This window comes from Thermodesulfobacterium geofontis OPF15 (assembly GCF_000215975.1).
In the GTDB taxonomy this organism is placed as follows: domain Bacteria; phylum Desulfobacterota; class Thermodesulfobacteria; order Thermodesulfobacteriales; family Thermodesulfobacteriaceae; genus Thermodesulfobacterium; species Thermodesulfobacterium geofontis.
Genome location: NC_015682.1, coordinates 799,391 through 914,733 on the forward strand (window position 1 = coordinate 799,391; position 115,343 = coordinate 914,733).

Genomic DNA, 115,343 nt, shown 5'->3' on the forward strand with positions numbered 1-115,343 from the left:
GGATGATGAACTATTAGCAAAACTCAAATTACAAGATACAACTATCACGAAAAAAGAAGTTAAACTAACTAATAATAGCTTTTTCATGACTCAACTTCTTTTAGTTATGTTTTTGATCTGAAGTGCTCAAATTAATTGTCCCTCGTTCCACTTCAATTGGAGGTCCATTTTGTATACGGAAAAAAATACGAACACCTACTCCAGGTAAGTGTTTCTCAACTTCAATAACAGAGGTCTCTTCCTTCAAATCTTGAATTTTATCTTCAACATAAAATTTTTCTGAAAGAACGGTAGCCGAAGCTTTGCCTTTAAGTAAATTAATAACAAATTCTTTATTCTTAGGTTCAAACATCGTATCCTTTTCAACCATAAAACAAGAACCAGGTTCTAAAAGCATTGAAACACGACCATCAACAAGAAGGCTCGTCAGTGGTTCAGTTTTAGCACAATAAACCTTTTGAGAAGTTAATAAACGTGAATAAATATTCGATGGATCTATTTTTAGTTCAATAAATGGCTTAATATCTGAATTATTCCCTTCATTTATTAATATGCCTCCCCACTCAACCACGGTAAATCCTTTTCTTCTGGGAGTTTTAATGATAGGCTCTGTTATTTTTTCTTCTTGTTTAATACCCTCAAAAGCTAAAACAACTCTAATCATTTTATTTGGATTTGGCTTAATCCGAATAGCTAAGTTATCATTCAAAAATTTTTGGCTTAATACTTTTATCTTAAAATATGGATAACCTTTTAATTCTTTTAACCAATAATCTTTAAAATCTTTAATTTCCTTTTCTTTTAAACCTAATTTAGATAATGTTTTATCAAACCATTGGTTTAGTTCTTCTGTTTTAACTACCCATCCTTCTTTTGGTAAATCTAAAGGACTATTTAAAGCTACCTCATAAAATAAATACTCATACTTATTATCTATAATTCCTTTCGGATTGGCTCTAACCAACCAAATACCATTATAAGAAGGAATTGTTTTTGTGAGCCACCCTTTAGGCTTTAGATAAATTTCAATTTGTCTAGTCTTTGTAGGATAAAGATAAAGAGCTGGCTTTTTTACAACTGGTAAAGGATGTTTTTCTTCAGCTTCTTCGCAGGTTAATAATTTTATTTCTTTATTTTTGTCTCTTACTAAAGTAAAGCAAAGTATTTCTTGTTTGGTTGGGCAACAAGAGGGGTCATTTTCTTTGTGGGTAAGAAGTGTTAAATATATAGAGTCTCTCTCCCTATCTCGAAAAGTAACAAATCCTGGCTGAAATTTTAAATCATTTATTATAACTCTATCTCCAAGTTCAATTGAATTAGTTTGTATGATTTTGCCATTTTCATTCACAAGAGCTGTTATTTCAAAGAATATGCCACTTCCACCAAAATTTTCGGAAAGTATAACTATAGCACAAGAGATTTTTCTATTTAATTCATTCAATGTAAAAATATTATATTTTTCTATTTTTACCTTAAGATAGTTTTTAATATCCTTCTCATTACCAGGTATTAATGAAGATTCATATTTACCATCTTTTAATGTGACTGCTTTTTCGGAATATTTTAAACGGTAAGAAAAATTCATTATAGTTTTTTCATTTAAAAAATCGAATTTTTCTGAATTTTCTGAAGCTATAGCTAATGATACTATAAACGAAAAAATAAAAGGAATTAATAAATTAGCTAATTTTTTCATAATTGAATCTTCATATTTCGTTTTATTTTTAGTAAATTTAATTTTTCACGTTATTTTGATAGATTTTTATCAATTTTAGGTTGAGGAGTAGGTATATATTGTTCGCCTCCTCCTCTCAAATTTCCTGACCGGCCTGTATCAAACCCTTGGCCTGTTTCTTTTCTTGCTCTTTCCCAAGAGCTATCCAAATCTTTATAGTTCCCAGGTGATGTAGAATCTTGTTTTGCTCTCCAACTATCTCCAGAAGTTCCAGTAGCTTGATCGTAGGCAGAATCTACACTATAAGCTATCCCTGAAACACTCAGCAAAAACATCATACTAACCACATAGTTTTTTAATAATTTTTTCATAGCAGACCTCCTTGTGATTTTTGGTTAAGTTTTTGTAACTCCTCTTCTATCTCTTTTATACGCTTCATCGTCTTTTCTATGTATTCTTTTTGGGCTGACACCGCCTTATAGTAAAGATCTAAATTCTTCTCAAACTCCTTCATCTTCCTCCAGTGAATAAACACAACTGTTACGTCATAGCCAGTGTTAATTAAATGAGAAGTAACTTTCACCAAGTCTTGGGCCGTATCACTAATACCTGGCATAGCGTTTATCGCCTTAACCACACCTTCGGCTATATCTTCCCAAGTATGTTGTTCCACAGAAGCCCAGTCAGTATAATCCTTGGTGTTTAAAAGCTGTTTAAACCGCTCAAGTTCTTTTACCCTATCTGAAGATTTTGAAAAGTATTTCTTTAACTGCTTAAACAAACTATCCTGGAATATGTCTAACATTATCTCTTTAAACCGTTCCTCACTTCTCGAAATAGCTTTTTCGGTCTCCTCCCTCCAGCTTTCAAACTCTTTTGTATTTTCTAACATCCCTTTAGTTAGTTTATCTAAGTTGGTTTTTGCCAAGTAAAGTTTATGTCTAAGGTCAGACAATTCCTCTCTAAGCTTTTTTTCGTCAGGCAAAAGACTTTCTTTTTCGCTTCTTCCTCGGCTTTCAGCCCTCTCATCTAACGTCGCAGGTTTCGGTTTTTGTTTTAAAACCGTTGGGTCTATCCCTAAGGTTTGATTAGGTGTTAACTCGGCTATTTTTTGTCCTAATGTTAGATAGTCTAAAGGATTCTGTCGGTAATAGCTTAAAAGTTCGTTAAGCTTCTGGAGAGAAGCTTTGACCTTAGCCTCTTCTTCCTTTGCTTTAGTTAAGATTAGTTCATACTTTTCTGGCTCAGTATTTTTAATACTTTCTGCTGAATAAACTTCTCTTTTTAAACGGGTGTAGGCATCTAAATTAGCTGAAACTACCTCCAAAACCTTTTTATTTAAAACCCCTTGGGAACCTATAGGGAGATTACTTAATTTTGGATGAACATAAGGACCTATCTTTGCTCCCAGGGCTGAAAGGTCAATCTGTCCTACCATGGCTTGGGCGCTTTTTTCAGCAAAGTCTCTGGCAGATTCTAGGTCACCTGCAAGGGCTGAATTTAGGGCCTTTTCTGCTAAGGCTGAGCTCGCTGCCAATTGATGAAGGGCATCCTTGGTTTCTATATAATTTCCCTGTATCCACGCATTACTTTTTTCTCTATAATCAACCCCTCCTCCGTGGTTCTCGACAAAAAAGGAAAAACTATCCCGTATTTTTGAATAACTAAAAGTGGCAACAGTAGCACCTGAAACTCCAGAAAGCCCCTCTAAATCTACTTTTTGGTAAGCAGGAAGGACTACCTTAAGGTTATTAGCTTTTATCCATCTGGCTAAGGCTAATACCTTTTGGATTTCTCTCATCGTATGTAATGAGGGAAAAATTTGGGCAAACTCTTCATATCTACCGGTTAAAATCTCTACGTATTCCCTTAAAATATCGTTATACCAAGAAGGCATACCTGAAGTTAAAGGTTCACTGCCGATTTTAACCTCTGACTTAATAAAATAAAAAGCTGAGTTATCAGGACTCACTTTTAATTCTACTTTTCCTGGGAAAAGCCAATAACGGTCAAAACCGCTTTTCATCCCTTGGAACTCTCCACCCTTCCCTTTTTCATCAACCCTTTTATTAAGGTAAGCAATGAAGGGATAGAAATCTTTAAGATTTGCTGTTTCAAGATTTAGAGTAGTTAGATACTTCAGCGTATAGTCTGCATAAAAAAAAGTTTTAGCTATATAAGTCTCTGAAGATAGATTAACATATGTTGGTTTAGTTTCGATAAGAGGAAGCTTAAAACGTTTTTTGAGAAAGGAATCGCTTAAAACAAGATTATTTAGGATAATATTAAGTATCACTTCTGTTTGAATTTCTTCTAATTTTCGGTTGGTAAATTCGCTTAACTCTTGGTCAAAAACTTTTTCTGCAGGAGCCCTTTTTATCAACTCATCTATGGTGCTTTCTTTTACCCCAATACCTTTAAGAAAGTTTTTGTAAAAAAGAAACAAAAGTTGACGAATAGCTTCCCTATCGTTTAACTTACCAGAATTATAATCACTTCTTATCTTTTCAAACTCATCGATAACTCCTAGCGTCTCGTAAATTTCTCTAAACCAATGTCCTGCATGATCTGTACCATAAACCTCAGCAAACCTGCGAAAACCCCACATCTGCACCACAGCTGCCCCATACTTTCCTTCAAAGCCAGCGGCTACGAAAAGCTTATAAAAAAAGTTTTGCAGGGCTACATACTGCTCAATTTGGGCTCTATTATCAAACCTCCAATTTTTAGACTTAGGATCCCAATCCAGATAAGCCTTAAATTCCTCTGGAGTTATAGAGTAAGCTTTAAGTCTGGCTAAAAGAATTTGTTTTTCTGGTAAGGGAAAAGAGGCATACAAAACTTCCTTTAGTATACTTGATACCCAATTAGCTCCGTAAGCATGATCTCTAGCTATCCTTTCCATCTCTCGGTCAAAAATAGACTTTATCTCGTTCAATGCCTTGTATGTGTTTTCCGTAGGGTCTAAAGAAAAATAAGGGTATGGATAAGTAAGGGCCTCATCCAATATTTGTATATAAGGGAGAGGACCGGTTTTATACCTATCGTCATAATGTCCTACGAAGGTAATTTCTCCTGTATTTTTATCTATGAAAACCCCATCTAAAACGTTAAATGAAGAAACTTTAGCCAAAAGGCTTGTTTTATCAGGAATGTCTACCTTCCTATTTGCTTTGTCTATCAACCTTTCTCCTGAAAAACCTCCAGAGGCTACAGATAACATTTCTTGAGGCGGTTTAATCGTAACCCCTAAGGTAGGATTTTCTTTAGGTATATTAGCCGAAAGAGATAAAGTTTTACCCTGCCTTAAAATCACCAAAACTACAGGGTTCTTCCCTGTGTTAACTGCATCTAACAAAAGACTTTCTATATTTTCAGATGACACGGGAAGACCGTTAATCAACAGAATGATGTCTCCAGGAAAGACTCCTGCCTTAGCCGCAGGAGAACTTTCTATTACGTTAACTACATACACTCCTTTGTTGTTTAACCCTTCAGACCTAGGGTTGCGAGAGCCTGTTGAGTAAGAATAGAAGATACAAACCATAAAAAAAGTTAAAAATAAAATTAAATTAAACCTTTTTAACATGGGTTATCTCCTTTTTCAAATTAAAAGTAAATATATTCAGAGTGATTAAAAGTTTTTAAAATAAAAATTGTCAGAAAGATGGAAGACTTATAATGAATGAGCAGGAGGTTGAAAAATATAAATGCGCTTCCGTAGAGCGGGTAAACTTAAACATTCAAAAATTTTTAGCACACAAATAAAATTTTTCAAGGTGTAAAAAATTAAAGATGAGAAAATATACTCTTAAACTGGGTGTGTGTCCCATTAATTGTGTAAAGACTTAAAAAATAAAATGAGTATGATAGCTTTCCCAATGCTTGATAACTTTAAACTACCATGTCCTTTCTAAAGTAATTTTTTATAAATTAAAAAACCTACTTTTCTATTTCCTAATTGGGAAATTTTTCCTCAAATGGAGAAGCCTTTTTAAAGGAATTTATGCATAATAAAAGTCACTATGAACTTTAAACTTATAGTTTCATATAATTGTGCAAAAAATGCAATTTTTTTGTAAAATTTTCTTTTTTATTCTTAAAAATTTATTGAAAAATTAAGCTTTTCGATGAGATTAATACTTCAAAAATTGGGCATATTTTTTGAAAAAAAATTAATAAATAAAAAACCAAACAGGGGGGGTGTAGATATGAAAAGATTGGTAGCTCTTTTAGCAGGTATTTCTTTATTAGGATTTTCTGCAGTTTATGCAAAGGGTCCTCAAGGAGGGCCTGCTGGTCCTAAACCTTATCAAGGTGCTGGGATAGGTAAAGAAGTTAGCGAAGAAGCAAAAAGTGAAGCTAAAAATGAAAAACAGAAATTTGGACAGGTTGTTAAAGAAGAAGCTCAAAATAAGACGAGAATTATAAAACATAAAGAACTAAAACAACAGCAAAAAGAACAAAAAAAGGAGCAAAAACAAATTCGTAAAAAGGCTGGATCAGAAAACGCAACCTCTCAGTAAGTCTGTTAAATTGTTTTAGCAAAAGTGGGGACAGAGGGAAAGGCACTTTCTTTCCTTCTGTCCCTTTTTGTTTTTTAGTATTTGTCACCGTTTTTATATATTTTTTCTCACCTAACTTTGATATGCTCAAAGCATATAATCTCAAAATTAAGTTGTAAGAGTATAAAGATTTTTAACAGTTTTTTGATTAAGCTGAAGGCTTGTTATTGTTTTTATGTCATCAGGCTAATGTAAAAGCAGAAAGAGAAGGAAGATTAAGGCAAAAAATTAAAAAGAAATCAAAACCGTTATCGCTCAAATTAATGTCCAGTAAAATCATTCTCAAATTTACTCCAACTGCAAAACCTTCTGTAACATTTTTTTCTTAAGATAGGGTAGGTTTCAACGAAAAACCACTATTTCTTTTCAATTTTTAACAAACCTTGCCCTTCCCTACTTCAGGTCTTTAAGACATTTAGTATCGATACTACTAGATGTAGCTTTGAAACCTTACCTGAGAAAACTAAAAAAGCTTGTTTGTTAAGTAAAGCTTTACTAAAAATTTTAACAGGTTATAACAAATCAAACCTAATCAAACCTAATCAAACTTAATCAAACTTATCAAACGGCATTTTCGGTAGAGTCTCATTAATTGTGTAAAAATACAATTCAGTTTTTAAAAGGTTATTCTTAACGTAGCACCAGTTTCAGTTGAATGGTTTTTAGGTTCAATCCATCCATTTCCCAAACTATCATAAGAAATATCAGATTCTTTTATATTCCAATACTTAACATAAGGTCCACCTGATAGCTCAAAAGACTTAAAGTTTCTTACAATACTTACACCAGCTCTTATTCCATAACCATCATCTTGAGTGTTTTTTATATCTTCATAAGACGCTGGATCAACATCACTTAAATATGATTTTACTTTTCCACGAATAAAGTAATCATACTCGGCATAGCCTTTAATTTTCCAGTTGGGATTAATGTAATATACTCCAGAAATTCCTATAGGTACATAAAAATATCTAATGGTTCTTTTATATCCTGAAGCACCTAAGTTTGTTTCTTTTCCAGATGAATCATCAGTAAGTTTGCGGTATCCAAAACCTACATAAGGCATGAAAGAAATGTTTTTGTAAGGAAACCATTCAGCACCTAAGAGTAATCTTACCTCAAAAAGTCTATCTTTTATTCCATCCATATCACCTGATTCATCTGAAGAATAATCAACTCTTGACCAAGCATATTTAGCTTCAAGCCCTGAAACAAGGTTCCAACACTTGTTTAAAGGATATTTTAGATATCCCTCTCCAGCAATTCCATAAAACCATCCTCTTTCTTTCATTACACCTGGTTCTTTGTAAGTGATATAACTCACATCAGGACCGAGGTTAACTTCATACTCAAAAGCATAAGAAATACTAAAAGATAGAAAAATCCAAAGTACTACTAAAAAAGATAACACATTCTATTCCCCTCTTGAAGTTATCTAATTTTGAAATCTACTATAATTTTTAAATTTTATCAAATGATAATAGGTTTGCCAAAAATTTTAGTGTGGCTATTTCAAAAAACATTTACTTTTGGTTTTCCTACAAATGATCTTTAGATAAATATTTTCACTACCTAAAGGCTCACCCGACCTTTAATTTTATTGAGCCAAATAAACCCTCTATTCTAAATCTATTCCCTCCCTACCTCTCCCCGGTTCTCCTTTGCTACCTTCCTTAAAGAATGCTTTATTTTCATTCTAAATGTCTCTTTAACTCTTATAACAGCTCACATCCAAGCTCTAAAACCCTCTGAATTATGTCTATCGCATCCATGAGAACTTTTAAAAGCTTCTCATCCAAATTTTTAACTCTGAAGTCGCTAATCCTGTAGAGAAGGGGTAGGAAGGTTTTGTTGAGAAGCCAAAGCAAGCGTTTCTCTGTGAGGGGCGTCCCATTAAAGTTTGATACAACCATAAAGCTATGATAAGACTCTTTGCATATTTTTAAAGTCTTCCACACTTTTTGTTTTAGGTGTTTCTCCTCAAACCTCCCATCTAAAATTAGTATCATTACAAAAATATCATATAAACTAAAATTTTGAAACAGCCTCCAATTGTACTTGACAAAAATGAATGTGATGTTTTAATTGAACTTGTTAGAAAAGTTAGTGAAAATGCAAACTTGTGGCTGTGTTTACAAAAACTTTACCTCAACAGATACGGCTTTGTTTAATCTGTATCTGTCGTCACTGTTGTCAGTCTCTTTTTTTTCGTTTTTGTTGTTTTTTCTTGTTTTCCTTTTGTTCATTTCCACCTGTCACGCAGGAGGTCGCGGGTTCAAGTCCCGTCAGCCCCGCTTTTTATTTTTTCTATATGGCAAATTTTACTTTTTCCCTTAAAAAATTTTTTCTTTTTCTCTTTTATCCCTCAAGTTTAATCCTCATCTTTTTTCTTCTAATTTCTATCTATGTAATTCTTGATAAAAGAAAGGGTAGGAGAAGATTTTTACTCTTTTTAGCTATTTTCCTTTATTATTTTTCTTCTACTCCCTTTTTGCCTTATTTTCTTTTAAAACAATTGGAAAAGAATTATTCTATTCCTCCAAAAGAAGAAATAGCAAAGGTTAAAAATGTAGTAGTTCTTACTGGAAGAATATACGGAGAAGAAACTCTTAGTCCTGAGGAAAGGTTTTCTAGAGAAACCTTAGTAAGATTTCTGAAGGCTTTAGAATTAAAAAAACAATATCCTGACAAAAAAATCATACTTTTAGGTGGCTCCTATGAGGATAAAAATAATAAAGGGGCATCCTATTTAAAAATGTTAGCTGAAAATTTTGGTTTTGAAGTTGAAGCCCTTGATGTACCACTTGATACTATTACCAGCGCAAAAATTTTAAAAGAATATTTATTAAAAAATGAAAAAAATGTGAATTCACCCTTTTTACTTTTAACTTCTGCTTATCATCTTCCAAGAGCTTACTATCTTTTTAAAAAAGAAGGTTTAAATCCTATTCCTTATCCCACTAATTATAGTTATAAACTTTGTAAGCCCTCTTTTAGTATTTGGAAATTTTTACCTAATGATTTATATATTGATTTAACTAACAGAGCAACTCATGAATACTTAGCTTTAGGTTTTTACAAAATGAAATATTTTATTTTGGAGAAATTCAAATGAAAAAGATAGATTTAAAAAAGAAAATTTTTAATATTTTAGAAACTTCAAGAGAAGTTCAAAAGAAATTTATAGAGCTTGAAACAGAAAAGATTATAGAAGTGGTTCTTCTTGCTAAAAAAGTTATTTCAAGAAATGGAAAAATTCTTATTTTTGGGAATGGAGGAAGTGCAGCGGATGCTCAGCATTTAGCTGCTGAGCTTGTTAATCGTTTTAAAAAAGAAAGAGCCCCTTTACCAGCAATTGCTTTAACTACAGATACTTCAATTTTAACTGCTATAGCAAATGATTATGATTTTTCTCAAATTTTTTCTAAACAAATTTTAGCCTTAGGTAAAAAAGGAGATATGGCTCTTGGAATTAGTACCAGTGGAAAATCTTCTAATGTAATATCTGCTTTAAAGGTGGCTAAGGAAATAGGTTTATATACAGTGGGCTTAAGTGGAGGAGATGGAGGATTAATGAAAGATGTATGTGATTATCTTATTTTAGTCCCAAGTTTTGAAACACCTCGTATTCAAGAGGGACATCTTTTATTTTTACATATCTTTTCTGAACTTTTAGAAGAAATTATTTTTTCTCAATAAAGATGCTTCTTGCTATAGAAACTTCTTGTGATGAAACAGGAGTTGCCCTTTTTTCTGAAAAGGGGAATTTAATAAAACATCTTCTTTATTCCCAAGTAGCTCTTCATTCTCCTTTTGGAGGTATAGTTCCTGAAATTGCTTCACGTAAACAATTAGAGGTTCTTTCTCCTCTTATAAAAAAATTAGTAGAAGAAACAAAAATTTCTATTCAAGAAATTAAGGGAGTATGTGTAACTTTTGGTCCTGGGCTTATAGGTTCAATTTTAGTAGGTGTTTCGTTAGCAAAGGCATTGTGTTTTGCTCTTAAAATTCCTCTCTTCGCAGTTGATCATTTACAAGCTCATCTCTTTTCTATATTTTTAGAAAGGGAAGTAAAATTTCCCTACATAGGACTTCTTGTTTCTGGTGGGCATACAGCTCTTTTTTTAGTAAATTCTTGGGAGGATTATAAACTTTTAGGACATACAAGAGATGATGCAGCTGGAGAAGCCTTTGATAAAGTAGCTAAACTCCTTAATCTTTCTTATCCAGGAGGTCCTATTATAAGTAAACTTGCAGAAAAAGGGAATAGAAATGCTATTTCCTTCCCTAGACCGCTTTTAGAAGAAGATACTTTTGATTTTAGTTTTTCAGGGCTTAAAACAGCTGTCTTAAATTATTTAAAAACAAATCCCCAGTATAAAATTGAGGATGTATGTGCAAGTTTTGAAGAGGCAGTTTGTGAAGTTCTAATAGAAAAAACCCTAAGGGCAGGTGAAAAACTAAATATTTCAAGAATTGTAGTTGTAGGAGGAGTAGCTTCCAATCAAAGATTAAGAAAATCTTTTGCTGAAAAGGCTCAACAAAAAGGGGTTGAGGTTTATTTTCCTTCTCCAGAATTTTGTACTGATAATGCTGCTATGGTGGGAATAGTGGGATATTACAAATGGAAAAATGGGCTTTATGATACTTTAGAAAAGGAACCCTATGCAAGGTCAATCTTTAAGAAATTTAATTTTCAAATTCAGCCTTGAGATTAAATTCCTTTATTTTTTTCTGTAAATAAGCTCTTTCCAAACCTATTTCTCTTGCTGTTTTAGAAATATTTCCTCCGTATTCAAGAAGCTTTCTTTTTAAAAATTCCTTTTCAAAAAGGAGTTTAGCTAATCTGTAATTTTTTTCTTTAAACCATGGCTCTGTATTTTCTTGCAAGCTTTCTTTCTTTTTTATTAAATTTTTAAAATCAGAAGGTAAATCTTTATAACTAATTTCAGAAGAAGAAGATATTATTACTAATCTTTCTATAAAATTTTTAAGCTCCCTTACATTTCCTGGCCAATCATATTCCATTAAAGCTTCTAAGGCATCACTTTTAATAATTTTCTTCTCACAACCTATCTTATAGCTAAATTCTTCTAAAAATTCTTCTACTAATATAGGAATATCTTCTTTTCTTTCTCTTAAAGGAGGAATAAAGATGGGGAAGACGTTTATTCTAAAAAAGAGATCCTCTCTAAATTTTCCTTTTTGGATTTCTTTTAATAAATCCTTATTAGTGGCTGAAATTATTCTTACATCAATTTCTATAGATTTATTACTTCCTAAACGTTCAAATCTTTTTTCTTGTAAAACTCTTAATAATTTTGCTTGGGCATCAAGGCTTAAATCTCCTATTTCATCCAAAAAAAGGGTTCCTTTATGTGCTAATTCAAGCTTTCCTTTTTTAAAACTTTGAGCTCCTGTGAAAGCTCCTTTTTCATATCCAAAAAGTTCAGATTCTATAAGGGTTTCAGGAATAGCTGCACAATTTATTTCTACAAAAGCTTCTTTTGCTCTTTTTGAATATAAATGAATTAATTTTGCCACTATCTCTTTACCAACCCCAGATTCTCCCTGAATTAAAACAGTGGTATCTGTAGGAGCTGCTTTTAAAATAAGTTCTCTTATTTTTTGGATAGCAGGAGATACTCCAGAAAGTTTTACTTCTCCAAAAATGTTTTCTCTTAATCTTTTGTTTTCTTCTTCTAAGAGAGCTAACTTTAAAGCATTTTCTACAGTTACAATAACTCTTTCATAAGAAAGGGGTTTTTCAATAAAATCAAAAGCCCCCATTTTGATTGCTTTTACTGCTGTCTCAATATTTCCATGCCCTGAAATTACTATAATTTGAACCTCTGGATAGGTTTTTTTGATTTTTTCTAAAACCTCAAATCCATCTATATCTTTTAACCACAGATCAAGAAGAATGACCTTTGGTTGTTTAAAATTTATCTCTTTTAAAAGTTCCTTACCCCAAAGAAAACTTCTTACTTGAAAATTTTCATCTTTGAGAATATCTTCAAGGGTTTCAAGAATACCTTTTTCATCATCTAAAATCCAAATTTCACCCTTCATTATAATTTAAAATGATATTATTTTATGAATACTTGTCAACCTTATACTTCCATAGAGCTTTGTTAAAAAGGGTTGACAAAAAAAATTAACATGTTAACGTTAACCTTTAAAATTAAAATTGGTTAACAAAATTTGTGGAGGGTTTAGTTATAGAAGCAAAAATTAAAAGAATAGCAATAGTAGATGTTATTTTGCCAAAAATTGAAAATAAAACTTTTGTTTTATTAAGAAACATTTTCTTAGTTTTAAGTTTTACTTTATTAACCGCAATTTCTGCTCAGTTAAAAATTGAGATTGGTCCGGTTCCAATTACAGGTCAAACTTTTGCAGTGTTACTTTGTGGAGCTTTGCTTGGAGCAAAAAGAGGTTTTTTATCTCAATTTTTTTATTTATTAGAAGGGTTAGCTGGAATTCCTTGGTTTGCTGGTGGAGGAGGAATTTCTTTTTTGGTTAGTCCATCTTTTGGCTACATTATTGGTTTTGTTTTAGCTGCTTTTGTAGTTGGGTTTTTGTGCGAAAGAGGTTTTGATAGAAGAATTACAACTGCAATTTTAGCAATGCTTGTTGGGAACATCTTAATCTATGCACCAGGGCTTTTATGGTTGGCAAGATTTGTTGGTTGGGAAAAAGTATTAGCTTTTGGTCTTTATCCTTTCATAATTGGTGACATTCTTAAATTGCTTTTGGCAGCTTCAATCTTACCGTTAGGGTGGAGATTGCTTAAAAGAAAATATAGTGTTCTTTTTCTAATTTTGTTTTTAATTTGTACTCATCAAAGTGCTTTTTCTTCTGAAAAACCTCTTTATACTTTGGAAAATGAAGAATCTGTCTATACTTTGGAAGAAGTAAAGGTTGTTTCTCCAGCAAAAGGTGCTGATCTTGAAAAAATAAGTCAAGAAGTAAAAGTGGTTAAAAAAGAAGAACTTTCAGAATTTGGTTTAAAGAAGGTTTTTTCAGCGCTTGAACTTAAAGAAAGAGGTACCTTTGGGGTTCAAGCTGACCTTTCTATTAGGGGAACAAGTTTTGAACAAAATTTGGTTGTTCTTGAAGGTATAAGAATTTCTGATCCTCAAACAGGGCATCATTTAATGAAATTACCTTTAGAAGAAGACATTTTAGAAAGTTTAGAAATTCTTTCTGGAGGGGCAAGTGCTATTTATGGACCTGGAGGTTTTGGAGGTGCTATAAATTTCAATTTAGAACCATCCACTAAAGGATATAAAATTTTAGCTGAATACGGAAGTTATGATTACCAACATATATTTGGAAATTTTGGTTTTTCTACTTCTGAAATTCCATTTAACTTAGTTTTTTCTCAAAAAAAATCAAATGGATTTATATGGAATAGAGATTTTGATATTAGAACTTTTAATCTATATAGCAAAGATGATAAAAAAACTCTTTTTTACGGATTTCAAGAAAAAGATTTTGGAGCAAGAAATTTTTATATTACAAAATATGATACAGAATGGGAAAGTACAAAAACTCACTTATTTTTAGTTAAGAAAAATATATACAAAAATAACTGGTTTTTAGAGCCCACTTTACTTTATAGAATTAACTACGATTTATATCTTTTAGATAGAAAAAATCCAGATTTTTATAAAAATACTCATAAATCTCAGGTTTTTCGCCTTAATTTTCCTTTAAGATATGAAAGAACTTATATGGATTATCTTTTGGGGGTAGAAGTTTCTTATGAGACACTTGAGAGTTCAAGACTCGGTGATCATTTAAGGCAATCTACAGGATTTTATTTTTGGTTATATCCTAAAATAAGTTTACGATTTTTTCCGAGCTTTGGGATTCGTTATGATGTTATAACCCAAAATAAAGATATTTTTACTTATAATTTGGGATTTGCCTATCTTTTAAAGGAAGACCTAAAATTAAGAAGTTCTTTCAGTTTTTCCTATAGAATACCAAGTTTTACAGAATTTTATTATGATTCTCCTACTATTAAAGGAAATCCCTCCTTATCACCTGAAAAAGCTTATAATATTTCTGTTGGATTTGACTATTACAAAAATAAAATCAATTTTTCTGGAACAGGTTTTTATAGGTACGGAAAGGATATTATAGACTGGATTAAAAAAGAAAACATAATTCAGGCTCAAAATATAGAAATTTTAAAAACCGTTGGATTTACCTTAGACAGTAACATAATTTTTAAAAATTTTAAACCCTTTATAAGTTATACCTATTTAAATCAAATAGCTGAAAAATTACCAAGTGCCCGTTATTCTGGAAGTTATTTAAGACACAATTTTATTTTAGGAATAATATATAACCTTCCTTGGCATTGGGAATTTTTTGGAAGTTTAAATTATAGAGAATATTACAAAAGAGATAAAATATTTTTGGTAGATTTAAAAATAAAGAAAAAATTTGGCAAAAATCTAACTTATTCTTTTTGGATAAAAAATCTTTTGGATGAGGATTATAAAGAGATAGGAGAGGTCAAGGCACCTCCTCAATGGATAGGTATTAATTTAGAAATAAGATTTTAAAGTTATGTTCCTATAAATAAAAAAGAAAAATCTCAAAAAATGATGTATTCAAGAAATATTTTAGTTTAATTCAGGATACTTATAAATTATAAAAAATTTTTCAGAAATTTTTTTTAAAAAACTTGACAAATATTTTTTATGATATATTTTAAGAGCGGTCTTACATTAGTAATTTTAAAGGGGGGATAAAAATGAAAAGCACAAAAAACATAGAAAAATTTGAATATGGTTTTGGTCAGCATCTCATTATTGATGGATATGGAGCTAATCGTGAAAAACTTATGGATCTCGATTTTATATATAATTTTTTAAGTAAATATCCAGAAGAAATTCAAATGACCAAAATAATGCCTCCTTATGTTTTTAAATATTACGCTCCTGTTCCTGAAGATTGGGGAATTTCTGGATTTGTAATTATTGCTGAAAGTCATATAAGTATTCATACCTTTCCAGAAAAATTATATTTAAGTGTAGATGTATTTTCTTGTAAGCCCTTTGATGTAGATAAAGCTATAAAAGACATTATAGAAATTTTTGAAATTAAAAAAAGTGAAATAAAGTTTTTTGATAGAGGCTTAGAATTTCCTCGTTCTATCAGAGCAGTTGAAAACTTTATTCGTATGGAAAGGAAGGATTTAATAATATAAAAAATGAAACTTACTTTTTTGGGGCTACCTGACCATCCCCAAGCAAGGGTAGCCCTAATTCCTGCTCCTTTAGAAATTACTACATCTTGGCAAAAAGGCACAAAAGAAGCACCTACAGAGATTCTCAAAGTTAGTCCCAATTTAGAATTCTTTGATGAAGAAACAGAAATTGAACCCCAAGAAGTACTCGGTTTTTTTACTTATCCAGTACCTGAGCTACCTTTTGATATAAATACAGCTCTTGAAGAAATTTCAAAAAAAGTGAGAGAAACTTTAATAAAAAAGAGATTTCCTATAGTAATAGGAGGAGAACATACAGTTACCTTAGGAAGTATAAAAGCTTTAAAAGGATTTTATGAAAATTTAAAGATCCTTCATCTTGATGCGCATTTAGATTTAAGGGATGAATATTTAGGATGTAAAATTTCTCATGCAACTGTAATAAGAAGAATATATGAAATGGGGATTCCTATTTTAAGTGTAGGGGTAAGAACACTTTGTAAAGAAGAATATGAATTTATAAAGGAAGTTAATTTTCCTCTTTTGTGGATGAAAGATCTTAGAGAAAATTGGGAGAAAAGTTTAAGAATTATAGAAGAGTTTATTAAAGAGGGTGATATTTATCTTTCTTTAGATATGGATGTTTTTGATCCCTCTTTTGCTCCTGGAGTAGGAACTCCTGAACCTGGGGGAATAAACTGGTATGAATTTTTGCAAATTCTTAAATTAGTGGTTAGATATAATTTAGTTGGAATGGATATAGTTGAAGTAAAGCCTAACTTAGGAAATGCTATTACAGAATATTTAGCAGCAAAAATAATTTTTAAAATTTCCTCTTATTTAGCAAAAAAATATGAAACTCTTTGAAAAATACGCTAAACTTCTTTTTGAATCAGCTTTGTTAAAAAGAATACAAAGAACTGGATTTACTTATCTTGGAACTGGAGGAGAAAATGTAGCTTCTCACTCCTTTGGAGTAATTTTTTGTGCTTGGATACTTTCAGAAATTTGTGAAAAAGAACTTAATAAAGAAAAACTTTTTAAAATGGCATTAATTCATGATTTAGCAGAAACAAGAATAGGAGATTTCAATGCAGTTAATAAAATATATAATAAAGCTGATGAAAAAAGGGCTTTAGAGGATGCCTTCTCTAATACTCCAATGAAGGAAGAAATTCTATCTCTTTGGGAAGAATATAGAGGCTTAAAAAGTTTAGAAGCCAAATTGGTTCATGATGCAGATGTGGTTGATTTAATAATACAACTCAAAGAACAAAAAGACTTAAATAATCCCTATGCAGACAAATGGATCGAATATGCTAAAAGAAAACTTATTACAGAGGAAGCTAAAAAATTAGTTAAAGCCATTTTAAAAGTAGAATGGTGTTCTTGGTGGTTAGAATATTTTGTTAAAAATAATGAAAGAAGAAATCAAAGAAAAGATTCTTAATTTATGCAATCTTTGTGGTAAATGTGTCCCTGTATGCCCGTCTTATAAGGTTTATAAAAAGGAATCCTTTTCTCCCAGAGGAAGATTATTTTTACTTTCCCACGAAATAGAACATAAAAGTTTTGAGTTTTGTCTTTTTTGTGAAAGATGTGAAAGGATTTGTCCTCACCATATAGGTTTCCCTACCTTTTATCTTGAAAAGTTAAAAGAAAAAGAAAATCCCTTATTAACTTTTTTAAATCTTAACAATTTTATTAATTTAATAAATTTAAAAAAAGAATTGCCTACTAAAATTATGAAGGAAGAAGGAGATATTACAATATATTACTCCTGTGGTTTAAAGTATCTTTATCCTTCAGCTTTAGAAAGATTTGAAGAGATTCTTAAAAAGAGAGGGATATCTATAGGGGTGCCCAAAGGATTAGTTTGTTGTGGAGCAATATTTTTAAATCTTGGGCTTATTTCAAATTTAAAAGAAAATGCGCTTAAAAATTTAGAAATATTAGAAAAAACAAAGGGCTACCTTATAATATTTTGTGCTACCTGTTTGTGGATGTTTAAAAAAATTTATCCTCAAGTTTTTAAAGATACTAAATATGAAAAAGGCTTTATAGAACTTTCTAAAAGAGCTATTTCAGCTTATAACTATCTTTCTTTAAAAGCAGAAGACGAGCTTAAAATTTTGGAGGAGAAAAAATTAAGAGAAAATATTCTTTTTCACCTCCCTTGCCACTTGACAGAAGATTTTAATTTGGTAAAAAATAAGATAGAAACAAGAGATTTTTGTTGTGGCTCAGCAAAATTTTTTCTCTGGCTTAAAGGTTTTCAAAAGGAAAACAAAGGGTTGTGGGTTAAGAATTTAGAAAATATAGAGATTTTAGCTACTTTTTGTACAGGATGTTATCTAAATTTTAATGCGCTTTTAAAAAAGCCACCACTTATTCTTCACTGGTTAGAACTTTTATGAATAAGTATCCCTCCTATTTAAATTTGCTTGATTCAGGGGAACTTGATAAAAGAATAGAAGTACTTTACGAAAAGTTATCTTCTTGCACCCTTTGTCCAAATGAATGTAAAGTGAATCGTTTGGAAGGGGAAAAAGGTATTTGTAAAGTTACTAATAAACCTATGGTTTCAAGTTATGGCCCTCATTTTGGTGAAGAAAGACCCCTTGTTGGAAAAAATGGTTCCGGAGCTATATTTTTTACTTATTGTAATTTATCTTGCGTTTATTGTCAAAATTGGGAAATAAGCCATTTAGGAGAAGGAGATATAATTGATGAAGAAGATCTTGCAAAAATTATGTTAATTTTACAGGTATGGGGATGTCATAATATAAACCTTGTTACCCCAACTCATCAAGTTCCTTTTATTGTAAAGGCAATAAAAATAGCTGCTGAAAAGGGACTAATTTTACCTATTGTATATAATTGTGGAGGGTATGAATCTATAGAAACTTTAAAGCTTCTTGATGGAATAATAGATATTTACATGCCAGATATTAAATATATGGATGATAGTGTAGCTTTAAAACTTTCAAAAGTAAAGAATTATTCAAAGGTTGTTAAGGCTGCGGTTAAAGAAATGCATAGACAAGTAGGTGATTTAATTATAGAAAATGGAATTGCTAAAAGAGGATTAATTATAAGACATTTAGTTTTACCAGGAGACCTTTCTCAAACAGAAGAAGTGATTAAATTTATAAAAGAAGAAATTTCTCCACATACCTATTTTAATCTTATGGATCAGTATAGACCCTGTGGAGATGCATGGAAATATCCACCTCTTGATAGAAAAATCACTAAAGAAGAGTGGGAAAGGGCATTAAAATTAGCTTATAAATATGGTCTTACAAGACTTGATGACAGAAGAGCACGTTTTTGGAACTAATAAAGATTATAAAATTTTTGCTATTGGAGATATTCACGGTTGTTTGTGGAGTTTAGAAAAATTGCTCAATATTCTTCCTGTAAATTGGGGTAAGGATTTGGTTATATTCTTAGGAGACTACATTGATAGAGGCCCTGATCCTAAGGGAGTAATTGAAAAAATGTTAGAACTTAAAGAACTTTACGGAGATAAAATTATTCCTCTTAAAGGAAATCACGAGTGGATGTTTGAAAGATTTTTAAAAGGAATAGATGTAGACATATTTTTATATAATGGTGGAGGAGCAACCTTAAAAAGCTATTATAAAGATGGAGAGCTTAAAATTCCAGAAGAGCATTTAAATTTTCTTAAGGAACTTAAGCTTTATTATGAAACAGAGGATTATATATTTGTTCATGCAGGATTAAGACCAGGGAAAAAATTAGAGGAGCAAAATGAAGAAGATCTCCTCTGGATAAGAGAAAGTTTTTATTTTTCCGAATATAAATTTCCTAAAACTATAGTTTTTGGGCATACTCCATTTCCTATTCCTTTAATTTTAGATGATAGAATTGGAATTGATACAGGATGTGTATATGGTGGTAAACTTACTGCTATTGAACTTCCATCAAAAAAAATATATCAAATTGATTGTGGAGGTGAGATAATATGAGTAAAGACGATGAGAGAAAAAGACTTTCCTGGAGAGAGATTGATAAACTAAGGGATAAGAGTGGATTTAGTAAAATAAGAAAAAAACTTGAAAGAGCTGAAAGAGACTTGCCTAAAAATGATTATAAATCCAAAGAAAAATATTTGAAAGAACTCGAAAAACTTTTTGTAGATAAAGAGACACTTGAAAAGCAAAATTTTATTGAAAATCTTCATAAAAATTATGGAACCAAAAATTTTAAAAAACTTGCTAAGGAGTTTATAGAAAAATATGGTATTCCTGATGACTGGAGAACCCTTCTTCTTTTTCTTGATCTCGATGACAGAACACTTGTGCTTTCGGCTTTAGAAAAGCTTAAAGAAGATTTTCCTAATAGAAATATTTCTGAAAAGCAAGGTATACTTTCTAAACTAAAAACCCTTGCTTTAACTTCTAAAGATGAGATTATAGGATTTGAAGTTGAAAAAGTCTTAAAAGAACTAACTCTTTAATGAAAGAACTTATAGAAGAATTTCTAAGTTATCTTGCGGGTGTTAAAAATTATTCCTATAATACTTTACTGGCTTATCAAGCTGATTTAAAAGATTTTGCAGATTTTTGTGGTTCTTTGCCCTCAGAAGAAGAAGCTTTTCAAAAACTAAGAGAATATTTAGAAAATTTAAAAAAGAAAGGATATAATCCTTTTAGCATAGCAAGAAAGATTTCAAGTTTAAGAAGCTTTTTCAAATTTTTAGAAGCAGAAAAGGGATTTAATATAAGTTTTCTTTTATTTTTAGAATCTCCCAAGTTACCTTTCAGACTCCCTAAGGTATTAAGTTTAGAAGAGATTGAAAAACTTTTAAATTCTCCTGATATAAATAATCCTCTTGGATATAGAGATAGAACCATGCTTGAAGTGCTTTATGCTACAGGATTAAGGGTTTCAGAATTGGTAAATCTTAAATTTGAGAATTTAAATCTTGAGCTTGGTTTAGTTAGAGTTTTAGGTAAGGGTTCTAAGGAAAGACTTGTCCCTCTCGGAGATTATGCTTTGAAGTTTTTAAAAACCTATTTAGAAAATGTGCGCCCCCAGTTGGCAAATGAAAAAAGTAAAAATTTTGTTTTTTTAAATAGAAGAGGAGCTCCTATTACGAGACAAAGATTTTGGCAGATAATAAAAGATTATGCCAAAAAATGCGGGCTTGAAGATAAAGTCACTCCTCATGTAATAAGGCATTCCTTTGCAACACATCTTTTACAAGGAGGTGCAGATCTTAGGGCTTTACAAATGATGCTTGGGCATAGTAGTTTAAGTACAACCCAAATCTATACTCATCTTGATTATAAAAAATTAAAAGAGGTCTATGAAAAACACCATCCCAGAGCTTAAAAATAACTAATGAAAAAAACTAAAATTGATCTTGAAGACTTTTTGAAAACTATTTTGCCTGATCAAAAACTTCTCAAATTTTTGTCTTTAGCCCGAGATATTTCTAAAAAAAGAAGAGAATTTTTATATTTTGCAGGAGGAGTAGTAAGAGATTATCTTCTTAAAAGGCTTTACAAAAAGAGAATACCCAAACCTAAGGATTTAGATTTAGTGTTGCAGGGAAACTTAAAAAGTTTTTTGAAAGAGCTCTTAGAAAAGGTAAAAGGGCAAATCCTTTTTGAATCTCAATTTTTGACTTATAAAGTAAAGATAAACTTAAATGGGAAAGAATTTTTAATAGATTTTATAACTGCAAGAAAAGAAATTTATGAGGATATTGCTAAGCTTCCCAAAGTTTTTGCCTCCCATTTTGAAGATGATATTTTACGAAGGGACTTTACTATAAATGCACTTATAATAGGTCTTTCTCCACCTTATGAAGGGGTCTTAATTGATTTAGTTGAAGGGGAAGAAGATCTTAAGAAGGGTTTAATAAAACCTCTTTATCTAAATTCTTTTGTAGATGATCCTACGAGGATTTTTAGAGGAATTAGATATAAGATTAGATTTGGATTCAATTTTTCTGAGGATTTTTTTCTGGCACTAAAGAAATGTTTTGAAAAATCTGCCTTAAAAAAACTTTCTGGAACAAGATTGGCAAATGAATTGAAACTTTATTTAACCAAGGAACCAGAGAAGAACTTAAAAAATCTTTTAATGACAACTTATGAGTTAAATCTTTTTGAAGAGGCAGAGCTTAAAATTAATAAGAAAAATTTTAATTCTTTAATAAGTCTTTTAAAAGAATTAAAGGGAGAAATATCTGAAAGGGAAAAAGAAAAAATTTTTCTATTTGGGCTTGTTGATTCTCGATTTTTAGAAAGTCTTTATAGATTAGGATTTCCAGATTCAGAAATAAAAGAGTTGATAAAATACAAAAAATTAATTGAAGAAAATTTATCCAATTGGGAAAAGCTATCTCTCTGGGAAAAAATAAAAATCTTTGAAAAAATACCTTCTATTTATCTTTTGACCCTTGGGATTTATTTTCCCAAAATAAAAAAAGATCTAATAAAATTTTTTAAAGAGTATAGAAAAGTAAAACCTGAGCTTACAGGAGAGGAATTAATAAAACTTGGTGTTAAAGAGGGAAAAGAAATAGGAGCTTTGCTTGAATTGATTAGAAAAGAAAAAATAGAAGGAAAAATAAAAAATGAAGAAGATGAAAAAAATTTAGTAATTCAATTTCTCTTGAACAAATCTAAAAATTAAATTAAAATTTACCGAATAATTTAAAAAACCTCTTTTTCAATGAACGACTGGATTCAGGAATTAGAAAAGCATTTTCATGAAAGTTTAAAAGAAGTAAAACCTGGATCTATTATTTCAGGAAAGATAATCAAAATTTCTGAAAATTTTGCTTTTGTTGATATAGGTTTAAAAAAAGAAGCTCTTTTACCCATAGAGGAAATAAGGAATAAGGAAGGAGAATTTATTTTGAGTGAAGGAGATGAAATAGAAGCTTTAGTTATTGGAAAAGAACCTCAAGAAGGATTTTATATTTTATCTTTTAAAAAACTAAGAGAAAAAAAATTATGGGAAGAATTAAAAGAAGCTTACAAAGAAAGGAGACCCATTGAAGTAAAGGTTTTGGCTTTGAATAAGGGCGGTTATGAAGTAGAATTTGACTTTCTTCTAAAGGGCTTTATGCCCTATTCTCAAGCCTTTTTTAGAGATAAACCCGAAAATTTAGACTCTTTGATTGGAAAAAAGATAAAGGTTGAAATTTTAGAAATAAAAAACGAAAGTTTCATTGTTTCAAGAAAAAAATTTTTAGAAAAAGAATATCAAAGAAAAAAAGAATTTCTAATTAATAAGATTAAAGCTGGGAAGCCAATAGAAGGGATAGTAAAAAAGAAAGTAGAGGGTGGATTTTTAATTGAAATAGAAGAGGTTTTAACAGGTTATTTACCTTATAAAGAATTAGATTGGAAAAGAATTGATAATCCCTCTGAGTATTTTAAAATAGGTGAAAAAATTAAAGTTAAGGCTTTAAATTACGATCCTGTAAAAGAGAAATTAAAATTAAGCATTAAAGCCCTTCTTCCTGATCCTTGGGGAAGGGTTTCTCAAAAATATAAAGAGGGAGATATTGTAAAGGGAAAGATTACCCAAATTTTTGATTTTGGAGCCTTTATAGAACTTGAGCCAGGAATAGAAGGATTTATTCCTGTAAAAGAAATAACTTGGAATAAAAAGGTTAAAATTGATGAAATACTTGAAAAAGGAGATGAAGTTTCTGCTTTAATTTTAGAAATAAAGCCTTCTGAAAGAAAAATATTATTAAGTTTAAGAAAGCTTCAACCTGATCCTTGGATTTCTGCAAGCAAGAACTATAAATTAGGAGAAATTGTAGAAGGAGTAATAGAAAAGTTTTTACCTAATGGATTATTAATAGGTTTAACTCCAGAACTTACAGCATTTATGCCTTTAAAAGAGTTTTTAAAAGATCTAAAAGTATATAAATATAAAAAAGAGCTTACAGAATTTGAGGGCTTTAAAGTGGGAGATAAAATAAAAGGAAAAATCATTAATATTGATGAAGAAAAGAGAAAAATTCAAATTTCCTATTTAAAATATTTAGAAGATTTGGAAAATAAAGAAATAGAAGATTATAAAATGCAGGCTAAAGAAACTACTTTTATAACTTTAGGAGAAATTTTTAAGAAAAAAATTAATTAAAAAGAGAGGAAATAAATGAAAAGACCTTGGCTTGTTTATGGACTTGCTTTTATTGGAGGATTGGTTGTTTTTCTTGTTTTACTTAGCTTTCTTCTCTCTTTTATAATGTTTTTCAAAGAAAAAGATTTTGGGAAACCCCAAATTGGAGTACTTGAAATAAAAGGGGTTATTTTAGATGCAGAAGAATATCTTATGGCTATTAATGCAATGGCAAAAGATAGAAGCATTAAAGCAATAGTAGTAAGGATAGACTCCCCTGGAGGATCAGTTGGAGCTTCTCAGGAGATTTTTGAAGAATTAAAGAAAACAAGAATGAAAAAACCTGTTATAGTTTCTATGGGAAGTGTAGCAGCTTCAGGAGGTCTTTATGTATCCCTTGGAGGAACTAAAATTTTTGCTTCTCCAGGAACAGTTACAGGAAGTATTGGTGTTGTTTTAGAAATACCCAATATAGAAAAACTTTTAAAAAAAGTTGGGGTTGAGACAGAAACTATAAAAAGCGGAGCTTATAAAGATACAGGTTCAATCTATAGACCCTTAACTCCTGAAGAAAAAGAATATTTAAGAGAAAAAGTGAAACTTATTCATGATCAATTTATAAAAGCTATCTCAGAGGAAAGAAAAATTCCCATAGAAAAGGTTAAAGAATTTGCTGATGGAAGAATTTTTACTGGAGAAGAGGCTTTATCCTTAGGATTAGTGGATGAGCTTGGTAATTTTTGGGATGCAGTAAATGAAGCAAAAAAATTGGCTAAAATTACCGAAGCAAAACTTGTTTTTTTACCTAAGAAAAAAGGCTTTCTTTCTAAAATTTTAGAAGAAAAGGGTTCTTCAATTTTAGAATCTATTTTTCTTAAACCCTGGTATATAGCGGTAAATTAATTATGACCAAAAAAGAACTTGCTGAAAAATTAAGCTATAAATTTTCAGATATTGATAAAGAAGATCTTGAATATATTGTGGAGCTTTTTTTTGAAATTATAAAAGAGGAATTAAAGAAAGGGAACAGAGTAGAACTTAGAAACTTTGGAATTTTTACCTTAAAAAAGACTAAAGGCACAATTTTTCAAAATCCCAAAAATAACCAAAGGTATTATGTTAAAGAAAAATATAGAGTTTTATTTAAAATTGGCAAAGAATTTAAAAAAAGATTAAATACTCCTTTTTTAGCTTCTTTAGACCTTGGGACTCAAACCTTCAGGCTTTGTATAGGTAAAAAATTTAATGGAGATGCACTGTTTTTAATGAAAAAAAGAGAAAATGTTAGATTAGGAGAAGGTTTAGGTATAGAGGGTATAATTTCTCCTTCAGCCTTTGTTAGAGGTTTAGAATGTTTAAAAAAATTTAGAGAGGAGCTTTCTAAATATGAAATTGAGAATTATAAAGCAATAGGCACAGAAGTTTTTAGAAAAGCTAAAAATGCTAAAGAGTTTATAGAGAAAGCTAAAGAAGAAACCGGTTTTGAAATTGAAGTAATTTCTCCTGAGAAGGAAGTAGAATTATCATTGAAAGGAATTATTTGGGGATTAAAAATACTTCCTACAGAAATTAAAAATTTTGTTACTGTTGATGTTGGTGGAGGTTCTTCAGAGATTGCTTATATTAATGATGGAGAAAGAAAATGGAGCAAAAGTATTGATCTTGGTGCTGTAGTTTTAAAAGAAATTTTTAATTTAAAGTATCCTTTAAATGTAAAAGTTTTAAGATCGCTTAGGGAGTATATAAGAGAAAAACTTTCTTCAGTTCCTACAGATCATCCTGAAGAAATAATTATTACAGGAGGGACAGCCTCTCTTCTTGGTGGGCTTGATCTTAAACTTAATCAATATATTCCCGAAAAATTACATGGACATAGGATTACCAAAGAAAATTTAGAAAAATTAATAAAAAAACTTTCCAATTTTGATTTAGAAAGATTAAGAAGAGTAAGAGGAATGGAAGAAGGAAGGGAAGATATAGTGCTTCCTGGGGCTTTAATTTATTTAGAAATATTAGAACATTTTAACAAAGAAAGTATGCTCCTTAATGAATATGGAATTTTAGAGGGAACTTTACTTTCTTTAATTGAGGATTATAATTTAGCAAAATTATAAAAAACCAATTTTAATTAAAGGGTTCACCTATGCTTGAAATTCTTTATGAGGCTTATACTTTCGATGATGTATTATTAGTTCCTGCTTATTCTGAGGTTTTACCAAAAGATGTAGATGTATCCACCTATATTACTCCTAAAATCAAACTTAATATTCCCATACTTTCTGCTGCTATGGATACTGTTACAGAAAGCAGAATGGCGATAAGTATTGCAAGAGAGGGAGGATTAGGGGTTATTCATAGAAATATGAGTATAGAGGAGCAAGTAAAAGAAGTAGAGAAGGTTAAAAAGTCTGAAAGCGGAATGATATATGACCCTGTAGTAGTAAATCCAGATACCCCAATAAAAGAAGTTTTAAAATTGATGGAAGAATTTAGAATCTCTGGAATACCTGTTGTTGAGGGACCAGAAAGAAAACTTGTAGGAATTGTTACTAATAGAGATTTAAGATTTGAAACCAATTTTGAGAGACCAGTCAAAGAGGTAATGACTAAAGAGAATCTTATTACTGCAAAGCCTGGGATTACCTTAGATGAAGCAGTTAAGATATTACATCACTACAAAATTGAAAAACTCTTAATTGTAGATGACAACTTTTGTTTAAAAGGTCTTATTACTATAAAGGATATAGAAAAGATTAAAAAATATCCTAATGCTTGTAAAGATGAACTTGGTAGACTAAGGGTTGGTGCAGCTATAGGAGTTGGGAAAAATAGACTTGAGCATGCAGAGGCACTTTTAAAAGCAGGCTGTGATGTACTTTTTATTGATTCTGCCCATGGACATACCAAAAATGTCATAGAAACTATTATTGAAATAAAATATCATTTTCCCGATTGCCAATTGGTGGCAGGGAATGTAGCAACTGCTGAAGGAGCAGAGGCGCTTATTAAAGCAGGAGCTGATGGAATAAAAGTAGGTGTTGGACCTGGGTCTATTTGTACTACAAGAATTGTTGCAGGTGCAGGGGTTCCTCAAATTACAGCTATCCATAATTGTGCTGTAGTTGCTGACAAATACGGAGTGCCTGTAATAGCTGATGGAGGAATAAGATTTTCAGGAGATATTACCAAAGCTATCGCTGCAGGTGCTCATGCAGTAATGATAGGAAATCTTTTTGCAGGAACTGAAGAAGCCCCAGGGGAAACTATACTCTATGAAGGCAGGACTTATAAATTTTATAGAGGTATGGGTTCTCTTTCTGCTATGTTTAAATCTGGTGGAAGGGAAAGATATGGACAAGAAGCTGAAGATATATCTAAATTTGTTCCAGAGGGAGTAGAAGGAAAAGTTCCCTATAGAGGACCAGTTTCTAACATGATTTATCAGCTTGTAGGGGGGCTTAAGTCAGGAATGGGATATTGTGGATGCAGAAATATTGAAGAATTGAGAAAGAAAGCGAAATTTATAAAGATAACACAAGCAGGTTATAGAGAAAGCCATGTACACAGTGTTAGTATTTTAAAAGAAGCACCAAATTACTGGGTGGGAAAATAAAATGCCCTTATTTGAATGGCAAGGAAAATCAGTTACAGGAGAAATAAGAAGTGGTGTTTTAGATGCTCCTAATCAACAACTGGTTGAGGTCTATTTAAGACGCTTAAACATAATTCCTATCAAAATCAAACCTAAAAAAGAAACTACTTTTGCTCTCTTTAGAAGAAAATCTGTATCAGGAAAAGATCTTACTACTTTTACACGTCAATTTGCAGTGGTATTGGAGGCAGGGCTTCCAATTGTAAAAAGCCTTGAAGTTCTTGCAGAACAACAGAAAAATCCATATTTTAAAAATGTCCTCAAAGAAATTAAATTAAAAGTAGAAACAGGAAGTAGTTTAAGTGATGCTATGGCAGAATATCCTAAAGTATTCGATAGTCTTTATGTTCATATGGTAAGATCTGGAGAAACAAGCGGAAATCTTGATGTGATATTAAAAAGATTAGCAGGCTATTTAGAAAGAATATTAAGTTTAAAATCAAAAATAAAACATGCTATGGTTTATCCCTCACTTATAGTAATAGTTACCATAGCTGTAATCTCAATTATTATGCTATTTGTTATTCCTAAGTTTGCAGAAATTTATGAAAGTGCAGGACAGGCTCTTCCTTTACCAACCCAAATTTTAATCAGTATTAGCAATAATTTTGGGAAAATTCTTATAGTTTTTATTATTTTATTAGCAGGACTAATCATAGGAATTAGATATTACCGAAATACAGAAATAGGAAGATATAATACAGATAAAATAATTTTTAGTCTTCCCCTTTTAGGAGAACTTTTTAAAAAAGCTGCTGTTGCAAGAGTGGCTCGTACTCTTGCAAATCTCATAGGGGGAGGAGTTCCTTTGTTGCCAGCCTTAACCATAGCAGGTGAAACTTCAGGAAATAAAGTTTTAGAGAAGGCTATGGAGGAAGTAAGAATAAATGTATCTGCAGGTCAATCCCTTGCAGATCCTATGTTTTATACAGGAGTATTTCCTTATCTTTTAGTAGAAATGGTTAGAGTAGGAGAACTTACTGGTAGATTGGAAGATATGTTAAATAGAGTAGCTGACTTTTTTGAAGAAGAAGTGGATAGAATGGTTAATACTTTGTCAACTCTTATAGAGCCTATACTTATAGTATTTCTTGGAATTGTAATAGGTGGTATTTTAATTTCTTTATATTTACCTATCTTCAAACTTGGAGAAGTAATAGGAGGAATGAAATAATCTATTAGATAGGAAATGGGTGAATGTTTAGAATATACAAATCTGAAAATGGTTTGCTTGTTCCTGCAGATAAACCCTCACCTCATACATGGGTTTGTCTTTTTAATCCCTCAGAAGAAGAAATTTCTTATATAGAACAAAAATTTAAAATCCTTCCAGAATTTTTAAGATATCCCTTGGATGAAGAAGAAAGACCTCGCATAGAAAAGGAAGAACAACAGATTTTAATTATATTGAGAATTCCTGATGTAGTTTCAAAAGGTCTTTTTATAAGATACGAAACTATTCCCCTTGGTATCATTTTAACCGAAGAAAATATAATCACAGTTTGTTTAAAGGATCATCCTATATTTGAAGAATTTATAGCTATTGCTAATAAAAGCAAAACCTTTAATTTAGCAAAACCAGTTTATTTTATTTTAAATTTCATCTTAGCTGTGACCTCTCTTTATATTAAACTTTTGCGTCAAATTGATAGAACTCTTGAAGAATATGAAGAGGAGGTTTTTAGGGCTATTGAAAATGAGGAAATTATAAAAATGTTAAGTATTGAAAAAACACTTACCTATTTTAATACCTCCCTTCAAGGAAATGACACAGTTCTTATCAAGATTCAAAGCGGAAGATATCTTCATTTAGCAGAGGAAGAAATGGAGCTTTTAGAAGATGTTCAGATTGAGAATAGACAAGCTATAGAAATGACAAAAGTTTTTCTAAATATTATGGCAAATACAATGGATGCCTATACCTCAATAATTAATAACAATCTTAACTTAATTATGAAATTTTTAGCAAGTATTGCTATAATTCTTGCCATCCCTAATATTATTTACAGTATGTATGGAATGAATATTCCCTTACCTTTTCAGGGCTCTTCTTATGCCTTCTTTTTTGTTAATATTCTGACTTTTCTTTTATGTTTCTTTGTTTTCTTTGTCCTTCGCAAAAAAAGATATCTTTAAAAAAGGGTATTTAAATGGACCTTTTTGCGGCATTTTTTCTTGGTCTAATTCAAGGATTAACAGAATTTCTTCCTATTTCAAGCACAGGGCACCTTATTTTGGTAGAAAAATTTTTTAATACCTTTACTTCTCTTTCCTTTGATGCTTTTATTCATCTTGGTTCATTTTTTGCGATAGTTAGTTATTTTTGGAAAGACCTAAGAGAAATTTGGAATTATAAATGGTTTATTTTGGTCTCAGCTTTCCCTGGTGCAATTGCAGGTTTTACTTTAGAACACATAGTAGAAACCTATTTAAGAACACCTTTTATAGTAGGGTTAGGATTAATAATTATGAGTATTCCCATGATCTTAGGGGAGATTATGGGGAAAAAGAGCTCTGAAATTAAAGAGCTTAATTTTTTAAAAGCTTTTATTATAGGGGTTTTTCAAGCTTTAGCTCTTATTCCAGGAACATCAAGAAGTGGGATAACTATTTCAGCTGGGCTTTTGTTAGGACTTAAAAGAGAAGTTTCTGCCCGATACTCCTTTTTAGCAGGGGCACCTCTTATTCTTGGAGCAGGACTTTATGAAGGTATAAAGCTCTTTAAATCTTCCTTTATCCCTTTAGACCTTGCTTTAGTAGGTTTTTTTTCTTCAGGGGTTTTTAGCTTTTTAGCTATAGCTTTTTTAATCCCTTTTTTAAAGCGTCACTCCCTTTATCCCTTTGTAATTTACAGAATTCTGTTAGGCTTGCTCATAATATTTTACTTTGGAAGTTAATAAATAATGGCTGAGATTAAAAACCTTACCTTAGAAACAGAAGAAATTTCTATAAGAGGAGAAACTCTAAAAATTTTTCTTCCTGCAAAATTGGAAGAAATCTTTCAAGGAGACCCTTTTTTAGAAGTAGAAAAATTCCCCTTTTGGGCAAAGATTTGGGAAGCAAGTCTTGTTCTTGCTGATTATGTAGCAACCCTTGAGCCTCCCAAAAAAATTTTAGAACTTGGAGCAGGACTCGGAGTTCCAAGCCTTGTAGCTGCAAAGTTTGGACATGATGTTCTTGCCACAGATTATGAAGAACTTCCCCTTGAATTCATAAAACTTTCAGCTAAAGAAAATAATCTAAAGGTTAAAACAAAAATCTTAGATTGGAGAAATCCCGATCTTTCTCAAAAATTTGATTTAATAATAGGCTCAGAAATAGTTTTTAGAAAAAGCCTTTTTGAACCATTAATTGAACTTTTTAAAAACTATCTTGAAGATGAAGGAGAAGTAATTTTATCCCATCCCTCAGAAAGAAAAAGGGTCTTAATTCCCTTTTTGTATGAAGCGCAAAAATATTTTAAAGTTTTAACAAGTATAAGAAGATTTAAAAGTAATGGAGAAGCTGTGGAAATAATTTTAAATAAACTTTTGAAAATTAAATGAAGGTTTTATCTGCTCTTAAATATGCAAAGGAAGTCCTTTCAGAAATAGAAAATGAGGAATATGCAAAATGGGAAGCCCTTCTTATTCTTTCCCATCTCTTAAATGTTCCTCCACTTAATGTTTATTTATATCTTGATAAAGAAATTCCTCAAAAAAGTTTTTTAAAGATTCTTGAAGAAAGAAAAAAGAAAAAGCCCTTGCCCTATATTTTAAAAACCACCTATTTTTGGGGAAGGAAGTTTTATATAGAGGAAGGTGTTTTAATTCCCAGACAGGATACAGAAATTTTAATTTCAGCTTTTTTAGAATTACCCTTAGAAAAAGGAAAAGTTCTTGAACTTGGAGTTGGGGCAGGTATAATTTCTATAACTCTTCTTCTTGAAAGAAAAGAATTAAAAGTTTTTGCTGTAGATATAGAGCCTAAGGCTTTAAAAATAACTAAGAAAAATGCTAAAACCTATGAAGTGGAAAAGAGACTTTTTTTAATTAAAGGAGATTGGTTTAGCCCGTTTTTAGAAAAACCTCTTTTTAATGCTATAGTCTCAAATCCACCCTATATCTCTTTTGAAGAATGGGAAACCCTTGGTGAAGAAGTGAGACTTTATGAACCAAAATCTGCCCTTGTTTCAGGAAAAGAAGGGACAGAATTTCAAGAAAAACTTTTAAAATTTGCTGATAAATATCTTTTAAAAGGTGGTTTTTTAATTTTTGAAATAGGATATAATCAGGGAAAAAGAATAAGGGAGCTTTTAGATCTTTATAAATGGAATTACAAAATTTATAGAGATTTAAAAAATTACGAGAGGGTAGTTGTGGCATGGAAAGAAAATACATTATTAAAGGTAGAAAGCCTCTAAAGGGTGAGATAGAGGTAAGCGGAGCAAAAAATGCTTCTCTTCCTGCAATTTGTGCAACTCTTTTAGCTCCCGGACTTTATAAACTTAAAAATGTTCCTAAGGTTAGAGATGTTTTTAATATGCTAAAAATTATGGAGTCTCTTGGAGCGACTTATGAGTTTAAAAAAGATTATGTGGAAATAAATACAGAAAAAGTTGAAAGTGTTTTTATTCCTTATGAGCTTGCAAGTCAGATGAGAGCCTCTATTTTATTTCTTGGTGCTTTAGTTGGAGGTTTTAAATCTGCTATAGTTCCTATGCCTGGAGGATGTGCCATAGGAAAAAGACCTGTTGATTTTCATATAAAAGGGATTTCTCAACTTGGAGGAAATATACAACTTGAAAAGGGTAATTTAGTTGTTTCTGCAAAAAAACTTAAAGGCACTCAAATAGTTTTAGATTTTCCCTCAGTTACAGCTACAGAAAATTTAATGATGGCAGCATGCCTTGCAGAAGGAGAAACTATTATTAAAAATTCAGCCAAAGAACCAGAGGTTATCTTTCTTGGAGAAATGTTAAAAAAAATGGGAGCAGAAATAAAGGGGCTTGGAGAAGATACTATTTATATTAAAGGAAAAAAGAAGCTTAAGCCTGTTAATATAGAAATTATTCCTGATAGAATTGAAGCTGGAACTTATCTTGTTTTAGGTGCCCTTATGGAAGAAAATGAGGTTGTAGTAAAAAATATAAAAAAGGAACATTTAAAAACTCCAATTCTTAAACTTGAAGAAATTGGAATAACCTTAGAAGATGTTGGTAAAGATGCTCTTAGAGTAAAGAGAGGAAGGATTTTAAATCCTGTAAAAATAATTACTGCTCCTTACCCTGGCTTTCCCACAGATTTACAGCCCTTTTTTACTATACTTTTAACTCAAGCTGAAGGAATATCCTTTATAACTGAAAATATTTTTGAAAATAGATTTCTTTATGTATATGAATTAAAAAGGATGGGTGCAGAAATAGAAGTAGAAAATAGAACAGCTATTATAAAAGGTCCTACTCCTTTAATGGGTTCTCCTGTTAAGGCAACAGATTTGAGAGCAGGAGCAGCTCTTGTTTTAGCAGGGCTTATGGCTGAAAACACAACCACTGTCTATAATGTAGAATTTATAGAAAGGGGATACGAAAATTTTGTGGAAAAACTTCTTTCCCTTGGAGCTGATATAAAAGTGGAGGAAGATGAAAGTTAAAAATTTAAGAGAAATTTTAAAGCAAGAACCTGCAGTTAATCTTTTAAAACTTTCTCTTCAAAAAAATAGACTTTCCCATGCCTATCTTTTTACAGGTCCAAAAGGAGTAGGGAAAGAAACTACAGCTTGGGCTTTTTTGTTTCATCTTTTTTGCGAAAAAGATAAAGAAAATCCCTGTGGAGAGTGCAAAGCCTGTAAAAAAATAGAAAAAGAAATTCATCCTGATATACGTATTCTTTATCCTGAAAAAAAAGAAATTACCATTGGGCAAATTAGAGAAACTATATATTTTTTAAGATATAGACCTTTGGAGGCTGAATATAAGATTATTCTCATAAAAGAGGCAGATAAAATAAATTTAGAGGCAGGAAATGCTTTGCTTAAATCTTTAGAGGAGCCCCCACTTTATGCAATTTTTATTTTAATTTCTGAAAACTTTAGCAAGCTTTTACCCACTATAGTTTCTCGTTCTCAGATTGTTAGATTTAGAAGCCTTCCTACTGAAGTTATAAAAGAATTTTTAAAAAAGAAATATCTTTTTGAGGAAAAGGTGGCAGAAACTCTTGCTGAAATATCCTTTGGAAGCATTGGAAAAGCTGTTACTATTGCTGAAAAGGGTATTTTAGAAGAATTAAATAGTTTTGTTAAAGCAGGTTTTTCAAATAGTCCTTTAAAAAGGTTTAAAGTAGCTGAAAGATTTTCAGGTTTTTTACCAGAGGTTTTGGATGAATTTTTTTATGTTCTTAGCATTTGGGTTTGGAGATCCTATCTTAAAGAAAAAATAGATTATCCCTATCCTCAAGCCTTTCCTGAAGAAACCTTTAAAGGAGATCCCTATTTAGCAATAAGAACTATTTATGAGGTAAAGAATGCCTTAGATTTTTATGTAAACCAAGAACTTGCCTTCTACCACCTTTTAAATACCCTTTTTTAAATTACCACTTCCGAAGTGGTAATTTTTAGGGTTGCATAATTTTAAGGTCGGGATATTTTTAAATTTTAAGAAAAAAAGAAGGAGAGAGCTTATGAAAAAGAAAGCCTTTACCCTTACAGAGCTTATGATTGCACTTGCTGTTATGGCTATAATGGCAGCAATTGTTGTTTCAGTTTATAGAGGGTATGTAAGAAAGGCAGCTCGTTCAGCTCTACAAACAGACACAAGAAACTGCATAACCTGTGTTTCAGCAGAATTAGCAAGAATTGCCTTAACAGGTGGGAGTCCTAATTTTACCAATTGCACAAGTAGAATTTCCCGTTATACACAAAGTTGTAGTGTAAATCAACTAAGTGAAGAGATATATCAGTGCACCTGTTCTGGGACGGGCATAATATCTGGAAGCACTTGTATTCTTACTACCGAAAGCACAAGTTTTGAAGCAGGAAGTGTAAATTGTGAATAGATTTTACATTTTTAACCATTCCAGCAAGGATAGCAAGGATAGCTATAACTATAATTAACTCAATGAGGGTAAGTCCAGATTTACGTTTATGCATAAATAAAAACGGGGCAAAAGCCCCGTTTTTATAGAGTATTATTAACTTCTTACTGTCTTGTTGGTGGTGTACAAACTACATCTTGTGTAGTTGAATTATAATTACATGTTACCTGCCAATTTGTGTTATCAGTTAATGTTCCTTTTACAGTTGTACTAAGATCATTACATGTTGGTTTGGGGTCGAAACTTATGGAAGAAATATATCGAGTTGGGTTAGTAACATCTTTACATGAATCAAGTTTACTAGTATCAGCACCAGGATCTGATGCACATTGAGCCATTGCTTCTTGTACACATGCCCTTGCGAAGGTCATAAGTTCTTTTGCTTGAGCTTTTCTAATATAAGACCTATAAGCTGTTAAGGCGATAGCTGCTAAGATGGCAATGATAGCGATAACAACCATTAACTCAACTAAAGTAAATCCTTTTTTTCTCATAAATTACACCTCCTTTTTATTAATTTTATTAAATTTTGTTACCTTTTCCCATCTCTCATTTTCCCTATTTATCACCCCCTTTTCATTCATTTTTAATTAGGTAAAATTTATTTTACCATTAAATTTATTAAAAAGTCAAGTATTCAAGTTCAACAATTTAAGACTTTTAAAGTATTTTCCTCTAATTGCCCTCTTTCCTTTAAATACCTTATAATTCTTCCAATGGTTGAAGCAGAAGGAGGATTTAAATTTTTTTCTTTACAAAACCTATCACAAAGGGTTTTAAGGATATCTTTTCCAACATGGGGATGGGCTTTTCTATATTCCAAAATGAAATTTATTATCTCAGGATGCCATTTTTTCTTCCTTTTTACCAAAAAGATTTTAGGAATTAAAGCTTCTAAATCTCCTCCACTTTCTTTCCATCTCTTTTTCCATCTATAAATAGTAGCCTTTGAAATCTTAAAGGTATTCATGGTTAATTTAGTTCCATATTTTTCATGAAAACTAATGACCTTCCATCTAAAAAGAATAGCCTCTCTTAATTTCTGATTTCCAATAGATTCAATTAGCTCTTCTTCCTTTCCCTGATAATTTACTTTCCTTACCCTTAAAATTACTCTTATCTTATTTCTTTTTCTTTCAAATTTCTTTAAAATTTCTCTTTGCATAAAAAAACCAAATTTTTACATACTAAACCCATATACTAATTTTATTTATTTAATATCGGCAAAATTTTCCAAAACTTTAACCCTCCTACCACTTCGGAAGTGGTAGAAAATTACCACTTCCGAAGTGGTAGTGTTTGTGGTTGCATAATTTGGATTGTAATTTAAACTAATTTCAAAAGGCTATGGCTTATAAATGGTTGCCACCATCAAAGACACATAAACCACTTTGGGAGGGTATAATGGTAGAAAAAATACCTTTAGAAAATGGTTTAATTTTAGAAATCTGGAATTATTCAAGAAAAATTGCTGGGGATAGATGGTTAGTTGGATTTCTTGCTCAAATTGGAATTACTCCCTCTGAAAAAGATTTTTCTAATTCCGATTATTATCAGAAATTTTTAGAAAAAACTGATGGAAAAGTTTATTATCGCTATAGAAAGGAGAGGCACTTTGTTCCTGAAGATTCAGTTTCAACCATATATTCAAATATAAAAGAAAATTTTTTAAAAGCAGCTCTTCCTTATCTTTCCCATCCTGATTTTAAAGAAAGGCTTCTTAAACATGAAGTAAAGCAATTTGAAAAACAAATTGATTGGGAAGAGGAAATAAGGAGAAAGGACGAAGAAACAGAAAAACTGGAAGAACTTTGGAAAGATAAAAAAATTTTCTAACTAAAGGGTGCTCTAATGGATATCTTAAAAAGCCTTCTTAAAAAAAGTGATTCTAAAATTCTTTTAATTGTCCTTGATGGAATAGGTGATCTTCCTCTTAAAAATGGCAAAACCCCTCTTGAATCTGCTAAAACTCCTAATTTAGATTTTTTAGCTAAAAAATCAGCCCTTGGGCTTCATATCCCTGTTGATTATGGAATTACTCCAGGAAGTGGTCCAGGGCATCTTGGTATTTTTGGATACGATCCTCTAAAAATAAACATAGGAAGAGGAGTGCTTGAAGCTTTGGGAGTGGGGATTGAGCTTAAAGAAACAGATGTAGCTATAAGGGGAAATTTTGCCACAGTTAAATATGAAAATGGAATCCCTATTGTAGTAGATAGAAGAGCAGGAAGAATTCCTACAGAAGAAAATAAAAGGCTTATAAATTATCTTTCCTCTCATATTTCAAAAATAGAAGATGCTCAAGTAATTCTTCAATCCGGCAGAGAACATAGATTTGTAGTAGTTTTTAGATTTCCCTATAAAGTATCTTCTGAAGTAGAAACTATAAATGATACAGATCCTCAAACTATTTGGAAACCACCTTTAAAACCTGAAGGAAAAGGAGAAATAGCTGAAAAAGTTTCAAGAATTGCAGAAACCTTTTCTCAAAAAGTAGCAGAACTATTAAAAAATGAGCCTAAAGCAAATTATGCCTTATTAAGAGGTTTTTCAGTTAGACCTGATCTTGAAACCTTTGAAGAAAAATTTGGATTAAAAGCTTGTTGTATTGCTACCTATCCAATGTATAAGGGTCTTGCAAGCCTTGTGGGAATGAAAATAATTAATTTTGAAGGAGAAACTATTAAAGATGAAATAGAAACTTTAAAAAGGGAATGGCAAAATTTTGACTTTTTCTTTTTACATATTAAAAAAACTGATTCAGCAGGAGAAGACGGGAATTTTGAATTAAAAACAAAAATAATAGAGGAATTTGATAGGTTTTTACCTGAAATTTTAGCTCTTAATCCCTCAGTTCTTTGCATAACTGGGGATCACTCAACACCTTGTATTTTAAAAGCTCATTCTTGGCATTCAGTTCCAGTTCTTATTTACTCTCCTTATGTGCTTGGAGGGACTTCAGAAAGATTTACAGAAAGAGAAGCCCTTAAAGGAGAGCTTGGAATATTTTATGCTTATAAACTTATGCCTCTTCTTTTAGCTCATGCAGGAAAACTAAAAAAATACGGAGCCTAAACTCTACCACTTCGGAAGTGGTAGATAGACAAAAAAGGTTCTTGACAAAAGTTTATTTTGTATTAATTAGTTCTAAAAATGCTACAATTTTAATATTTTTGTAAAAATAGGTGAAAAAATATGGAATATTTAAAACTTATAATTGACTATGGAATTATAGGATTTCTTTTATTTCTTAGTGTTGTTTCTATTGCTATAGCTATAGAAAGAATAGGGTATTATAAAAAGGTTGATGTTCTTAAGTTTTCAAGTCCTAAGGAATTAGAAGCAGATTTAACAAAGGGGCTTTATATTATTGCAACTATTGGGGCTAATGCTCCTTATATTGGACTTCTCGGAACTGTTCTTGGAATTATGCTTACCTTCTATACCATAGGACAAGAAGGACTAATTGATAGTAAAAAGATAATGGTAGGGCTTGCTCTTGCTCTTAAAGCTACTGCAGTAGGGCTTTTTGTAGCTATTCCTTCTGTTGCTCTTTATAATTATCTTTTAAGAAGGGTAAAAGAAAAAATTGCCCTTTGGGAAGTAAAGAATGGAAGAAAAGGAATTTAATTATATTAATGTAATTCCTCTTGTTGATATAATGCTTGTTCTTTTAACTATTGTTCTTGTTACTGCTACATTTATTGTTCAAGGAAGTATCCCTGTTAAGCTTCCTTCAGCTAAATATGCCGAATCTGAAAATATAAGAAGTTTTCAAATAACTATTAATAAAGATGGGGAGATTTTTTTTGAAAATAAAAAAATAGGGCTTGAAGAGCTGGAAAGTGTTATTAAAAGCATAGATAGAGATTCTCAGATTTCCATCTTTGCTGACAAATCTGCCAAGGTCCAAAGTTTAATATCTGTGCTTGATATATTAAAAAAGTATGATTTTAAGAAAGCAACTATAAAGACAGAGCTTATAAGATGATTAAGCTAAAAGAATTTTTTATTTCTTTTTTTATTCATTTCTTTTTTATTTTAAGTTTTATAGTTTTATTTAGGTTAAATTGTGAATCTTCAGCAAAATATGTTGAGATAGATTTGTCTTTAATAAATCTTGCTAAGCTTTCAGAGGGAACTTCTAAAGTTGAGAAAGGACTTGATACAAAATTAGAGAAAAGATTACAAGCAAAAGCTCAACCAAAAGCTATTTCTTATCCTCCTGAAGAGTTTAAAAGCCCTGCTAAAGAAGTTAAAGAGAGTTCTTTTTCTGAAAATAGGGAAATAAAAGAAGTAAAAGAGATAAATGAAGTAAAAGAAATAGCAAATAAAGGAGTTGATGAGGGAGGATCTGAAAGAGAAAAGGGGATTAAAAATATTAGTATGATTAAAGGTGGTGGAAGTGGTTATGTAGGAGGGTCTGATAATAGAAATGTTGAAGGTAGCGATGGAGGAAAGGGGGATTTAGGAGGAAAGGGGAATTTGGGTGAGTTAGAGAAGCTTAGGGAGAAGTTTTTGATAGAGAAACTTTCTTTTATTTCTCAGATTATTCAAAATAATATTACCTATCCTTATATTGCTCGTAAGATGGGTTGGGAAGGAAAGGTTTTAATATCTTTTGTTCTTACAAAAGACGGTAAAATTAGTTTTTTAACTATAGAAAAATCTTCAGGATACAAGGTGCTTGATGAAAATGCTATAGATACAATTAAAAAAGTTTCAAAATATTTTCCTCAGCCTCCGCTTGATGTAAAAATAAAAATTCCCATCTCCTATAAACTTCATACTTCAAATATTGACTAATTGAGTAAAATTAGGTAATATAAACTAAAAACCTTTGAATTTTAAAGAAGGAGGTGTTTTATGAAAAAAATTGTACTAGTTAAATGTAATATGATTAGTAGTCAAAATTTGTGCCCAGGTGATGCAAAGTGTTTTGTTGCTTTTATGCGTAAAGAGGGTGAATTTGAGAGATATAAAAATGATGATGCTCATATTATTGGAATTGTTGATTGCGGAGGATGTGAAGGAAATGCAAATAGAGTTGTTTGTAGTTTAGCCCTTTTAAAACTTCAGTTAGCTGCATTAAATGAAAAACCGGATGTAGTTCATGTAGGAACATGTATTATGAAATTCTGTAAAAGAAAGGATGACCTTATAGCTGCTATTAAGGAAAAAGCAGGGGTAGAGGTTGTTGAAGGAACCCATCCTTATGCCCCACCTACTGTTTTTGGAAGCTAATTAAAGGAATTGAAATAGTTTTTGGTTTCCAGATTTTACCTTTTTCGATAATATGTAAAACTTCAATTTCCTTTTCTTCTAATGCTTTTGCTATAAATCTTCTGTGACACCTCCAGGGGAACTTTTCTGCACATATAATACAGGTTAAATCATTTTTAGCAATTTCTATTAATTTTTCTAAAGCACTTTTAAAATTAGAAGTCTTCATATAATTCTCATAATTTTCTATTCTGTAGCCTCCAAGGTCTTCCAGATGATAATAGGAAATACTATTTTCAAATAAAATTTTTATTAAATTTTCTTTTTTAAAATGAGGAAATCTTTGAGAGGTTGGCCATCTTCTTACATCAGCTATAGCTTTAATTTGATAAAATTTTAAAATTTCAAGAAACTCTTCCTCACTTCTATTAGAAGTTCCAAGAGTATAAATAATCATTTAAAATTTATTTTGGAAAATAAAGTTTTTTTGAAGAAAAGGTAAAAGCCTTACCACCTTTATGAAGAGGAAGCCTCCAAAATTCCTTATATCCATATTCATCAAAATCTGAAGCCTCCCAATGTTTAACTTCCCCTATATAAAACATAACTTCACCTACTTCAATCTCTTTTATTACCTTACATTCAAGATTGGCAAGGGCATTCTCAATTAAAGGAACATTTAAAACTTTACCTGGTTTAATTTTTATATCAAAGACTTCAACTTTATTAACATTTTCTCCGCTTGTGGTACCTACTTTCCATATAAGATCAATATCTTCTGTTATATTTACAGAAAATTCCTTGTATTTCTGAATAAGTTTGTGGGTAAAATGCTCTTTATCACAAGCAAAACCTAATGCTGGTATATCTTCTGCAATAGGGGTTATCCAAGAACAAGCCATAAAATTAATTTCATTATTTTTTACCTTTCCGCTACCTATAATGACAACAGGTCTTGGATGCAAAGTTCTATAAAATTTCATAACCCCTCCTTTAGGAATTTTTAGAATTTTTTAAATATTAACATTAAATTTTTTATTTTTATAGAGTAGTCTGATTTTCAGAAAGAGTTTTATTTTCTTGAAAAATTTGCTCTTGTGGAGATATTTCTTCAGTTTTATTTTCTTCGGAGGGTTGGGGTTCAGCTTCTTCTGTTACCTCTTTATATTCTTCTTTGATTATTCCTCTCTTTTTCATTATAAAATAAATAAGTTTAGCTCTTTTTTGAACATAGGAGCTCGGGTTTAAAGGATTATATTTTATTGGATTAGGTAAAACTGCAGCTAAAAGAGCAGATTCCCAAGGATTAAGTTCTAAAGATGGTTTACCAAAATAATGCCTACTTGCAGCTTCAATTCCAAAAATGCCTTCTCCCCATTCAGCAACATTAAGATACAATTCAAGAATGCGATTTTTAGGGAGAGTTTTTTCTAAGCGAAAAGTAATTATAGCTTCTTGAATTTTTCTTATTGGATTTTTTGAGGGGTTTAAAAATAGATTTTTAGCAAGTTGTTGAGAAATAGTGCTTCCTCCATATTTTAGCTTTCCTGCTTTTATGTTTTTTTCTACAGCAAGCATAATGGCATCAAGATCAAATCCTTCATGATAATAAAATTTGTCATCTTCTGCAATAAGCACTGCCTTTTTTAAATAAGGAGAAATTTTATTTAAAGGAACCCAAATTTGTTTAATTTTTACTTTTTTTCCTTCCCTTTCCCATTGCTTTAAACGATATTTCATCATAGCTGTCATTTTCGGGTTTTCTTTTTTTAAATAGGAAATAGGGATTAACATAGGATAGATAAAGGTGTACAGAAAAATAATCAAAAATAAAATAGCAATTAAGGTTTTTAAAATTTTCATTTTTGAGCCTTAACAAATTTAACTAAGGAGATTTTGCTAATTGTGACCACTTTTCAGCGAGTTCATCTCTACGAGGTTTATATACAGCTTCATAAAAATATCTTTGTGAAAGTAAAACCCCTTTATCATAACTTTTTACGATTTCTATTGCCTCTTTCCAAGCTTCTTCAAATTTCCCTTTAAATCTATCTTCAATTTGTTTTTTAAAATCCTCAGGAGTTTGTAAATCATCTCCTATTAAGAAATACTTTCTATCTCCTAATTTTACACAGTAAGCCATCTCATCTCCTAATCTTTCTACAAAAATATTCTTTTCTATTTTTTCAATTTCTTCTTTTGGAAACTTGTGAATAAGCTTCCATTTAGGAAGCTTTATTTCTCCTCTTACTCCTTTCATGGATTTAAATCCCCTTTTTGCTGCAGCGTAGAAAATAGCTCTATTTAAACCAAAACTTTTTGCTTCCTCTAAAGAATAACCTAAAACATATGCTCTTGCAGCTTGTAAAGTTGCCATTACTTGAAATCTTCCTATCATTTTCTTATCCTTTTATTTTTCTCCAATGATGAGTTGCTATGGGAGCAGATTTAGAAATTAGATAAGGAGAATCAAGATTTTTAATTACTATACCTTCAAACCCCATTTTTAGAGTTTCTCTTAAAGCAATTTCCCAATCTTCTAAAGGTTTATATTCTAAAAAATAAAAAGGCGGTTTCAATATTAATTCCCTTAAAAGCAATTTTCTTTCTCTTAATGGTTTATCTCCAATAAAAACACCATTTAAAAACACTATGTCAAATACGTAAATTATAGGTTTTGCCAAATTTGTTCTTGTCATTACAGAGGGGATACCCCTTCTTCCTTTCGTAGAATAAAGTTCGCTATCAAGTAATGTTCCTGGGGGAATTTCTTTTAAATAAGGAATTAAATAGGAAAGGTTTTTTGTCCAATTAGGATTTTTTTCTAATCTTCTTCCCCAAAATTCAACTCTTTCGTCTTTATATTTTATTATTTGCATTCTCCATCCATCTATTTTAGGTTCAAAAATCCACTCACCTTCCAATTCTTCCCCAAAATAAGGAATAGGTTGCATAGGAAAGATAGGAGAGATCTCCATATCTTTAAGATTTTTCAATTTTTTCCTTAATTATAAGTTTCCCTTCTGCTTCAGCTATTATAGTATCTTTGGAATCTTTTATTTGAGCTTTTGCTTGAATTAATTTTGATTTTATTTGTTCTGCAAATGCCTCTATTATAATTTTTTCTCCTACTTTTAAAGTTTTTCTATACCTTATTTTAATCTCCGCAGTAACAGTATAATATCCTAAAGAAATACCTGCATAAGCACAAGCCTCATCAAGAAGTGCTGCAATAATACCTCCATGAATAATTCCACTATAACCTTGGTATTCTTTATAAAGGATCATTTCTGCTTTTGCTTTCCCATTAGAAGAAATAAATTTTGCTTTTAAACCTTTAGGATTTTCTTTACCGCAAACAAAACAGTAATTGTCAATTCGTAATGTTTCTTCTTTTTCCATATTATCTAATTAATTATAAATTAGATTTTTGTCAATTAAATTAATTAAAGAAAAAGTTCCTTAAGTGTTAACCACTCTTTATTTATATCTTCTATTATTCTTTTCATTTCTGAAGAGGAAATTTCAAAAAGATTTAATATTTCTAAATCTTCTTCTGGGAGGATTTCCGGTTTTCTTTTATCAAATTCTTCAGGAGAGTTAAAATAGGAAAGAAGATTGGCAATATATATGCATTTTGTTTCTATACCATTGTTTTCACTTGTTACCGGATTATGATGAGAGCTTATAAGTTTAATAAGCCTTTCAGGAAATGACCATGTCTTTGCAAGTTTTTCTCCTATTTCTACATGATCAGTTCCAAGGATTTCGCGTTCTTTTTGTAGCCCTGCCTTTCCTTTTTTATCAATATATAAATACTTCAGTATTTTCTTTCCAAACTCTCCTTCTCTTACAAGAAATTCCGCAATAACTGTTTTACCAAGGTCATGCACTATTCCTGCAGTAGCAACTTCAGAAATATTTTTAAGTTCACTTATTTCAGCAAGGATCCTTGCCCCAGTTCCTACTTTAAAAGAATGATCCTCAAGATGAGGAATAAATTGCCTACTTTTCCTTAATACAGGAAGTGTGAGGATAACTGCCCTTAAAACCTTTACTCCTAATAAAAGCAAAGCTTGTTCTATTGAAGTTATTCTACCAGAAAAACCAAAAACAGGAGAATTGGCAATCTTTAAAATTCTTATACAAAGATTTTTGTCTTTTTCTACTAACCTTGCTATTTCTTCAAAAGTTGTCTCTTCAATATTAATGGTTGAAAGTAATTTTATTACCTCTTCAGAAGGGATAAAAATTTTATTTAGTTCAAATTTTTCAAAATGTTTTAGTTTTCTTTGTAAATTTTCTAAATTTTGCTGAGAACTATTAAAAATGTTGTTCATTTATATTTACACATTTAAATTTATGTTCAAAATTTTATTTGTATTTGAATTTATCGGCTATTTTTTTAAAAATTTTAATAATACTGCTATGTAGATTATTCTTAAATAAGTTTTAGGTATAATTATAATATAAAATTATTAAATTTAAGCATAAGAGGAGGGGATAAGATGCTCAATTTAAGAGGGCATCATCTTATATGTTTAAATTTTTTTAAAGGAGAAGGATACGATGAGGTATTTATAAAAAATTTAGAAAAAATTCTAAGTAAAATGGAAAAAGAAAATATAAAAGTTGTAGAAGATTTTGATGATGTTTGTAAAAGCTGTCCTTATCTTAAAGATGATAAATGTCAGTATAAAGAAGGAGCTGAAGAAAAAATAAGGGAGCAAGATAAAGTTGCATTAGAATTGTTGAAGATAAAAGAAGGTGAAATAGTTAAATGGGAAGAAATAAAAAATAAACTTCCTGAAGTATTTTCTCAATGGTATGAAAGATATTGTTACGATTGTGATTGGCTAAAAGTATGTGAAACTCATCAAATTTTTCAGGATTTATTTCAAGAAGTTCTTTCTCCAGATAAAAAAATACTATCTCTATTTCTTAAGGTTAGGAAAAGTTTTCCAGAGGTTAAAGACTCAGTATCTTTACTTAAACCTTATGCCAATTTACATTTTGATCAAATTGAAGACAAAGTACCTTTTTTAAGCATGTATTATCAATTACATTTATATTCACCTTCTTGGATTATAAAAAGAGATGAATTTGAAAGGATAATGGGATTTGAGCCAGATCTAATTTATAAAAGTCCAGAAAATACCTATATAATGTCAGTGATTTATAATGTGGATAATTATGTAACAGAAGGAGCTATTGCTTATGGATTCTCAGAAGCACTTGCTTTAAGTAGAGGCATGATATTAACCTATGAGGAAGTTGATTTTATATGTTTTCAGAGAGGTTATGGAAAACAGCTTTTGCTTGCTCTTCAGCATGATCTCTTCCCAGGAATGGTTACCAAACTTTTTGTTGATAGAGAAGATATTCAGAGAAGAATAGATCATTTAAAAATGCTTTTGGGTTATGCATCCTAAACCCAAAATATTAATTAGTAGATGCTTTTTTGAACCAGTTCGTTATGACGGAGGAATTATATCAGATCCTTTTGTAGATAAATTAAAAAACTACATTGAGCCTATTACTTTTTGTCCAGAAGTGGTTTTAGGATTAGGAATTCCTCGCCCCCGAATTTTAATTGTTAAAATAAAAGCTACAGAAAGACTTATACAACCAGAAACTGGAAGAGATTTAACAGAAGATATGATAAAGGTTTGTGAGTCTGCTTTAACTGAGTTTAAAGAAGTAGATGGTTTTTTACTTAAAGCTAAATCACCCTCTTGCGGAGTTAAATCTACTAAGCTTTATCAAAATGATAAAGTTATTGGAAAAACAAGCGGATTTTTTGCAAGGCTTGTAGAAAAAAACTTCCCTCATTTACCATTAGAAGATGAGGGGCGTTTAAAAGATTTCAAAATTAGAGATCATTTTTTGATCCGTATTTTTGCTTTTGCTGAATTAAGAGAGCTACTCCAAGATCCCAGCCCTTCTAAATTAGTTAGCTTTCATACCCGATATAAATATCTTCTTATGAGTTATAATCAATCAATTCTTAAAAAACTGGGACAAATTGTAGCCTCTCCTAATTCTTTTCAAGAAAAATTGTTGCTTTATAAAGAATATTTTTATAAAGCCTTTCAGAGAAAGACCAATGTGCAAAGGCATATTAACACTTTGCAACATATTTTTGGACACCTTTCTAAAGGACTTACTCTTAAAGAAAAAAGACATTTTTTGGAATTACTAAAAAAGTTTGAGAAAGGGCTTGTAGAACTAATTACTCTACTTGAATTATTAAAAAGCTGGGCTATTCGTTTTGAAAAAGATTATTTACTTTTTCAAAGCTATTTTGAGCCATATCCAAGAGAATTATTACTTGATATTTAAAATATGAAAATACTTCACACAGCAGATCTTCATTTAAAAGAATATGGAGATGAACGTTGGAAAACACTTCAAAAATTGATTGATATTGCAAAGAAAGAAAAAGTTGATCTTTTCGTAATATGTGGAGATCTCTTTGATAAAGAGTTTAAAGCTGAGCTTTTGCGATCTAAGATAAGAGAAATTTTTTCAGATAATAATTTTAAAATTCTATTACTTCCAGGAAATCACGATAAAGAAGCGTATGAAAGTGGTTTTTATTTTGGAGAAGATGTAATCCTTTTAAATAATCTCAATGAACCTTTTGAATACAAAAATGTAGTAATATGGGGATTGCCCTTTGAACCTATAGAAGGGGAAAAAGTTTTGGCTAAGCTTAATTCATTAACTAATAAATTAGCTTCAAATAAGATCAACATTTTGCTTTATCATGGAGAGTTACTGGATGCATCTTTTTCAAGAAAAGATTTTGGAAAAGAAGGAGAAGAAAGATATATGCCAGTAAAACTTTCTTATTTTAATGAATTAAATATTAAATATGTACTTGCTGGGCATTTTCATTCAAGATTTGAAGTTTGGCAATTAGAAAATGGAGGGTATTTTATTTATCCAGGTTCTCCTATTTCAATAACAAAAAAAGAAATTGGAAGAAGAAAGGTTAATCTTTTTGAAATTGGGGAATCACCTAAGGAATACTCTCTTGATACACCCCATTTTGAAGAAATAACTATAAAACTTGATCCATTTTTAGAAAGGGACCCTTTAGAAATAATAAACGAAAGCCTTGTAAATGTTCATCATCAGGCAAAAATTATTTTAACCATTAAAGGATACATTAATAGTAGAAAAATTAAAAAAAATGAATTAGAACTCACAGAAGAAATAAAAAGATTTGTTAAGAATAAATATTTAGTTGAAGAACTTAAAATAGAATTTAAAGATCTTTATAAAATTTTTGAAAAAGGCCTTTTTATAAAATTTATAAAAAAGCTTGAAAAGCTTCCTTATGAAGAAGAAAAAAAGAAACAAATGTGTGAAATTTTAATAAGGGCAATGTTAGAGGCAGAATTGTGAAAATAAAAGAATTCTTAATAAATCGCTACGGTCCTTTAAAAATTAAAAAACCAATCTTATTGGATAATTTTAATTTAATTTGGGGAAAAAATGAAGAAGGAAAAACACTTACCATAGAGGCACTTATCAAATTATTGATAGGAGAGGATATTAAAAATTTTGAAAATATAAACAGAATAGAAGAAAAACCAGAAGGATACGTAATTATAAAAGATTCAAATGGTAAAGAAATTAAATTTCCAGAAAAAAAGAAAAAGTCTAATTTACTCCAATTTACCAATTTGACTTCTCAAGAATTTCGTAACATTTTTATAATAAGAAACAGTGACCTCTCAATTTCTAAGGAAAGCGAATTTTATACCAATATAACTGGTAGACTTACAGGTTTAAGAACTAATGAAATTTACAAAATAAAAAATAAGTTGCTTGAAATAGGTAACTTAACACCAAGCGGTGAGTTCAAAGATGATAAACCTGAAAAATTGAAATCAAAATTAAAAGAGGCACGAGAGTTGTTAGAAAAAATCCTGCAATTGGAAAATAAAATTCAAGAAAACAGATTTGATCAATTAGAAAAAGATTTAATAAAGTTAAAAGAGGAGATAGAAAAAATTGATAAAAAACTTGAAATTTTAGAAATTGCAAGGAAAAGAGAAAAATATGAGATTGGGAAAAAAGCACTTGAGAAATTGAAAGAATCTCTTGAAAAATTAAAGGATTTAGAAAATTACAATGATAAGGATTGGGAATTATGGAAAGATTGTGAAAAGGTAATAAAGGAATATATATCTCAAAAAGAGGATGAATTAAAGAAACTTAAAGAAAAAGAGATTGAACAAAAAGAGATAAATGAAGAATTGAATGCAATAGAAAGAGATTTTAGGATTTTTGAAGAAAAAAAGAAGAAAATAAATAGTCAGATCTTACCTGAGCTGATAAATTACCGATACGAAAGTGAAAAAATTGTCCAACAAAAAGTGAAAGATAAATTCTTTACCTATTTAGGAATATTTTCCATAGTTTTATTAGTTATAGCTTTGATTGGAATTGTTTTTAATCCATCATTATTGTTTTATGTTTTGATTTTTAATTTTTTGATTATAGCATTAATTTCAGGATTTTTTAAGTTTCAATTTATTAAAAACAAAGCCCAACTTGCAGAAAAATTCGAAAAAATTAGATTTTCCTTTTTAGAATTGGGTATGGGAGCAGAGAATATAGAGAAAATATTTATTAATCTGAAGAAAATTGAAGAAGATTATAAAAAAATAAGCGAAAAACTTAGAGAATTGGAAATAGAAAAAAGAAAAATTGATGAGGAAATAAAAAATTTGAAAGAAATAAAAATTCTAGAAATAGAGAAAAAGATTCAAAAAGCAAAAGAAAATATTGAAGAAATAAAAAAGAGATCAAAGGATGAGACTTTAGAAAAATATCAAGAAAAACTTAAATTGAAAAAAGAGCTTGAAAATTTTATAGGAGAAGAAAAAAGTATATTGAGGACTCATTTTGGAGAAAAGTTTAAGAAATTAGAAGATAATATTGTATATTGGGAAGAGGAAATAAAAAAACTTGAAAAATATGCAGATAAAGAAGTAAGTGTAAAATACAATGAAACTGAGGAAGAAGCTTTAAAAAACAAAAAAAGAGAGCTTGAAGAAAAAGCGAAAGAATTGATTAATAAATTAGAAAATTTTAAAGAAAAAATGAAAGAAATAGAGAAAGAAGTTAATAAAGTTTTAAATTTTGATGAATATTTGTATTGCAATACTTTAGTAGACTTAAAAAAGCTTAAAGAAAGGTTAAAAGAATTTGTAGAAGATAATGAAAATAGACGAGCTATTGTGTTAGAAGTTAAAAAAATTCTTGAAGAAATAGAAAATGAAGAAATTCAAAAAATTTCTGAACTTTTTGGAAGAGATAGTGATATATCTAAATATTTTGCTGAGATTACAGAAGGAAAGTATGAAGAGGTCATTTTTGATGAAGAAACAAAAAAAATTAAGGTTAAGCTTAAGGAAGGCACTTTATTGGAGCCTGAAAAATTATCAGGTGGTGCTTATGATCAGTTATATTTTTCTATTCGTCTTGCTCTTGGGGAAAAGCTTTTAAAAGAAAATAAAGGTTTTTTTATTTTGGATGATCCTTTTATAAAGTCTGATCCATATAGATTAAGAAAACAAATTGAAATGTTAAAGAAGATTTCCAAATTGGGATGGCAAATCATTTATTTTTCTGCAAAAGGAGAAGTAAAGGAAATTTTAGATGAAGAAATTAAAAAGGGAACTATCAAATATATTGAAATTCAGGAAGTATTAGCTCAGCTTTAAAGTCTTCTCAACTTAACTTGTATATAAATTTTATCTTGGTAAATTTTTATCTAAGATATAGCTAAAAATAAAGAGGGATAAAGATGAACAAAGAATTAATTGAAGTTTTATTAGAAATGGGATGGATTAAAAAAGCACTTAAAGGAACAAGTTTTTTAGAAGAGTCTGAAAGAATTGAGATGTTAGAAAAAATATTTAATAAGTGTGTCGAAGATGGGTTACTTTATAAAGCTAAAATGATATTAGAAATGCTTCCAGATTCAAAAAAGAAAGAAGGTTTAGAAAAAATATGCGAAAGATGTATAGGAATGGGATTAATTGATGAGGCAGAAAGATTAGCAAATATGCTTCATAAGGAGTTAACTGTAGAAGATTTAGAAAGAATGTTGATAAAATGTATTGAGGAAGGATGGATTCCTAAGGTTAGAAGAATAATAGAACTTCTTCCAGAATTTAAAAGAATAGAATTATTGGAAAGGATTTTGACCCAGCAGGAATGGATTGAAAAAATAGTTAGAAAAAGTGTTGAAGAGGCTTGGGCTTCTGAATTAAAAGAAATTGCAGAACTTCTTCCTGAGGATAAAAAAAGGAATTGGTTGGAAAAAATTTTATTAACAACCGAATGGTTAGAAAAGGCATTAGCGAAATGTTTTGAAGGGGATTCTATTCCAAAAATAAGAAAAGTTGTAGAACTTCTTCCAGAACCTAATAGAACAGAAGGTTTGGAGAAAATACTTATAAGGTGTATTAATAAGGGATGGATTTTGCAAGCGAAACAAACTGCTCAACTTCTTCCAGAGCCTAATAGAACAAAAGGTTTAGAGATGATATTAGAAAAATGTATTGATGAGGGGTGGATTTGTAAAGCAAAAGAAATAGCTGAAATGTTCCCAGAACCTGAAAGGACTAATAAATTAGAGAAAATTTTGGAAAAATGTGTTAAAGAGGGATGGATTTTTGAAGCAGAAGAAATGTCAAAATTACTTCAAAGAGGACTCTCTATAGAGGAATTAGAAAATATGTTAAAAAAATGTGTAGAAAATGGATGGATTGATGAAGCAGAAAGGGTAGCAAAATTAATGGGAAGAAAGTTAACAATAGAGGAATTAGAAAAAATATTAATAAGGTGTGTGGAGGGAGGATGGATTTATAAAGCTAAAAGAATAATAGCCTATTTTTTGGAATTAAAAAGAATTGAGGGATTGGAAAAGGTTTTGGTAAAGTGTGCTGAAAACGGATGGATTTTTGAAGTTAAGAGAATAATTGATGTTTTACCGGAACCTAAAAAAATTGAAGGATTAGAAAAAGCTTTAATTTCTTGCTTAAAAACACAAGAAGGTTTTGTTCAAGCTAAAGAAATTGCCAAACTTTTTCCAGAACCATTAAAAACTCAATATCTTGAAACACTGAAAGAAACAGAATAGATAAATTTTAAAATTATTTTTGGGCTTTTTCTTTAAGTTGAAACCAGTCTTTATTTGCAAGAACAACAGAAGTCTGAATTTGTGACAGATCATATTTAAATCCCTTTAATTTGAATTATAATTTATTTTATGATAAAAATTCCAAAGGTAAAGGTAATTTCTTTTGATGTAGATGGAACTCTTGTGCCAACTGGATTTGTTGATGCAGTATGGCTCGAAGGTATACCCTCTCTTTATGCTCAAAAACATAAAATAAGTTTTGATGAGGCTTATCAAATAGTAACTCAAGCTTATAATGAAGTAGGAGATCATAGAATAGAATGGTATTATCTGGATTACTGGATAAAACGATTTGATCTTGATACAACAAAAGAAGAATTGTTTAATAAATATAAACACAAGGTAAAAATTTATGAAGATGTTGAGCCAATTATAAAATTACTTAAAAAATACTATAAAATTATAATTTGTTCTAACGCAGAAAAAGATTTTATTTTATTTCAATTAAAGCCTATTTTACATCATTTTCATCATATATTTTCTGCAACATCAGATTTTAAAGAGGTGAAAAAATCGAAAGAATTTTATGGAAAGATCTGCGAACTTCTTAAAGTTAAACCTGAAGAAGTTATTCATATAGGGGATCACCTGATTTTTGATTATTTAAATCCGAAAGAGATCGGTATAAATGCGTTTTTAATGAATAGGAATCAACATAAAGTTGAATTGAGAATACCTGTAATGAATAATTTAGAAGAAATTTTAAAGTTCCTAAATTATTAATTATTTTTTATACCATTTCAATTCCCATTCCATAATACATTTAATTTTTCCATCAGCTTCTTCTTTTTCTTTGTATTCAATTTCAACTTCCACATCACTGGGAGCTTCAATTTTTAAGTCACCGATACTCATATATCCACTTTTCATATCCATTGAAATTTGGTTCAATAAAGCTGATAAAGAATCCCGATCAAAATAAAGCTTAATTTCCTTTTTCATTTCTCCCATTTTTATCCTCCTCCTTTAGGTTTTTATTTATATATCATCAATTTAAAATCCGAAAAGAAGAATTAAAATAAATTGTATGGATTTTAAATTAGATATAGACAAAATATTAAATTCTCTATCTCATTATTTACATGGAAAAGCTAAGGCCTTAAAGCTTTCTATTATTGCTCTTTTGGCAGATGGACACCTTCTTATTGAAGATCTTCCTGGTATAGGTAAAACAACCCTTGCTATTGCTCTTGCAAGATGCTTTGGGCTTGATTTTGCAAGAATTCAAGCAACTTCTGACCTTCTTCCTTCTGATATTACAGGGATATCTATTTATAATAAAAATACTGGAGAATTTGAATTTCATAAAGGACCGATTTTTAATAATATTGTTCTTGTAGATGAAATAAATAGAGCTACTCCAAAAACACAAAGTGCCCTTTTGGAAGCTATGGGAGAAAAACAAGTTACAGTAGAAGGAAGAACCTATAAACTTCCTCAGCCCTTTTTTGTTATTGCTACTCAAAATCCGATAGAGCTTTATGGAACTTTTCCTCTTCCTGAAGCTCAGCTTGATAGATTTATTATGAAAATATCTATAGGATATCCTCCCAGATTTGCAGAAAAGGAAATTTTAAAAGGGGGAAGTAAAAGAGAAGAGCTACATGAGATTAAACCTTTTCTTTCTAAGGAGGAACTTATTTCTATACAAAAAGAAGTAAAAGAGGTTTATCTCTCTGATAAAATTATTGATTACATTTTGGATATTATTGAGGCAACAAGAAAGAATGAGTATCTTTATGCAGGGCTTTCTACAAGAGGTGCACTTGCAATAGTTGCTACTGCTAAAGCAAATGCTTATCTTAATAAAAGAGATTATGTAATTCCAGAAGATATAAAAGAACTTGCAGAATTTGTTATAACTCATAGAGTTATATTTAAAGAAGAATACGAAGGAAACAAAAGGGAGATAATAAGATCTTTATTAGAAAGTATAAAAACACCAGTTTAATTAAACTAACTAAAGCAGGTTGGCTGTATATTGTTGTTACCTTAGCTCTTGGGGTTGCTTCTGTAAATACAGGAAATAACCTTCTTTATTTAATTACTTCGGCTTTCCTAAGTTTTATGCTACTTGCAGGGGTTTTTGGAAAAAGAAATGTAGAAGCTTTGGATGTAGAAATATCCTTTCCAGAGGAAATTTATGCTAATAAGGAGGCTTTTATAAATGTAAAAATTATAAATAAGAAAAAATTTTTTCCTGCTTTTTTAATAAGGATATTAATAAAGGATTTTGATATTTCCTATCTATTTCCCTATTTTGAAAGGGAAGCAAATTCTATCTTAAAAATAAAACCTAACAAAAGGGGAATTCAAACTTTTAAGGAAATTTATATTGCCTCTGTTTTTCCCTTTAATTTTTTTATAAGATGGAAAAAAATTAATAAAATCTTTTCTTTTACAGTTTTTCCAGAGCCTAAAATTTGTGAGTTCCTTTTTTACCAAGATAGAAAAAATAAAGGAGAAATGGAAACAAACAAATCAGGCTGGGAAGGAGATCTTTTATCTATTAAAGATTATATAGAAGGAACACCTGTAAAATACATTCACTGGAAGGCAACCGCTAAAACAGACAAGCTGAAAGTAAAAGAATTTTCAGAATTTAAAAACCAACCTATGATAATAGATTTTGAAAAAATAAATCTTCCTGAAAAAGAGCTAAAATTAAGTTGTATAACCTATTTAATACTTGAGATGATGAAAAAGGGAGTACCTATAGGATTAAAAATAAAAGATAAATTTTATAAACCAAGCCTTTCTTATAACCATAAGATAGCTCTTCTTACTGAACTTGCTTTATATGAATAAAGAAGAAAAAATTTATAAAGTAGAAAGCGCGGTTAAAATATTTACTTATTCTACAGGATTTCTTTCTTTTGTTATTCTTTTTGGGAAAATTTCTTTTTCTTTTTATTTCTTTTCTTTCCTTCTCTTTTTAGTATCCATTTATCTGGAATATCAAAAAATTCATATAAAGAGGGCATTTATTAATATATCTGCTATTTTATTGGTAGTCCTTAAGTTTTATGATGTAAGCTTAGAAACAATTCTTTATCGTTCTCTTGAAGTTTTACTTTTTTTACTTTCTCTCAAATTTCTTGAAGAAAAAAAGTTTAGAGATTATATGCAGATTTATCTTATTTCTGTACTTATTCTTGCAGGAAGTACTTTAATTTCCTTTGATATCATTTTCTTAGTTTATTTATTTCTTTATATCCTTATTTTAAACATTTCCATAATCCTTTTGACTTACTCTTCTCAAGATAGAGAAATTAGTTTATCAGAAAAGGTGCTGGTAAAAATATTTTTAAAAACAAGTTTTATACCACTTTTAGCTATACCCTTTACAGCATTCTTTTTCATTATTTTACCGAGAGCAGATTTCCCTATTTTTGGATTATTAGATAAATCCGCTAAGGCTAAAACAGGTTTTTCAGAAAATGTAAGATTGGGAGAAGTATTTGAAATTCAAGAAAATAATAGTGTAATTTTCAGGGCAAAAACAAAAAAATTAAAAGATGAGCTTTTATATTGGAGAGGAATTACTCTTAATTTTTTTGATGGAAAAACTTGGATATCTATTAAACCTAAAAAAATTCAGAATGAAATAATTTTAAAAGGATTACCAGTAGTTCAGGTAATTTATTTAGAGCCTTATGGAGATAGATATTTATTTGGTTTAGATAAACCTTATAGTATTGATTATCAGTATGGCTTTACGAGACCTTCTCAATTAAGCGATTTTACTTTTAATTTGCCTAATCCTATTTTTTCAAGAATAAGATATAAAGTAATCTCAATTTTAACCGAAGTAATTCCTGAAAAAGATATTAATAAAGAAATTTATTTACAAATTCCTCAAAATATTTCTTCAAAAATGCAAAATCTTGCTTTATCTCTTAAAGGTAAAAATGATGAAGAGACTGCAATTAAAATCCTTAAATTTTTAAAATATGGAAATTATAGATACTCTCTTAAAGATCTTCCTATTTCAGCAAATCCTTTAGAGGATTTTTTGTTTAAATATAAATATGGTAATTGTGAATATTTTGCCTCTTCTATGGCTATTTTATTAAGATTAAATGGCATACCAGCAAGACTTATTGCCGGATATAAAGGCGGTATTTATAATGAAATAGGTGGATATTATTTGGTTAGAGAAAGCGATGCACATGTATGGGTTGAAGCCTTTATAAAAGACAAAGGTTGGGTAAGATATGATCCTACTCCGTCCTTAAGTGCTCCCTTAAAAGAAAAGAATACCTTTTCTAAACTCAGGCTTATATTGGAAACTATCAATTATTATTACATAAATTTTGTCTTAAATTACGATTTTAAAAAGCAAGTAGCTCTGCTTAGAAGTATCTCAAACCTTACTAAAATACCAAAGCCTGAAATTAATAAAAAACTCTTACTTTTATTTTTAGGTTTTATTTTGATAACAGGTTTTGTAGGATTTATTTTAGCTAAAAATTTAAGGTTTTTTAAAAAACTAAAAGATGAAGAAAAATTAATTAGAGAGTTTTTAAAAATTTTAGAAACTAAGGGCTATAAAAAAAATGAAACAGAGGGTCTTGAGGAATTTGTTTTAAAGATAAAAGAGGATAAAATGAAAGCTTATGCCTTAAATTTTGTTAAAATCTTTGAGGAAAGCTATTATAAGGATAAGCCTTTTAATAAAGAAAAACTTAATAAATTAAGAAAGATTCTCAATGAGATAAAAAATTCCTCTTAAAAATTTTATTCATTCTTTTTTTCTTTGAAATATTCTGAAGAGGGGAGTAAGGGTTCTCCTTTTAATTTCTTTTCTCCAATTTCTTTTACAGTTTTTTCAATAAGAAGAAATCTTTCAGGGGAGCTAGGATGGGTGGCAAGGAAAACATCACTTATTGCACTGGGGAATTCTACTGCCATACGTCTCCAAATATCTACAGCATTATCTATATTATATCCTCCTCTTGCAGCAATATAAGTTCCTACATAATCTGCTTCTTTTTCAAATTCTTTAGAATAAACAAGAGCTCCCAATTGTTGAAATGTTCCTTGTGTATCAACTCCTGTGGTTACTGCAATTAAAATATCTATAAGAGAGCCTAAAATAACATTTCCCATTTTTTTAGTAATATGTCCCATAACATGATGAGCAAGCTCATGACCTAATACTAAAGCAAGTTCTTCATCTGATTGAATAAATCTCATTAATCCAGTAGTAACATAAACTTTTCCTTCTGGTGCAGCCCAAGCATTTATAGATTCATGAAAAACAAGTTCAACCTCATAATCACAACCCTCGACAGAATCCATATTTAGCTCAATTGTTTCTCCATTTCTTTCTATAAGTAATTTTAAATTTTTAGAATTTTTCATAATTTCTTTTGCAGATCGAATATCTTTTATCTCTTTATCATTTATTTTTAAAATCTTGTCATTTACTTTTAAACCAGCTTTGAAAGCAGGAGAATTTTGATGTACATACCATACAGTTGGTTTGTCATTTAAAACAAATTTTTCTGTTAATATTTTTATATCTTCCTCTTTATACATTTCTTTGTTATGTATTTCAAATCCATAAACCGGTCTTACAGTTTTTTTACAAAGCGGAGCTGATCCAGTTATAAGATTATACCAGATATTATTAAGTCTTTCTTTTCTTTCAAAATAAGTAAAAAGGGCTATTTTTCTTTGCTTAAGTCTTTCTGCTTCTATTACTTCTTTTGGAATTTGTGGAATTTCTTTTATAGAAGGTGCACATCCAGAAATTAAGATTGTTAGAATAAAAATAATTAAATTAATTATCTTTATTTTTTTTCTCATCTTTTGTGAGGAACAAATCCATATTTAGCATAAATTTCTTGGGCTTCCGAAGATTTAATAAATTCTAAAAATTTTTTAGCATTTTCTGGATGAGGGGCATTATTAAGAATAGTAATGTAGTAATTTACCTTATCTCTTTGATCAAATTCTTCTCCAACCTCAACCATATCAACGGGTAATCCTTGATTTTTAGCATATATTACTTCAGTTGCCCAAACTGGACCTACATCAGCAGTATCTTTAACAATTCTTAAAGGTGTTTCTCTATGATGAACCAAAGTAAAAATAGTTGTTCCTTCAGCTCTTTTTTCTTCCATAATTCTATGAACAAACTCTTCCCCACCAGCTTTTTTATACATTTCTATAATATAACGGGTTATATCCTCGAGAGGACCAGGTTGAGAAATTCTCACCTCATCTCTGGCAAGATCCTTTACATCTTTTATTCCTAATGGATTACCTTTTCGGACCATTAATACAATTCTATTATGAAGATAGACAAAATATTCTTTAATCAATCCCCTTTTTAAAAGTTCTTGCATTGCCTCATTGCTAACTGCAGTATAAATATCAGGAGTAACTCTTATTTCCATATTTCCAAAACGGGCTCCTCCAGCAAGAATTTGTCTAAGCTCAAGTCCAGGTGGAAGAGTTTCATAAAAAATCTTTTTTATCTCAGGATATCTTTTTTGAAAAGCTGAAAGAAGTTCTTCCATCACCATAAATTGATTACCTGCCATAAATAAAATAAGATCTGCATCATTAAGATACTCTAAATTATGCAAATCCTCTCTATAATTTATAGGAATTTCAGGAAGTTCTGAACTCATTTTTATGTCCTCTTTAAATAATTTTTAAAATTAATCTTTTTAATTGTCAAGTTTTTTAAAAAATCAAAAAATTGACAAGGAATTAAAGATATAGTAATTTAAATAATAAATGCAAGTTCGTCCTGTTGCTGAGCCTGTCAAGGCAAATCTTTCAAATATAGCAGTTGTTCTTGTCAATCCTATTTATAGTGAAAATATTGGTTCTACTGCAAGAGCTTGTGCAAACTTTGGGATTTCTGATCTTATTCTTGTTAACCCAGAACCTTTAGAAGAAGAAAAAATGAAGGCTATGGCAACAAAATCAGGCATTCCTATTTTAGAAAAAATGAAAATTTTTAATGATCTTCCAACTGCTTTAAAAAATTTTAATTATGTGATTGGAACTACAGCAAGACTTGGAAAACATAGATTAGTTTATCACACTCCAAAGGAGATAGCTCCTTATATATGTGAACTTTCAATAAATAACAAAATCGCTCTCCTTTTTGGAAATGAAAGATTTGGTCTTTCTAATGAAGAATTATCTTATTGTGATGATGTTATTACTATACCTACTACAGAAAAGGCATCTTTAAATGTTTCTCAAGCAGTAGTTATAATTCTTTATGAAATTTTTCAAGCTGCAAGTATTCCAAAAATCCCTAAACCACAACTCGCAACTTTTGAAGAATTAAATATTATGTATGCTATAATTGAAAAAACATTGGAGTCCATAGATTACATACCTCATAATAATAAAATTTTATGGTTTACCAATATAAAAAGATTTCTTTCAAGACTTGAGCTTACTTCAAGAGAAGTGAAAATTATACAAGGATTTTGTAGAAAGCTTCTTTGGGCATTAGGTAAAAAACTTAATCTTTCTTTTCCAAAAGAGCAACCACTTCAAAATGATAGGTCTGAGGAAACATATCAAAAAGACAAAGTTTAATAAGTTGATAATTAAGATTTTTTAAAATTAACAAGTCTCTTACTAAAGTTGGAGCATCACAAGAAATATATATAATATATTTTTTAGCAACCTCAGGAAGTAGTCTCATCAATTCTTTACATCCTCCTCTTGGGGGATCAAGAAGTACCAAATCAAATTCTTCTCCCTCTTTTACAGCGGAATAGAGTGCTTCTATAGCACTCATATTTCTTAAATCAAGTCTTCCATTTAGCTTTGCTTTTTCAGCTGTATAAAGACCATCTTCTATTGCTCTCAAATCTGTATCAACTCCTAAAAGTTTTTTAGCTTCTCTTTTTAATACAAAAGGAAAAAGGAAATTTCCCATTCCTGCATGAAGATCAAGTACTTTTTCAAAGGAAAGATCCCAAGACCTTAAAGTTTCCATAATAGCACAATTAATTTCCCAATTTGCTTGAACAAAAACCCCAGGTTGAACATAATAAAGGATCTCATCTATATTTTTGAACACCCTTCTTCCACCGTAAGAACTATCTTCTGGAAAAGGTCCGTCAGGACGTCTTCCTTTCATCCAATAAAAAATTGCTTTTAATTCTTTTATTTTTAACATTCCTTCTAAATCTTCTTTCTGGGGTTTTAGTATGGTCCAAAAAATTAAAGTAACTTTATTTTCCTCTGGGGAAGTTTCAATTTTTACTCTTTTGCTATAATAAGAAAGCTTTATCCAAGAAGGAGTTTCATAAAGCTGAGAAAGAACTTTGTTAAGTATTTCTTCACCTAATAAACATTTTTCAATTTTTAAAACCTCATGAGTTTTTCTTTTCACAAATCCCATTTTAAAATTTTCATTTTCCACATGAAATCTTAAACGGTTTCTATAATAAAATTCCTTAGAAGAAGGAACAACCCTTTCTAAAGGTATTTCTTCTTTCCAACCGAGTCTTTTAAAGACATCAAAAAGCATTTCTTTTTTTATTTCAATTTGGAGAGGATAAATAACGTGCTGAAGTTGACAACCTCCACAAGTTCCATAATAAATACAAGGTGCCTCTCTTCTATAAGGAGAAGCTTCCAAAATCTTTTCTACCTCAGCTTCTACATAATCTCCATAATCTTTTTTTATTCTTATTTGTAAAATTTCTTCAGGTAGAACATAAGGAATAAAAACTATTTTACCATTTGGAAGACGGGCAAGTCCATTTCCACCAAAAATAATCTTTTCAACCTTTACGATCCTTTGCATAGCTTTTAAAATATAATTTTAGTTAAATTTTTGCCAAGTAATAGATTTTTTCTTTATTCTCTTGAATTTTTCATTCCTGTTAATTAAAATTAAATTATAAATACTTAATTTTCATTTAAATATCAAAAGAGGTCTAATTTATGAAATATGTAGGTCTTGATGTTGGTTCAGGAACAGCAAAAATTGCTGTTCTTGATGAAAATAAAAATATTTTATTTTGGAAATATGAAAGAACGAATGGACAACCCATAGAAACTGCTGAAAGATTTTTATCTTTAGTAGAAAAAGAATTTAATTACGAGCTTTCTGGTATAACTTGTACAGGAACTGCAGGAAAGACTATATCTCAAATACTCGGATGTGCCTTTGTAAATGAAGTAATGGCTCATGCTAAAGCTGCAACTTTTTTCTATCCCCAAGTTAAAACTATCATAGATATAGGTGGAGAAGACTCTAAATTAATCTTTATAACTCATGAAAGGGGAATTCCAGAAATTGAAGATTTTGCCTTAAATACCCTTTGTGCAGCAGGAACAGGCTCTTTCTTAGAGCAACAAGCAGCAAGACTCGGTTATACTATAGAAGAATTTTCTCAAATCGCTTTGAAAGCTAAAAATATTCCAAGAATTGCCGGAAGATGTACAGTTTTTGCTAAATCAGATATGATACATCTTCAACAAGCAGCTGTTCCTGATGAAGAAATAGTAGCAGGATTATGCTATGCAATTATCAGGAACCTTAAAAGTAATCTTGCTAAAGGGAAAGAGGTTTTACCTCCTCTTATATTTCAAGGAGGAGTAGCTGCAAATTTAGGAGTAAGAAAAGCTGTAAAGGAAATTTTTGGACTCAAAGATGAAGAATTAATAATACCGGAACATTATAGAATAATGGGAGCAATTGGAGCAGCTCTTTATGGACTGGAAGGAAAAGCATTTTCTGGGTATAAAGGTTCTGAAATTCTTAGAGCCTATTTAAGAGAAAGAGTCTTTAATCCTCCAAGACATCCTGTTTTGGTTCCTTTCAAATCCTTAGAAATATCCGAGAAATTAGCTGAAAAATATGAAAAAAGAGTTTACATAGAAATACCGCAGGAAGAATTTGAGGTTTATTTAGGAATTGATGTGGGATCCGTTAGTACAAAACTTGTTGCTATCGATGAAAAAGGAAATCTTCTTGCAAAGATATACATGCTTCATCATGGAAAGCCTTTAGAGAGTATAAAGCAAGGACTTCTTGAATTAAGAGAAAAATTACCTCCTAAGGTTAAAGTTAAGGGCGTAGGAACTACTGGTTCAGGAAGATATTTAACTGGTGATTTTGTAGGTGCAGATGTAATAAGAAATGAAATAACAGCTCAGGCTTATGGTGCACTTTTTATTGATCCTGAGGTTGATACTATTTTTGAAATAGGAGGACAAGATTCTAAGTATATTTATCTTGACAAAGGAACTATTTCCAATTTTGCTATGAATAAAGCTTGTGCAGCAGGAACAGGTTCCTTCTTACAAGAACAGGCAGTAAAATTAGGAATACCTATTGAGGAATTTGGTGATATAGCTTTAAAAAGCAATTCTCCTCTTAAACTCGGAGAAAGATGTACTGTTTTTATGCAATCAGATCTTCTCCATTATCAACAACAGGGACTACCTAAGGAAGATCTTATAGCAGGTCTTTGTTACGCTATTGTCTATAACTATTTAAATAAAGTTGTAGAAGATAGGAAGATAGGTAATAAAATCTTTTTCCAAGGAGCTGTTGCCTTTAATAAAGGTGTAGTTGCTGCATTTGAAAAGGTTCTTGGAAAACCAGTTATTGTGCCTCCTCATCATGAAGTTACGGGAGCAATTGGGGCAGCTCTTTTAGCAAAAGAAGAAGTTAAAGGTGAAACCAGGTTTAAAGGATTTGATTTAGTAAAGGTTAAATACCATATTAAAGCTTTTGAATGTAAAGGATGTCCAAATCAATGTGAGATACATCAGGTTAGTATAGAAGGAGGGAAGCCCTATTATTATGGAGGAAGATGTGAAAAATATGAATTGGACTACAGAAAAGCACCTTCCCATATTCCTAACTTGACCTTAGAGAGAGAAGAAAAGCTTTTATCTTATGTTAAACCTGTAGAGAGTGATTTTTCTGAAGGTAAAGTTATAGGGATCCCAAGAATTTTGCAATTTTATGAATGGCTACCTCTTTTTGCTACTTTCTTTCAAGAATTAGGATATAAGGTAATTTTGTCTCCTCCCACATCTAAACAAATTATCAAAAAAGGTTGCGAATTAACACCAGCTGAACCCTGTTTTCCAATAAAAATTGCTATAGGACATTTAAATGCTCTTTTAGAGTTAGGAGTAAAAAACATTTTTTTACCTCAAATAACAGATCTTCCACCTGAACATCCAGCTCTTGAAGTAGGTAAAGTTTGTCCCTATGTACAAAGCGTTCCTTGGATAAGTCCTGCAGCTTTTAAATTTTCAGAATTAAAAGTTAATCTTATTAATCCAGTTCTACACCTTGGGAGGAGAGGTATTGTCTTAAATGAAGAAATTAAAAATTTAGCTAATCTTTTAGGAGAGCCTATTGAAAAAGTTAAAAAAGCTTGGAAATTAGGAGAAGAAGCTCAAAAAGATTTTCATCATTTTCTAAAACAAAGAGGGAAAGAAATTCTTGAAAACTTTAAAGACCAAATAATTTTAGTTATAGTTGGGAGACCTTATAATGCCTTTGATACAGGTGCCAATCTTGGAATCCATTATAAAATAAGAAAATTAGGATTAGTGGGGCTACCCGTAGATATGTTACCTTTAGAAGAAGTAGAGAATCTTTCTTTCTTAGAGGGAATGTATTGGGAATATGGGCAAAGATTTTTACTTGCAGCTCATATAATTAGAAAAACACCCAATTTATTTCCTATATACTTTACCAATTTTTCCTGCGGTCCAGATTCTTTTATTGAACATTTCTTTGAAGATCTTTTGGGTGAAAAACCTTTTATTGAAATAGAAGTTGATGAGCATAGTGCCGAAGCAGGAGTAGTCACAAGACTTGAAGCCTTTGTAGATAGTATCAAGAATAAAGTTAGGTATTTCGATATTCATAAACCCTTTGAGATTTTAAAAGCTTATCCTTCAAATAACAGAACTGTATATATTCCTTACATGTGTGATCATGCTGTAGCTTTTGCTGCAGCTTTTAGAGCCTGTGGAGTAAATGCACAAGTTTTACCAGAACCAGATGAAGAAAGTTTAGAATTGGGAAGAAAATTTACCTCTGGTAAAGAGTGTTATCCTACAATTTTAACTACAGGTGATCTTATAAAACTTATTAATTCTCCTGATTTTAATCCTGAAAAAAGCATTTTCTTTATGCCTGATAGCGGAGGACCTTGCAGATTTGGTCAATACAATAGACTTCATAAAAAAATTCTTAAAGATCTTGGTATAAATATGCCAGTTTATTCTTTACAACAGGATATGAAATTTTATGAAGATTTAGATATTTTGGGAAGGACTTTTATGAAAATTGCTTGGCAAGGTATTGTAGCTGTAGATATTTTAGATAAGCTTTTTAGAGAAACAAGACCCTACGCCCTAAATAAAAAAGAAGTTGAAGCACTTTACTGGGAATCTCTTAAAAAAATAGAAAAAACAGTAGAAGAAAAAGGGAATATGATAGAGACACTTTTAGAAATAAAGGAAGCCTTTAAAAATATAAAAGTTAAAGAAGAAAAAAAACCTGTTGTGGGAGTGGTAGGAGAAATTTATGTTAGAAATAATAGATTTGCTAATGAAAATTTATATAGATTTTTAGAAGACCTTGGACTTGAAGTATGGCTTCCTCCTATTACCGAATGGATATATTTTATAAATTATACTTCTAAAAGATGGGCTAAAAAATTGGGATGGTTTAGAACAGTCTTAAGATATATAATAGAATCTCAGTATCTTAAATGGGAAGAAAAGAAATTTATAAATCTTGTCAAAGATGTTCTTAATATGGCAGAAGATTTAGATGTAGAAGAGCTTATGAAATTGACTAAAAAATATGTTCATCCAGAATTTGAAGGAGGGGAAGTTCTTCTTTCAGTAGGAAAAGCTGTAGAATATTTAAGTCATGGAGCATCAGGTATAATAAATGTCATTCCCTTTGCCTGTATGCCAGGAAATGTAGTATCTGCTATTTTAAAAAAAATAAAAGAAGAGGAAGGTATAAGGTTTCCAACTTTAACTGTTCCTTGTGATGGGCAGAAATCCTTAGGAACCAAAATGAGGGTTGAAGCCTTTGTAGAACAGGTTAAAGAATTTTTTAATAGTAAGAAAGCAAAATTTTAAAAAAACTTAAATTAAATTGTATTTTTGCCGTAATATTCTATAATATAGCCGATTTTATAAATTTTTAATAGTTGATTTTTATAAAAAAACAAGTTAAATACAATTAACTTGGAAAAGAAAAAAGATAGTACTTTTAAATTTTTATTTAGTGTTTTAGTTGAAAGTTTTAGTATTGGTATCGCAGTTATTGCCTCTATTATAGCAGGGGCTATTATTGGTTGGTTAATAGATGAAAAGGTATTTAAAGGAAAATATTTTCCTTGGATTACTACCATATTTATTATTTTCGGGGCAATAGGAGGGATAAAAAATCTTATTTGGTATAGTAAAAAGAGATTAAAAGAAGTTTCTAAAGATGAAAAACAAAATAGATCATAAAGTTTTTATTAGAAATTTAGAATTTTCTATTTTTATTTTTTCTATTATCTTTATTTTTCTATCCTTTTTAATCTTAAGAGATTTAAAATATATTTTTTCTTTAATAGCAGGAATTGGGATTGCTTATCTTAATCTTCGATCTACTAAAAAGGATGGTATAAAAATTTTGGAAGGGGTTAAAAATGGACTTTCTCCAGAGAGAGGTATTTTTCTCTATATGAGCAAATTTTATCTTAGACTTTTGGCTACTGGCATTCTTCTTTTCTTCTTTATAAAAATAGTAAAATTAAATCCCATTTTTATATTATTAGGGCTATTTTTAGTATACTTTGAATTGATAATAATAGCCTTAAGAAACTTATATTTTAGAAAATTAGAAATTATTTAGAGAGGAGGGTAAAGATGGAGCACCCTATTTTATTTTTATGTTTAATTTTAGAAAAACTTGGTATTCCTTCTGGATGGATTTATTATGAGGAGGCAGATAAGTATGGAATTTTAGCTAAAGTTTTTGCACCACATATGGTTCATAGTTATTTTGTTTGTTTACTTTTAATTATATTGGCGCTTTTAGGAACAAGAAAAAAAGAATTTATACCTAAAGGTGCTCAAAATTTTTGGGAATTTACTTTGGAAACTCTCTATAATTATACTAAAGATAATGTACCTCATGGAGAAGGACATACTCCTAATATAGTGCCTTTTGTTTTTCCTTTAATTGTATTTTTTGCTCTTTACATTCTTTTTTGTAACCTTTTAGGTCTTATCCCTGGTTTTATGTCTCCCACTGCTAATATTAATGTAACTCTGGGTCTTACTTTAATAACTATTGTGTACTATCATTTATTAGGATTGAGATACAAAGGACTTAAGTATTTTAAAGATTTCTTAGGCCCTATTCCTTGGCTAATCCCTTTAATGGCTCCTGCAGAAATATTTGCCCATATTGGAAGAATTATTTCTCTTTCTGTCCGTCTTTTTGGAAATTTAGTCTCTAAAGAAATTCTTTTAGGAATATTAACTATGTTAGCAGGAAAGTTTTTTGCACCTTTACCAGTTATGATTTTAGGTGTTTTGGTTTCCTTTGTGCAAATGTTAATTTTTATAACTTTAAGTATGGCTTATTTTGCTGGAGCTGTTCAGGAGCATCATTAAAAAGAATTTTTACCAGGGGGTATTTCCTTCTGGTAAAAATATTATTTTAAAAATTTTAAAAAGGAGGTTGAGGTATGAGGAAGTGGTTAATTTTGGGACTTGTAAGTTTAGCTGTTTTATTTTTTACTAATCCAGTTTTAGCTCAAGAAGCTGCTAATAAGATGGTGACTGGATTTGGTTTCTTTTCTGCTATTGTATTAGCTGCAGGATTAGGTGTAGGATTTGCTGCTCTTGGATGTGGTATTGGTATGGGTCATGGAATCCGTGGGGCTTGTGAAGGAGTGGCAAGAAATCCTGAAGTAGCTGGTAGAATTACAGTTACCATGATTTTAGGTTTGGCTCTTATTGAATCTCTTACTATTTATGCCTTAGTTATTGCTCTAATTCTTCTCTATGCTAATCCTGTTATTCCTAAATTTTTAACTACCTTAGGGCTTGGTGGTTAAGAAAATTTAAAATATCAAATCTCTAAAAGGCCATAGGGTGAAAAAAACCTTATGGCCTTTTTTCTTAATAAATTTAAAAAATGCTTTCTAAAGCTTTAAGTTTTACTATCTTAGGTATTGAAGCCTTTCCAGTAGAAGTAGAGGTAGATTTTGGTTTAGGACTTCCGGGAATTACTATTGTAGGCTTACCAGATAGTTCTATTAAGGAAAGTAGAGAAAGAATAAGATCTGCACTTAAAAATTCAGGGTTTCAATTTCCTATGAAAAAAATTACTATCAATCTTGCTCCAGCAGATTTAAAAAAAGAAGGAAGTGGTTTTGATCTGGCTATAGCTGTTGCTCTTTTATCTGGGATGGGAATAGTTTCTAAAGAAACACTTAATAAAAAGGCATTTTTAGGAGAATTAGCTTTAGACGGAAGAATAAAAAGCACAAAAGGTATACTTCCTGCAGTAATAAAAGCTAAAGAATTAGGCTTAGATGAAATTATAATACCTTATGAAAATCTTAAAGAAGCTTCCTTAGTAAAAGAGTTTAAAATTATAGGGGTAAAACACTTAAGAGAAGTTACAGATTATTTAAAAGGTATTTTTAATCCTCAGCAAGAAAATATTGAAGTTTTAGAAGATATGGAGTCTGAATTTGATATAGATTTTGCAGAAGTTTTGGGTCAAGAATTAGCTAAACGAGCTTTTGAAATATCTGCAGCAGGAGGGCATAATCTTTTAATGATTGGTCCTCCAGGAGCAGGAAAAACTATGCTTGCTCAAAGAATTCCTACCATTCTACCTCCTATGAGTTATGAGGAAGCTTTAGAAACAACTAAAATTTACTCAGTAGCTGGACTCCTTTCTGCTGAAAAACCTTTTATTATAAATCGTCCTTTTAGAAATCCCCATTTTGGAATTTCAGAAGCAGGAATGATAGGAGGGGGAACACATCCTAAGCCAGGAGAAATAAGTCTTGCTCATAATGGAGTTTTATTCTTAGATGAATTTCCTGAATTCAGAAAAGATGTCATTGAAGCCCTAAGACAACCTTTAGAAGATGGTAAAGTTACTATTACCAGAGCAAGTTTTACCATAACCTATCCAGCAAAGTTTATGCTTGTTTGTGCTATGAATCCTTGTAGATGTGGTTATTATGGACATCCTACTAAACCCTGTCAATGCACTTTTCAGGAAATAAAAAAATATAGAAGCAAACTTTCAGGTCCTATTATTGATAGAATTGATATTCATTTAGAGGTTCCTCCTGTAGAATTTAAAGATTTAATGAAAGAACCTATTAAAAGTTCTTTAGATTCTAAAACTATTCAAGAAAGAGTAATAAAAGCAAGAAAAATTCAAGAAAGAAGATATGGCTCTCCTTTAAAGGTAAATGCAAGACTTAAACCTAAAGAAATAAAAAAATATTGTATTTTAGAACCAAAGGCGCAAGATTTTCTTGAAAAGGTGGCTAATAAATTTAATTTTTCAGCTCGCGCTTTGCATAAAATTTTAAAAGTATCTCGAACTATTGCAGATTTAGAAGAATCTGAGATAATATTAAAACAACATATTGCAGAAGCTGTACAATATAGAATTTTAGAAAAACCATTATGGGAAAATTAGCCTTTAACGAAACTGTAAGAAATGCATCTTTACCTCTGCTTTTACCTATAGTTAAAATATTAGCTTATCTGGGTATCCATCCTAATATTATAACTATAACTTGCCTTGTAGGTTTTATAATAAGTTCTATTTTTATTGCCTACGGAGAACTTTTATTTGGAGGGATTTTCTTATTTCTTTTTGCCCCTCTTGATGCAATAGATGGTTTACTTGCAAGATACTCTAAAAAAGTAACTCCCTTTGGAGCCTTTTTAGATTCTGTTCTTGATAGATATGGAGAAATTTTTTTGTTTCTCGCTTTTACCTATTATTTTTTAATTCAAAATTCCTTTGTTGGAGTTATTTTGAGTTTTTTAGCTATAACAGGCTCTTTAATGGTTAGTTATACAAGAGCAAGGGCAGAAGGAGTTGGTTTTGAATGTAAGGTCGGAATTTTGACACGTTTTGAAAGGGTTACCCTTTTAATAATTGCTTTAATTTTTGATGTATGTATTCCTATTTTAATATTTATTGCCCTTTTTACTCATATTACAGCTTTACAAAGAATAATGCATGTATACCGAATATATAGAACTGGAGGTTAATTTAAAATGTGTTTAGCCTATCCTTATAAAATTATAGAAATAAAAAATGAATGGACAGCAGTTGCCGAAATAGAAGGAGTAAAAACTGAAATTTCATTACATTTACTGCCTGAGCCTGTTAAAGAAGGAGATTGGGTATTAGTTCATGTAGGGTTTGCTATACAAAAATTAAGTGAGAAAGAAGCTTTGGAGAGTTTAAGAGCCTGGGATGAATTACTCAAACAATCTCAATATTCTTTGGAATAAATTCAAAGACCCTGAAAGGGTCAAAAACTTAGTTAAACTTATTAAAAAGGAAGTAGAAAAATATGGTAAACCTATAAATATAATGGAATTCTGTGGAGGACATACTCATGTTATTTTAAGAAATGGTCTTGATGAACTTCTTAAGGGTTATATAAATTTCGTTCATGGACCAGGATGTCCTGTATGTGTAATTGCCTTAGAAAGATTAGATTTAGCTATAGAACTTGCTAAGATACCAGAGGTAATTTTATGTACATATGGAGACTTAATGAGAGTTCCTGGTTCAAATAGAATAAGCCTTCTTAAATTAAGAGCTGAAGGATATGAAATAAAGCCTGTTTCTTCAGCTCTTGAAGCTTTAAAACTTGCTATGGAAAATCCGCAAAAGAAAGTAATATTTTTTGCTATAGGATTTGAAACTACCTCACCTCATACAGCAGTGCTAATAAAACAAGCAAAGGAATTAGGAGTTAAAAATTTATGGGTAGTTTGTAATCATATTTTAGCTTTAGTTGTGTTAGAATATCTTCTTCAAAGCGAAGAAAAACCTCTTATTGATGCCTTTATTGGACCTGGACATGTAAGCACCATTACAGGAAGTAGAGCCTATGAGCCTATAGTAAAAAAATATCAAACTCCTATAGTAATTTCTGGTTTTGAGCCTCTTGACCTTATTCAAGCTGTTTATTTAATAGCTAAACAAATGAGAGAAGGTAGATGTGAAGTTGAGGTTCAATATACTCGTTCTGTTACTCCAGAGGGAAATATTAAAGCTAAGGAGTTTTTAAAAGAAGTATTTAATATTAGAAAATCCTTTCCTTGGAGAGGATTAGGAGAGATTCCTTATAGTGCCTATGAAATAAAAGAGGAATATCAAAAATGGGACGGAGAAAAGTTTTTCAAAGTTTCTGTTAATTCTGGAAAAGAAAATCCTTTATGTCTTTGTGGAAAAGTAATAAAAGGTTTGAGTAAACCACCAGAATGTAGACTTTTTGGAAAAGTTTGCACTCCTCAAAATCCAATAGGTCCTTGTATGGTTTCTTCAGAAGGGGCTTGCTTGGCTTATTTCAAATATAGAAAAAATCTACAAAAATAAAAAGGGGGCGCTTTTTGCGCCCCCCTTTTTTTATTAGAGTTTTGTTTCTTTTAGAGAACTTTTATTCTCTTAATTTCTTTTCCTTTAGCATCAATGATATGAACAGCACAAGCTATACATGGGTCAAAGGAATGGATAGTTCTTAAAACTTCTAAGGGTTTTTCAGGATCTACAATTGGATGATTATCAACTAAGGCTGCTTCATAAGGTCCCATTTTACCCTTAGCATCTCTTGGGCTTACGTTCCAGGTAGAAGGAACTACACACTGATAATTTTTAATCTTTCCATTTTCAATAACTACCCAATGAGAAAGAGTTCCTCTTGGTGCTTCATGAAAACCAAATCCTTTAATTTCTCCAGCTGGGAATTTAGGTTCATTCCAAATAGAAAGATCTCCTTTAGCAATATTTGCTTCTAAAAGATCAAGATGCTTTAAAGCAAGGTCACAAAGTACTGCAGCTCTAATTGCTCTTGCTAAATGTCTTCCAATAGTAGAATGGAAAGCATTTACATCTATATTGACACCGAGAGCCTTTGCTTTTTCAATAGAATAATTTACCCACTTCATAGTAGGTTCATGTTTAGAGGCAATGCCTGCTAATACCTGAGCTACAGGACCAACCTGCATAGGTTCACCTTTGAAACGAGGAGCCTTAGACCAGCTATATTTACCATCAGGATTAAAATCAGTATAGTTAGGAACTGTTTCACCCTGCCATGGATGTCTTGGTCCAGTGTCTTTATACCATGAGTGTATAACATCTTCTGTTACATTATCTCTAAAGTATGGATCATTAAAGCTCTTAATCGGTGTAAAGGTACCAAGGTCTCTATTAAAGATAGTTCCACCAGGAAGATCAAATTGAGTTCCCTTTGTATCAAGAGGCATATCAGGAACAGCTAAGTAATTGGGAACACCTCCTCCAATCTTAGTCCATTCTTTATAAAGACAACCAACTGCAATAACATCATTAAGATAAACCTTTTGAACAAAATCTTTTACCTGTAATAATACTTCACGAGCAAGGTCTAGTCTTTCCATATTTAAAGCTGCTTCTTCATTTGGATCAATAGCTAAGGCTATACCACCTACTGCTAAAGTTTGAATATTAGGATTTTTTCCACCAAAAATAGCTACTGCTTTATTAGGTAAGAATTGATATTCAAGAGCAGAAAGATAATGAGCAACAGCCATTAAATTAGCTTCAGGAGGAAGTTTCATTTGAGGATGTCCCCAGTAACCATTAGTAAAAGGTCCAATTTGACCACTCTCTACAAAGGCTTTAAGTTTTTCTTTAACAGCCTTGAAATAGGTTACACTATTTCCTTCCCAATCAGAAAGACTTTGAGCAAGTTCAGCAGTCTTTTTAGGATCAGCCTTTAAAGCAGAAACAATATCTACCCAGTCAAGGGCAGAAAGATGATAAAAATGAACTAAATGGTCATGAATACCATGAGCAGCAATTATAATATTTCTAACTAATTGAGCATTTAAAGGAATCTCCATACCTAATGCATTTTCAACAGCTCTAACAGATGCAATAGCATGAACTGTTGTGCAAACATTACAAATTCTTTGAGTGAATAACCAAGCATCTCTCGGATCTCTACCTTTTAGAATCACTTCAAATCCTCTCCACATCTGAGCAGAGGACCAGGCATTTACTATTTTTCCTCCATCTACCTCTACATCAATTCTTAAGTGTCCTTCAATCCTTGTTATAGGATCAATTGTAATTTTCTTACCCATAGTTACCCCTCCTTATTTTTTAAATTTTTTTATTTTTATCCTAAGGATTTATAAAATGGGCTCATCTCATCCCAGAAATTAGGCTCAGTGCAACCAATACAAGGATGACCAGAACCTACAGGCCAGGTTCCAACATCACAAAATCTTATAACTGGACAGTTAGCATAAGTAACTGGTCCCTTACAACCAAGTTTATATAAGCAATATCCCTTTCTATGTCCTTCATCTCCAAATTTTTCTGCGAATCTTCCTTCATCAAAATGAGCTCTTCTTTCACAGTGATCATGAATAAGTCTTCCATAAGCAAATTTAGGTCTTCTAAGCTTATCAAGCTCAGGAAGTTTACCAAAAGTTAAAATATAACTAACTGTAGCAAGGAAATTATAAGGATTAGGTGGGCATCCAGGAACATTTATAAGTTTGTCTACCCCAATTACATCTTTAACTCCTACTGCACCTGTGGGATTAGGAGCTGCTGCTTGAACTCCTCCAAAAGAGGCACAAGTTCCTATAGCAATAACTAACATAGCATCTTTAGCTACATCCTTTAAAATCTGAATAGCAGGTTTTCCTGCTATTTTACAATAAATTCCTCCATCCTTTGTAGAGACAGCACCTTCTACTACACAGATATACTTTCCTTTATACTTCTCCATAGTCTGATGAAGAACTTCTTCTGCCTGTTTTCCAGCAGCAGGCATTAAGGTTTCATGATACTCTAAATTAATAATATCAAGAACAAGTCTACCAATAGGAGGATGAGATGCCCTTAAAAGTGATTCTGTACAACCTGTGCATTCCATAAAGTGAAGCCAGATTACAGTAGGTTTAGGACCCTTTTTCATTGCAGCTTCTACTTTCTCTACCATTGAATAAGGAAGTCCCATAGTAGCTGTTACAATTGTGCATATTTTAAGAAAATCACGCCTACTTAGTTCTTTTAAATTAAGCATACCTTACCTCCTTTAGTTTTATTTTATAATATTTATCATATTAAGTTTTACGAAAAAGACAAGAATAAAAAATTTCAAAATTAGATAGTATTTTAAGACTTTTTAAATTTTTTTTAAATTTTTTTAAATTTTTTTTATTTTTTAAAAATTTGAATGAAATTATTTAATTAAGGAAAAATCTAATCCTACATGATAAATATAGGAAATGAAAAACCTTTCAAACCATTCTTGATAAGCCCTTCTTTTGTCTTTAGAAAATTTTGTATTCCATCTTTGAACTTGGAGTTCTTCAGCTAAGGTGCTAAAAATATCTATGGCTTTTTCTCCCTCAAGAGGTTTAGGAATTGAACCAGCTTTAATATTATAGATAGCTATATTTTTATATACCTCCTTTAATTTTTCTTCTAAATTTTTTATCCCAAAAATTTCATAAAGTTTTTCAAGAAAATTTTCAGCCCAACCTCTATGAAATCTACAAAATCCTGCATTGGAAATAGCAAGTTCTTTAATTACTCTTTCATAAACAAGTTCTACAAATTCTTCAGGTTCGGTAAAAATTAATCTATATTCAGTCCAGTATTTTCCATTAACAAAAATGGGGATGAAGAAGCCAGGAGTCCAATAAAAATTGGGAGTCATATATCCATCCTCTCCATAGGGCTGATAAAGAGCTATATCTTTAAAAGAAGTCCCTGCTTTTTCAATTCTTTCTTCATATTTTTGATCTAAAATTTTTATTGTTTTTCTTAACCCCTTTTCTGCAATATCTTTTAAAACTGGGGTTTTTTTATTAAGTAAGTTTTGAATAATTTCTTCAGCTAATAGCCCATTTATATGCCATTTTTCAGGATTTAAAATTAAGGGATCAAGATTGGGATGAGAAGAAATTCCTACTTCTTCACAAGTTAGTAATCCTCTATTTACAGCCTCTAAAAGAAAAGAAACTATATGTCCTGTAGTAATGGCATCAAGACCTGCATTATCTATAAGGTCAACTATTCGTGAAGCTTCTTTTAGATCAAAAACACCTATTAAAGGTCCAACCCCTTGGAATGGTTCATAATCTACTTTTTTTCTTTTCCAGATCTTTTTACAGGCAACTGAGCAAGGTTCTCCACAGGTTTTCCAATTTTTAGTTTTTACAAAGGTTTCTTCCTTAAAAGGTTCCCAGTAGTTTTTTAAAACTATATCGGAGATTTTTCTTCTTATTTCTTTTTTTAAATAAATACTATTATAACCGAAAGTAGGAAGCCACTCCTTATAATAGGGATAATTGGAACCAAAGGTTCCTCCTGCTCCTGTTTTAGGATCAAATCTATATTTAGTAGTTGCTAAATTAACTGCATTAAAATATTCTCTTCCTGTAATTTTTTTAAAAAATTCATTAAAGTTTCTAATATTTACTAAAATTTCAGGAAGCTGAGGTTTTATTTTTCCACCAGCAATTATTCCTGCCACATTATGCGCTTGAGCTAAAATTGAGCCTGCTCCTCCTCTGCCTGCAAAATCTTCACTTCCTATAATTAAATCTTTTGTCTCAGGATTTACATCTATAGAAACAAGGGAACCAAATCTTGTTTGCCATGCTCCAGGACCAACAACTACTGCTCTGGCATTATTTTCAATGTAAAAGTCACTATAAATATCTAATAACCACTTTGTTAAAGCATAAGCTCCAAAATAATTCCCATAACCTTCATATATTCTGTTTAAATTATCAAAACTAATTTTTTCAAAAATAACTTTGGTTTTTTCTTCTCCTTCAACAAAAATAAGAAGAGGTTCTTCACTTTTACCATAAATGACCAATCCATTTATACCAGAGCCTATAAACTTATAGGCAACTCCTCCAGCTTCAGAAATATGAAGACCTAAACTTTCTGGACTTCTAAAAACTGCTACCAATCTATGAGTTCCAAAAATTTTGCTTCCAGCAAAAGGACCTGTTCCAAGGAATAAAACATTTTGGGGGCTAAATATTTCATACTTCCAGCTTTCAATTTCTTCTAAATGGATTTTAACTCCAATTTCAACAGGTCCTAAATAAGGAGGGATTTCATATTCTTTTATTTCCCATCTTAGAGAACCTACATCAATAAATAGAACTTTATAAATAATCATATTATTTTTCCCCTCTTTAAGATTCTCACAATTTTTATTACTTTAGCATAATTTTTTTGTTATTCCACTAAATTAAAGAAATTCTAAAAATTTTTTTAATAAAAATTTTTAAATTTGCTTTTTACAATCCTAAAATTTTTTAACTAATTTAACTTGACATATATAAAAAATTTTTTATATTTTTTAAGATATGGATTTAAAAGATTTGGTTAAGATTTTTAAAGCACTTTCTGAGGAAATAAGATTAAAAATTTTAAAGATTTTAGAAAAGGGAGAATTTTGTGTGTGTGAAATTGTCTCTCTTCTAAATATGGATCAACCAAAGGTTTCTTTCCATTTAAGTATTTTAAAAGATGCTGGGTTAATAAAAAGTAGAAGGGAAGGAAATCGTATCTTTTATAGCCTGGATGATTCTGATTTATTTAAAAGATTTTTAATTTTGTCGGTTCTTGAAAAATTAAAATCCTTTGAAAAGGAAAATCCAAGTAGATATGAAGAAATTACCAAAGATTTAGAAGGAGGTATTCTTTGATGATTAAAGAATTATTAATGGCTGGGCTTTTGGCTTTAGAAGATTACATTGCTAAACATGTTATTACTTGTCTTATTCCTGCTTTTTTATTAGCTGGTGCTATGGTCACCTTTATAGATAAATCAGTAATAATTAAGTATTTAGGTTCTGAGGCAAATAAAATTAGATCCTTTTCTTTAGCAAGTATTTCAAGTTTTTTATTAGCTGCCTGTTCATGTACTGTAATTCCTGTTGCAAGTGGGCTTTATTATACAGGAGCAAGCATTGGAGTTGTTTTTATTATTCTCTGGGTTGCACCTGCAGCTAACATATTAGCTCTTATTTATACAGGGGCAATTCTTGGAACTAAAATGGTATTATCAAGAATTGTTTCAGCTCTCCTCATGGCTTTTATAGTTGGTTGGATAATGGTTTTAGTCTTTGAAAGAAAATCTAAAGAATCTTTATTAAAAGCTGAGTTAAAAGCTGAATTTGGAGAAAAAAGTATCCTTCCTAAAAAATATTTAATTTTAATAATTTTAATACTTTTGTCTTTACTTTCTCCAAACTATTTAGTAAGAAGTGGACCTTATTGGCATAAAGTTTTAGTATGGGCTTTTTTTACATTTATAATGGTTATTTATGCAATTATTAATATTCCTAAAGATAAAATAAGGGATTGGCTTAGAGAAACATGGTGGTTTATAAGACTTATTTTTCCTCTTCTTTTATTAGGAGTTTTTATTGTAGGGATAATTGGGAAAATTTTGCCTGAAGAATGGATAAAAACTTGGCTTGGAGGGAAAAGTTTATCAGCTTCTTTTTTTGCAACTTTTATAGGTGCTGTAAGTTACTTTGCTACTATGACTGAGGCTCCTTTTGTAGATACTCTTATGAAGTTAGGAATGGGGAAAGGACCTGCTCTTGCCTTACTTTTAACTGGACCAGGGATAAGTCTTCCCAATTGGTTAGCTATAGCAAAAGTTTTCGGGGTTAAAAAGGCTTTAGTTTACATTCCCACTATCATAATACTTGGGACCTTAGTGGGTTGGTTTTTTGGAAATTTTATATTTTAAAATTTTAAAATTTTATTTTAAATTTTAAAAAGGGGGATTAAGATGGAAATAATAGTTGCTGGACCAGGTTGTCCAAGATGTATAGCTACTGAGAATAATATTAAGAAAGCTTGCGAAGAATTGGGATTAGAAGCTAGAATTACTCATCTTTACGATGTAAAAGAATTTCCCAAATTAGGAATAATACTTACGCCTGCTATAGTAATTAATGGACAAGTAGTAGTTTCTGGTAAAGTTCCTACTGTTGAAGAATTGAAAGAGATTTTGTCAAAAATGGCAAAATAAAAAAATTTTAGAAAATTTATTTAAAAGAACATCATGAAAAAATTTTTTATCCTACTGTTTTTTGTTTTTATAATAAATATAAATTTTAAATCTAAGGCCTGTGATGAATTTTTACCAGATTGGTATTATCCTGAGTGGGTAGCTAAAGCAAAATATAATACACCTATCAAGGTTCTTGATACAGAAAGTGCCTTAGGAAGATATGCATTAAAATATAAAGAAATAGGACTTAAAGATTTGATTAAATTTCATGGGCATCTTTGTGATGGGCTTGTAATTGCTTATATAGAAATAAAGGAGGTTTTAAAACTTCTTTTTCCTGATGGTATTGTTGATAAAACTGATTTAATAGCGGTTTCAAAAAATGGTCCCTGTTGGGTTGATGCAGTTAGTTATTTGACCGGAGCAAGAATAAACTTTAAAACTTTAAGAATAGATAATTCCATAGGAGACGGATTTATTATCCAAAGAATATCAACTGGGGAAACCTATCAAGTTCATCTAAAACCTGGTGTCTTTCCAGAAGAAATGAGTAAGCTTGAAGCAAAAATCAAAAAATTAAGATTTGAAGGTAAAAGTGTTGATCCAGAAGATATAGATAGACTTGAAAAAATGGCAGAGGATTTAATAAAAAAACTTTTAAATACACCACCTACGGAAATTTTAGAAATTAAAAAATTAGAAAATTATCAATTTGTTCCTATAGATCTTTTTGGAGAGCGCACAGATATAATAAATAAGAATATACCAAGGAGAAAATAGGTATGGAAAACTTAGTAATAGTTATAGGATTAGCTATTCTTTCTTTTATTTCAGGAATGCTTGGTTTGGGGGTTGCCTTTTCTGCTATTCCTTTTTTAGGTCTATTTATGCAAGACCTTGTACATCAAGTCCAACCTTTAAGTCTTTTATTAAATGGAGTAACTGCTTTTCTTAGTGCCTTAGGATTTGCTAAAAGTGGCTTTGTAGATTGGAAAAAAGCAATTTATCTCTCATTTATTACTACGCTTTCAGCTCCTATAGGTGCACTTATTGCTCAATTTATAAATCAAAATATAATCTGGGTAATTTATTTTTTAGCAGTTCTATATCTTGCTTATAGACTTTTTAAGCCCTTTAAAGCGCGGAAAGTTGTTAAGGAAAATTTTAAATTAGTTACTATTCTTGCTATTCCTATATCTGTTTTAAGTGGTCTTCTTGGAGTAGGTCCAGGCTTTTTACTTATGCCAACTCTTATTTTATGCGGTTTTGATCCTAAAAAAGCTGCAGGAATTAACGCCTTTGCAGTATGTCCTCCCTCTTTTTTCAGCACTTATCCCCCATTTAAGCTTAGCCCATTGGAATCTAAATTTAACCTTTATTTTAGTAATTATAGGTGCTATCTTTTCTTTTCTTGGTGCAAGGGCTACCAGTCTCTATGTTCCAAGTGGAAGAATAAAGCAAATTTTTGGCATCTTGATCGTAATAGTAACAGCCTATAAAATAGCCTCCATATTTTCATAGAATTGTAATTCTCAAAGTAGATCTTGTTTATTTTAAAATTTGTTACATTTTAATATAATAAAATTACTTTATAAGAGAGATTTTAAATATGTTAAATAAGTTCAAAATTTTAAATTTTATAATTATTTTTCTTTTATTTTTTTTATAACAAGTTGTTCAAGAAATAAATCTAAACAATCTATAGAATCTAAAGCTGAAACTAATGCAATTCTAACTGGTTCTCCTTTAGTAATAGGACTTTTAAATGTAGATTCTCCTCAACAAACTTTTTTACAACTTTATCCATTAAAAACTTTCTTAGAAAAAAAGATTAAAAGACCAGTTTTTATAGATATATCTGCGGATTTTGATGAAATCGCTAAAAAAATTAAAGAAGAAAAGCTTCATCTCTTGATAATTGATCCAGCCTTTTATTGTGAATTAAAAGCTCTTTATCCAGAAAAAATATTTCCATTAGTAAAGCCTAAAGGAGGACAGGGAGAAGCAAGTAGTGTTTTTGTAACCAAAGAAAATTCTGGTATAGAAAGAATTTTTGACGCAGTAAATAAAAAACTTGCTTTAGGAGATAAAAGATCTTCTTTTAGTTACCTTATACCTCTTTCTATGTTAAAAGATTTAGATTTGTCCTTGAATGATTTTTCGAAAGTAGATTTTTTAATTAAAGACAAAAGAATTGCTTTATCAGTATTATTAGGAGATTATGAAGTGGGGGCTCTAAGTGAGATTGTAGCCCAAACTTATCTAAACTCTGGCCTAAAAATAATAAAAGCATCCGAAAAAGTACCCGTATATTTAATAGCTTCCACAAATTCTTTAAAAGAAAAAGAATCTTTTAAAGAAATTTTTTCTTCTCTTCCTGAAGAAGTTTTAAGTTCTTTAAAGGTTGAAAAATTTGTTCCTGCTGAGGATAGAGATTTTGACTACATAAGGGTTTTAATTAAATTATTTAAAGGTAAAGACTTAATAGAATACAAACCCGATACTATTAAAGTAGCCATACTTCCTCTTTATAGTCCACTCACCATTTACAAAAGGTTTGACCCTCTAATGAGATATCTCTCAGAAAAGACAGGAAGAGAATTTAAAATAGTTATTCCTAAGGATTTCGAAGAGTTTATTAACATAGTAAAAAAAGGGAAAGTACATTTTAGCTATCAAAATCCTTATGTATATGCTATTTTGTCAAAAGGTGGGTATGCTAAAGCGATAGCATTGACAGTGGGAGAAGATTGTACAGATAACCCAAGTGAAATCTGTGGAGGAGATAAATTTAGAGGGGTAATTATTGTAAGAAAAGACAGTCCTATTAAAAATATAGAAGATCTGAAAAATAAAAAAATTTTGATAGTATCCCCTTATTCTGCTGGGGGCTTTTTATCTCAAAAAATTTATTTAGAGAAAAGAGGGTATAAATTAAAAAAAGATTTTCATCTAATTGACGCCAAAAGACAAGAAAAAGTTATCATAGGTGTATATAAAAAAATGGCTGACGCTGGATTTATAAGAGAATCAGCTCTTGGAGTATTTAGTGAAGAGGTAGATATTTCTCAAATAAAAATTTTAACTCCTACAGAATTTCTTCCTAATTGGCCTTGGGCAGTAATTAAAGCAGATAAAGATCTTGAAAGAATGGTTAAAGAAACAATAATTAATTTGCCTGACCCGATATTAAAAAATTTAAAAGTAAAAGGATTTAGACCTGTTGATGAGAGAGAATTTGAACTACTTAAAAAATATGTTAATTTTTAAAGACCCTCTATCTTCTTTTTATAAACTTTTAAGAAGATTCAGTATCAGAAACAGACTGTTTCTTTCTTTTTTGTTTATTATAATTTTATTAATTTTTAGCGTTAATTTTCTAATTATAAATTATCAAAAAAAATCTTTAAAAAAACAATATTATCAAGGATTAAAGCACAATTTAGAAATTTTTTCTTTAGAATTAGTAGATGGGTTAATTTTTTTTGATCCATTAAAGCTTGACGAAAAGGTTAATTCTCTTAAAACTACTCCAGGAATAGTTTATGTAATGGTAATTGATAAAAAAGGAAAAATAGTAGCTCATAGTAATGCTTCACAATTAGGGAATTTTATACCTATAAATAGTTTTACTTTTAGAAATTGGGAAATAGTTGATTCAAATAAAATAAGGCATATTAATCTACCGGTTTTTAAAGAAGATTTTTACTTAGGTGCAGTAAGAGTAGGAGTTTCAGAGGTAGAACTTGAAGAATTTATAAATCAATCAATAAAAACTCTCAAGAATTATATGATTTTTATTTCAGGAATTTTTTTAGTAATAGCTTTAATTGTTTCTTATTTTATTTCTATTACTCTTACTCAACCGCTTGCTAAACTTAAAGAAAGCATTAAGAAAGCTCAAATAAATGAATTTGAACTTTGCGAGAATGAAAACCTTATTCTTTGTAAAGATTTTTACAAATGTCAAGAGACTCAATGTCCTGCTTATGGTAAAACAAGGTGTTGGCTTTATGAAACCTCAAGAAAATGGTGTAAAGAGGTATTACAAAAAGATTGTGAAGATTGCTATGTTTATAAATATTCTTGTAAAGACGAATTGGGTTATGTAATAGAAAGTTTTAATAAAATGATGGTAGACCTTAAATTTTATATGGAAGAACTTCACAGAGCTACTCAAGAAAAAATTAAACTTGAAAAGATTTCTGCAGTTTCAGAAATGGCTATGGTAGTAGCGCACGAAATTAAAAATCCTTTAAATTCTATTAAAGCTGCTTGTTCGTATTTGAAGGCTAATTTTAAAGGAAAAGTATTTCAAGAGTTTCTCTCAATTATAGATAGAGAGACTCAAAGATTAAATGAACTTATAACCAGCTTCTTAACTTATGCAAGGCCTATTTCCCTAAAACTTGAAAAAGCCAATATCAATACTATTATTAAAGATGTAATAAATTTGATGAAAACAGAATTTGAAGAAGAGGAGAAGATAATAGAAATGAACTTAGATCAATCTATTCCAGAATTTTATTTTGACCCATCCCAGATTAAACAGATGATTCTAAATCTATTGGTAAATGCAGAAGATGCTACCAAAGAAGGTGATAAAATTTGGGTGATTACTCAAAAAGAAGGAGATTTTGTGGTAATTTCTGTAAAAGATACTGGAGAGGGGATTCCAGAAGAAATTCTTGACAAAATTTTTGAGCCCTTTTTTACTACTAAAGTTACAGGGTCAGGGTTAGGTCTTGCTTGTGTAGAAAGAATTGTTAGAGAACATGGTGGGAAGATTACCGTTTTTAGTAAAAAAGGAGAAGGAACAGAATTTAAGGTTTTTCTTCCGATAAAATATGAGTTATAAAATACTTTTTATTGATGATGAAATAAATAGCTTAAAAACTATCTCAGTTATTCTTAAAAAACATAATTATACTGTATTTACTGCCCAGACAGTCGAAGAGGGTATCTCACAACTTCAAAAACATAAACCTCACTGTCTCCTTCTTGATTACAGACTCCCAGGGAAAGATGGAATAGAGATGTTAAAATGGTTAAAAAAGGAGAATATTAACATTCCAGTCATTATGCTTACTGCTTATGGAACTATAGAAAAAGCAGTAGAAGCAATGAAATTAGGAGCTTTTCATTATTTAGTAAAACCTGTAGATCCTACAGTTCTTCTTGAAACCATTAAAGAAGCTATTTCTAAACATGAAATCTTAAGCCATCAGGAAGATATCTCTTATAAGTTTCCAGAAATAATAGCTAAAAGTCAGGCAATGCGAGAAATTTTTTATATTATAGAAATGGTAGCAGATAGCAACTCTAATGTGCTTATAACAGGAGAATCTGGTACAGGTAAGGAATTAGTAGCACGAGCTATTCATCGACTTTCAAAAAGAAAAAACCACCCTTTTATAGTGGTTGATTGTGCTACTATACCAGATAATCTTTTAGAGTCTGAACTTTTTGGATACGAAAAAGGAGCTTTCACAGGAGCTACCGAAAGAAAAATTGGATTAATAGAGCTAGCAAACAGTGGTACAATTTTTTTAGATGAAATAGGAGATCTTTCTTTAAATTTACAAAAAAAATTGCTCAGGTTTCTACAAGAAAGAGAAATACAAAGATTAGGAAGTCTCAACAAAATTAAAGTTGATGTAAGAGTTATTGCTGCAACTAACAGAGATCTTGAAAGAGCAGTAAAAGAAGGTGTCTTTAGAGAAGATCTTTATTGGAGACTAAATGTAGTAAGAATACATTTACCTCCTCTTAGAGAAAGAAAAGAAGATATCCCTCTTCTTGTCCAACACTTTGTTCAGAAGTTTGCTAAAGAAAACAACCGTCCTATCCCTACTATAGAACCTGAAGTACTGGATGTTCTTCTTAATTATGATTGGCCTGGGAATGTAAGGGAGCTTGCAAATGTAATCGAACGTGCAGTTATTCTTTCTACCTCTGGAGTTATATCTCTCAAACACTTACCTAAGAGAATTTTAGGTAAAGAAAGTAAAACAAATGATTTTTCTTTAAATACTTTAAATTTATTAGAGATGGAAAAAGCTCTTATTATAAAAGCGTTAAATGAAACTGGCTGGAATCAAACAAAAGCTGCCCAATTATTAGGTATTTCAAGAAAACAACTTCGAACTAAAATGAAACATCATGGATTGCTTCCTATTTCAAGCAATCAAAATAATTAAAAAACACGTTTAAAAATTTATTGAGTTGCTGTTTTCTTTGTTTTTTTCCTAATAATTTCCCATTTCAAAGCATGGGTGGTACATTTTGATACACAAGCAGGAAGAAGTCCTTGATCGATTCTATCTTTACAATAATCACACTTAACAACTTTACCAGTTTCTGGATCAAATTGTGGTATATTCCAAGGACAAGCTGTAATACATTCTTTACATCCTATGCAAAGATCTTGATCTATAAAAACTATGCCGTCTTTTGATCTTTTTTGTATTGCTCCTGTGGGACAGGCTTTCATACATTCTGGATCTTTGCAATGAAAGCATGTCATAAAAACAAATCGCTGAGTTATTCGCCCATTTTCTATTTTTATTTCCTTAGGAATTATATTACAAAGCCTTGGACCAGGAGCTAATCCTTTGTTGGTTTTGCAATGAACTATACAGGCAAAACAGCCGATACATCGATTATGATTTTGTAATATTCGATAAATTGCCATAAAATCAACCTCCTTAAACTTTTTTTACTTTTACAAAGACCTCAAAAAGTGCTCCAGTATAGCTACCAAATGCAAATTTATCAAGAACTCCTTTAAGGAGCCTTCCCTCATTAAGACCTTTACCATAAACTCTACTAAGCCAAGGAATATCATTCTGATAACCTCTCACCATAAATACAGCCTCAGGATGGATATAAGGAGTTACTTTAGCTTTAATTTTTCCAGTATAATCTCCTGAGGAGACTTCTATCAAATCTCCATCTTTTATATTCAGCTTTTCTGCTATCTCTGAGTTTATCCAAAGTTCGTTTTCTGGTTTAATTTCATTTAACAAAGGATTGTTCTGGGTTCTTGAATGGGTATGCACAGCTATCCTCCCAAAAATAAGTCTAAATTCACCCTCTTCAATTTTAGGTCTTTCTGGAGATTTATAGGAATAAAAAATAGGTACCTCTCTTTCTTGCATTTTTGAAGAAACTATTTCTATCTTTCCAGAGGGGGTTTTAAACTTAAGTTGATCTCTTGGATAAAGAAGAGGTTCTTTACAAAGAGGAACCAAACCTTTCTCATCAAAGTCCTCTATTTTTATTCCTGTCCCTTCTAATTGATAATTCCAAATGTCTTCTATGGTTTCATAGGGGACATATTTTTCTAAACCAAGCCTTTTACATAATTCAGTGAAGATCCACCATCTCGGTTTAGTATCATAAACAGGATCTATCGCTTTTTTTCTTACTATAAATGCAGGTTTAGCTCCTCTTTGTAATCCTATAATATCATCCCTTTCAAGAAAAGTTGATTCTGGGAGGATAACATCAGCAAACCAACCAGTAGTTCCGTAATCCACTGGGATATGGACTAAAAGATCAAGATTTTTGATAATTGCTTTTATGTCTTCTAAAGGTATTCCTGCAAAAGGATCGTATCTATAGACAATTAGCGCTTTTATGGGATAAGGTTCCTCTGTTTTTATTGCTTTAAAAAGATGTAAAATATGCCCGGCTCCGTCATACAAAAAACCTTTCCCCAATTCTGCTTCAATCCTTTTATCCTGAGGTGCTGGGATTGGGTCTAAAAGACTTTTTAAGGGATTTGCTCCTACTTCCTTAGGAGATTTAGCTAAAATTAAGCCACCTTTTTGCTCTAAATTTCCAAGTAAAAAGTTTAGTATCCAAACAGCCCTGGCAAAGTAGAAAGAATCTACATATCTTGCACCAAACCAATAGGGATAGATAATTACTTTAGGTTTAGCTTCACCAAGTTCTCTTGCAAGATTTATAATTTCAGATTCAGGAACTTCAGATTCTTTTTCAGCCCATTTAGGTGTGTAGGGTTTGATAAATTCTTCAAGTTCAGAAAGTCCCATTATATATTTTTCTACAAAATCTCTATCATAAAGTTCTTCCTTTAAAATTTGATATATAAGAGCTAATATAACTGCGTAATCTGTTCCAGGTCTTATTCTTAAATATTTTGTTGCTTTAGTTGCAGTAACATTTACTCTTGGGTCAAAATAAGTAAACTTAGCACCATTTTCTAAAGCTTTAAGTATGTTATTAGCCTCTCTTACAGATAATGCATCAAAAAAAGCCCTTCCAAAAGAAACTATATGTTTAGTATTAGCAAAATCGTAACTTATTTGATTTCTTGGAATGCCTATTAAACTTTGTAAGGCAAGATCAACATTCTTTCTGCAAAAATCATCATGGTTGAAATAATTGGGGGATCCAATAGCTCTAATAAAAACTCTTTGCATCTCTCCAAAAATACCAGCACCTCTATCTAAAAGAGCAACTGATTTAGCTCCATACTTACCAATAATTTCAAAAAGACGATTAACTACATAACTCATTGCCTCTTCCCAGGAGACCCTTTTCCATTTCCCAGAACCTCTTTCTCCAGTTCTTATCATTGGTCCTTGTGGACGTTCATTATCATATATATGAGCTATAGCAGCAGAGCCTCTTGCACAAAGAGCTCCTTCTAATCCTGCTACATAAGGATTTCCTTCTATCCAAGTAATTTTTCCATCTTCAACCTCCACTCTTATAGGACAGCGAGCAGAACACATACCACATACTGAAAAAACTTGCTTTTTCATGTTTCCTCCTTACAATTTAAAAATATTTAGAATATTAGCTGTAAACCTACTCCGATATAATCTCCCGCTGCTCCTTTCTCCATTTTTATATTTGGATTATATGAATTATAAGCTGACCTTGCTGAACCATCTTGATCAACATAATGAATACTTAATTTCAATTTGTTTTCTTTTATATACCAATTTAACCCTATATCTATAACTCTTAATTCACCGTCACCATTTAAACTATTTTTATCTCCTTCCCATTTTTGGTAAGTTATTGCTGGCTCAAGTATAGTTTTATTTGGAAGAACAAAATTATAACCTATTCTTATATGCCATACTTTATCATCATAGTTAAAATCAGATTCATCAAAATTTCTTTTTAGCACATCATATTCGGCATTGAAAGTAAAGTTTTTATAATTAGCAAGTATATCAAAACCTATCATTTGATTATTTTTAAATGGTTTATTTAATTTGCTATTTTTAGGATCAAAATATTTGGTACTATTTCCAAGTGTATACCAAATATCAGCAGCTAAAGGATAAGAGATTGTGGGTTTTGCTCTTCCTTGATAAGCATAATTTATAGCAAAGGTGATACCATTTCTTTTTCCAAAATAATTTACTTTATATCCTAAGGTATATTTTTTCATTTCTGGATCACCAAGAGTGATAGCTACTCTTCCAGTATAAAGAAGATTGTCTCCACCTTTATCACCACTAAATTTATCTACATTAAATACACCAAAATTATAGTTTATTCCCCATTTTCTTTTTTCATCATTATACAAACCACCTATATTAATACCTGTTTCACGTCCAGGTCCTGTACCTACTAAATGCATTCTTGGATAAAAATTTGCTAATGCTTTTTCCAAAGAAGGAACTTCAAAACCTGCTGTGATGCTCTCTCTTCCTACTTGTGGTCTAAAATATCCTATAGTTATGTTAGCCCAGTTTTTATGAAGTGCATATGTAAACATGGCATCCCAAATATAAAACTCTCGGTTATTAACATTGTAATTTACCAACCCTACATTGTTATTATTAGTAATAGCAGTATGTGGATCCATTCCTACATTATCATAAGCAAACCAAACTCTCCAAGACAAATTTTCACTTATCTTTCCTTGGAAACCAAGCCTTGATCTTCTGAGGAAAAAATCCCATCTATTGTCATATTTTGTACCATTTTCTACTCTATCCATTGTATAAATAGCCCAGAGTTGATTGCAGAAAAAGATTTCAAGTTCTTGACCTTCTCCAAAGGTAAATGTGGGCGCAGCATTAGTTGATGTAGTAAATAATATTGCACTTGCCAATCCTACCTCTGTTAATAAAGCTTTTTTCTTTAATTTTTTTACTATTTTTTTCATAATCCACCCCCCTCCTTTTATTTTGCTATCTTGTCTATTATTTCTTTAAGTTCTAAATCCAACTCTTTTAAAGCTTTTATACTTTCAGTGTCCAAATTACCCATATATCTAATCGCTGTACTTGGTTTAAATGTTCCCACTATTATTCTTCCATTTTTTTCGTATACGTATATTTTGAAGGGAAATTGTGATATAAGCTGTGGATTATGTTTTATTATTTTTGCATATTGAGGTGTTTTATAGATAAGATATATGCATATATTTCCCCATAAATCCTTATTTTCTTGTTCTTCTAATAATTTTAATATATGGAAAATTTTAAAATTCTTTTTTTCAAGTTCAGTTCTTAAGAACTTATCCAGTTCTTCATAAGACCATCTGGTTGCTTTTTCATATACATCAGACATTTCTTCCTCTTCTGAAGGTTCAGGGATTGCTTCTTTTTCATCATATCCTGTTCCTAAATAGTCTCCAGTTTCAAAAGATATATCCTTTATCACACCCCCACAAGAAATAATAGTCATAGAAAAAATAGTTATAAATACATTTTTAAGCAAATCTTTCCTCATAATGCTTTTTACTGAAATTTTTAATTATGAAAAAGCAAAGTTGATGCCAAAAATTTAATAATGTTAAATTGATTGAAATTATTAATTTTTAAAAAATTTTAAAAAATAAATATTGTCCGAAAGGGAACAATGGTTGTTCCGAATGGGACAATGGAGGAACGAAAATAAAAAACTAAAAGATTTGAATTTTAGAAATTTAGGAAATTTTTTAATAGGCACATTCTTTGCTCACACTTTTTAAAAACCAAAAGGAGGGGAGGGTTATGCGGTACAAATTAAAATTTAATTTTATTTCCTTTCTATTATTTATTTTTATTCTTTTTTCTAACCATCTTTTAGCACATTCCCAGGTTAAGCTTACCGAACCTACTAAGGAAGCACCATCTTTAAAAATTGAGCTACAGGCTGATAAAACATCCTTTAAAGGTGGTGAAAAAATCAAACTTACAGGAAAAGTGCCTGAAGGTTACAGAGTAAATTTTATAGAAATTACTTCTAAGGAAAAAGTACAAGTTAGTAGATTGGATAGAAAGGATTTTAAATTTTATTTAAGTAAAGAAATACCAGCTTTTTATCAAATATGGATCGCCGATGATTATATAGCTAAGGTAGATAAAAATGGAACGGTAGAAGAAAGACCCGTAAAAGAAATCTATCAAAAATACAAACAGGATAAAAAATGGAGAATAGGAGAATTTTTAAAGGAAAGTAATGCTAATGTAGCCTTTATCACCCCTGTTAAAGAAATTAAACAAATTGATGTGTGGAAGACTACAGTATTAAGGGCTATTATAGGCTCAAGAGGTATTAAATTAGAACCTCTTACTGATAAAAAGGACATAAGTAAGGAAGCTGCCAGATTAATTCAAACAAGGTTTAAAGAATTTGAGAAAATTTTTATACTTACAAAAATTAAAAACAATCCTGATGGAACCTTTGAGACAGAGATAACACTTCCTGAGAATGCTCCCAAAGGGGAGTTTATAGTGGTAGCTGTAGCTAATAAAGAAGTAAAAAGTGACCCTATTCAACTAACTCATAATATTTCTTTTCCTAAGGTATATTTTCCTGTAGCCGGGACTTCTACTAATATGTTTGGACCTCTTATATTATCTTTTCTTATTTGTACTTTTGGAGTAATAATGGGAGCAGGTGGAGGTTTTATTTTAAATCCTTTATTGATTCTTATTTATGGATTACCTCATGGTGTGGTTGCTGGTTCAGTAATGCCCACCGTACTTTTTAGCCAGGCTTCAGGGATTTACAATTACTCAAAAATAGGATTTATCAATTGGAAACTTGGAATCGGAGTAGGTATTTTTATGTTAATCGGTGGTTTCTTAGGTCCTCTTTTAAATCAGTTTGTTACTTTAGAGGAATATAAGTTTATCTTTGGAATTATACTTTTAATACTTGCAGCCCTTCTTCTCTGGCAGACAACCCCAGGTTATATTGAAAAGAATAAGAAGGAAAGGGCTATTCTTCAAGAATATCTAAAACGTGCTAAGGAAGCTAAGGAAAGAAAATCCAAAATAGGAGGTGAAACGTATGAAGCTTAAGGTAGAATTTTGGGGACAAGAGTTTGAAGCTAATATGATAATTGGTGCTATAGGAGGGTTTTTGATCGCTGTTGCCTCAAGTTTAGGAGGTTTCGGAGGAGGACCCTTTGTAGTTCCCCTTATGACAGTTATCATGGGTCTTCCAATTTATGTAGTAGTAGGAAGTTCACTTTTAGCTATCTTTTTTAATACCCTTATGGGGAGCTTACGTTATTTCTTTTTTGGACAAACTGACCTTTTGTTATTTATAGTTATGGCTATAGGTGCAGTAGCAGCTGGTTTTGTAGGACCAAGAATTGCTAAAAGATTGAGTCCTGTCTGGGTTAAAAGAGTTGCTGCTATAGGTATAATTTATCTTGGATTAAAACTCTTAAATGTTCCATTTATTCCTTAATCCTCTAATCCTCCATATTCCTCTAAGGACCGGCCTAACTTAGTCTTAGGTCGGTCCTTTAATTTAATCAATATTTTCTTTATAAAAAGTCTTACTATAATCTTTTTAGTAAAGTTGTGATAAAATAGAAAATCTGATTTGAGATTTTTCAAAGGAGGGATCTTGATGGATTGGAAAGAGACTTTAAATCTTCCAAAGACTGAGTTCCCTATGAAAGCCAATCTCACTCAAAGAGAGCCCTTATTTTTAGAATTTTGGGAAAAAGAAAAGATATATGAAAAAATGTTAGAAAAAAGGGCAAATGCACCTTTATATATTTTGCACGACGGTCCTCCTTATGCAAATGGACCTATTCATTTAGGAACTGCTTTAAATAAGATTTTAAAAGATATTATCGTAAAAAGTAAATCTATGTTAGGATATAGAGTGCCTTTTGTTCCTGGTTGGGACTGTCACGGATTACCTATAGAACTTAAGGTAGAACAAGAATTAAATGTTAAAAGGGGTGAGCTTCCACCTTTGGTAATAAGAGAAGCCTGTAGAAAATATGCAGAAAAATATATAAACATTCAGAGAGAAGAATTTAAACGTCTTGGAGTATTTGCTAAGTGGGGTTCTCCTTATCTTACTATGGATTTTAAATATGAAGCTACAATTGCAAGGGAATTTTTAAGATTTTTGGAAAGTGAGCAAGTTTATCAAAGAAAAAAACCTGTTTTTTGGTGCCCTAATTGTGTTACTGCCCTTGCAGAGGCAGAAGTTGAATATGAACCTCATAAATCCCCTTCCATTTATGTTAAATTTCCTTTAACTAAGGAGACAAAAGAATTTTTAGAAAAAGATCTAAGTTTAAAAATTTCAAAACCCATCTCTATTTTTATTTGGACAACAACCCCTTGGACACTGCCTGCTAATCTTGCTTTAGCATTTAATCCAGAATTTGACTATCTTATTATTGAATGGGATGAAGAATTTTATATTGTTGCTGAAGGAAGGATATCTTCTTTGTGTGCTGAATTAGATAAAGAGCTTCCTAAAATAATTGCTAAAATTGATACTAAAAAACTTGAAGGTAAAAAAGCTTTTCATCCCTTTTATGAAAAAGAAAGTTTAATTATTTTAGCAGACTTTGTAACCTTAGAGACAGGAACAGGTATTGTTCATATAGCACCAGGACATGGAGAAGAGGATTATCAAATAGGTTTGAAATATAATCTTGAGGTTTATGTTCCTGTAGATGAAGAAGGAAAATTTTATTCTCATATTCCTTTAGTTGGAGGAATGAATATCTATGAAGCTAATGAAGTTATTCTATCGGTTCTTAAAGAAAAGGGTAACCTTTTATATCATACTACAATTGAGCATAGTTATCCCTATTGCTGGAGATGTAAAAAACCTATTATTTTTAGAGCTGAAGACCAATGGTTTATTTCCATGTCAGCTAAGGGATTAAGAGAAAAGGCTTTAAAAAGTCTTGAAAAGGTAAATTTTATTCCTTCCTGGGGGAGGAATCGTCTTTATTCCATGCTTGAAAAAAGACCAGACTGGTGTATTTCTCGCCAAAGGGTGTGGGGAGTTCCTATAACTGTTTTCAAATGTAAAAACTGTAAAGAAGTTTTAAAAGATTTTAAGTATTATGAAAAAGTTATTTCTTTATTTGAAAAAGAAGGGTGTGATCCTTGGTTTATAAAATCTCCTAAGGAACTATTGCCAGAAGACATAACTTGTCCCAAATGCGGAAGTAAAGAATTTGAAAAAGAAAAAGATATTCTTGATGTTTGGTTTGATTCGGGAGTTTCTTTTGCAGGGGTTCTTGAAAAGAATGAAGAACTTTCTTTTCCTGCTGATTTATATTTAGAAGGTTCTGACCAACACAGAGGTTGGTTTCATAGCTCTCTTTTATGCTCTATAGGAACAAGAGGAGTCCCTCCTTATAAAACTATATTGACCCATGGTTTTGTAGTTGATGGACAAGGAAGAAAGATGTCAAAAAGTCTTGGAAATGTTATTCATCCACAAGATTTAATTAAACAGTACGGAGCAGAAATTGTAAGACTTTGGGTTTCTGCTGAAGATTATAGGGACGATATCAAAATTTCTAAAGAAATTTTAGATCGTTTGGTTGAATCTTATAGAAAAATAAGAAATACCTGTAGATTTCTTATAGGGAATTTATACGATTTTGATCCCAAAAAAGACCTAATTCCCTTTGAAAAACTTCCAGAATTTGAAAAATATATTCTTTATAGACTTAGCAAACTAATTGAGAAAGTTAGAAAGGCTTATGAAAGATTTGATTTTCATATTGTATATCATGAACTTCACAGATTTTGTGTAGTAGAGCTTTCTTCTTTAATTATAGATATTAACAGAGATTATCTTTATTGTGAACTCCCTGATAGCTTTAAAAGAAGAGCAACTCAAACAGTATTTTATTATGCTCTTGATAGTTTAGTAAAATTGATGGCACCTATTCTTTCGTTTACTGCTGAAGAGATATGGCAAAGTTTACCTTATAAAGCTGAAGAAATGTCTGTATTTTTAACAGATTTTCCTTCCTATACTTTTGAACTTTCAGAAAGTGATATCAAAAAATGGGAAAAATACTTAAAATTAAGAGAAGAAATTTTAAGAGCTTTAGAAAGAGCAAGAAAAGATTATAAGATTATAGATACCTTTCTTTCTGCAGAAGTATTTGTAAAGGCTGGAGAAGAGCTGAAACCATACTTAGAAAATTCCTCTTTCTGGGAATATTTTCTTATGGTGTCTAAATTTGAATTAACTGAAAAAATTGAAAAGAGTAATGAATCAGAAGTGGTTTATCAATCAGACGAAATTGAGAATTTAGTTATAAAAATAAAACCTACAGAAAATAAAAAATGTGAAAGATGCTGGCAAAGAAAACCAGAGGTAGGTAAACTTGAAATTCCTGATCTTTGCAATCGTTGTTATGAGGTAATAAAGTCTTTAAATAAACAATAGATATGCGACCATTTTGGTTAAGTGCAAGTTTAATTTTTATTTTAGATAGAATTAGTAAATATTTAATTCTTAAAGCTCAATTTGAGAAAATAGAAATTTTGCCGATTTTAAATATAGTTAAAGTGTGGAATAAAGGAATAGCCTTTGGATTATTTTCTAAAACTGGAATCCTTAATACTATCCTTTTAATTTTTGTAACCTTAGTTGTTTTACTAATTATCTATGTTTGGGCAAAAAAGATTTATTTTCAGAATAAAGAAGACAAAATCTCTTTGATATCACTTGGAATGTTACTTGGAGGCGGACTTGGTAATTTGATAGATAGAATCTTTTTTGGAAAGGTATTTGATTTTATAGATCTTCATATTAAAAATCTGCATTGGCCTGTTTTCAATGTAGCAGATATAGCTATTACTTTAGCTCTTTTTTTATTAATTTTTAGAACTTTAAAAATTCGAAATGTATTATCTTAAAATAATAAAACATCAAAAACTAATGGATTTTCTTTTTCAAGCTCAGGCCTTTTCTGCAGAAACATTTTTAAAAGATTTATTGTCAAGAAGGTTAGCGATAGTTGATAAAAATATTTATAAGTTAAATCCTGAAGACATTCTTTATTTAGATAAAATTTTAGAAAAATTTAAAACCGAATTTTCTCCTCTTTTAAAATCAGCACCAATTCCTTTTTCTTTCCTGTTAACTAAATCTCAAACAGAAAAGATCTCTGATACAATTCTTAGAGCCGGAAAAATTTATTTGGAAGACCCATCTATCAAGGAAGGAGTAAATTCCTTTTTAAAGCATAGTAATATCTTTTATAAAATAGATTCTTGGAAGAACTTATGGGAACTCATTTTACCTTCTACAGTTGACCCAAAAATTGAACTTTTTTATAAAGATATTTTTTGGTATGGAAGCAAAGGACCGTGTTTTTTTTGCAAAACCTTTTGGCATGATTCTTTAAATTGCCCATCATTGTTAGATTCAGAACCAAGAAATACCTTTTTGTCTTCCTTAAACTTTCATTTTAGAGAAATTTCTCAACTTCTTTGGAAGGGGATATACGAAAAAGATTTAGATTTTAATGAACTTAAATATTTTTATATAAGAAACTTTTATTTATTACCTGAATTTTTAAAAGTAGTATTTTATAGATACGATACTATAGAAACCTGGGGTCATCTAAAACTTGATATAGAAACACCTATTAGAGGAGGAAATCTCGGTTTAGGATTGGAATATCTAATAAAAAAGAATTTTGAGAGTGCAAAAAGAGAGTTTTCTGAAATAGAAGATGATTTTAGAGCAAGTATAGGGCTTTCTTTAATAAATATTATAAATAAAGATTTAAAAAGTGCCCTCTATTATATAGAAAAAGCTCTTTTTCAAGTAAAAACACCTTTTTTAAAAAGTTACCTACTTTTTTTAAGGGGTTATTTCCATGAATATATGGGTGAGAGCTTTATAGCAGATGAATTTTATAAGTCCGCTTTAGAAGAGGATTCTACTTGTTTGCCTGCTTTATATTATTTTAACTTGGCAAAATATGTAAAAGGTTCTCCTCTTTCAGAAATCCTTGTTTATTTTAATCATCCTTATCTTTTATATTGGAGTTATTTAGAGCCTCTCTTTATAAAAGATCAAAGGGAATTAGAAGAATTTTTATATGAAAAAATTGCAGAAAAAAGGGAGCAAGCCTCTCAAAGACTTAAAGAAACAGAAGATCGCTATCACAAAATAAAAATTTTTTTATCTGATTCTGAGAAAAAAGAATATGAAGAAAGATTATCTCAGATAAGAGAAAATATTCATAAAGGAGGATTAGGATTAATTGAAAGTGGTTATTCAAAAGCATTAGAAATAGATCTTGAATTACAAGGCTACATTTACAGAATTATTAAAAATCTTAGAGAAGATTTTGAAAAAATTAAAAGTGATTATAAAAATCTTAGTTCTTTTTGGAGAAAATATCCTTATAAGTATGAAGACGTAAATTTTGGGAAGGAATTAAAAATCTTCTCAGATCTTGTGCAAAAAATTGAAGTAAAATTAAAGAGAAGGGACCCCTCAGATGTTTTATCGTTCTTAATTTCTGAAATAAATTCTTGTAAAGAAAAGGCAGAAACTCTAAAAACTTTAAAAGAAGATCTTATCAAAAAGTGGAGTTTTAGAATAAGATTGGCTGATTTTTTAAGAAATTTTTCGCTTTTAGAATTTATTATAGCAGGTGTTTATATAATCGTTCCTTATTTACCTATTTCTGAAAATTTTAAAAATTTTTTTAGTACTTCTTCTTTTCTTTTGATTTCCCTTCTTTTACTTATAATCTGTCTATTCTTTTCATATTTTAAAAAATATGAGTTTGAATAAAAAATTCCTTATCCAAGATAATACCTGTTCCTCTGAATTAGATATGGGTTGTTTTAGCATATCAAGAGCAAATTTTATTTACTTGGTAAAAATTTTAAAATAAATTATATTATGTTATAAACTTTTAGTAATGAAATTTATCTGGGCAAATGCAAAAGCTTTTCCATATAAGCTCTTAGTTTTTGAAAATCCGTTAGAAGTTTTAAAATTAGAGACCCCTTCTCAGTTAACTTCCTTTTTTGATAAATTAAAAAATTTTATAAAAAGGGGCTTTTATGCATGTGGATTTTTAACTTTTGAACTGGGTTATTTATTAGAAAATAGGTTGAAAAAGCTTTTAAGAAAATCTGACCTTCCGCTTGCTTGGTTTGCTATTTATTCTAATCCTACCTCCCTTTTTCTTAATCCTTTAGAGTTAAAAAAAGATAAATTTGATGTAGATGGAATTACTTTAAATATTTCTAAAGATATTTATTTGGAAGATCTTACAAAAATAAAAGAATATATTGCTTCAGGGGATGTTTATCAAATTAATTACACTATTAAACTTAAATTTATTTTTAAAGGTCATCCTTTAGATTTATTTTACTTTCTTCTTTTTTCTCAACGTTGTAAATACGGTTGTTATATAGAAGAAGACAGTATTTTAATAACTTCTTTATCTCCGGAACTTTTTCTTAAAAAGAAGGCTTTTTTTATTAAGTTCACCAATGAAAGGGACAATAAAAAGGGGGAGTTCATTTAGTGAAGACCAGAAAATAAAAAGAGAGTTTTTTCTTGATGAAAAAAATCGAGCAGAAAACGTAATGATAGTAGATTTACTGAGAAATGACTTAGGTAGAATTTGTTTTCCGGGGGAGGTTTGGGTTAAGGATCTTTTTAAAATCGAGACCTATCCTACTCTTCATCAAATGATATCTACTATAAAAGGAAGGTTAATTAAAAAAGATTTGTTAGAAATCCTGAAAGCACTTTTCCCCTGTGGCTCAGTTATAGGAGCACCTAAAATAAGAGCAATGGAAATTATAGCCGAACTTGAAAAAGAACCTCGAGGTGTTTATACAGGGGCAATAGGTTACATAAACCCCAAAGGAAATTTTCTTTTTAATGTTGCTATAAGGACTTTACTATTTTTTAAACAAAATCAAAATTCTTACTATGGAGAAACTGGGATCGGAAGCGGTGTTGTTTGGGATAGCAAATCTGAAGAAGAATATGAAGAATGTTTACTTAAAGCTAAATTTTTCTTAAATCCTTTACCTTATTTTCAATTGATAGAAACCTTTTGGTTTGATCTTAAAAAATTAATCCCCTTCTAAAACTTCATTATCAAAGGTTAATTCTTTCTGCTAAATACTTTAGGTTTAAAATACCTAAAGTTTTACAAACCTTCTCTACCTTTAAGCAGTTTATTAGTGAAAGAACTCCGGATCAAGGAAAATACAAGATAAAATTTCTTCTTTATCCTGAAGGAAAAATAGAACTTTCTTTTTTTCCTTATGAAGGCTGGAATAAAGATTTAAAAATAATTTTTATGAAACGCGATTTTGATTTAGGAGACCTTTTTTACCATAAAACTACTGTAAGGTCAAATTTTGACCAAGCTCTTAAAAAAGCAAAAGAATTAGGATTTGATGAAGTAGTTTTTTATGATGAAAAAGGAAGAATTCTTGAAGGGTCTATATCTACATTTTTTGCAAAAAATGAAAATAAACTTTACACCCCACCATTAAAACTTAAAATTCTTGATGGAGTATTGAGAAAGTTTTTAGTAAGAAAGAAAATAGCTTTAGAGCAAGAAATTTTTCTTAAAGATTTAAAAGGTTTTTCAAAAATTTATATTGGTAATGCAGTTCGTGGGCTTGGTAAAGTAAAAGATTGGTTTATATTAGAATAAATCAAAAATTTTAAAAAAGTATAAAAGGGAGGGGTTATAGATGGAGGAAAAAGCTTACAAAATTGCGGTTATTCCTGGAGATGGAACAGGTCCTGAAGTAATAAGAGAAGGGATAAAGGTTTTAGAAGCTGTTGGAAGAAAATTTAATATAAAATTTAATTTTACCTTTTTTGACTGGGGAGGAGAAAGATATTTAAAAACAGGAGAAACAATTCCAGAAGGTGGAATTGAAGAATTAAAAAAACACGATGCTATTTATCTTGGAGCAATTGGACATCCTCAAGTTAAACCAGGAATTTTAGAAAAGGAAATACTTTTAAGAATTCGTTTTGAACTTGATCAATATATAAACTTAAGACCTGTAAAACTTTATCCTGGGGTTTGGACCCCTATTAAAGATAAAGGTCCTGAAGATATAGATTTTGTAGTGGTAAGAGAAAATACTGAAGGTCTTTATGCAGGAGGAGGTGGTTTTTTAAGAAAAGGAACTCCCTATGAAGTAGCTATTCAAGAATCTATCAATACTCGTTATGGGGTTGAAAGATGTATAAGATTTGCCTTTGAATATTGTAGAAAAAGAAATAAGAAGAAAAAAGTAACCTTAGTTGGGAAAACTAATGTTTTAACTTATGCCTGGGATCTTTGGTATAGAGTATTTGAAGAGGTAGGAAAGGAATATCCTGATATAGAAAAAGATTATGCCCATGTTGATGCAGTATGTATGTGGTTTATAAAGAATCCTGAGTGGTTTGATGTAATAGTTACTGATAATATGTTTGGAGACATTATTACAGATCTTGGAGCTATAATTCAGGGAGGGATGGGAATTGCTGCAGGTGGAAATATTAATCCTAATGGAGTTTCTATGTTTGAGCCTATCGGGGGTTCGGCACCTAAATATACTGGGAAAAATGTTATTAATCCTTTGGCTGCGATCTGTGCTGGAATGATGATGCTTGAGTGGCTTGGGGAAGAAAGTTCAGCTAAAGCCATAGAAAAAGCTGTAATAAAGGTTTGTAGAGATCATCTCAAAAGTCTTTCTGCAGGAAAAATGGGATATACAACCAGTGAAGTAGGAGATTTAGTTGCTAAATATGTGGAGGAGGGTGTTGAGCTTTAAGTGCTTAATCTAAACTTAAAAGAAATTCCCCAAGCACCAGGGGTTTATCTTTTTAAATCAAAAAGAGGCGAAGTTCTCTATGTGGGTAAAGCTAAGGATTTAAGAGCTCGCCTTTCTACCTATGTAAGAGAACCTTATCTGTCTCCTAAATTAGAGCACCTTCTTAGAAATACAGAAAGTGTTGAATACTTTCTCACTGACACAGAAAAAGCAGCTCTTCTTTTAGAGGCAAATCTTATTAAAAAATATCGTCCTAAATATAATGTGCTTCTAAAAGATGACAAAAATTATCCCCTTTTAAGAATCCCTATTAAAGAAAAATATCCAAGTTTACAAATTGTGAGAAAAAGAAAAAAGGGAGATCAGGCGCTTTATTTTGGTCCTTTTACTTCAGCAAGAGGGTTGAGAGAAATCTTAAAGCTCCTTTCTAAAACTTTCCCTTTAAGAAAATGTAGTCTTGCTGAAATGAAAAGAAGAAAGACCCCTTGTATTTATTATCAAATCAAAAAATGCCTCGCTCCTTGTGTTAATCCTATATCAGAGGAAGAATATAAAAAAATGGTAGATGGAGTAATAGAATTCTTTCAGGGAAAAGGAAAAGAACTTATAAAAAAACTTGAAGAGGAAATGCATCATCTTGCTGAAAATTTAGAATTTGAAAGAGCTGCCTTCTTAAGAGATAGAATTGAAGATTTAAAAAAGGTGCTCGAAACTCAAGCAGTAGTGCTTGATACACCCTTAGATTTAGATCTTTGGGAATATAAAAAAGAAAATTCCAATGAATATTTTATTGTTCTTTTTGTAAGATATGGATATCTTTATGGATTTCAGACTTTTCAAATAAAAAATCCTTTAGGAGAAAAGCCAGCTTTAAAGGAAGTGATTTTACAATTTTATATGGAAGGAAAAATAATTCCAGAAAAAATATTTTTACCTGAAAAACCTGAAGAAAAAGAAGAATTAGAAAGTATTTTAAGTGAACTTTCTGGAAAGGAAATAAAAATCTTAGAAAGTTTTCAAGATGAAAAGATAAAAATTTTAAGAGACTTAGCCTTAAAAAATTTGGAGAATTTTATCCTTTCAGAAAAAAGGAGAGAAAAACCATGGTATGCTGGGCTTTCAGAGGAGTTGGTTGAGGTTTTAAGGCTTTCTCGTGAACCAAGATGGATTGAAGCCATAGATCTTTCTCAATTCTATGGAACTGCAAGGGTTGGAGCATTAGTTTGCTTTTTTGAGGGAGAGCCTGAAAAATCTCGCTACAGACACTATCATATAAAGGGAGAAGGAAAAGACGATTATGCTATGTTATATGAAGTAGTTTATAGAAGATTAAAGCGTGGTTTAGAGGAAAACAATTTACCAGATCTTATTTTAATAGATGGTGGAAAAGGGCATTTAGAAACAGCTTTGAGAGCTGGGGAAGACCTTGAAGTAAAAGAAGTTGAGTTTAGAGCTATAGCAAAAAATGAAAAAAGACAACCTGAAAAACTTTATATTCCCGGGAGAAAAAACCCTCTCTTTTTACCAAAATATAAAGAAGTATATCATTTTATTGGAAGGGTTATGAGTGAAGCCCATAGATTTGCTAAAACCTTTGCAGAAAAAACAAAAGAAAAAGAAACTTTAACAAGTATTTTAGATAGAATAAAAGGAATTGGTCCCAAGAGAAAAGAAGTATTGTTAGAAAATTTTAAAGATTTAGAAGAAATTTTGAATGCCCCTTTAGAAAAACTTTCAAATCTTCCGGGTTTTAATCTAAAAATTGCTAAAACCTTAAAAAGGGAATTACAAAAACAAATTCAAACTTAAGTATAATAAAAATTAACTTTAGTTTATTTATTTTAGACTTTATTTTTTTTAAAAAAAATTTAAACTAAAGTTTAATAAATTTTAAAATTAGTCGATAAATAAAATTACTTATGGAAGTTTTAATTAATTTTAAGAATAAACTTTTGGCTTATGCTTTTTTTGAGATTTTGGGAAAAATAGAAGGGATTATTCCTTGTCTGCCTGAGGAAAGAAAATGTAAGGAACCAAATATTATTTTAACTGATTATTTCAGTCTAAATAAAGAGATCATTTCTAAATTTCCGAAAGCTAAGCTTGTTCTTGTTGATTCAGGATTAAGGGTAAAGTCTTTATTAAGGGTTTTGATGCAATATAAAGTAGCAGGAATAATAGCACCTTATACTGATTTAAATCTTTTTAAAAAAGCTTTAAAGGTTATTAGTGATGGGCAGATCTGGCTTGATAATAAATATCTCAAACATTTACTTAATGGTATGGATAAAGTTTCTTCTAAAGGAATTTCTTTAACTTCTAAAGAAAAAGATATAATTTATCTGGTTTGTGAAGGTTTATCAAATAAAGAAATTGCTGATAAATTAAATATTAGTGAACAAACAGTTAAAGCTCACCTTCACAAAATATTTAGAAAATTTAACATTTCAAGTAGAACTCAGCTAATTAACATCTTTTTGAATCTATTAATGACTACTAAAGTTTATAAACAAAAGTTAAATTTTTATTATCTAAATTTTTAATACTAAATTATCTCAAAATTAATTCTTATTACTTATTTACTTCCGAGAGATTCCTAACTATAAATATCTTATGAAAAAAATTAAAAAGGAGGTACCCAGCGCTGGGTTGTTGTAAAAACAAAAAAACTTAAAGGAGGTGTCACATGTTAAAAAAATTAGCAGTTGGTTTAGGTTGTTTAGGTCTTTTGCTTGGTGCAACAACAATGTCTTATGCCCACGGCGGCAATAGCGGTAATGGTGGTGGTTGTTCTGGTGATGCTTGTCAGGTATCCCACGCCGTGGATGTTGAACTCGGCGTGAATGTAAAGCTTGATGTTGATGTTTGTATCGATGCCGGAAACATGAACGACGATTTCTGGAGCACTCAAGCTTCTATCGGTCAGTATGGAGACGAAAACACTGCATCAATTACTCAAACTTCTACCTCACAGCTTGCTGGTATCTTGCAAGTTGGCGACCAAAACAAAGCTGGTATTAGTCAGACCGGGAACAACGAGTACGCAGCAATCGGTCAGTATGGAGATCTTAACAGCGCATATATTAATCAAACTTTGCAGAATGCAGCAGCTATCACCATTCAGTGGGGGAACTCCAACATAGCTTCTATTAGTCAGTAAGGTGTAAAAGACGAGGGGGTTATCCCCCTCGTATCCTCATTTAGAGGTGAACAATGAAAAAAATGAAAAAAATAAAAAAAATAAAAAAATTTCTTTTCAGCCTCTCCTTGCCCCTTCTCCTTTCAGCTAATTTTTCTTTTTCTCAGCCAACAGACCTACAAAAACTTGATCCAAACGTAGCCTTAAATTTGGATGTAAACCTTGATGTTTCAGTTGATGTAAAATTAAACTTACCGAGCGATTATGCTAAAACTGTTACTATCCAAATGGGAAACCAAAACGAAGCCTATCAAATACAAAATGGAATAGCAAACACTGCTTTCATTTATCAAGAGGGGATTTTAAATTATGCTTCCCAGTTGCAAGAGGGAGATCATAATGAGGCATATATTATTCAAAGCGGCTCAGGAAATAAAGCTTATCAAAATCAGTATAACGACTATAACACTGGTATAATAATCCAGATTGGACATGGAAACGAAGCTCATCAGAATCAATATGGATATGCAAAAGGAATTATCATTCAAAATGGAAATGGGCACATAATTACTCAAAATTAAGGTAAAGAAATGAAGGGAATAATCTTAGGAATGCTTCTTTTAGTGGTTTTACCTTTAAAAATTGAAAATTTTCCTGCAGAAATAAACTTAGAGATAGAAAGAGAAAATTCTCTTTTAAAGGTTTATTTAAAATGTTATAATCCCACTTCAGAACCTATTAGCTTTAAAGTTGGCTTAAATGTAATCAAAAATGGAGCTGAAGGAAAAGCAACTATTTTACAAAAACAAAACATAAAAATTTTGCCAAAAGAGAAAATAAAACCCACAATAGGGGTTATAAAAATAAATCCTCAAGACATTTACCTTATAGAAGTTAAAATTTGGAATAAAGAAGGGGATCTTATTTTTGAAAAAACTATAACTTCAGAGAATTTGGTATGAAATACATTTTTTTAATTTTTTTATTTTTCCTTCTTTGCAATCCCTTATGGTCTCAGGAAAATGAAGAAAAAAAAGCTGAAAAAGTTATAAAAGAGCCTACTTTTTATGGTTTCATTTTAGATAGAACCAAATCTAAAATAGGAAGGGATTTTTTTGAAAATTTTTCAGGTCTATGGGAATTTCCCCCTGGAACAGAACATCTTAACATTGTTATAGATGAACAAAGTGATCCAAGATGGGGAAGTCAAATCCTAATTTTTGTTGAGGATACCTTAGTTTATTATACTTTATTAAAACCCCGTTCAGAAGACATTGATCAAAAAGCAGAAGAAGCAGTTCAGGTAGTTTTTAATTATCTTATGGATTATCTTAAGTATCAAAAATATTTAGAAGAAGAAAAATTTATGTAGGAGGGTTAAAAATGAAAATAGTAAAATCCCTTTTTATTAGCCTTATTTTAAGTTTGAGTTTTATTTCCTCCTCTAAAGCTACTGAACTTATTTTTCAGTTTACTAATCCTGCTTTTGGAGGAAATCCCCTTTATGGTTCTTATTATCTTCAGAGTGCTCAAATGCAAAATATTTTCAAAGAAAAAAAAGAATCTTGGTTTAAATCAAAATCTTTAATTGAGAGATTTACAGATAGTTTTACAAGCCAACTTCTTTACCGAATGTCTGATTATATTTTAGATCAGCTTTTTGGAGAGGATAATACCTTACCTGAAAGCCCTATGACTTATACCATAGGGAATTTTAGAATTGAGTATAATCCCTCAGGTGATTATTATACCTTTACTATAACAGATCTTTCAACAGGAGAATCAAGCACCATACAAGTGCCTAAGTTTATGTAAATTTCTATTTTATGGGAGGATAAAATGAAGATAAAAAAGTATGGAAGTCTTTTTTTGGGTTTAAGCCTTCTCATTACCGGATGTGCTGGTCCTGTATATTCTCCATTTTATGAAAAAGCAATAAGTGGAACAGAATACATTACCTCTGTTCATAAAGACCTGACAAGTCTTCCTCCTCCTGAAAAACAAATTCCAGTTGCAGTATATAAATTTAGAGATCAAACTGGACAGTATAAATATTCTACCACTGTTACCAGTTTTTCTACTGCAATAACTCAAGGTGCAACAGCTATACTTATTAAAGCTTTAGAAGATAGTGGCTGGTTTATTCCTTTAGAAAGGGAAAACCTTGCTAATCTTCTGCAAGAAAGAAAAATAATTTTACAGATGAGTCAGCAATATAATGATGATCACTTGAAAGAAACAGCGCTTAAAACTTTACAACCTTTGATTTTTGCTGGTGTCATTTTTGAAGGAGGAATTATTGGTTATGATACCAATATTGTTACTGGAGGGTTTGGAGCAAGATATTTTGGAGTAGGTGGTGCAGTTCAGTATAGAGTTGATAGAGTAACTGTTTATTTAAGAGCAGTTTCAGTAAAAAATGGAGCTATCCTTAAGACAGTTCAAGCAACTAAAGTGGTTCTTTCTCAAGAACTTTCAGGTGGATTTTTTAGATTTGTAAGATTAAATAGATTACTTGAAATTGAAACAGGAATTACTTCAAATGAACCAGTTGAAATGGCAGTGCAAGAAGCTATTGAAAAGGCTGTTCATGATTTGATTATTGAAGGAGTTAAGATCGGAATGTGGAAACCTAAAGATCCTGAAGCTTTTAAGACTGTAACGGAAAGATATGAGAAAGAAAAGGAAGAGGCTTTAAAACGTCTTAAAAGTGCAGGAGAGGCTGAATTTTGGGGAGTAAAATAAAAGTTTTTTACCCTCTTAAATCCTTTTCAATAATTTCTGCTATTTTTTTTCCGCTCATAAGCATCCCACCAAAAATGGGACCCATTCTTGGAAGCCCAAAAACTTCACAAACTGCTATTCCTGTAACATAAAGCCCCTCCGCCACCTTTCCAGTATAATCAACTACCAATTTTTCAGAAACCTCACTCCAATTAGATTTTTCCCCTTTTATAATTATATTTAATTCAGGATTTTTCTCTGCTGCAATTTGAACAATCTCAGCTCCATGTCCTGTTGCATCAATAAGTGCCTTTGATTGAGTATAGAGGGGATCTACGTGAAGTCCAGAGATTTCAATTGCTGTCCATCTCCATAAAACTCCTGTAACTCTTGGAGGGTTATCCCTTACTATAACATCTTCTACATGAACTCCCAGAATTATTTTAGCCCCTGCATCAAGTGCTCCAACTGCAAGTTTTGCTATAAGTTCTGCAGGATCAATAGTATAAAGATTTTTTTCAGCTTCTTTATATTTTATTTTAAAATCTTTTAGAATAGGAAGAGCCTCTTCTTGAACAACTATTTTTGGAATCATATTTCCTCCGCCTCCTATACCGCCACCAAAGGAAAGCCTTTTTTCATAAACAAGAACTTTAAATCCCTTATCTGCTAAATATTTAGCTGAAGTTAAACCAGATGGACCTGCACCTACAATAAGCACATCTACATCACTATACTCATAAAGATCTTCCATTCCGAATTTAACTATAGCCCTTTGAATTTTTAATTCCATTTGCCCCTCCTCTGATAAAATATTTAAAATGAAAATTTTTACACAAATTTTATATAAATTAATATTCAGTGAAAAAAGTAACTTTGTTATTTTCTGAATTTTATTATAATAACTTTAAAAAAGAAGGGATTTGAAATGGAAAAAAAACCTATAGGTCAGCTTCTTAAAGAAAAGGGATTTATTAGCGAAGATTATATTCAATTTGCTTTACTTGAGCAAAAAGCAACAGGAGAAAAACTTGGAGAGGTTTTAGTAAGAACAGGTCTGGCAACAGATTTAGAAATTGCTATGGTTCTTGCTGAACAAAGTGGTTTGCCTTTTCTTGACCTTTCTGAAATTTCACCCTCTCAAGAAGCTTTAAATAAAGTTCCTCCTTCTTTTGCAAGAAAATATGAAGTTTTGCCTATAAGAATTAATCCTGATAGAACTCTTGAGGTGGCTATTTCAGATCCCTTTAATTTTTACCTAATTGAGGCAACTTCAAGGGTTTCAGGATTAAAAGTAGCTCCTTTTGTATCTGCATCTTCTCAAATTAAAAAAACTATAGAAAAATTCTATTATTTCTTAGAAAATCCCGTTGAAGCACAAATTTCAACTGTTATTGAAAAATTAAAGATTAATCCTCAGGCGGACTTTGATGCTGAAGATCTTTTGGAAAAACTTTTAATCTTAGCCATTATAAAAAGAGCTACAGATTTACATATCACTCCCACTGAAAAGAGTGTTCAAATTCATTTAAGAATAGATGGAGTGCTTGAGCCTTTAATAGTTTTTCCCAGAGCTATATATGGAAAGTTGGTAAATGTGGTAAAAATAAAAGGGCAGATGGATATAGCTGAAACAAGGCTTCCTCAGGATGGGAGAATGCAATTTTCCTTCTTAGGAGAATCTTTTGATTTGAGAATTTCAAGCATAAGAACAACCTTTGGAGAAAATTTAGTCTTAAGATTTCTCCCTTTAGGTGCTTATGCACAACATCTTTTTTATTTGGGTTTTTCTAATGAACAGATTGAGCTTATTCGTCAAATTATGGGTTCTCCCTATGGAATGTTTTTAGTTACTGGACCAACTGGTTCTGGTAAAACAACAACTTTATTTGCCTGTCTTAGAATTCTTAATCTCCTTGAAAAAAATGTTCTCACTGCAGAGGATCCTATTGAATATAGGTTACCTTTAGTAAGACAAACACAGGTGCATGAAGAAATTGGTTATACCTTTGCAAAAGCTATAAGGCATTTTTTGCGTCAAGACCCTGATGTAATTATGGTAGGTGAAATAAGAGATGAAGAAACAGCTCAAATGGCAGTAAGAGCATCTCTTACCGGGCATCTTTTTCTCTCTACCGTTCATACCAATGACGCACTTTCCACTATTTTTAGATTAAGAGATCTTGGAATTTCTCCAGATATGCTTTCTTCTACTCTGATAGGACTTTTAGCACAAAGATTAATAAGAAAAATCTGTCCCTATTGTAAAGAAGAATATAAACCTGATCCTAAACTTTTAAAATATTATGGACTTCCTGAAAATTATGTCTATTATAGAGGGAGAGGGTGTGAGTCCTGTAGATTTAAAGGCTATCTTGGAAGAACTGTAATTGCAGAAATTTTTTATATAGATGAAGACTTTATTAAACTTCTTTCTAAAGATGCAACCTTTCCAGAATTTTTAGAACTTGCTAAATCAAAAAATATTAAATTTTTAAAAGATGATGCTAAAAGAAAAGTTTTAGAAGGAATAACAACTGTGGAAGAGATAAAAAGAGTAATTGGGTAATGCCTGTTTACAAATACGAAGCATTAAATAGAGAAGGACTAATTGTAAAAGGGGAGATTGAGGCCTTAAATTTGGAAGAATTTTTTAATTATCTTTCTCAAGAAAGGCTTACCCTCTTAAAATATAAAACTAAGATATTTCCTTGGGAAAAATTATTTAAAAGAATAAAAAGGAAAGAATTAGCTGAATTTTGTCACAATTTAGCTTTTTTAATTTCTGCTGGAGTTCCTATAATTTCAGCTTTAAAGGATTTAAAAGAAACTATTGTTAATCCTCTTCTTAAAAGAAAGGTAGAGAAAATCATATCTGAAATATTAAAAGGAGAAACCCTTTCTTCTGCCTTTGAAAAGGTTAATATTTTCCCACCTATCGTTATCTCTTTAGTAAAAATAGGAGAAGAAACTGGAAGACTTGACAAAACTTTAGAGGAAGCTTCAAGACATCTTTATCGTGTAGAAGAAATAATTTCTCAAACCAAAAGGGCTATGATGTATCCTACGTTTGTAATATTTTCTATTTCAGGAGCTTTTCTTTTTTGGATGATTTATGTATTACCTAAAATTTTAGAAGTTTTTAAACAAATGCAAATTAAATTGCCACTTCCAACCATTATTTTAATGAGAGTGGTAGAGACCTTTCAGAAACATTATCTTTTAGTTTTAGTTTTGTTAACCCCGATTATAGCTATTATTTTTTTAATTGCTTTATACAAAAATCCCAAAACTCAGGCTAATGTTGAGAAATTTTTGTTAAAACTTCCTTTTATAGGATTTGTAAAAAGATCAAGTTTTCTTGCCTTCTTTTTTGAATACTTTTCTTTACTTTTAGAAGCTGGAATAGATATTTTAAGAAGTTTTGATTTAATGCATGAATCTTTAAATACTCATCTTCCCAAAAAAATAGTTTTAAAGGTTAAAGATAAAGTTGTAGCTGGTTTTCTTTTAAGTGAGGCTTTAAAAACAGAAGAAATTTTTAATCCCTTTGATATAAGATTAGTTAGTGTGGGAGAACAAACTGGTAAATTACCAGAGCAAATGAAAATGTTATCAGATCATTATTTTAATGAAGTTCAAAATTTAATTCAAACTATGAGTAAAGTACTTGAACCAACGATTATTGCAATTGCTGGAATTATATTTTTAATTATCGTAATAGCTCTAATTGGACCTATATATGAGCTTGTTTCACAACTTGGGAGAATGTAAAAATATGGTTTTTATTTTAATAATATCACTTATTTTAATAGGATTTGGATATTTTACTCTTTTTACCCTTGATCCTAATTTAGCTTATGAAAAGCTGGTATTTGAGGTTAGAATGGCTCAGATTTCTATTATAATAGGAAGTTTTTTATTAGCCTTTTACCTTTACAAAAGACTATAAAATGAGATTTTAAGAAATGGATTTTTTAGATAAAAAAGAAGAAAAATTTTTTGATTATTTAGAATTTTTTGGACTTAAAGAACCTCCCTTTTCTCTTACACCAGATCCTAATTATTTCTTTCCAGCATCTACTCATATAAAGGTTATAGAAGTTTTTAAATATGGATTTTTAAAAAAAGAAGGATTTATGATATTAACTGGAGAGCCAGGACTTGGAAAAACTTTACTTATAAAATTAATTTTAAAAAATCTGCCTGAAAATTTTGAAAAAATTTTCCTTCTCACCCCAACACTTTCTCCCTACGAATTGATATTAAGTATTTCTCAAAAATTGAATCTTATTTCAGAAAAAGAAAGTATATCAAAAGAGATTTTGTTAAATCTTTTACAAAAATATTTGGAAAACTTAGAAAAAGAAGGGAAAACTTTATTAATAATAATAGATGAAGCCCAAAATCTTCCTTTAGAAACACTTGAGGAATTAAGACTTCTTAGCAATTTTGAAACAGAAAAAAATAAACTTATTCAATTTTTTCTTGCAGGACAACCCCTTTTAACAGAAAAATTAAAAAGTTATCAGCTTTATCAATTAGCTCAAAGGATAACTATATGGGAAAATTTAGCTCCTTTCAATAAAAACGAAACAGGAGAATATGTTAGATTTCGCCTTGCTAAAGCAGGACATCCTATTATAACTTTTGAAAGGAATTTTGAAAAACTTTTATATGAATTTACTAAAGGGATACCAAGACTAATAAACAAACTAATGGATAGAACTTTGTTAGTAGCTTTTGCTGAAAGATCTCAAAAAATTAAAAAGAAACACTTAAAAATTGCCAGAAACTCCTTTCCAGATGAGGTATTTCCTGTAAAATCTAAGAAAAAATTTTGGAGATTAATCAAAGGTCTAAGATGGATAGCATCTGGATAATAAAGCCTTTAAAAGAAAACCTATTTGAAGGTTTTAAGTTTGATAAAAAATTTAAAAATTTTGAATTTTTTTCAGAAATAGAAGTTTCTCAACTTAAAAATCAAAGAGTTTATTTAATTTTAGAACCTCAGCTTTTTTTTGTCGAAATTGTAGAAATTCCTGGCAAAATAAGAGAATTTATTAGAATACAAGCAGAAAATAGGGTAAAAGAAAGTGGTATTTTTTTAAGCCCTCCTAAAACAATTTACAAAATTCTTGAAACACTTGAGGTAAGTTCAAAAGTTTTTGTTTTTGGTATAGAAGAAAAAATTATTAATACCTATCTTGAAAAGTTAAGAAAAGCTCAGGCAAGAGTAGAAGTTATCACCCATAAACTACTTTCTACCTTTTGTTGGTTTAAAAGAGTATTTGCTTATAAAGATATTAATTATCCTGTTTTGTTGGTTATTTTAGATCCTACAGGAATATGGTATTTAGCTGTTTCTGAGAAGGCACCCTTGTATGGAAAATTTTCTCCTGTAGATGAATTTATTGGAATTTCCCCTCAAGCCCTTTTAGGAGATATATTAACTTTAAAAGATTATTTGTATAGATTTTTTAGAGAAGACTTAAAGGGATTAATTCTCTTGGGTAAGGAAAAAGAAAAGATAGGAAAAGAAGCTCTTATAGAAGCAACAAAATTACCTATAATTAATCTTACTTCTATAGCACAAGAAGCTTACATCTATCCTGAAATATTTGGTGCTATAGAACTTGAACCAGAATTTAATTTTCTACCCTATTTAGAAAAAGTTTTTTTAAATCAGATAAAATGGATTGAAAAATTAACACCCCTCTTTTTAGGCTTGGCAAGTTTAAATTTTCTCTTAGGCATTGTTTTTTATAAAATGAATTCGGATTTAGAGGAAAAAATTGATCTTGAACTACTTTCTACAAGAAAATTAATAAATGAAATTTCTTATAAATTGCCAGAAGAATCTCTTCAAAAAATAAAAACATATATAAATTTGGAAAAAGAAAAGATAGCAAGTTTCAGACTTGATGAGTTTTTAATATGGCTTTCACAAAATTGGGATAATAAATTGGTTTTAAAAAATTTAAAAATAGAAAATGTTGGAAATAATACCTCTAAAATTTTGATAGATATTGAAATTAGAGGTGATTTTTTATCTGCCCAAAAAAAGACAGATGAGTTGATTAAAGATTTTGGTAGATACTTCAAAATAGAAAGTAGCAATTTTAATTTTTCAGGAAAAGAAAATAAAGCAACCTTAAGTTTATCTTTAATAAAATGAAAGAATTAATAAAGGGTTACCAAAGAAAACTTATTTTTTGGTGTTTCTCTTTAATACTCTTTTTCTTGTCTTTAATTTTTGTCTTCTCTCAAGTTATTAAAATATTTGATAATTCTCAGAAACTTAGTTCACTCTTAGAAAATAAAAATAATTTAATTTCTCAAGTAGAAAATCTTAATCTTTTGATTTTAAAGATTCATCCAGAAAGATTAATAGAACCTCAGACTATACCTGTAAATATAGCCTTTGAAATAAATAGTCTTTCTTCTGCCCTTTCAAATCTATCTTCTTTATATTCTGAAAACGGAAGTCTTTTTAGAATAAAAGAAGCTACTATTTCTACTTGTGAAAAAAGTGAAAACGAAACTTTAAACAGTACCTGTTTTTATACGATAAGATTATCAGGGGAAAAAGTAAAATATGCTTTTTAGGTTAAGTAAAAATGAAAGAGATTTATAAAATTTATTTGATTTTTTGGGGACCTATTTTGGTTTTAGCAATTTTTTCTATTTTATTTCTTTTAAAATATAAAAATACTTTAACCCCCTTTTCCGAAATAAAGCTCTCTTCAAGCTACATTGAGGTAGCAAATGAGTTAAATAAACTAAGTTCCTTAAAACCCTTTAGACTTGTAGAAAACTATAATATAATTGTAGATCCCTTTTTAACTGGTTTTAAAGAAAAAGTTCCCAAAGAAAAAACAATAGCTTCAGAGTTAAGACCTATAAAAACACTACATTTAAGTATGATTTATATAGAAGGAACGAAAAAGATATGTATAATAAATAATAGTAAGTTTACTGAAGGAAGTAAATTAGAGAAGGACATAAAAATAGTAAGGATAGGTGATTATTATGTGGATTTACAAATTAAAGACAAAACTAAAAGGCTCCTTTTGGGGCAAGCTATTAGTTTTTAGTTCATTAATTTTCTTAGTAAGTTGTGCTACAAAAGAGCCTGAACTGGAAAAGGCATCTTCTGAATTTTTGAAAAAAGCTTATGGAAATGAAACTAAAGAAGAAATTAAAGAAAATTCTTTCCAAACCCAAGAAACTCAATTAACTCCTCTTTATAAAGAAATTTCTCCTCTTGAAACCAAAACCCTTACCCTTTCTTTTAAAGAAGAAAACTTTGAAAATGTGCTTTATTTTCTTGCAAAGGAAGCAGGACTTAATTTGGTAATTTCTCCAGAAATTTACACACTTATTCCAGAAGGTTCAAGAAAAATAAGCTTTCAGTTTAAAAATCAAACTTTAAAAAATATTTTGGAATCTGTTTTGGAGTCCCTAAATTTGCACTATCAAATTAAAAAAGGGATTCTTTATGTTGTTCCTTTTGAAGAAAAAACCTATTCCTTAGGATTTTTACATGTAATCCAAGGAAGTGAATTTAAATTAGGAGGGGATGTTCTTGGTGGTGAAATGATGATGGGAGGTTATGGAGGTTATGGTGGTTATGGTGGTGTAGGGACACCTACAATTATCTATACACCTTTGAAAGGTAAATATGAGGTAAAAGGAGAGTTAGAAAAAAAGCAAATAGATATATATACTCAATTAGAAGAATCTATTAAAGCTCTCCTAAGTGATAAAGGAATCTATACTTTAAATAGGTTAACAGGGACTTTATATGTAAAAGATAGACCAAGTCACATTAAAATGGTTTCTAAATTTATAGAGGATTTAAAATCAAGATATGAAAAGCAAGTCCTTATTGAGGCAAAAATAGTAGAAGTAGCTCTTAATAAAGAACACGATATGGGAATTGATTGGTTAGAAATTGCTAATTATTCTTTAGAAAATAGGATAAGACTTGATGAATTAACTTCCAGATTTACTACCAGACCAAATGAGCCAACCATCGCTCTTACTATTACAGGAAGACCTGATATTAATTTGGTTTTAAATCTTTTAAAACAATACGGAAATCTTAATATTCTTTCCAATCCTCGATTAAGAGTTATTCATGGACAACCAGCCTTAATAAGTGTAGGACGCTCAGTAGAATTTGTAAAACAAATTATAAGAGAACTCGTTACAGCTGAACAAGTTGCCCGGGTTCAAATAAGTGTTACTACTTCCTCTATTTTTGATGGTGTCTTATTAGGAGTAACTCCTTATATTACAGAGGGAAACGAAATTCTTCTTCATGTAGTTCCTATAAAAAGTGATATTATTTCTTTAAGAAGAGAAGATTTTGGTCAAGATACCTCAGTAACCCTTCCTGAAGTTAATTTAAGAGAGGCAACTTCCATAATAAAAGTTAATCCGGGAGATATAATTGTCTTAGGTGGGCTTATTTTAGAGAAAGAAAGTGTTAATGAGAAAAAAATTGCAGGCTTTGGAGATATTCCTATTTTAGGAAACCTCTTTAAAAGAGAACAAAAGGCTACACAAAAAACAGAACTTGTAATTATTATAAAAGTAAATTTGGTATAAAATGGGTAGTTTTTACGAAATTATTAAAAATCTTAAAATTCCTGAGGAAAAAAGAAAACCTGAAGGAAAAAGAGTCTTTAAAATAAAACCTCGGATTTTATTTTTATCCTTTTTTTCTTTATTAGTTTTATCTGGTTTAGCTTTGGTTATTTTTAGTTATTATATGAAAAGTTACTATACGAAGGATGTAAAAATAACTTCTCAAGAAGGTTTAAAACCTCCTATATCATCTCCCCAAGTAAATGAAACAGTAAGCATTACAAAACCCCTTCCTCAAGAAGAAGTTGCAAAACCTATACCTAAGAAAAAACTCGCTAAAACGTCTCCTATTTTTAAAAATGCTTTAGCTAAAAATATTTCTAAACCTAAGACTACTCAAACATCTGTTATCTCAAAGCCTAAAGAGGAAAAGGAGCCTTCTATAGAGGGGTTTCTTTTAACTAAGGAAGATTTATTAAATAACCTTCTTCTTGTTGCTGAAGAGGAAAGAAAAGGAGGGAATTGTAGAAAAGCCATCTCTTATTATAAAAGTTATTTAAAAGAAAGAGAAAATCCTTTGGTAATGAATAATTTGGGAGCCTGTTTAATTGAACTTGGAGATTTTGATTCTGCTATAAATATTTTTAATAGGGCATTCTCTTTAAAAAATGATCCAGAAATAAAATATAATTTAATAATAGCTTATTTTAAAAAAGGAGACAAAGAGAAGGCTTGTTTTGAGCTTAAAAAATTGGATGCCAATTCCTTTTTAGATGAAAGAATAAAAAGGCTTATAGAACTTTGTAAATAAAATTAATAATTAATAATCATTAGGTACACAACTATTGCCTTGTTTTAGGATTCGGATTTTACAGTTTTTATTAGCATCATAAGAAAGTAGATTAGAATAAGTAAAATTTCCACAAAGATTATTACAATTGTTACCAATGTAAGTTTCCAAATAATCAATTTGATTAAGAACAACAAGATTTCCAGAAGAACAAGTTCCTCCGCTTTTCCTATAAGAGTTGATATTATTGTCTAAATAAACTTCTAAAGATGTGCAAAGAGATGGGGAAGAGGTTGCATAACTACATCTTTGCTGTTGAAGCTCAAAAAGGGAAACATACTCTACTATATCATCATATTCTTCAGGTCTTGTAAAATCATAAGGAAAATCATCTACATTATTTTGTCCTTGAGGATAAATAGCTGTATTTGTTTGAATATTAAAATTAAGCCCTCCGCTTATAATTATAAAAGTAATATTATTTTTGGGTTGTCCCTTATCAGTTATAGAAAGAGAGGTTGAATTTAAACTGCAAAGATCAGTAGAGTTATTAGTTAATTCAGAGGAAACTATATAAAGGAGAGCCTTTCCTTGAGCATCAAAACCATTAACCCCTACTTGATTAAAAGAAGGATCGGGAGAGGAAGGATTATAATTATCAATAGGTCTTGCAGGAGGTAAGTATCCAAATCTTATTCCATAACCCTTAAAGGCTTCAACTGCTCTTTTTACTGCTTCCTTACTTTCAGTATATTTTGTTCTTTTGGTAAGAGTTCCTATTAAAGTTGCACCAAGCCCAATAAGAAGTCCAATAACTACAAGAATAATAGCAAACTCAACAAGAGTAAAAGCAAAATTTTTAGAAGTCTTCACTTTTATAATCTAATATATAAATCATAAATAGTATTAGGATTAGCTCTGTAGTCTCCACTACCTCTTATAGAACCGGTATTATAAACACCATCATCATATTGCTGATCAATTGATAAACATACATCACCGGGAACATTATCAAAACCAATCCAATGGGTAGTTAATCCTTGAACTGTTGCATATCCTACTCCTACAGTTCCTCCATAAGGATTTCTTGGCGCTGTATTATCAAGACTTCCTGTGATGATGTTAGCAAGTTTTAAATGATGCCAAAGATAACAAGTTTCACCTCCACCAGTTGTTGGACAATTAAAAGTAAAACCTCCAATTAATCCATCTCCATTACCTGGGGTAGTTGACCAACGAGTATTTGCAGTAGGATCATCTCCTGGGAAGGCTCCATATCTATCATAATAGGTATAAATTGCTGCTAAAACTTCTCTATATTGGTTATAAAGACGCTTCATCTTAGCATTATTAATTAATTCCTGCCCTTTTAAAATAGCTCCTAAAATTAAACCAATAATTACTAAAACAATTGCTAATTCAACTAAAGTAAATCCTTTCCTTTTCATAACCCTACCTCCATTTTTAGTTATTTTATTATTTTATGTTCGGTTTTTAAAATATATTCTTTAATTTTTTCTAATTCCTCAAAATAGGCACTTGACATAAATATAAAAAGGGTTTTTTTAAAAATTTTATCAAACTTTAAATTATTTTCAAGAAAATAAGCCTTTTTTCCTAAATTTTTTAAAGCCTTTAATAAAAAATCTATATCAAGCCTTTCCTCTTCTGGAATTTTTTCCAAATTTGGAGGAATCTTTAAATAGATCTCATCTGCAAGACTTAAACTTTTTACATAATCTTCTTGAAAAACTTTTCTCTTACTGGAATTGGTTCTTGGTTCAAAAATAACTATTGTTTTTTGAGGCTTAATAGCTTTTTTAAGTTCTTCTAAGGTAACTCTTACCTCGGTTGGATGATGAGCAAAATCATCAATTATCACTAAGTTTTTGTCTGTATATAAAATTTCCTGTCTTCTTTTAACTCCTGGAAAGGTTTTAAAAGCCTCTCTCCAATTAATATTTAATAAATTTAAACCATAAAGTAAAGAAAGTACACATAAAGCATTAAGGGCATTATGCTCTCCTGGGAGAGAAAGATAAAATTTTAAATTCTTTTCAAAAGGAGTATTTACAACAATAGAATTCAAAAAAGATTTATTTTTAAATTGGGTTTCACTTTTTAATAAAACAAAATCAGCTTTAAGGTTCTTACCATAAGAGATTATCTTAGCTTTAGAAGAGGTGGTTTTTATAATTTTTGCTAAATTTTTATCCTCAAAATTATAAACTATGACTCCTTCTTCTGAGACAAGACTTATTAGTTTTTTAAAAACCTCTTTAAGACTTTCAATATCCGGATAGACATCAGCATGATCATATTCTAAATTTGTCAATATAATTGAGAAAGGTTTATAATACAAAAACTTAGGCTCCTTATCGAAAAAGGAAGCAGGATATTCATCTCCTTCAACCACAGCAAAAGAACCATCTCCCTTTCTAAAATTAAGTTCAGTATGTCTTAAAACACCTCCTACAAGATAGGTAGGGTCTAATCCAAGGTATTCAAGGGTGTAACTTAAAAGAGCTGTAACAGTTGTTTTTCCGTGAGTTCCTGCACAAACTAAAACTTTTTTATCTTTAAAGATGAATTGGTTTAAAAAAGAGGGAAAGGAGTAAAGAGGGATTCCTAATTTTTGAGAAGCTAAAACCTCTACATCATCTTTTTTAGCAATATTTCCCACTATAACAGCATCTGGTTTAATTTTTTCAATATTTTGGGGATCGGGCTCATATATGGGAATAGATAATTTTTTTAGAACTTGAGATGAGGGAGGATAAAGCTTTCCCTTTTCTGACCCAAAAACCTTAAAACCAGATTCCTTTAAAATACCTGCAACCCCACACATCCCTATTCCACCAATTCCAATTAAATAAACTTTCATTTTTCCTCCTCCAAGATAACTTCTATTTCTGGATTTAAAAGGACTTTAAAAGCAGAACCTTCTCTTATTGCAATTTC

The 115,343-nt window shown here is 30.4% G+C and carries 115 protein-coding genes and 1 pseudogene (1 of these 116 cut by a window edge); 84 read left to right on the forward strand and 32 right to left on the reverse strand.

The annotated features are described in order from the left end of the window. Positions 1 to 100: 100 nt before the first annotated feature. The 3 genes from TOPB45_RS04215 to TOPB45_RS04225 are packed head-to-tail and all read right to left on the reverse strand — an operon-like array spanning position 101 to position 5,264. The gene (locus TOPB45_RS04215; RefSeq protein WP_013909613.1) at positions 101 to 1,696 is read right to left on the reverse strand and encodes a hypothetical protein; all 1,596 of its coding nucleotides are present in this window, start codon (positions 1,694 to 1,696) and stop codon (positions 101 to 103) included. A gap of 50 nt (positions 1,697 to 1,746) precedes the next feature. Next, positions 1,747 to 2,046: a hypothetical protein gene (locus tag TOPB45_RS04220; protein WP_013909614.1), complete on the reverse strand. Its 300-nt coding sequence runs from the start codon at positions 2,044 to 2,046 to the stop codon at positions 1,747 to 1,749. Continuing rightward, positions 2,043 to 5,264, reverse strand: a complete 3,222-nt coding sequence (locus TOPB45_RS04225; RefSeq protein ID WP_013909615.1) for a PDZ domain-containing protein — start codon at positions 5,262 to 5,264, stop codon at positions 2,043 to 2,045. Before TOPB45_RS04225 ends, TOPB45_RS04220 begins: the two co-directional genes overlap by 4 nt. A 622-nt stretch (positions 5,265 to 5,886) precedes the next feature. On the opposite strand from TOPB45_RS04225, the gene TOPB45_RS04230 reads away from it, so the two are divergent. Continuing rightward, positions 5,887 to 6,201, forward strand: a complete 315-nt coding sequence (locus TOPB45_RS04230) for a hypothetical protein (protein WP_013909118.1) — start codon at positions 5,887 to 5,889, stop codon at positions 6,199 to 6,201. A 655-nt stretch (positions 6,202 to 6,856) separates the two neighbouring features. Here the strand turns inward: TOPB45_RS04230 and TOPB45_RS04235 are convergent. Together TOPB45_RS04235 and TOPB45_RS04240 are read right to left on the reverse strand one after the other, a co-directional pair. After that, positions 6,857 to 7,651, reverse strand: a complete 795-nt coding sequence (locus TOPB45_RS04235; protein WP_013909616.1) for a hypothetical protein — start codon at positions 7,649 to 7,651, stop codon at positions 6,857 to 6,859. Positions 7,652 to 7,955: 304 nt separating this feature from the next. Then, positions 7,956 to 8,249: a hypothetical protein gene (locus TOPB45_RS04240; RefSeq protein ID WP_041430331.1), complete on the reverse strand. Its 294-nt coding sequence runs from the start codon at positions 8,247 to 8,249 to the stop codon at positions 7,956 to 7,958. A 302-nt stretch (positions 8,250 to 8,551) separates the two neighbouring features. Between TOPB45_RS04240 and TOPB45_RS08565 the strand changes: the two genes are divergently transcribed. The 3 genes from TOPB45_RS08565 to tsaD are packed head-to-tail and all read left to right on the forward strand — an operon-like array spanning position 8,552 to position 10,952. Further along, positions 8,552 to 9,355 (forward strand): YdcF family protein, encoded by an 804-nt coding sequence (locus TOPB45_RS08565; protein ID WP_013909617.1) that lies wholly within the window; start codon positions 8,552 to 8,554, stop codon positions 9,353 to 9,355. Continuing rightward, positions 9,352 to 9,939 carry a D-sedoheptulose 7-phosphate isomerase gene (locus tag TOPB45_RS04250; protein WP_013909618.1) on the forward strand — a complete coding sequence of 196 codons (588 nt, stop codon included), beginning with the start codon at positions 9,352 to 9,354 and terminating at the stop codon, positions 9,937 to 9,939. Before TOPB45_RS08565 ends, TOPB45_RS04250 begins: the two co-directional genes overlap by 4 nt. Before the next feature lie 2 nt (positions 9,940 to 9,941). Continuing rightward, positions 9,942 to 10,952, forward strand: coding sequence for a tRNA (adenosine(37)-N6)-threonylcarbamoyltransferase complex transferase subunit TsaD (gene tsaD, locus TOPB45_RS04255; protein ID WP_013909619.1), 1,011 nt, complete (start codon positions 9,942 to 9,944; stop codon positions 10,950 to 10,952). Here the strand turns inward: tsaD and TOPB45_RS04260 are convergent. After that, positions 10,930 to 12,312, reverse strand: a complete 1,383-nt coding sequence (locus TOPB45_RS04260; RefSeq protein WP_013909620.1) for a sigma-54-dependent transcriptional regulator — start codon at positions 12,310 to 12,312, stop codon at positions 10,930 to 10,932. The genes tsaD and TOPB45_RS04260 overlap by 23 nt on opposite strands. 134 nt (positions 12,313 to 12,446) lie before the next feature. Between TOPB45_RS04260 and TOPB45_RS04265 the strand changes: the two genes are divergently transcribed. From TOPB45_RS04265 to TOPB45_RS04370, 22 genes are all read left to right on the forward strand, one after another. Then, on the forward strand, positions 12,447 to 14,822 hold the full coding sequence (locus TOPB45_RS04265; protein WP_013909621.1) for a TonB-dependent receptor domain-containing protein: 2,376 nt from the start codon (positions 12,447 to 12,449) through the stop codon (positions 14,820 to 14,822). 191 nt (positions 14,823 to 15,013) lie between these two features. Further along, positions 15,014 to 15,469 carry an adenosylmethionine decarboxylase gene (gene speD / locus TOPB45_RS04270; protein ID WP_013909622.1) on the forward strand — a complete coding sequence of 152 codons (456 nt, stop codon included), beginning with the start codon at positions 15,014 to 15,016 and terminating at the stop codon, positions 15,467 to 15,469. Positions 15,470 to 15,472: 3 nt separating this feature from the next. After that, positions 15,473 to 16,336 (forward strand): agmatinase, encoded by an 864-nt coding sequence (speB, locus tag TOPB45_RS04275; protein ID WP_013909623.1) that lies wholly within the window; start codon positions 15,473 to 15,475, stop codon positions 16,334 to 16,336. Beyond that, on the forward strand, positions 16,323 to 16,919 hold the full coding sequence (locus tag TOPB45_RS04280; protein ID WP_013909624.1) for an HD domain-containing protein: 597 nt from the start codon (positions 16,323 to 16,325) through the stop codon (positions 16,917 to 16,919). The genes speB and TOPB45_RS04280 overlap by 14 nt, the downstream gene beginning before the upstream one ends. Beyond that, a complete protein-coding gene (locus TOPB45_RS04285; protein ID WP_013909625.1) occupies positions 16,888 to 17,886 on the forward strand; it encodes a (Fe-S)-binding protein in 999 nt (332 codons plus the stop codon). The genes TOPB45_RS04280 and TOPB45_RS04285 overlap by 32 nt, the downstream gene beginning before the upstream one ends. Continuing rightward, positions 17,883 to 18,809 (forward strand): radical SAM protein, encoded by a 927-nt coding sequence (locus tag TOPB45_RS04290; protein WP_013909626.1) that lies wholly within the window; start codon positions 17,883 to 17,885, stop codon positions 18,807 to 18,809. The genes TOPB45_RS04285 and TOPB45_RS04290 overlap by 4 nt, the downstream gene beginning before the upstream one ends. Further along, entirely contained in the window at positions 18,781 to 19,461 is a 681-nt protein-coding gene (locus tag TOPB45_RS04295) for a metallophosphoesterase family protein (RefSeq protein ID WP_013909627.1), read from the forward strand. The genes TOPB45_RS04290 and TOPB45_RS04295 overlap by 29 nt, the downstream gene beginning before the upstream one ends. Beyond that, complete coding sequence (locus TOPB45_RS04300; RefSeq protein ID WP_013909628.1) at positions 19,458 to 19,952, forward strand: hypothetical protein; 495 nt, start codon at positions 19,458 to 19,460, stop codon at positions 19,950 to 19,952. The genes TOPB45_RS04295 and TOPB45_RS04300 overlap by 4 nt, the downstream gene beginning before the upstream one ends. Next, a complete protein-coding gene (gene xerD, locus TOPB45_RS04305; protein ID WP_013909629.1) occupies positions 19,952 to 20,830 on the forward strand; it encodes a site-specific tyrosine recombinase XerD in 879 nt (292 codons plus the stop codon). The genes TOPB45_RS04300 and xerD overlap by 1 nt, the downstream gene beginning before the upstream one ends. 9 nt (positions 20,831 to 20,839) lie before the next feature. Continuing rightward, the gene (locus tag TOPB45_RS04310; protein ID WP_013909630.1) at positions 20,840 to 22,141 is read left to right on the forward strand and encodes a tRNA nucleotidyltransferase/poly(A) polymerase family protein; all 1,302 of its coding nucleotides are present in this window, start codon (positions 20,840 to 20,842) and stop codon (positions 22,139 to 22,141) included. Between the two features lie 39 nt (positions 22,142 to 22,180). Beyond that, a complete protein-coding gene (locus TOPB45_RS04315; RefSeq protein WP_013909631.1) occupies positions 22,181 to 23,611 on the forward strand; it encodes a S1 RNA-binding domain-containing protein in 1,431 nt (476 codons plus the stop codon). Between the two features lie 15 nt (positions 23,612 to 23,626). Then, positions 23,627 to 24,493, forward strand: a complete 867-nt coding sequence (gene sppA / locus TOPB45_RS04320) for a signal peptide peptidase SppA (RefSeq protein WP_013909632.1) — start codon at positions 23,627 to 23,629, stop codon at positions 24,491 to 24,493. 2 nt (positions 24,494 to 24,495) lie between these two features. Then, positions 24,496 to 25,704, forward strand: coding sequence for an HU family DNA-binding protein (locus TOPB45_RS04325; protein WP_013909633.1), 1,209 nt, complete (start codon positions 24,496 to 24,498; stop codon positions 25,702 to 25,704). Between the two features lie 29 nt (positions 25,705 to 25,733). Then, positions 25,734 to 27,203, forward strand: a complete 1,470-nt coding sequence (gene guaB / locus TOPB45_RS04330) for an IMP dehydrogenase (RefSeq protein ID WP_013909634.1) — start codon at positions 25,734 to 25,736, stop codon at positions 27,201 to 27,203. Between the two features lies 1 nt (position 27,204). Next, positions 27,205 to 28,416 (forward strand): type II secretion system F family protein, encoded by a 1,212-nt coding sequence (locus TOPB45_RS04335; protein ID WP_013909635.1) that lies wholly within the window; start codon positions 27,205 to 27,207, stop codon positions 28,414 to 28,416. Positions 28,417 to 28,439: 23 nt separating this feature from the next. After that, the gene (locus TOPB45_RS04340; protein WP_013909636.1) at positions 28,440 to 29,378 is read left to right on the forward strand and encodes a magnesium transporter CorA family protein; all 939 of its coding nucleotides are present in this window, start codon (positions 28,440 to 28,442) and stop codon (positions 29,376 to 29,378) included. A 14-nt stretch (positions 29,379 to 29,392) separates the two neighbouring features. Continuing rightward, a complete protein-coding gene (locus TOPB45_RS04345) occupies positions 29,393 to 30,139 on the forward strand; it encodes an undecaprenyl-diphosphate phosphatase (RefSeq protein WP_013909637.1) in 747 nt (248 codons plus the stop codon). A 6-nt stretch (positions 30,140 to 30,145) separates the two neighbouring features. Continuing rightward, positions 30,146 to 30,787, forward strand: coding sequence for a class I SAM-dependent methyltransferase (locus TOPB45_RS04350; RefSeq protein ID WP_013909638.1), 642 nt, complete (start codon positions 30,146 to 30,148; stop codon positions 30,785 to 30,787). Beyond that, positions 30,784 to 31,644 (forward strand): peptide chain release factor N(5)-glutamine methyltransferase, encoded by an 861-nt coding sequence (prmC, locus tag TOPB45_RS04355; RefSeq protein ID WP_013909639.1) that lies wholly within the window; start codon positions 30,784 to 30,786, stop codon positions 31,642 to 31,644. The genes TOPB45_RS04350 and prmC overlap by 4 nt, the downstream gene beginning before the upstream one ends. Then, on the forward strand, positions 31,605 to 32,873 hold the full coding sequence (murA, locus tag TOPB45_RS04360; RefSeq protein WP_013909640.1) for a UDP-N-acetylglucosamine 1-carboxyvinyltransferase: 1,269 nt from the start codon (positions 31,605 to 31,607) through the stop codon (positions 32,871 to 32,873). Before prmC ends, murA begins: the two co-directional genes overlap by 40 nt. Next, the gene (holB, locus tag TOPB45_RS08570; RefSeq protein ID WP_013909641.1) at positions 32,863 to 33,807 is read left to right on the forward strand and encodes a DNA polymerase III subunit delta'; all 945 of its coding nucleotides are present in this window, start codon (positions 32,863 to 32,865) and stop codon (positions 33,805 to 33,807) included. Before murA ends, holB begins: the two co-directional genes overlap by 11 nt. A 91-nt stretch (positions 33,808 to 33,898) precedes the next feature. After that, positions 33,899 to 34,273 (forward strand): prepilin-type N-terminal cleavage/methylation domain-containing protein, encoded by a 375-nt coding sequence (locus TOPB45_RS04370; protein ID WP_013909642.1) that lies wholly within the window; start codon positions 33,899 to 33,901, stop codon positions 34,271 to 34,273. Here the strand turns inward: TOPB45_RS04370 and TOPB45_RS09240 are convergent. The 3 genes from TOPB45_RS09240 to TOPB45_RS04380 form a co-directional block, all read right to left on the reverse strand. Next, positions 34,227 to 34,367 carry a prepilin-type N-terminal cleavage/methylation domain-containing protein gene (locus TOPB45_RS09240; protein WP_081460675.1) on the reverse strand — a complete coding sequence of 47 codons (141 nt, stop codon included), beginning with the start codon at positions 34,365 to 34,367 and terminating at the stop codon, positions 34,227 to 34,229. The genes TOPB45_RS04370 and TOPB45_RS09240 overlap by 47 nt on opposite strands. A gap of 49 nt (positions 34,368 to 34,416) precedes the next feature. After that, the gene (locus TOPB45_RS09200; RefSeq protein ID WP_013909643.1) at positions 34,417 to 34,806 is read right to left on the reverse strand and encodes a prepilin-type N-terminal cleavage/methylation domain-containing protein; all 390 of its coding nucleotides are present in this window, start codon (positions 34,804 to 34,806) and stop codon (positions 34,417 to 34,419) included. A gap of 149 nt (positions 34,807 to 34,955) precedes the next feature. Continuing rightward, positions 34,956 to 35,477 (reverse strand): helix-turn-helix domain-containing protein, encoded by a 522-nt coding sequence (locus TOPB45_RS04380; RefSeq protein WP_013909644.1) that lies wholly within the window; start codon positions 35,475 to 35,477, stop codon positions 34,956 to 34,958. Between the two features lie 182 nt (positions 35,478 to 35,659). On the opposite strand from TOPB45_RS04380, the gene TOPB45_RS04385 reads away from it, so the two are divergent. The 6 genes from TOPB45_RS04385 to TOPB45_RS04410 all read left to right on the forward strand — a co-directional run bounded on the left by TOPB45_RS04385 (position 35,660) and on the right by TOPB45_RS04410 (position 39,556). After that, positions 35,660 to 36,148: a hypothetical protein gene (locus TOPB45_RS04385; protein ID WP_041430333.1), complete on the forward strand. Its 489-nt coding sequence runs from the start codon at positions 35,660 to 35,662 to the stop codon at positions 36,146 to 36,148. A 15-nt stretch (positions 36,149 to 36,163) separates the two neighbouring features. Further along, entirely contained in the window at positions 36,164 to 37,387 is a 1,224-nt protein-coding gene (locus tag TOPB45_RS04390) for a 2,3-bisphosphoglycerate-independent phosphoglycerate mutase (RefSeq protein ID WP_013909646.1), read from the forward strand. A gap of 120 nt (positions 37,388 to 37,507) precedes the next feature. Next, positions 37,508 to 37,942 carry a TonB-system energizer ExbB gene (exbB, locus tag TOPB45_RS04395; protein WP_013909647.1) on the forward strand — a complete coding sequence of 145 codons (435 nt, stop codon included), beginning with the start codon at positions 37,508 to 37,510 and terminating at the stop codon, positions 37,940 to 37,942. Further along, on the forward strand, positions 37,923 to 38,303 hold the full coding sequence (locus TOPB45_RS04400; protein WP_013909648.1) for an ExbD/TolR family protein: 381 nt from the start codon (positions 37,923 to 37,925) through the stop codon (positions 38,301 to 38,303). Before exbB ends, TOPB45_RS04400 begins: the two co-directional genes overlap by 20 nt. Beyond that, positions 38,300 to 39,118, forward strand: coding sequence for an energy transducer TonB (locus TOPB45_RS08575; protein ID WP_013909649.1), 819 nt, complete (start codon positions 38,300 to 38,302; stop codon positions 39,116 to 39,118). The genes TOPB45_RS04400 and TOPB45_RS08575 overlap by 4 nt, the downstream gene beginning before the upstream one ends. A gap of 60 nt (positions 39,119 to 39,178) precedes the next feature. Further along, the gene (locus TOPB45_RS04410; RefSeq protein ID WP_013909650.1) at positions 39,179 to 39,556 is read left to right on the forward strand and encodes a CGGC domain-containing protein; all 378 of its coding nucleotides are present in this window, start codon (positions 39,179 to 39,181) and stop codon (positions 39,554 to 39,556) included. On the opposite strand, the gene TOPB45_RS04415 is transcribed toward TOPB45_RS04410, so the two are convergent. Genes TOPB45_RS04415 through TOPB45_RS04445 form a run of 7 tightly spaced genes read right to left on the reverse strand, consistent with a single transcriptional unit; the run spans position 39,537 to position 43,875 of the window. Further along, positions 39,537 to 39,992 (reverse strand): DUF488 domain-containing protein, encoded by a 456-nt coding sequence (locus tag TOPB45_RS04415; protein WP_013909651.1) that lies wholly within the window; start codon positions 39,990 to 39,992, stop codon positions 39,537 to 39,539. The genes TOPB45_RS04410 and TOPB45_RS04415 overlap by 20 nt on opposite strands. Before the next feature lie 7 nt (positions 39,993 to 39,999). Further along, positions 40,000 to 40,518: a flavin reductase family protein gene (locus tag TOPB45_RS04420; RefSeq protein WP_013909652.1), complete on the reverse strand. Its 519-nt coding sequence runs from the start codon at positions 40,516 to 40,518 to the stop codon at positions 40,000 to 40,002. 58 nt (positions 40,519 to 40,576) lie between these two features. Further along, positions 40,577 to 41,398, reverse strand: coding sequence for a monofunctional biosynthetic peptidoglycan transglycosylase (mtgA, locus tag TOPB45_RS04425; RefSeq protein WP_013909653.1), 822 nt, complete (start codon positions 41,396 to 41,398; stop codon positions 40,577 to 40,579). A 22-nt stretch (positions 41,399 to 41,420) separates the two neighbouring features. Beyond that, positions 41,421 to 41,933: a hypothetical protein gene (locus TOPB45_RS04430; protein ID WP_013909654.1), complete on the reverse strand. Its 513-nt coding sequence runs from the start codon at positions 41,931 to 41,933 to the stop codon at positions 41,421 to 41,423. Between the two features lie 4 nt (positions 41,934 to 41,937). Further along, positions 41,938 to 42,531, reverse strand: a complete 594-nt coding sequence (locus tag TOPB45_RS04435) for an ATP-dependent DNA ligase (protein WP_041430334.1) — start codon at positions 42,529 to 42,531, stop codon at positions 41,938 to 41,940. Next, positions 42,518 to 42,937 carry a PaaI family thioesterase gene (locus TOPB45_RS04440; protein WP_013909656.1) on the reverse strand — a complete coding sequence of 140 codons (420 nt, stop codon included), beginning with the start codon at positions 42,935 to 42,937 and terminating at the stop codon, positions 42,518 to 42,520. The genes TOPB45_RS04435 and TOPB45_RS04440 overlap by 14 nt, the downstream gene beginning before the upstream one ends. Before the next feature lie 44 nt (positions 42,938 to 42,981). Then, positions 42,982 to 43,875, reverse strand: coding sequence for an HDOD domain-containing protein (locus TOPB45_RS04445; RefSeq protein WP_013909657.1), 894 nt, complete (start codon positions 43,873 to 43,875; stop codon positions 42,982 to 42,984). A 168-nt stretch (positions 43,876 to 44,043) separates the two neighbouring features. On the opposite strand from TOPB45_RS04445, the gene TOPB45_RS08580 reads away from it, so the two are divergent. From TOPB45_RS08580 to TOPB45_RS04475, 6 genes are all read left to right on the forward strand, one after another. Beyond that, positions 44,044 to 44,967 (forward strand): DUF1284 domain-containing protein, encoded by a 924-nt coding sequence (locus TOPB45_RS08580; RefSeq protein ID WP_013909658.1) that lies wholly within the window; start codon positions 44,044 to 44,046, stop codon positions 44,965 to 44,967. Then, positions 44,957 to 45,877, forward strand: a complete 921-nt coding sequence (locus TOPB45_RS04455; protein WP_013909659.1) for a YbgA family protein — start codon at positions 44,957 to 44,959, stop codon at positions 45,875 to 45,877. Before TOPB45_RS08580 ends, TOPB45_RS04455 begins: the two co-directional genes overlap by 11 nt. Before the next feature lie 3 nt (positions 45,878 to 45,880). Then, positions 45,881 to 46,948 (forward strand): metallophosphoesterase family protein, encoded by a 1,068-nt coding sequence (locus TOPB45_RS04460; protein WP_013909660.1) that lies wholly within the window; start codon positions 45,881 to 45,883, stop codon positions 46,946 to 46,948. Continuing rightward, complete coding sequence (locus tag TOPB45_RS04465) at positions 46,945 to 49,278, forward strand: ATP-binding protein (protein WP_013909661.1); 2,334 nt, start codon at positions 46,945 to 46,947, stop codon at positions 49,276 to 49,278. Before TOPB45_RS04460 ends, TOPB45_RS04465 begins: the two co-directional genes overlap by 4 nt. 83 nt (positions 49,279 to 49,361) lie before the next feature. Then, complete coding sequence (locus TOPB45_RS04470) at positions 49,362 to 50,702, forward strand: hypothetical protein (protein ID WP_013909662.1); 1,341 nt, start codon at positions 49,362 to 49,364, stop codon at positions 50,700 to 50,702. A gap of 129 nt (positions 50,703 to 50,831) precedes the next feature. Then, complete coding sequence (locus TOPB45_RS04475; protein WP_013909663.1) at positions 50,832 to 51,485, forward strand: HAD family hydrolase; 654 nt, start codon at positions 50,832 to 50,834, stop codon at positions 51,483 to 51,485. Here the strand turns inward: TOPB45_RS04475 and TOPB45_RS04480 are convergent, their stop codons facing one another. Continuing rightward, entirely contained in the window at positions 51,486 to 51,713 is a 228-nt protein-coding gene (locus TOPB45_RS04480) for a hypothetical protein (RefSeq protein ID WP_013909664.1), read from the reverse strand. It lies immediately after the preceding gene. A 76-nt stretch (positions 51,714 to 51,789) separates the two neighbouring features. On the opposite strand from TOPB45_RS04480, the gene TOPB45_RS04485 reads away from it, so the two are divergent. From TOPB45_RS04485 to TOPB45_RS04495, 3 genes are all read left to right on the forward strand, one after another. Beyond that, positions 51,790 to 52,713 carry an AAA family ATPase gene (locus TOPB45_RS04485; protein ID WP_013909665.1) on the forward strand — a complete coding sequence of 308 codons (924 nt, stop codon included), beginning with the start codon at positions 51,790 to 51,792 and terminating at the stop codon, positions 52,711 to 52,713. 116 nt (positions 52,714 to 52,829) lie between these two features. Continuing rightward, positions 52,830 to 53,570 (forward strand): DUF58 domain-containing protein, encoded by a 741-nt coding sequence (locus TOPB45_RS04490; RefSeq protein WP_081460676.1) that lies wholly within the window; start codon positions 52,830 to 52,832, stop codon positions 53,568 to 53,570. Next, complete coding sequence (locus tag TOPB45_RS04495) at positions 53,563 to 55,497, forward strand: transglutaminase family protein (RefSeq protein WP_013909667.1); 1,935 nt, start codon at positions 53,563 to 53,565, stop codon at positions 55,495 to 55,497. The genes TOPB45_RS04490 and TOPB45_RS04495 overlap by 8 nt, the downstream gene beginning before the upstream one ends. Before the next feature lie 5 nt (positions 55,498 to 55,502). On the opposite strand, the gene TOPB45_RS04500 is transcribed toward TOPB45_RS04495, so the two are convergent. Both TOPB45_RS04500 and TOPB45_RS04505 read right to left on the reverse strand, forming a co-directional pair. Continuing rightward, a complete protein-coding gene (locus TOPB45_RS04500; RefSeq protein WP_013909668.1) occupies positions 55,503 to 56,576 on the reverse strand; it encodes a M48 family metallopeptidase in 1,074 nt (357 codons plus the stop codon). After that, positions 56,573 to 57,406 (reverse strand): molybdate ABC transporter substrate-binding protein, encoded by an 834-nt coding sequence (locus tag TOPB45_RS04505; protein ID WP_013909669.1) that lies wholly within the window; start codon positions 57,404 to 57,406, stop codon positions 56,573 to 56,575. Before TOPB45_RS04505 ends, TOPB45_RS04500 begins: the two co-directional genes overlap by 4 nt. Before the next feature lie 109 nt (positions 57,407 to 57,515). On the opposite strand from TOPB45_RS04505, the gene TOPB45_RS04510 reads away from it, so the two are divergent. Further along, complete coding sequence (locus TOPB45_RS04510; protein WP_013909670.1) at positions 57,516 to 58,337, forward strand: RNA methyltransferase; 822 nt, start codon at positions 57,516 to 57,518, stop codon at positions 58,335 to 58,337. On the opposite strand, the gene rlmD is transcribed toward TOPB45_RS04510, so the two are convergent. Further along, positions 58,261 to 59,559, reverse strand: a complete 1,299-nt coding sequence (gene rlmD / locus TOPB45_RS04515) for a 23S rRNA (uracil(1939)-C(5))-methyltransferase RlmD (RefSeq protein ID WP_013909671.1) — start codon at positions 59,557 to 59,559, stop codon at positions 58,261 to 58,263. The two genes, TOPB45_RS04510 and rlmD, sit on opposite strands and share 77 nt — an antisense overlap. Positions 59,560 to 59,699: 140 nt before the next feature. On the opposite strand from rlmD, the gene TOPB45_RS04520 reads away from it, so the two are divergent. The 9 genes from TOPB45_RS04520 to hypD all read left to right on the forward strand — a co-directional run bounded on the left by TOPB45_RS04520 (position 59,700) and on the right by hypD (position 69,405). Continuing rightward, positions 59,700 to 63,887: an acyl-CoA dehydratase activase gene (locus TOPB45_RS04520; RefSeq protein WP_013909672.1), complete on the forward strand. Its 4,188-nt coding sequence runs from the start codon at positions 59,700 to 59,702 to the stop codon at positions 63,885 to 63,887. A gap of 108 nt (positions 63,888 to 63,995) precedes the next feature. Beyond that, positions 63,996 to 64,265 (forward strand): AtpZ/AtpI family protein, encoded by a 270-nt coding sequence (locus TOPB45_RS04525; RefSeq protein WP_013909673.1) that lies wholly within the window; start codon positions 63,996 to 63,998, stop codon positions 64,263 to 64,265. Then, complete coding sequence (locus tag TOPB45_RS04530; protein WP_013909674.1) at positions 64,243 to 64,653, forward strand: ATP synthase subunit I; 411 nt, start codon at positions 64,243 to 64,245, stop codon at positions 64,651 to 64,653. Before TOPB45_RS04525 ends, TOPB45_RS04530 begins: the two co-directional genes overlap by 23 nt. A 14-nt stretch (positions 64,654 to 64,667) precedes the next feature. Next, on the forward strand, positions 64,668 to 65,420 hold the full coding sequence (atpB, locus tag TOPB45_RS04535; protein ID WP_013909675.1) for a F0F1 ATP synthase subunit A: 753 nt from the start codon (positions 64,668 to 64,670) through the stop codon (positions 65,418 to 65,420). Positions 65,421 to 65,494: 74 nt separating this feature from the next. Further along, on the forward strand, positions 65,495 to 65,866 hold the full coding sequence (gene atpE / locus TOPB45_RS04540) for an ATP synthase F0 subunit C (RefSeq protein WP_013909676.1): 372 nt from the start codon (positions 65,495 to 65,497) through the stop codon (positions 65,864 to 65,866). 80 nt (positions 65,867 to 65,946) lie between these two features. Further along, positions 65,947 to 67,479 (forward strand): YifB family Mg chelatase-like AAA ATPase, encoded by a 1,533-nt coding sequence (locus TOPB45_RS04545; RefSeq protein WP_013909677.1) that lies wholly within the window; start codon positions 65,947 to 65,949, stop codon positions 67,477 to 67,479. Beyond that, positions 67,467 to 68,063, forward strand: a complete 597-nt coding sequence (locus tag TOPB45_RS04550) for a CDP-alcohol phosphatidyltransferase family protein (RefSeq protein ID WP_013909678.1) — start codon at positions 67,467 to 67,469, stop codon at positions 68,061 to 68,063. Before TOPB45_RS04545 ends, TOPB45_RS04550 begins: the two co-directional genes overlap by 13 nt. 6 nt (positions 68,064 to 68,069) lie before the next feature. After that, positions 68,070 to 68,309 carry a HypC/HybG/HupF family hydrogenase formation chaperone gene (locus TOPB45_RS04555; protein WP_013909679.1) on the forward strand — a complete coding sequence of 80 codons (240 nt, stop codon included), beginning with the start codon at positions 68,070 to 68,072 and terminating at the stop codon, positions 68,307 to 68,309. Next, positions 68,272 to 69,405, forward strand: coding sequence for a hydrogenase formation protein HypD (hypD, locus tag TOPB45_RS04560; RefSeq protein ID WP_013909680.1), 1,134 nt, complete (start codon positions 68,272 to 68,274; stop codon positions 69,403 to 69,405). Before TOPB45_RS04555 ends, hypD begins: the two co-directional genes overlap by 38 nt. A gap of 50 nt (positions 69,406 to 69,455) precedes the next feature. On the opposite strand, the gene TOPB45_RS04565 is transcribed toward hypD, so the two are convergent. The 3 genes from TOPB45_RS04565 to TOPB45_RS04575 form a co-directional block, all read right to left on the reverse strand. Next, positions 69,456 to 71,156 (reverse strand): nickel-dependent hydrogenase large subunit, encoded by a 1,701-nt coding sequence (locus TOPB45_RS04565; protein ID WP_013909681.1) that lies wholly within the window; start codon positions 71,154 to 71,156, stop codon positions 69,456 to 69,458. A gap of 35 nt (positions 71,157 to 71,191) precedes the next feature. Then, positions 71,192 to 72,109: a hydrogenase small subunit gene (locus TOPB45_RS04570; protein WP_013909682.1), complete on the reverse strand. Its 918-nt coding sequence runs from the start codon at positions 72,107 to 72,109 to the stop codon at positions 71,192 to 71,194. 159 nt (positions 72,110 to 72,268) lie between these two features. Then, the gene (locus tag TOPB45_RS04575; RefSeq protein WP_013909683.1) at positions 72,269 to 74,230 is read right to left on the reverse strand and encodes an aldehyde ferredoxin oxidoreductase N-terminal domain-containing protein; all 1,962 of its coding nucleotides are present in this window, start codon (positions 74,228 to 74,230) and stop codon (positions 72,269 to 72,271) included. Positions 74,231 to 74,420: 190 nt separating this feature from the next. Between TOPB45_RS04575 and TOPB45_RS04580 the strand changes: the two genes are divergently transcribed. The 8 genes from TOPB45_RS04580 to TOPB45_RS04615 all read left to right on the forward strand — a co-directional run bounded on the left by TOPB45_RS04580 (position 74,421) and on the right by TOPB45_RS04615 (position 82,284). Next, positions 74,421 to 74,762, forward strand: a complete 342-nt coding sequence (locus TOPB45_RS04580) for an ArsR/SmtB family transcription factor (protein WP_013909684.1) — start codon at positions 74,421 to 74,423, stop codon at positions 74,760 to 74,762. After that, positions 74,762 to 75,817: a permease gene (locus TOPB45_RS04585; protein WP_013909685.1), complete on the forward strand. Its 1,056-nt coding sequence runs from the start codon at positions 74,762 to 74,764 to the stop codon at positions 75,815 to 75,817. Before TOPB45_RS04580 ends, TOPB45_RS04585 begins: the two co-directional genes overlap by 1 nt. A gap of 42 nt (positions 75,818 to 75,859) precedes the next feature. Continuing rightward, positions 75,860 to 76,102 (forward strand): thioredoxin family protein, encoded by a 243-nt coding sequence (locus tag TOPB45_RS04590; protein ID WP_013909686.1) that lies wholly within the window; start codon positions 75,860 to 75,862, stop codon positions 76,100 to 76,102. Positions 76,103 to 76,135: 33 nt separating this feature from the next. Next, a complete protein-coding gene (locus TOPB45_RS08585; protein ID WP_013909687.1) occupies positions 76,136 to 76,864 on the forward strand; it encodes a formylmethanofuran dehydrogenase subunit E family protein in 729 nt (242 codons plus the stop codon). 2 nt (positions 76,865 to 76,866) lie between these two features. Then, the gene (locus tag TOPB45_RS04600; protein ID WP_013909688.1) at positions 76,867 to 77,583 is read left to right on the forward strand and encodes a sulfite exporter TauE/SafE family protein; all 717 of its coding nucleotides are present in this window, start codon (positions 76,867 to 76,869) and stop codon (positions 77,581 to 77,583) included. Between the two features lie 202 nt (positions 77,584 to 77,785). Next, positions 77,786 to 79,354: a phosphate/phosphite/phosphonate ABC transporter substrate-binding protein gene (phnD, locus tag TOPB45_RS04605; RefSeq protein ID WP_408033207.1), complete on the forward strand. Its 1,569-nt coding sequence runs from the start codon at positions 77,786 to 77,788 to the stop codon at positions 79,352 to 79,354. After that, positions 79,311 to 80,942 carry an ATP-binding protein gene (locus tag TOPB45_RS04610; protein ID WP_013909690.1) on the forward strand — a complete coding sequence of 544 codons (1,632 nt, stop codon included), beginning with the start codon at positions 79,311 to 79,313 and terminating at the stop codon, positions 80,940 to 80,942. Before phnD ends, TOPB45_RS04610 begins: the two co-directional genes overlap by 44 nt. Continuing rightward, positions 80,932 to 82,284: a sigma-54-dependent transcriptional regulator gene (locus tag TOPB45_RS04615; protein ID WP_013909691.1), complete on the forward strand. Its 1,353-nt coding sequence runs from the start codon at positions 80,932 to 80,934 to the stop codon at positions 82,282 to 82,284. Before TOPB45_RS04610 ends, TOPB45_RS04615 begins: the two co-directional genes overlap by 11 nt. A gap of 17 nt (positions 82,285 to 82,301) precedes the next feature. On the opposite strand, the gene TOPB45_RS04620 is transcribed toward TOPB45_RS04615, so the two are convergent. From TOPB45_RS04620 to TOPB45_RS04635, 4 genes are read right to left on the reverse strand one after another with little or no spacing between them, the layout of a single operon-like run. Further along, complete coding sequence (locus TOPB45_RS04620) at positions 82,302 to 82,778, reverse strand: 4Fe-4S dicluster domain-containing protein (protein WP_013909692.1); 477 nt, start codon at positions 82,776 to 82,778, stop codon at positions 82,302 to 82,304. 13 nt (positions 82,779 to 82,791) lie between these two features. Continuing rightward, positions 82,792 to 84,879 (reverse strand): molybdopterin-containing oxidoreductase family protein, encoded by a 2,088-nt coding sequence (locus TOPB45_RS04625; RefSeq protein WP_013909693.1) that lies wholly within the window; start codon positions 84,877 to 84,879, stop codon positions 82,792 to 82,794. A 26-nt stretch (positions 84,880 to 84,905) separates the two neighbouring features. After that, entirely contained in the window at positions 84,906 to 86,243 is a 1,338-nt protein-coding gene (locus TOPB45_RS04630; RefSeq protein WP_013909694.1) for a porin, read from the reverse strand. A 17-nt stretch (positions 86,244 to 86,260) separates the two neighbouring features. Continuing rightward, positions 86,261 to 86,800, reverse strand: coding sequence for a DUF302 domain-containing protein (locus TOPB45_RS04635; RefSeq protein WP_201763784.1), 540 nt, complete (start codon positions 86,798 to 86,800; stop codon positions 86,261 to 86,263). 275 nt (positions 86,801 to 87,075) lie between these two features. Here TOPB45_RS04635 and TOPB45_RS09155 point away from each other — a divergent pair, with 275 nt between their 5' ends. The 16 genes and pseudogenes from TOPB45_RS09155 (at position 87,076) to TOPB45_RS04715 (ending at position 103,018) form a co-directional block, all read left to right on the forward strand. Beyond that, entirely contained in the window at positions 87,076 to 88,371 is a 1,296-nt protein-coding gene (locus TOPB45_RS09155; RefSeq protein ID WP_013909696.1) for a sulfite exporter TauE/SafE family protein, read from the forward strand. Beyond that, positions 88,361 to 88,765, forward strand: a complete 405-nt coding sequence (locus TOPB45_RS09160) for a sulfite exporter TauE/SafE family protein (RefSeq protein WP_013909697.1) — start codon at positions 88,361 to 88,363, stop codon at positions 88,763 to 88,765. Before TOPB45_RS09155 ends, TOPB45_RS09160 begins: the two co-directional genes overlap by 11 nt. A 165-nt stretch (positions 88,766 to 88,930) precedes the next feature. Next, positions 88,931 to 91,747 carry an isoleucine--tRNA ligase gene (ileS, locus tag TOPB45_RS04650; protein ID WP_013909698.1) on the forward strand — a complete coding sequence of 939 codons (2,817 nt, stop codon included), beginning with the start codon at positions 88,931 to 88,933 and terminating at the stop codon, positions 91,745 to 91,747. 2 nt (positions 91,748 to 91,749) lie between these two features. After that, a complete protein-coding gene (gene lspA, locus TOPB45_RS04655) occupies positions 91,750 to 92,220 on the forward strand; it encodes a signal peptidase II (RefSeq protein WP_013909699.1) in 471 nt (156 codons plus the stop codon). Beyond that, a complete protein-coding gene (locus tag TOPB45_RS04660) occupies positions 92,207 to 94,117 on the forward strand; it encodes a hypothetical protein (protein WP_013909700.1) in 1,911 nt (636 codons plus the stop codon). The genes lspA and TOPB45_RS04660 overlap by 14 nt, the downstream gene beginning before the upstream one ends. Before the next feature lie 130 nt (positions 94,118 to 94,247). Next, positions 94,248 to 95,436 (forward strand): annotated as a pseudogene (gene pabB / locus TOPB45_RS09115) (aminodeoxychorismate synthase component I). Between the two features lie 50 nt (positions 95,437 to 95,486). Then, positions 95,487 to 96,014, forward strand: coding sequence for an aminotransferase class IV (locus TOPB45_RS08780; RefSeq protein WP_236608030.1), 528 nt, complete (start codon positions 95,487 to 95,489; stop codon positions 96,012 to 96,014). Between the two features lie 40 nt (positions 96,015 to 96,054). Then, positions 96,055 to 97,134, forward strand: a complete 1,080-nt coding sequence (locus TOPB45_RS04675; RefSeq protein WP_013909701.1) for a 3-isopropylmalate dehydrogenase — start codon at positions 96,055 to 96,057, stop codon at positions 97,132 to 97,134. Beyond that, positions 97,135 to 98,943, forward strand: coding sequence for an excinuclease ABC subunit UvrC (gene uvrC, locus TOPB45_RS04680; protein WP_013909702.1), 1,809 nt, complete (start codon positions 97,135 to 97,137; stop codon positions 98,941 to 98,943). It begins immediately after the preceding gene. A 110-nt stretch (positions 98,944 to 99,053) separates the two neighbouring features. After that, positions 99,054 to 99,677: a helix-turn-helix transcriptional regulator gene (locus TOPB45_RS04685; RefSeq protein ID WP_013909703.1), complete on the forward strand. Its 624-nt coding sequence runs from the start codon at positions 99,054 to 99,056 to the stop codon at positions 99,675 to 99,677. A gap of 143 nt (positions 99,678 to 99,820) precedes the next feature. After that, a complete protein-coding gene (locus tag TOPB45_RS04690; protein ID WP_013909704.1) occupies positions 99,821 to 100,294 on the forward strand; it encodes a hypothetical protein in 474 nt (157 codons plus the stop codon). 53 nt (positions 100,295 to 100,347) lie between these two features. After that, the gene (locus TOPB45_RS08600; protein ID WP_013909705.1) at positions 100,348 to 100,854 is read left to right on the forward strand and encodes a Curlin associated repeat-containing protein; all 507 of its coding nucleotides are present in this window, start codon (positions 100,348 to 100,350) and stop codon (positions 100,852 to 100,854) included. Positions 100,855 to 100,863: 9 nt separating this feature from the next. Beyond that, on the forward strand, positions 100,864 to 101,235 hold the full coding sequence (locus tag TOPB45_RS04700; protein WP_013909706.1) for a hypothetical protein: 372 nt from the start codon (positions 100,864 to 100,866) through the stop codon (positions 101,233 to 101,235). After that, a complete protein-coding gene (locus tag TOPB45_RS04705; RefSeq protein ID WP_013909707.1) occupies positions 101,232 to 101,645 on the forward strand; it encodes a CsgE family curli-type amyloid fiber assembly protein in 414 nt (137 codons plus the stop codon). The genes TOPB45_RS04700 and TOPB45_RS04705 overlap by 4 nt, the downstream gene beginning before the upstream one ends. Before the next feature lie 11 nt (positions 101,646 to 101,656). Continuing rightward, positions 101,657 to 102,088, forward strand: coding sequence for a curli production assembly/transport component CsgF (locus TOPB45_RS08605; protein WP_013909708.1), 432 nt, complete (start codon positions 101,657 to 101,659; stop codon positions 102,086 to 102,088). 24 nt (positions 102,089 to 102,112) lie between these two features. Beyond that, complete coding sequence (locus tag TOPB45_RS04715; protein ID WP_013909709.1) at positions 102,113 to 103,018, forward strand: CsgG/HfaB family protein; 906 nt, start codon at positions 102,113 to 102,115, stop codon at positions 103,016 to 103,018. A gap of 7 nt (positions 103,019 to 103,025) precedes the next feature. Here the strand turns inward: TOPB45_RS04715 and TOPB45_RS04720 are convergent, their stop codons facing one another. After that, on the reverse strand, positions 103,026 to 103,790 hold the full coding sequence (locus TOPB45_RS04720; protein WP_013909710.1) for a sulfide-dependent adenosine diphosphate thiazole synthase: 765 nt from the start codon (positions 103,788 to 103,790) through the stop codon (positions 103,026 to 103,028). 135 nt (positions 103,791 to 103,925) lie between these two features. Here TOPB45_RS04720 and TOPB45_RS04725 point away from each other — a divergent pair, with 135 nt between their 5' ends. Genes TOPB45_RS04725 through TOPB45_RS04760 form a run of 9 tightly spaced genes read left to right on the forward strand, consistent with a single transcriptional unit; the run spans position 103,926 to position 112,403 of the window. Continuing rightward, positions 103,926 to 105,566, forward strand: coding sequence for a GspE/PulE family protein (locus TOPB45_RS04725; RefSeq protein WP_013909711.1), 1,641 nt, complete (start codon positions 103,926 to 103,928; stop codon positions 105,564 to 105,566). Beyond that, positions 105,566 to 106,771 carry a type II secretion system F family protein gene (locus TOPB45_RS04730; RefSeq protein WP_013909712.1) on the forward strand — a complete coding sequence of 402 codons (1,206 nt, stop codon included), beginning with the start codon at positions 105,566 to 105,568 and terminating at the stop codon, positions 106,769 to 106,771. Before TOPB45_RS04725 ends, TOPB45_RS04730 begins: the two co-directional genes overlap by 1 nt. Positions 106,772 to 106,775: 4 nt before the next feature. Continuing rightward, positions 106,776 to 106,949: a hypothetical protein gene (locus TOPB45_RS08935; protein WP_154645418.1), complete on the forward strand. Its 174-nt coding sequence runs from the start codon at positions 106,776 to 106,778 to the stop codon at positions 106,947 to 106,949. 16 nt (positions 106,950 to 106,965) lie between these two features. Further along, positions 106,966 to 107,880 (forward strand): ExeA family protein, encoded by a 915-nt coding sequence (locus TOPB45_RS04735; RefSeq protein WP_013909714.1) that lies wholly within the window; start codon positions 106,966 to 106,968, stop codon positions 107,878 to 107,880. After that, a complete protein-coding gene (locus TOPB45_RS04740; RefSeq protein WP_013909715.1) occupies positions 107,862 to 109,175 on the forward strand; it encodes a hypothetical protein in 1,314 nt (437 codons plus the stop codon). The genes TOPB45_RS04735 and TOPB45_RS04740 overlap by 19 nt, the downstream gene beginning before the upstream one ends. Continuing rightward, positions 109,172 to 109,606 carry a hypothetical protein gene (locus TOPB45_RS04745; protein WP_013909716.1) on the forward strand — a complete coding sequence of 145 codons (435 nt, stop codon included), beginning with the start codon at positions 109,172 to 109,174 and terminating at the stop codon, positions 109,604 to 109,606. Before TOPB45_RS04740 ends, TOPB45_RS04745 begins: the two co-directional genes overlap by 4 nt. A gap of 11 nt (positions 109,607 to 109,617) precedes the next feature. Then, a complete protein-coding gene (locus TOPB45_RS04750) occupies positions 109,618 to 110,094 on the forward strand; it encodes a hypothetical protein (protein WP_013909717.1) in 477 nt (158 codons plus the stop codon). Continuing rightward, positions 110,030 to 111,613 (forward strand): pilus (MSHA type) biogenesis protein MshL, encoded by a 1,584-nt coding sequence (gene mshL / locus TOPB45_RS04755; RefSeq protein WP_041430337.1) that lies wholly within the window; start codon positions 110,030 to 110,032, stop codon positions 111,611 to 111,613. Before TOPB45_RS04750 ends, mshL begins: the two co-directional genes overlap by 65 nt. A 1-nt stretch (position 111,614) precedes the next feature. Beyond that, positions 111,615 to 112,403, forward strand: coding sequence for a tetratricopeptide repeat protein (locus tag TOPB45_RS04760; RefSeq protein WP_013909719.1), 789 nt, complete (start codon positions 111,615 to 111,617; stop codon positions 112,401 to 112,403). A 9-nt stretch (positions 112,404 to 112,412) separates the two neighbouring features. Here TOPB45_RS04760 and TOPB45_RS04765 read toward each other — a convergent pair whose 3' ends face one another. The 4 genes in view from TOPB45_RS04765 to TOPB45_RS04780 are tightly spaced (at most 20 nt apart) and all read right to left on the reverse strand, a layout consistent with a single transcriptional unit that may run on beyond the window. Further along, entirely contained in the window at positions 112,413 to 113,255 is an 843-nt protein-coding gene (locus tag TOPB45_RS04765) for a type II secretion system protein (protein ID WP_013909720.1), read from the reverse strand. A 2-nt stretch (positions 113,256 to 113,257) separates the two neighbouring features. Then, the gene (locus tag TOPB45_RS04770; RefSeq protein ID WP_013909721.1) at positions 113,258 to 113,830 is read right to left on the reverse strand and encodes a type II secretion system protein; all 573 of its coding nucleotides are present in this window, start codon (positions 113,828 to 113,830) and stop codon (positions 113,258 to 113,260) included. 20 nt (positions 113,831 to 113,850) lie between these two features. After that, positions 113,851 to 115,266 (reverse strand): UDP-N-acetylmuramate--L-alanine ligase, encoded by a 1,416-nt coding sequence (locus tag TOPB45_RS04775; RefSeq protein ID WP_013909722.1) that lies wholly within the window; start codon positions 115,264 to 115,266, stop codon positions 113,851 to 113,853. Beyond that, positions 115,263 to 115,343, reverse strand: partial view of an SAM hydrolase/SAM-dependent halogenase family protein gene (locus TOPB45_RS04780; RefSeq protein WP_013909723.1) — the end only. 705 nt of this gene lie beyond the right edge of the window; 81 of the gene's 786 nt are visible here — the last part of the coding sequence; the start codon falls outside the window, past its right edge; the stop codon is at positions 115,263 to 115,265. Before TOPB45_RS04780 ends, TOPB45_RS04775 begins: the two co-directional genes overlap by 4 nt.

Coding starts and splice junctions, on each gene's coding strand:
- TOPB45_RS08580 (WP_013909658.1), top strand. CDS start 44,044: ATGCTCAATTTAAGAGGGCATCATCTTATATGTTTAAATTTTTTTAAA.
- speD (WP_013909622.1), top strand. CDS start 15,014: ATGAAAAGCACAAAAAACATAGAAAAATTTGAATATGGTTTTGGTCAG.
- TOPB45_RS04300 (WP_013909628.1), top strand. CDS start 19,458: ATGAGTAAAGACGATGAGAGAAAAAGACTTTCCTGGAGAGAGATTGAT.
- TOPB45_RS04735 (WP_013909714.1), top strand. CDS start 106,966: ATGGATTTTTTAGATAAAAAAGAAGAAAAATTTTTTGATTATTTAGAA.
- TOPB45_RS09200 (WP_013909643.1), bottom strand. CDS start 34,806: ATGAGAAAAAAAGGATTTACTTTAGTTGAGTTAATGGTTGTTATCGCT.
- TOPB45_RS04335 (WP_013909635.1), top strand. CDS start 27,205: ATGCCCTTATTTGAATGGCAAGGAAAATCAGTTACAGGAGAAATAAGA.
- TOPB45_RS04685 (WP_013909703.1), top strand. CDS start 99,054: ATGGAAGTTTTAATTAATTTTAAGAATAAACTTTTGGCTTATGCTTTT.
- TOPB45_RS04485 (WP_013909665.1), top strand. CDS start 51,790: ATGGATTTTAAATTAGATATAGACAAAATATTAAATTCTCTATCTCAT.
- TOPB45_RS09160 (WP_013909697.1), top strand. CDS start 88,361: ATGAAGCTTAAGGTAGAATTTTGGGGACAAGAGTTTGAAGCTAATATG.
- TOPB45_RS04530 (WP_013909674.1), top strand. CDS start 64,243: ATGAAAAACAAAATAGATCATAAAGTTTTTATTAGAAATTTAGAATTT.
- hypD (WP_013909680.1), top strand. CDS start 68,272: ATGAATTACTCAAACAATCTCAATATTCTTTGGAATAAATTCAAAGAC.
- TOPB45_RS04260 (WP_013909620.1), bottom strand. CDS start 12,312: ATGAAGGGTGAAATTTGGATTTTAGATGATGAAAAAGGTATTCTTGAA.
- TOPB45_RS04230 (WP_013909118.1), top strand. CDS start 5,887: ATGAAAAGATTGGTAGCTCTTTTAGCAGGTATTTCTTTATTAGGATTT.
- TOPB45_RS09240 (WP_081460675.1), bottom strand. CDS start 34,367: ATGCATAAACGTAAATCTGGACTTACCCTCATTGAGTTAATTATAGTT.
- TOPB45_RS04760 (WP_013909719.1), top strand. CDS start 111,615: ATGGGTAGTTTTTACGAAATTATTAAAAATCTTAAAATTCCTGAGGAA.
- TOPB45_RS04620 (WP_013909692.1), bottom strand. CDS start 82,778: ATGGCAATTTATCGAATATTACAAAATCATAATCGATGTATCGGCTGT.
- TOPB45_RS04390 (WP_013909646.1), top strand. CDS start 36,164: ATGGATATCTTAAAAAGCCTTCTTAAAAAAAGTGATTCTAAAATTCTT.
- rlmD (WP_013909671.1), bottom strand. CDS start 59,559: ATGCAAAGGATCGTAAAGGTTGAAAAGATTATTTTTGGTGGAAATGGA.
- TOPB45_RS04215 (WP_013909613.1), bottom strand. CDS start 1,696: ATGAAAAAATTAGCTAATTTATTAATTCCTTTTATTTTTTCGTTTATA.
- TOPB45_RS04460 (WP_013909660.1), top strand. CDS start 45,881: ATGAAAATACTTCACACAGCAGATCTTCATTTAAAAGAATATGGAGAT.
- TOPB45_RS08585 (WP_013909687.1), top strand. CDS start 76,136: ATGAAAAAATTTTTTATCCTACTGTTTTTTGTTTTTATAATAAATATA.
- TOPB45_RS04340 (WP_013909636.1), top strand. CDS start 28,440: ATGTTTAGAATATACAAATCTGAAAATGGTTTGCTTGTTCCTGCAGAT.
- exbB (WP_013909647.1), top strand. CDS start 37,508: ATGGAATATTTAAAACTTATAATTGACTATGGAATTATAGGATTTCTT.
- TOPB45_RS08600 (WP_013909705.1), top strand. CDS start 100,348: ATGAAAAAAATGAAAAAAATAAAAAAAATAAAAAAATTTCTTTTCAGC.
- TOPB45_RS04220 (WP_013909614.1), bottom strand. CDS start 2,046: ATGAAAAAATTATTAAAAAACTATGTGGTTAGTATGATGTTTTTGCTG.
- TOPB45_RS04380 (WP_013909644.1), bottom strand. CDS start 35,477: ATGCAAAGAGAAATTTTAAAGAAATTTGAAAGAAAAAGAAATAAGATA.
- TOPB45_RS04240 (WP_041430331.1), bottom strand. CDS start 8,249: ATGATACTAATTTTAGATGGGAGGTTTGAGGAGAAACACCTAAAACAA.
- atpE (WP_013909676.1), top strand. CDS start 65,495: ATGAGGAAGTGGTTAATTTTGGGACTTGTAAGTTTAGCTGTTTTATTT.
- mshL (WP_041430337.1), top strand. CDS start 110,030: ATGTGGATTTACAAATTAAAGACAAAACTAAAAGGCTCCTTTTGGGGC.
- TOPB45_RS04715 (WP_013909709.1), top strand. CDS start 102,113: ATGAAGATAAAAAAGTATGGAAGTCTTTTTTTGGGTTTAAGCCTTCTC.
- TOPB45_RS04500 (WP_013909668.1), bottom strand. CDS start 56,576: ATGAGAAAAAAAATAAAGATAATTAATTTAATTATTTTTATTCTAACA.
- TOPB45_RS04510 (WP_013909670.1), top strand. CDS start 57,516: ATGCAAGTTCGTCCTGTTGCTGAGCCTGTCAAGGCAAATCTTTCAAAT.
- TOPB45_RS04250 (WP_013909618.1), top strand. CDS start 9,352: ATGAAAAAGATAGATTTAAAAAAGAAAATTTTTAATATTTTAGAAACT.
- TOPB45_RS04700 (WP_013909706.1), top strand. CDS start 100,864: ATGAAGGGAATAATCTTAGGAATGCTTCTTTTAGTGGTTTTACCTTTA.
- TOPB45_RS04575 (WP_013909683.1), bottom strand. CDS start 74,230: ATGATTATTTATAAAGTTCTATTTATTGATGTAGGTTCTCTAAGATGG.
- TOPB45_RS04385 (WP_041430333.1), top strand. CDS start 35,660: ATGGCTTATAAATGGTTGCCACCATCAAAGACACATAAACCACTTTGG.
- TOPB45_RS04310 (WP_013909630.1), top strand. CDS start 20,840: ATGAAAAAAACTAAAATTGATCTTGAAGACTTTTTGAAAACTATTTTG.
- speB (WP_013909623.1), top strand. CDS start 15,473: ATGAAACTTACTTTTTTGGGGCTACCTGACCATCCCCAAGCAAGGGTA.
- TOPB45_RS04565 (WP_013909681.1), bottom strand. CDS start 71,156: ATGGGTAAGAAAATTACAATTGATCCTATAACAAGGATTGAAGGACAC.
- TOPB45_RS08935 (WP_154645418.1), top strand. CDS start 106,776: ATGGTTTTTATTTTAATAATATCACTTATTTTAATAGGATTTGGATAT.
- TOPB45_RS04625 (WP_013909693.1), bottom strand. CDS start 84,879: ATGAAAAAGCAAGTTTTTTCAGTATGTGGTATGTGTTCTGCTCGCTGT.
- TOPB45_RS04610 (WP_013909690.1), top strand. CDS start 79,311: ATGAGAGAGAATTTGAACTACTTAAAAAATATGTTAATTTTTAAAGAC.
- TOPB45_RS04615 (WP_013909691.1), top strand. CDS start 80,932: ATGAGTTATAAAATACTTTTTATTGATGATGAAATAAATAGCTTAAAA.
- TOPB45_RS04555 (WP_013909679.1), top strand. CDS start 68,070: ATGTGTTTAGCCTATCCTTATAAAATTATAGAAATAAAAAATGAATGG.
- TOPB45_RS04440 (WP_013909656.1), bottom strand. CDS start 42,937: ATGGAAAAAGAAGAAACATTACGAATTGACAATTACTGTTTTGTTTGC.
- TOPB45_RS04490 (WP_081460676.1), top strand. CDS start 52,830: ATGCTACTTGCAGGGGTTTTTGGAAAAAGAAATGTAGAAGCTTTGGAT.
- TOPB45_RS04750 (WP_013909717.1), top strand. CDS start 109,618: ATGAAAGAGATTTATAAAATTTATTTGATTTTTTGGGGACCTATTTTG.
- TOPB45_RS04675 (WP_013909701.1), top strand. CDS start 96,055: ATGGAGGAAAAAGCTTACAAAATTGCGGTTATTCCTGGAGATGGAACA.
- TOPB45_RS08565 (WP_013909617.1), top strand. CDS start 8,552: ATGGCAAATTTTACTTTTTCCCTTAAAAAATTTTTTCTTTTTCTCTTT.
- TOPB45_RS04280 (WP_013909624.1), top strand. CDS start 16,323: ATGAAACTCTTTGAAAAATACGCTAAACTTCTTTTTGAATCAGCTTTG.
- TOPB45_RS04770 (WP_013909721.1), bottom strand. CDS start 113,830: ATGAAAAGGAAAGGATTTACTTTAGTTGAATTAGCAATTGTTTTAGTA.
- TOPB45_RS08605 (WP_013909708.1), top strand. CDS start 101,657: ATGAAAATAGTAAAATCCCTTTTTATTAGCCTTATTTTAAGTTTGAGT.
- TOPB45_RS04475 (WP_013909663.1), top strand. CDS start 50,832: ATGATAAAAATTCCAAAGGTAAAGGTAATTTCTTTTGATGTAGATGGA.
- mtgA (WP_013909653.1), bottom strand. CDS start 41,398: ATGAAAATTTTAAAAACCTTAATTGCTATTTTATTTTTGATTATTTTT.
- TOPB45_RS04410 (WP_013909650.1), top strand. CDS start 39,179: ATGAAAAAAATTGTACTAGTTAAATGTAATATGATTAGTAGTCAAAAT.
- TOPB45_RS04740 (WP_013909715.1), top strand. CDS start 107,862: ATGGATAGCATCTGGATAATAAAGCCTTTAAAAGAAAACCTATTTGAA.
- TOPB45_RS04705 (WP_013909707.1), top strand. CDS start 101,232: ATGAAATACATTTTTTTAATTTTTTTATTTTTCCTTCTTTGCAATCCC.
- TOPB45_RS09155 (WP_013909696.1), top strand. CDS start 87,076: ATGCGGTACAAATTAAAATTTAATTTTATTTCCTTTCTATTATTTATT.
- murA (WP_013909640.1), top strand. CDS start 31,605: ATGGAAAGAAAATACATTATTAAAGGTAGAAAGCCTCTAAAGGGTGAG.
- TOPB45_RS04570 (WP_013909682.1), bottom strand. CDS start 72,109: ATGCTTAATTTAAAAGAACTAAGTAGGCGTGATTTTCTTAAAATATGC.
- TOPB45_RS04585 (WP_013909685.1), top strand. CDS start 74,762: ATGATTAAAGAATTATTAATGGCTGGGCTTTTGGCTTTAGAAGATTAC.
- TOPB45_RS04400 (WP_013909648.1), top strand. CDS start 37,923: ATGGAAGAAAAGGAATTTAATTATATTAATGTAATTCCTCTTGTTGAT.
- TOPB45_RS04480 (WP_013909664.1), bottom strand. CDS start 51,713: ATGGGAGAAATGAAAAAGGAAATTAAGCTTTATTTTGATCGGGATTCT.
- TOPB45_RS04470 (WP_013909662.1), top strand. CDS start 49,362: ATGAACAAAGAATTAATTGAAGTTTTATTAGAAATGGGATGGATTAAA.
- holB (WP_013909641.1), top strand. CDS start 32,863: ATGAAAGTTAAAAATTTAAGAGAAATTTTAAAGCAAGAACCTGCAGTT.
- TOPB45_RS04600 (WP_013909688.1), top strand. CDS start 76,867: ATGGAAAACTTAGTAATAGTTATAGGATTAGCTATTCTTTCTTTTATT.
- prmC (WP_013909639.1), top strand. CDS start 30,784: ATGAAGGTTTTATCTGCTCTTAAATATGCAAAGGAAGTCCTTTCAGAA.
- TOPB45_RS04550 (WP_013909678.1), top strand. CDS start 67,467: ATGGGAAAATTAGCCTTTAACGAAACTGTAAGAAATGCATCTTTACCT.
- lspA (WP_013909699.1), top strand. CDS start 91,750: ATGCGACCATTTTGGTTAAGTGCAAGTTTAATTTTTATTTTAGATAGA.
- tsaD (WP_013909619.1), top strand. CDS start 9,942: ATGCTTCTTGCTATAGAAACTTCTTGTGATGAAACAGGAGTTGCCCTT.
- TOPB45_RS04455 (WP_013909659.1), top strand. CDS start 44,957: ATGCATCCTAAACCCAAAATATTAATTAGTAGATGCTTTTTTGAACCA.
- TOPB45_RS04295 (WP_013909627.1), top strand. CDS start 18,781: ATGACAGAAGAGCACGTTTTTGGAACTAATAAAGATTATAAAATTTTT.
- TOPB45_RS04745 (WP_013909716.1), top strand. CDS start 109,172: ATGAAAGAATTAATAAAGGGTTACCAAAGAAAACTTATTTTTTGGTGT.
- TOPB45_RS04345 (WP_013909637.1), top strand. CDS start 29,393: ATGGACCTTTTTGCGGCATTTTTTCTTGGTCTAATTCAAGGATTAACA.
- guaB (WP_013909634.1), top strand. CDS start 25,734: ATGCTTGAAATTCTTTATGAGGCTTATACTTTCGATGATGTATTATTA.
- TOPB45_RS04545 (WP_013909677.1), top strand. CDS start 65,947: ATGCTTTCTAAAGCTTTAAGTTTTACTATCTTAGGTATTGAAGCCTTT.
- TOPB45_RS04350 (WP_013909638.1), top strand. CDS start 30,146: ATGGCTGAGATTAAAAACCTTACCTTAGAAACAGAAGAAATTTCTATA.
- TOPB45_RS04285 (WP_013909625.1), top strand. CDS start 16,888: ATGAAAGAAGAAATCAAAGAAAAGATTCTTAATTTATGCAATCTTTGT.
- TOPB45_RS04580 (WP_013909684.1), top strand. CDS start 74,421: ATGGATTTAAAAGATTTGGTTAAGATTTTTAAAGCACTTTCTGAGGAA.
- TOPB45_RS04730 (WP_013909712.1), top strand. CDS start 105,566: ATGCCTGTTTACAAATACGAAGCATTAAATAGAGAAGGACTAATTGTA.
- TOPB45_RS04430 (WP_013909654.1), bottom strand. CDS start 41,933: ATGATAGGAAGATTTCAAGTAATGGCAACTTTACAAGCTGCAAGAGCA.
- sppA (WP_013909632.1), top strand. CDS start 23,627: ATGAAAAGACCTTGGCTTGTTTATGGACTTGCTTTTATTGGAGGATTG.
- TOPB45_RS08575 (WP_013909649.1), top strand. CDS start 38,300: ATGATTAAGCTAAAAGAATTTTTTATTTCTTTTTTTATTCATTTCTTT.
- TOPB45_RS04370 (WP_013909642.1), top strand. CDS start 33,899: ATGAAAAAGAAAGCCTTTACCCTTACAGAGCTTATGATTGCACTTGCT.
- TOPB45_RS04630 (WP_013909694.1), bottom strand. CDS start 86,243: ATGAAAAAAATAGTAAAAAAATTAAAGAAAAAAGCTTTATTAACAGAG.
- TOPB45_RS04660 (WP_013909700.1), top strand. CDS start 92,207: ATGTATTATCTTAAAATAATAAAACATCAAAAACTAATGGATTTTCTT.
- TOPB45_RS04415 (WP_013909651.1), bottom strand. CDS start 39,992: ATGATTATTTATACTCTTGGAACTTCTAATAGAAGTGAGGAAGAGTTT.
- TOPB45_RS04315 (WP_013909631.1), top strand. CDS start 22,181: ATGAACGACTGGATTCAGGAATTAGAAAAGCATTTTCATGAAAGTTTA.
- TOPB45_RS04420 (WP_013909652.1), bottom strand. CDS start 40,518: ATGAAATTTTATAGAACTTTGCATCCAAGACCTGTTGTCATTATAGGT.
- TOPB45_RS04520 (WP_013909672.1), top strand. CDS start 59,700: ATGAAATATGTAGGTCTTGATGTTGGTTCAGGAACAGCAAAAATTGCT.
- TOPB45_RS04775 (WP_013909722.1), bottom strand. CDS start 115,266: ATGAAAGTTTATTTAATTGGAATTGGTGGAATAGGGATGTGTGGGGTT.
- TOPB45_RS04225 (WP_013909615.1), bottom strand. CDS start 5,264: ATGTTAAAAAGGTTTAATTTAATTTTATTTTTAACTTTTTTTATGGTT.
- TOPB45_RS04325 (WP_013909633.1), top strand. CDS start 24,496: ATGACCAAAAAAGAACTTGCTGAAAAATTAAGCTATAAATTTTCAGAT.
- TOPB45_RS04505 (WP_013909669.1), bottom strand. CDS start 57,406: ATGAGTTCAGAACTTCCTGAAATTCCTATAAATTATAGAGAGGATTTG.
- TOPB45_RS04290 (WP_013909626.1), top strand. CDS start 17,883: ATGAATAAGTATCCCTCCTATTTAAATTTGCTTGATTCAGGGGAACTT.
- ileS (WP_013909698.1), top strand. CDS start 88,931: ATGGATTGGAAAGAGACTTTAAATCTTCCAAAGACTGAGTTCCCTATG.
- TOPB45_RS04720 (WP_013909710.1), bottom strand. CDS start 103,790: ATGGAATTAAAAATTCAAAGGGCTATAGTTAAATTCGGAATGGAAGAT.
- atpB (WP_013909675.1), top strand. CDS start 64,668: ATGGAGCACCCTATTTTATTTTTATGTTTAATTTTAGAAAAACTTGGT.
- TOPB45_RS04590 (WP_013909686.1), top strand. CDS start 75,860: ATGGAAATAATAGTTGCTGGACCAGGTTGTCCAAGATGTATAGCTACT.
- TOPB45_RS04690 (WP_013909704.1), top strand. CDS start 99,821: ATGTTAAAAAAATTAGCAGTTGGTTTAGGTTGTTTAGGTCTTTTGCTT.
- TOPB45_RS04495 (WP_013909667.1), top strand. CDS start 53,563: ATGAATAAAGAAGAAAAAATTTATAAAGTAGAAAGCGCGGTTAAAATA.
- xerD (WP_013909629.1), top strand. CDS start 19,952: ATGAAAGAACTTATAGAAGAATTTCTAAGTTATCTTGCGGGTGTTAAA.
- TOPB45_RS04725 (WP_013909711.1), top strand. CDS start 103,926: ATGGAAAAAAAACCTATAGGTCAGCTTCTTAAAGAAAAGGGATTTATT.
- TOPB45_RS04445 (WP_013909657.1), bottom strand. CDS start 43,875: ATGAACAACATTTTTAATAGTTCTCAGCAAAATTTAGAAAATTTACAA.